This window comes from Actinomadura sp. NPDC000600, from assembly GCF_040492135.1.
Lineage (GTDB): Bacteria > Actinomycetota > Actinomycetes > Streptosporangiales > Streptosporangiaceae > Spirillospora.
In genome coordinates this window covers 222,862-326,964 of the sequence record NZ_JBEUPD010000007.1, presented here as the reverse complement: position 1 = coordinate 326,964, position 104,103 = coordinate 222,862, and the positions used below count along the sequence as shown (strand labels likewise).

The following is a 104,103-nucleotide window of genomic DNA, read 5'->3' as shown; positions in this document are numbered from 1 at the left end:
CCCGCCGCTCCCGCGGCGGACGCTCCGGCCGCGGCGGACGCCCCGGGCGCGACGGCGAGGGCGCCGAGCGGGAACAGCGCGGCCAGGGCGACCGCGGCGGCGGCCAGGGCCCGGACGCCCCGCTGCTCCCAGTCGCCCCCGTAGGCGGCGACGGCGACGCTCTCCAGCCACGTCACGAACTCCGCAGCGCCCGGCGGCCGCTCCCCCGGGTTCTTGGCCATCCCGTGCAGGACGAGCGGGCGCAGCGGCTCGGGCATGTCCCGCACGTCGACCTGCTCGGTGAGGTGCTTGTTCATCAGGGCCGCGCGCTCGGCCGCCGTGAAGGGGCGCCGCCCGGTGACGCACTCCACGAACACGCACGTCGCGGAGTACACGTCGGTGGCGGGGGTGGCGGGATCCCCCCGCCACTGCTCGGGCGCCATGTACACCGGCGTCCCCGCGAGCGACCCGCCGCCGGACAGGACGGCGATGCCGAAGTCCACCAGCTTGCTCAGGCCGTCGGGCCGCACCACGACGTTCGCCGGCTTGTAGTCGCGGTGCACGACCCCGACGGCGTGCGCCGCCGCGAGCCCGAGCAGCGAGCCCTTCAGCACGAGCAGCGCCGCCTCCGGGGCCAGTGCCCCGTGCTCGCGCAGCACCTCCTTCAGGGACGCGCCGTTCACCGCCTCCATCACGATCGCCGCGCCGTGCTCGCCCTCCACGAACTGGTAGAGGCGCGCGACGTAGGGGCTCGTCAGGCGGCCGAGCATCTGCGCCTCGGCCCGGAGCCCGGCGATCGCGGCGGCGTCCCCGCCGGCCAGGTACTTGATCGCCACCGGGGTGCCGGACTCGGCGTGGCGGGCGAGGACGACCCGCCCCTGCGCCCCGCGCCCGAGTTCACGTTCCTCGGTGAACCCCGTCAGCCGCCAGTCCATTCGCCGCTCCCGCCGCTCTTCTGATCATGTCTCACATGACGGTGACGCCACCGCGTGAGGAAAGGTTCGCGGAAAGTCCGCACGGGCGCCACGGCCGGCGCCGGGCCGCGCCGGGACCCCGGTGAGATGGGACACACCGCCCGCGAAGCGGCCCCGCGCCCGGGAACGGTCCAAGGCACAGGTCACGGGCCGGGCTTGTCATTCGGTGACAAAGTGCGAGGAAAATGCGCGGCCATGAATCCGCGGAAGGAGTGTGCTAGAACCCGTTGGGGTTTCGCCGACCGCGAAAGGATCTACATGGGCGCAGCGGAGGCACTCGCAGAGGTCGTCGACACGGAGCGCTATCCGCTGGCCGCACCGGGCGGCGCCGGATGGGACGCCCTCGTCTCCCGCACCAGGGACGAGCTGGCGAAAACGGGCTGCTGCGTGCTGCCCGACTTCATTCGCCCCGCATTGCGGGACGCGCTGCGCGCGGAATGCGCGGCGATCGCCCCGCACGCGCATTACGACGTCGAAACGGTGAACGCCTACAACATCGACGTGAGCACGCCATTGCCGGATGACCATCCGGGGCGCATCACCGTCGAGCGGGGCAACGCGTTCGTCGCCCGCGACCGCATCCCCGCCGGCTCCGTCGTCCACCGGCTCTACGCGAGCGGCCTCTTCCAGCGGTTCGTCGCGGGCTGCTTCGGGCTGCCGCGGGTGCACGAACTGGCCGACCCGCTGTCGGGGCTGGTCCTCAACGTCGTCAACCCGGGGATGGAGCACCCCTGGCACTTCGACACCAACGAGTTCACGGTCAGCATGCTGACGCAGGAGCCCGAGGACGGGGGCGTCTTCGAGTACTGCCCCAACATCAGGTCGGCGGCGGCGGAGAACTTCGGGGACGTGCGCCGCGTGCTGACCGGGCACGGCGGCGACCTCGTCCGCCGCCTCACGCTCCGCCCCGGCGACCTGCAGCTGTTCAAGGGACGGTACTCGCTGCACCGGGTCGCCGAGGTCCGGGGGGACACGGCGCGGCACACGGCGATCTTCGCCTACAGCGAGCGCCCGGGGGTCATCGGCAGCGTCGCGCGCACGAGGCAGCTCTTCGGCCGCGTCCTGCCCGAGCACCGGGCGGCGGAGGGGCGCGCCGTCCGGGTCGACCGGCTGCTGGACTAGGAGGCACCCGCCCGTGCGCACGGACACCACAGGGAAGATCTCGCTCGACCACATCTACACCAGCCCCGATCCCCGCGCCTACTTCGGCACGCTGCGCGGGCTCGACTACGCCATCCCCGACCTGGCCGAACCGCACTTCCAGCGGCTCATCGCCGAGTACCGGGAGGCGCGCGGCGTCCCGGTCCCCACCGTCCTCGACATCGGCTGCTCCTACGGCATCAACGCGGCCCTGCTGAAGTACGGCGTCACGATGGGCGAGCTGTACGAGCGCTACGGCGGCCCCGACGCCGCCGGGCTCACCCGCGCCGCGCTGCTGGCCCGGGACCGGGAGCTGGTCCGCTCCCGCGAGACGGCGGACCGGCCGCGCTTCCTCGGGCTGGACGCCTCCGAGAACGCCCTCTCCTACGCCCTCGAAGCGGGCTTCCTCGACGGCGCCGTCCACGCGGACCTGGAGAGCGGCGACCCGACCGCCGAGCAGCGCGCCCAGCTCGCCGGGACGGACCTGGTCATCTCGACGGGCTGCCTCGGATACGTCACCGAGCGCACCGTCTCCCGGGTCGTCGAGGCGCACGAGGGGCGCAAGCCGTGGATGGCGCATTTCATCCTGCGGATGTTCCCGTTCGACCCGATCGCCGAGACCCTCGACGCCGCCGGGTACACGACCGTCCGCCACGACGGCCTCTTCCGGCAGCGGCGGTTCGCGACGCCGCAGGAGCAGTCGCTCGTCCTGGACCGCCTCGCCCGGGCCGGGGTCGACCCGAGCGGCCTGGAGGCCGGCGGCTGGTTCTACGCGCAGCTCTACGTCTCCCGCCCACGCGACTGACCGCACCACATGACCGACCCCGTGCAGTGACCACCCCGGGCACTGACCGACCATGGAACAAGAGGACCGATGAACGCCGGCGAAGAACTCTCGTCCCGCACCTTCGGCAATGAGGAGCGCCTGCCGCGGGTGCCGCTGCCCGCGCTCGACGCGACCTGCGAGCGGTTCCTGGAGTGGTGCGGGCCGCTGCTGACCGCGGACGAGCTGGCCCGGACGGAGTCGGCGCTGGCCTCGTTCGCCCGCCCGGACGGCCCGGGCCGCGCGCTGCACGCGGCGCTGGAGCGCTACGACGCGCAGGAGGGCGTGCACAGCTGGCTGGACACGTTCTGGCCCTACCGCTACCTCGGCCGCCGCGACCGGATCGCGCTGAACGCCAACTTCTTCTTCCTGTTCAAGGAGTCGCCGGAGGGGCAGGCCGAGCGCGCGGCCGGGCTGATCGCCGGGGCGCTGGACTACAAGCTGCGGCTCGACCGCGAGGAGATCCCGCCGGTCGTGCAGCGCGGCCGGCCGCTGTCGATGGCGCAGAACCGGTTCCTGTTCTCCACGACGCGCATCCCGGGCGCCGAGCAGGACACCGTCCGCGCGCCGTACAGCGACGAGTGGCCCGGCCCGTCCGACGCCCGCCACATCGTGGTGTTCTTCCGCGGGAACATCGTCCGGATGGACGTGCTGGGGCCGGACGGCGCCCCCCACACGCTGGACGAGCTGCGGGCGGGCCTCGCCGCCGTCATGAAGGCGGAGGCCGCGCCGGAGCCGTCCGCCGGGCACCTCACCACCAAGGCCCGCGCCGAGTGGGCGGCGAGCCGCGAGGCGCTGCTCGCCCTCGGCAACGCCGAGGCGCTCGACGACGTCGAGACGGCGCTGTTCTGCGTGTGCCTGGAGGACTTCACCCCCGAGAACGACCTCGACGCCTGCGACCACCTGCTCCACGGCGACAGCGCGAACCGCTGGTTCGACAAGGCCGTCTCCTTCGTCGTGTTCGCCGACGGCACCGCCGGCATCAACGTCGAGCACTGCGGCCTGGACGGCACCACGATCCTCAGCTTCGTCGACGCGTTGCTGGGCGAGGCCCCGGAGAAGCTGTCGCAGCGGTCGGGCGCGCGGGCGCAGGGCCTGCCGGTCACGGAGACGATCGAGTTCGCCCTGGACGACGCCCTGCGGGCCGACATCCGCGACGCCGCGGCGGCGTTCGCCGACTACGGGGCGGCGACGGCCACGACGACCGTCTCGTTCGAGGACTTCGGCGCCGACGACGTCAAGAAGCTGAAGATGTCCCCGGACGCCTTCGTCCAGATGGCCTACCAGCTCGCCCACAAGCGCGCGAAGGGCCGCGTCGGCGCCACCTACGAGTCGATCGCCACCCGCCAGTACCGGCACGGCCGCACCGAGGCGATGCGCGTCGTCACCCCCGAGGTGGTCCGCTTCGTCGAGGTCATGGACGACCCGTCGGCCACGCCCGCGCTCCGCCTGGAGGCGTTCCGCGCCGCCGCCGACGCCCACGTCCGCCGGGCGAAGGAGTGCCAGTCGGGGCAGGCGCCCGAGCAGCACCTCTGGGAGCTCCAGCTCATCCAGAAGCGGCGCGGCGCCGAGCTCGGCGTCACCGAACCGCTCCCGCTGTTCGACTCCCCCGGCTGGCTCGTGATGCGGGACGACTACCTGAGCACCAGCTCCGCGCCCTCGGTGAACATCCGGTACTTCGGGTTCGGCTCGACCAGCGAGCAGTGCATCGGCGTCGCCTACGTCCTGCTCCCGGACCGCTTCAACCTCTACCTGAGCACCCCGCGGCAGGTCGCGGACGCGATGCGGGAGTTCGCCGACCGGCTCCGCGAGGCCGTCCGGGAGCTGCGGGACCTGCTCGCCTGATCACCGGCCGGGCTTGGCCGGCCGGTGGGTCCGCCCGACCGGGTAGAGCCAGCGCCGGAACGCCCGGCTGAGCACGGGCATGACGAACAGGGTGAGCACCGGGATCACCAGGAGGGGGAACGTCAGCGCCCGCACCGGCAGCGGCCAGGCCTCCGTCAGCGGCGTGACGAAGGCCTGGAGCAGCAGGGCGATCGGGTACACCGCGCAGAACGTCACCACGATCATCTTGAGCTTGGAGGGCGGCGGGACGGACTCGCCGGGCAGGCTGAACCAGGTCTCCATCCCGGTGGTGTCCTGGCGGTGCTCCTCGGCGATCCCGCGGACCCGCCCGATCCAGTCCGCGCGCTCGTCCGAGGCCAGCCAGCGGTCGAGCCGCTCCTGGTCGGCGAAGTTCACCACGGTGTAGTACCGGTGCCGCGACCCCTCCGCGCGCAGCCAGGTCGCGCCCCGGTGCCCGGGGAACCGGGTCGCGACCTCGTGGAGCCCCTCCGCCCACTCCTCGAAGTCGCGCTCCCGGCCGGGCTTGACGTCCCAGGTGAACACGCTCGTGACGGGCTCGGTGTCGGTTGCGGCCATGTCCCCTGTCTCACCCGTCCTGTCCGTTCCATTCGCCTGTGCACGGATCAGGTGTGTACGGATCAGGTGGTGGCGAGGGCCTCGGTGGGGCTGAGGCGGGACGCCCTGATTGCCGGGTACAGGCCGGCGACCGCGCCGATGAGCAGGGTCGCGGCGACGCCGCCCAGCACCGCCCACGCGGGGATGACCACCGGCCACCCCTGGTAGACGGCGTAGACGGCGGTGACGGACGCCCCGACGACCGCGCCGCCGAGGCCGCCGAGCGCCGACAGCAGCAGCGACTCGGCGAGGAACTGCGTGCGGATCTGGCCCCGGGTCGCGCCGAGGGAGCGGCGCAGCCCGATCTCCGACCGCCGCTCCAGCACCGAGATGACCATGGTGTTGGCCACCCCCACCCCGCCGACGAGCAGCGCGACCGCGCCGAGGCCGAGCAGCAGCCCGGTGAACGCCTCGCCCGCCGCCTTCTTGGCCGCCAGCGCGTCCGACGGCCGCGACACCTCCACCTCGTTCGGCGCCTCGGGGTTCGCGGTCGCGCCGAGCACGTCCCGGACGTCCTCGACGCTCGCCTCCGCCGACCGGGTGTAGATGGTCGTCGGGTGCCCGTCGAAGCCGAGCCGGGCCTGCGCCGCGTCCCAGCCGACCAGCGCGGCGCTGTCCAGCTCCGGGGCCAGCGCCGCCGGCTCCAGGATGCCGATCACGGTGAACCAGCGGCCGCCGATGAGCACCTGGACGTCCGGGGCCGCGTGCCCGATCCCGAGCCGCCGCGCGGCGGTCGACCCGAGGACGGTCGCGGGGAAGCGGCCGGTCGCGGCGTTCAGCCAGACGCCGCTGCGCAGCCTCGCCCCCGTCGCGGCGCGCAGGTCGGTGCGGGCCGCGTAGGCCGCGATCCCGCCCGTCTCGGTCTTGGGGATCTTGCCCGTCCGGTAGACCTTCGCGCCGTCCACCAGGCCGGTCGCCGACACCTCCCGGACGGGGGCGATCCGGGCCACCATGGCCTCCGACTCCAGGGGCAGCTCGGCCTTGTCGCCGGTCAGGGTGCTGCCGGGCGAGACGGTCAGCAGGTTGGTCCCGAGCGCGGCGAGGGCGCGGTCGAGGTCGGCGCGCGAGGAGGAGGACACCCCGACGACCGCGACCATCGCGGCGATCCCGATCGCGATGCCGAGCGCGGACAGGAACGCCCGCAGCGGCCGGGTCCGCAGGCCGACCGCGCCGACCCTGAGCACGTCGCCCGGCCACATCCGGGCCGGCTGGAGCGTCCCGGCCGTCATCGCTCCGCCCCCGTGAGACGAGCGGCCTCGGGGACCGTCCCGTCCGCCGCCGAGTCCTCCACCACGAGGCCGTCGCGCATCCGGACGCGGCGGGGCAGGCCCGCCGCGATCTCCCGGTCGTGCGTGATGATCACGACGGTGGTGCCGGCGGCGTGCAGCTCGCGCAGCAGCGCCATCACGCCCTCGCCGGACGCCGAGTCGAGCGCGCCGGTCGGCTCGTCGGCGAGCAGCAGCGCGGGCTCCCCGGCGACCGCCCGCGCGATCGCGACGCGCTGCCGCTCGCCGCCGGACAGCTCGTGCGGCTCGTGCTCCAGCCGGTGGCCGAGCCCGACCCGCTCCAGCGCCGCAGCCGCCCGCCGCCGCCGCGCCGCCGGGCGCAGCCCGGAGTACAGCAGGCCGTCCGCGACGTTGTCGATCGCCCGGGTCCCGGCCGCCAGGTGGAAGTGCTGGAAGACGAACCCGATGCGGCTCGCGCGCAGCGCAGACAGCTTCGCGTCCGGGAGCCGCCCCACGTCGTGGCCGTCGATGCTGATCTCGCCGGAGGTGGGGCGGTCCAGGGTGCCGAGCATGTTCAGCATGGTCGTCTTCCCCGAGCCGGAGGGGCCGACGATCGCGACCAGCTCGCCCGCGCCGACGTGCAGCGACACCCCGGCGAGGGCGTGCACGCCGCCCGGGTACGACTTCACCACGTCCCGCAGCCTGATCATTTCGGCACCCCCACCAGCGTGCCCTCGCTGATCCCCTGCCCGGAGACCTCGACCTTCCCGTCGGCGAACATGCCGGTCTCCACCGGGACGTACGACGACGCGGAGCCCTTGACGACCTCCACACCGAAGCCGCCCTCCCGCAGCGCGACCAGCGCGGACACCGGCACCGTCAGGACGTTCTCGCGCTGCCCGGCGGTGAACTCGACGTCGGCCGAGGCGAGCGCGAAGCGGGCCGCGGCCTTCTTCGCCTTGGCGGAGGAGAGCCAGATCGTGACCTCCACCTTCGTCGTCGGGTCCTCCCCCTGCTCGCCCGGCTCGATCACCGTGGTGACCTCGTCGATCTTCGCCGCGACCGGCGGGCCCTCCGGCAGCGTCACCTCGACGCGGGCGCCCTTCTTCGCGAGCCGCTGGTCGGCGGTGTCCAGCTCGACCGTGACGGCCTGGGTGGTCCCGGTGTAGTCGAGGACCTTCTTGCCCGGGGCGGCGGGCTCGCCCGGATGCGCCGCGACGGCCTCGACGCGGACCGGCCCGTCCGCGAACGCGACCCGTCCGACGTCGACGATCCCGGTCTCCGCCACGCCGATGTCGTCCTGCCACTCCCGGACGGCCTCGGCGGTGTCGGAGGTGTACTCGTCGTCCACGGTGAAGCCGTCGTAGCCGAGCGCGCTGAGGTTCTTCTCGAACCGCTCCACGTCGGAGCCCTCGGTCCCGATCCGCAGCGGCCGGTAGGACGGCTTGGACCCGTACATCAGCACGACCGGGTCGCCGTCGACCTCGTAGAGCCGGTGCCCCCGGGTGATCTGGCCGCCGCTGTCGGGCAGCCAGGTGATCGTGCCCCTGGTCTGGCTCGTCGCGGTCATGGTCGGGCCGTAGCCGAGCCGCCCGTCCTCGGTCTGGGTGTCGCTCAGCGTCTGCCTGGCCACCTTCGCCGTGCCGGGCGGGAGGTCCGCGGCCCGCTCGGCGCCCCCGTCCCCGCCGGCGCGCAACACCGCCACGGTGGCGACGCCGCCCGCCGCGACCACGGCGGCGACGGCCAGGGCGATCCTCCAGCGCGGACGCCGCCGGCGGCGGACGCGGCGCTCCTCCTGCTCCGCCGGCGCGCGTTCCGCGGTGGTCTCCCCCATCACTTCCTGCCGCCCTGCAGGACCTTCTCGCACGCCTGCTGCGCGGTCTCCAGGTCGGGGTCGTCGCCGACCGTCTTCTTGTCGATCCGGATGCCGGGCTGGTTCGGGTCGGGGTCCGGGAAGTTCTCCACGCCGTTCTTGCGCATGCACGCGGCGAACTCGCGGGCCGCCTCCTGCATCTTCGGGTCGGGCGCGCCGGTGCGGTTCTCCATGGGGCTGTACTGCCGGCACGCCTCCATGGCCTTGTCCACGACGGCCTTGTTGCCCTTGACCTTGACCCGCGCCCCCTCGCCGGGCTTCGGGTCCTCCATGTCGACGCCGTGCTCGCGCATGCACTGGGCGAACTTGACGCCGCGCTCCTCCGGGCTGAGCTGCTCGCCGCCGCCCTGCTTCGCGCCGCCCTGGCTCGCGCCGCCGTTGGCCGAGGCCACGGTGCCGCCCTTGTCGTCCGAGCCGCACCCGGTCAGCGCCAGCGCCAGCGCGAGCGGCAGCGCGGCCAGAATCCGCAGTCCCATGTCTCCTCCTCCGCGGCCGGAGCGGTTCCGGCCGACGAGGAGCGATGCAACCCGGCGGCGCGTTTCTCCCGCGTTTCCACGCCGGAAAAGCGATCACTAACGGAAACGAAACACGGCCTCCGGCACCATCGGCTCCGGAGGAGGCCTCATGAGAGTGCTGGTGGCAGAGGACGAGCGGCTCCTGGCCGACGCGATCGCCGAATGGCTGCGGGACGACGCGCACGCCGTCGACCTCGCCTACGACGGCGCGGCGGCCCTGGAGCGCGTCACCGTCAACGACTACGACGTGGTCGTCCTGGACCGCGACCTGCCCCTCGTCCACGGCGACGAGGTGTGCGGCGAGATCGTCCGGGGCGGGACCGCGGCGCGGGTGCTGATGCTCACCGCCGCCGCGGAGATCACCGACCGCGTCGACGGGCTCGGCCTCGGCGCCGACGACTACCTGACCAAGCCGTTCGCGTTCCCCGAGCTCGCCGCCCGCGTCCACGCGCTCGGCCGCCGCTGCCGCCCGGCCGCGCCGCCGCGGCTGCACCGCGCGGGCATCACGCTCGACCCGGCGCGCCGCGAGGTGTTCCGGGACGGGCGCTACGTGCCCCTCGCGCGCAAGGAGTTCGCCGTCCTCGCCGAGCTGCTGCGCGCCGAGGGAGCCGTCGTGTCCGCCGAGCAGCTCCTGGAGAAGGCGTGGGACGAGCACGCCGACCCGTTCACCGGCGCCGTCCGCCTGACCGTCCTCAAGCTGCGCCGCAAGCTCGCCGACCCGCCCGTCGTCGAGACCGTCAAGGGAGCGGGGTACCGGATCCCATGAGGCTGTCGCTGCGCGCCCGGCTCACCATCACCTACGGCGGCCTGTTCCTGGTCGCGGGCGTGGTGCTGCTCGGCGCGACCTACGCCCTGTTCGACCAGCAGCTCTCGCGGTCCGGCACGAAGGTGCTCGCGACGCGGCTGAACCCCGGCCCCGGCGGCGTGCCCCCGGCCGGGACCACGCAGGCGATCACGGAGCCGAGGACGCCGTCCGAGGCCCGGGTGATGGCCGACGCCGACGACTGGATGCGCAAGCAGCGCGACGAGCTGCACGACGCCGCCGTCACCTCGCTGGTCACCCAGGGCTCGATCGCGCTGCTCGTCGTCGGCGGCGCCGCGGCGGGCTTCGGCTGGCTCATCGCGGGCCAGGTCCTGTCCCCGCTGCACCGCGTCACCGAGACCGCCCGCCGCATCGCCGGCTCCCCCGCCGCCGACCGCGGCCTGCACGAGCGCATCGACCTGCGGGGCCCCCGCGACGAGGTGAAGGAGCTCGCCGACACCTTCGACACGATGGTCGAACGCCTCGACCGGTCCTTCGACGGCCAGCGCCGCTTCGTCGCCAACGCCTCCCACGAGCTGCGCACGCCGCTCACCCTCGGCCGCGCGCTGGTCGAGGTGGCGATGCACCGCGAGTCGGCGTCCCCGGACGTCCGGCAGCTCGGCGAGACCCTCCTGCAGATCAACTCGCGGCACGAGCGCCTCATCACCGGCCTGCTGCTGCTCGCCCGCTCGGAGAACGAGATCACCAGCCGGGCGCCGGTCGACCTGGCCGACGTCGTCGCCCACGTCGGCGCCCAGACGGCCCTCGAAGCGGACGGCGCCGGCATCACCGTCGAGACCGAGACCTCCGAGGCCATGACGGCGGGCGACGCGCTCCTGCTCGAACGCGTCGTGCAGAACCTGCTGGAGAACGGACTGCGCCACAACACCGAGTCGGGCTGGGTCTCGGTGTCCTGCCGGACGGAGGACGGCCGCGCCGTCCTGGAGGTCGCCAACTCCGGCCCGGCCGTCCCGCGCTACGAGATCCCCGCCCTCTTCGAGCCCTTCCGCCGCCTCGACAACGACCGCATCGTCACCGCCAAGGGCGCGGGGCTCGGGCTGTCGATCGTCCAGTCCATCGTTCGGGCCCACAACGGGACCGTGACCGCCGCGCCCCGGCCGGGCGGCGGCCTCACCGTCACCGTCGCCCTGCCGTCCGCGGACCCGGAGGACGGCGACGTCCTGCCGGGCGCGCCCGCCCAAGCGCCGCGCGACCTCCCGGCGGGGCGCGGCGGCCGCGCGAGATCCGCCGTGCGCTCCTAGCCGCTCGCCCCCGTCACCGGGGCGCGCCGTTGCCGGACATCCCGCGGGCGCCGAGGCTGCGCAGCTCGCGCGGGCTGACGCCGAAGCGCTGCCGGAACGCGTGGCTGAGCGCGCTGGCCGAGGAGAACCCGGTGGCGTGCGCGAGGTCGGTGATGGTGACGTGCCGGTCGTGGGGGTTGCGCAGCCGGTCGCGGACCAGCCGGAGCCGCTCCTCGCGGATCAGCTCGCGGGGCGTGGTCCCGGCGCGCTGCAGCGCGAGCTGCACCTGCCGCAGCGACCAGCCGAGGTCCTGCGCCATCGCGGCGCCGGTGAGCCCGGGATCGGTGGCGTGCTCGCGGACGTAGCGGCGCACCACCGCCTCCACCTCGGCGAGGTGGCCGGGCGCGGGCGGGCGCTCCTCGCCCGCGAGCATGAGGCACAGCAGCTCGGTGATCCGCTCGCACGCGGCGTCGAACTGCCGCACGGTGAGGGTGCGGCGCTCCTCGCCGACGGCCCGCACCATGTCGGCGACGACGCGGCCGAGCCCGGCGGACAGGTCCAGGCCGGTCACCGGGCGGGGCGGGGCGCTCACCCGGCCGTCCATCTCGCGGGCCGGGATCGTCATGACCAGCGCGCGGGCCGGCCGCGGCTGGACGACCCGGAACGGCGCCGCGGGCGCGATGAGGCCGCCGGTGCCGGGGCGAAGGCGCGCCTCGCGGCCGTCCTGCACCATGAGCATCTCGCCGTGCAGCGGGAGCAGGAACCGGTACCCGCGGTCGCGGCGCGCCTGCCCCGGGGTGCGGACGTAGTCGGAGCGGTCCGACAGGTACAGGACGAGCCGGAACCCGGCGCCGTTCTGCCTGGCCGGCCCGCCGAGCACGTCGTCCACCGCAGGCCCCTCCACCCCCGCCGCCGTAGATCGTTCGCGGGCGAGCGTAGTACGGCCGCCGCCAATGAATCAGGCGAATCCATCGGAAAGTAACGTGATTCAGACTGTGGGTGATCTTGCGATGCGCCCGGCGGCAAGTTCTCTGCGCGCGAGCACAAGCGCATCCCGGCGCACCCGTCCTACGGTGCCGAAACCGCGGCGTATCCGCGCCGTCCCCCACCAGCCATGAGGCGGTCCGCCGTGGACGCGGCCGGACCCGCCTCGCCGAAAACCCCTGCACCGAGGATCTGATGGAGCAATTCCTCTTGGCGGCGGCGCTCGTCGTCGTGGCGGGCGCCGGCATCGCGGCCGCCGTCCTGCTGGTACGCCAGCGGCAGGAGACGGCCGGCCTCCGCGCGCAGAACGCCGTCCTGGCCCGCGGCCTCGACCTGCGCGAGAAGGAGCTGCGGCACCTCGCGGACGTCCGGCTGCCGGAGCTCATGGAGTCCCTGCACAACCCCGGCGTGCGCGTCACCGGCCCGCTGCACGACCTCGACCGCGAGGCGCCCGCGTTCGGGCAGGCGCTGCGGACCGTCACCGAGCTGTTCGCCGGGTCCGCCGCACGCGTCCGGGAGCGGGCCGACCTGTCGGCGAAGTCGACGCTGCGGGCGATGATGCGCGCCGTGCAGAGCCTCGCCAACGAGCAGCAGCTCGCCATCTCCGACATGCAGGAGCGCCACGACGACCCCGACGTGCTGGAGGGCCTGCTCCGCGTCGACCACATGAACGCCCAGCTCGGGCGGCGCGCCCAGGCCACCGCGGTGCTGTGCGGGTCGTGGCCGGGGCAGCAGCGCTCGGCGTCGTCGATGAGCGACGTGGTGCGCGGCGCGACCTCCCGCATCCGCGACTACCTGCGCGTCAACATCCAGGAGCCGGTGAACACCGCGGTGACCAGCCGGGCCGTGGAGCCCATCGTGCTGACCCTGGCCGAGCTGCTCGACAACGCGGCGCGGCACTCGCGCCCCGACACCACCGTCGAGGTCAACTTCCAGTCCACGCACAACGGCGTCGCCATCATGATCGACGACGCGGGGGTCGCGATGGACGCCGAGGAGCTCCAGCGCGCCGCCGACCTGCTGTCCGGCGACGCGTCGGTCGACATCCACCGGCTCGGCGACCCGCCCCGCGTCGGGTTCGCGGTGGCGGGCGTCCTCGCCGCCCGGTACGGGTTCCGGGTGTCGGTCGACACGCGCTCCCCCTACGGCGGCGTGCGGGCCGTCGTGTTCGTGCCGAGCGCGCTTCTCACCGACGTCCCGGACGAGCGGGCGCCCGAACGGTCCGCCGCGTCCCGTCCGGCCGGCGAGGGCCCCGCGCCCGCCGCCGCGGCCGGCGTCCCCGCCACCCCGGGCGGGCTGCCCAAGCGCACCCGCGTCGCGGTCGCCGAGCGCCCCGCCGGGGCCGCCGCGACCGCCGAAGACCAAGAACCGCCCGCCGCGCCGGACGCGGGGGCGCAGCCGCCGGCCAGGCCGGCCCGGGAGACCGCCGCGGGCCTCGGCGCCTGGCAGCGCGGCACGCGGTCCGGCCGCGCCGCGGCGCCGTCCGACGCGGACGGCCCCGGCATCGAGAGCAAGGACCTGCGGCCATGAACGAGGGGTGGAACGGCGCGATGGACGACGGTACGAACCGGCTCGGCTGGATGCTGGACGACGCGCTGCGGATGCCGGAGACCCGCTACGCGATCCTGCTGTCGGCCGACGGCCTGCTCATGGCGCACTCCGCGCGGATCAGCAGGGACGAGGCGGAGCGGCAGGCCGCCGGCATGGCGGGCCTCCAGTCGCTCGCCCGCAGCACCGCCGAGTTCTGCGGGGACGCGGGCACGACCTGGCGGCAGACGGTCAACGAGTTCGACGACGGGTACGTCTTCCTCGTCGCCGCCGGCCCCGGCGCGTACCTGGCGGTGTCCGCGACGCAGCACGTCGACATGGAGACCGTGTCGTTCCGGCTCCAGGAACTCGTCCAGCGGCTGGGCAAGGAGATGACCACCCCGCCGCGGCCGGGCGCGGGCCGTCCCGCATGACCCCGCGCCGCAGCAGGCGGGCCCTGGTCCGCCCGCACGTCGTCACCGGCGGGCGGGCACACCCCACCCGCAACGTGTTCGACCTCGTCACCCTCGTGACCGCGGTCGGCGATCCGCCGCGCACCGGCCTGTCCCCGGAGAAGGCCCGCATCGTCGAACTGTGCCGCGGCGGCGCGCTGTCGGTCGTCGAGATCTCCGGCCATCTGAGCCTGCCCGTCGGGCTCACCAAGGTGCTGCTGTCCGACCTCGTCGACAGCGGGCACCTCACCACCCGGGCCGCCGCGCCCGCCGCCCAGCAGTCCAAGGCCCGGCTCCTTCAGGAGGTGCTCGATGGACTCCGCGCTCGCCTCTGACACCCCCTATCTGCGCGAGAGCGTCCGGACCGCCGTGAAGATCCTCGTCGTGGGGCACTTCGCCGTCGGCAAGACCACCTACGTCGGGACGCTGTCGGAGATCCGCCCGCTGCGCACCGAGGAGCGGATGACGCAGGCCGGAGCGGCGGTGGACGACCTCGCCGGCATCCGCGACAAGACGACCACGACCGTCGCGATGGACTTCGGGCGCCTCACCCTCAGCGACGACCTCGTCCTGTACCTGTTCGGGGCGCCGGGGCAGCAGCGGTTCACCCGGCTGTGGGACGACCTCGCGCGCGGCGCCCTCGGCGCGCTGATCCTGGTCGACACCGCCCGCCTCCAGGAGTCCTTCGCCGTCATGGACATCGTGGAGAAGCAGGGCCTCCCGTACGCGGTCGCCGTCAACCACTTCGAGGGCGCGCCGCGCTTCCCCGACGCCGAGGTGCGCGAGGCCCTCGACCTCGCGCCGGCGACCCCGCTCGTCAGCTGCGACGCCCGCGACCGCACCTCGTCCACCGAGGCGCTCATCTCGCTCGTCGACCACCTCCTCACCCTGGACGGGCAGAAGCCATGACCACCGACCAGTCGTACCCGGGCGGGCCGTACACCGGGCCCGAGCGCGTCGCGCTGTACGGCCCGGAGTTCGCCAAGGACCCGCAGAGCGCCTACGCCCGGATGCGCGCGTACGGCGACTTCGCGCCCGTCGAGCTGTCGCCGGGCGTGCCGGCGACGCTCGTCCTCGGCTACGACGCCGCGCTGGAGATCCTGCGCGACCCCGCCACGTTCCCGCGCTGCAGCGAGGTGTGGGAGGAGGAGGTCGGGCCCGAGTGCCCGGTGCTGCCGATGATGATGTCGCGGCCCAACGCGCTGTTCACCAACGGAAGCGTGCACGCCCGGCTGCGCTCGGTGATCGTCGAAAGCCTGGACCGGGTCGACCCGGTGTCGCTGCGCGAGAACACCGCGCGCAGCGCCGACAGCCTCATCGACCGGTTCACCGGCGACGGCAAGGCCGACCTCATCGGCCAGTACGCCCGCACGCTGCCGCTGCTGGTGTTCAACGCGATGTTCGGCTGCCCCCGCGACATCGGCGACAAGCTCGTGCGCGGCATGAGCGCCATCTTCGACACCGTCTCCGCCGAGGAGGGCAACGCGCTGCTCGTGGAGGCGACCGGCGAGCTGGTGGCGCACAAGCGCGCGCATCCGGGCGCGGACGTGACGTCCTGGATGATGAGCCACCCCGCCGGGCTCGACGACCTGGAGATGGCCCACCAGCTCATCCTGCTGGTCGGGGCCGGCACCGAGCCGGAGCAGAACCTCATCGCCAACGGCATCCTGCTGCTGCTCTCCGACGACCGGTTCGGCGGCGACCTGTCCGGCGGCTCCCTGCCCGTCGAGGACGCGCTCGACGAGATCCTCTGGACCGACCCGCCGATGGCCAACTACGGGACCACCTTCCCCCGCCAGGACATCGACTTCCACGGGTACCGGCTGCCCGCCCACCAGCCCGTCCTGGTCAGCTACGCCGCCGCGAACACCGACCCGTCCCGGGCGTCCGCCGACCGCAAGGGCAACCGCGCCCACCTGTCCTACGCGGGAGGCCCGCACACCTGCCCGGCGAAGAGCCACTCCCGGCTGATCGCGTCCGTCGCGATCGAGACGCTCCTCGACCGGCTCCCCGACGTGGAGCTGGCCGTCCCCGCGGAGCACCTGGAATGGCGGCCGGGCCCGTTCCACCGGGCCCTCACCGCCCTCCCCGTCACCTTCCCGCCTGACCAGGCCCTTCCGTAGCGGAGCGCAGCGCGCCGACGACCGCGGCGAGCTGCGTGATCAGGCCGGCCACGCTGGTCTGGTCAGCGCCGTTCACGGTGACGGTGCGCAGCTCGTCCGGCTTGGGCAGCTTGGCCATGATCTCGGGCAGGGAGGCGATGAGCCGCGCCTGCACGGCCGCGGGGGTCCGCTCGTTCTCCAGCGCGGCGCGCGCGGCGTCGCGCTCCAGATCGAGCAGCGACTGCTCGTGCCGCGACCTGGCGCGCATGTCGGCGAGGGCCAGCTCGCCCTCGGTGCGCAGCCGGGCCAGCTCGTGGTCGCGCTCGATGCGCAGCCGCCCCGTCTCGGCCTCCTCCTCGTGCCGCTCGCGCTCCATCCGCAGCGCGTGCCGCGTGGTCTCGGTCTGGAGCTCGGCGACCTCGCGGGAGTCGTCGTGCTCGCGCCGGGTGCGGCGCAGCTTCTCGGCCGCCTCGGTGTCGAACAGCTGCGACTCGTTGCGGGCGCGCAGCTCGGCGAGCTCGCGCTCGTGCTCCAGCCGCTGCGTCTCCTTGATCCGCGCGGCGGCCATCTCCCGCTGCGCGACGGCCTCCTCGGCCTCCAGCTCGGCCAGCCGCGCGATCTGCGCCTGCTCGGCGCGGTAGGGCTTCTGCAGGTTCTCCCAGAGCCGGGACGAGCTGACCACGGCCTCCTTGATCTGCACCGTGACGATCCGCAGGCCGAGCCCCTGGTCGCTGTTGTCCTCGCCCTCGGCGACCGCGCGCAGCCGGGCCGTCAGCTCCTCGATGATCGGCTGCTTGTCGCTGAGGACGTCGCGCACCCCCATCGTGGCGACCTTGTCCTTGATCGCCGCCTCGGCCTGCTCGCGGAGCTGGAGGTTCACCAGCCGCATCGGGTCGTCGCCGCCGAAGTCGAGCTTGCGGTAGGCGGTGCCGAAGTCCTGGATGATCCACTGCACGTAGCCCTGGACGAGCACGCCCTGCAGCTCCCGGCAGATGCAGTAGGCGTTGATCAGGATCGTCTGCGTCGCGCCCGGCACCACGAGGAAGGAGTCGGTGGCCGGGTTGAACCGGAACGACACCCCGAGGCCGATGTGCAGCGGCTCGGCGCGCCCGCGCCGGGTGTGCACGACGAACGCGTTCGGCGGGACGAGCACGTTCTTCCACCGCCAGAACCCGCTGATCCGCACATCCACGGGCCCCGCGGCGGGGCGGTCGGCGGGCCCCGCGGCGCCGAGGGCGCGGTCGCGCTTGGCCAGCGGTCCCGGCGCCGGGGCGGCGCCGACCGCGCCCGGAGGCGGCGGCGGGGAGCGCCTCGCCTTCAGGTCGTCCTCCAGCACCGCCTGCTCGGCGACGACCTTGTCCAGATAGCTGTTGCCCTGGCCTGAAGCGCTCATCTCGCTCCCCCGGAATTCGGTGTGGCCGCCACATTAATGAACCTTTTGTTTGGATGCGTGCGTATTTGCGAGCGTGGCGACACATGAGGCGACGGCGACGCGCAAAAGGGAGCCGAGACACGAGGAGACGCGGGCGGCGGGGGCCGATGCGCCGATGCTCGCGATCGGGGCCGGTGCGATCGCGCTGGTCGTCCTCGCGCTCGTGGTGCGGCTCGGCGGCGCGTTCAGCGAGACCGCGGTGCCGGGGCTCTCCCAGGCGGGGGCGCTGACGAAGACCGGCCTGGTGACGGCGCGGCTGGGCGGCAACACCGCCGCCGTCCTCACGGTCGGATGGCTGCTGGTCGCGGCCGTGTTCGTGCCCGGCACGCCCGCCGCGCGCCGGTGCCGTCGCGCCGCGTCGCTCGCCGCGACGGCCTGGGCCGCGTGCACGCTCGCGCTGATCGTGTTCACCGTCCTCGACCTGTTCGGGGTGGGCGTCACCGGGGTCACCGGCGACATGATGCGGACGTTCCTCGTCGAACTGCCGCAGGGACGGGCGCTGCTCCTCGTCCTCGCCGCCGCGGTCGCCGTGTCGGTCGCGGCGGGCCTCCCCGGAGGCGAGCACCGCGCCGGGAACGGGGCCGGGTACCCGCTGGCCGCCGCGCTCGCCGGGATGCTGCCGCCGCTGTTCACCGGGCACGCCGCGAGCGGCGCGAACCACACCCTCGCCGTCTACAGCCTCGTCGCCCACATCCTGGGCGTCGCGCTGTGGATCGGCGGGCTGGTCGCCCTGGTCACCGTCGCCCCGGCCGTCGGCGACCGGCTCCCCCGCGTCGCCTACCGGTACAGCGGGCTGGCGCTCGTGTCGTTCGCCGTCGTCGGCGCCAGCGGCGCGGTGAACGCGTGGGTGCGGCTCGGCGGCGTCCACCTCGGCTCGCGGTACGGGGCGCTGGTCGTCGCGAAGGCCGCCGCGCTCGCCGTCCTCGGCGCGATCGGCTGGTGGCACCGCCGCGCCACCCTCCCCGCCCTGCGCGACGGGCGGGGCGCGCGGCCCTTCCTGCGGCTCGGCGCCGTCGAGGTCCTCGTGATGGCGGCGACGATGGCGCTCGCCACCGGGCTCTCGCGCACGCCGCCGCCGGAGGTCGCGCCGGGCACGCTGGACGTCGTCGCGCTGCGGCTCGGGTACCCGCTGCCCGGTCCCGCCGGAGCCGGGCCCCTCCTGCTCGACTGGTGGATCGACCCGCTGTTCCTCGTGCTCGTCGCCGGCGGCGCCGTCCTGTACGGGACGGGGGTCGCGCGGGTGCGCGACTGGCCGTGGCGGCGGACCCTGGCCTGGGCCGCCGGGCTGCTCGTGGTGCTGCTGGCCACCTGCAGCGGGATCTCCCGGTACAGCATGGTCCTGTTCAGCGTCCTTGCCGTCCAGCACGTCCTCGTCGGTCTGGTGGCGCCGGTGCTGCTGCTGTACGGGGCGCCGCTGCGGCTGGCGCTGAAGGCGATGCGCGGCGAGGGCGGCCCGCTGCTCGCCGACGCCGCCGCGAGCCGGGGCGTCCGGGTGCTCGGGGACCCGCTCGTCGCGTCCGCGCTGCTCCTGCTCAGCCTCTACGTGTTCTACCTGTCGCCGCTGTTCGGGGCGTCCCTCGCCAACCACGCCCTGCACTCGCTGGCGCTGGTCGTCTTCCTGGGCGTCGGGCTGGCGTACTTCCACGGGACGGCGGGGACGCTGATGCCGTTCGCCGTCCTGCCGCTTCACGCGATCGCCGGGATCGCCCTGATGCGGCACGGGACCGTCCTCGGCGGCTGGTACGAGCACCTCGGCCGCCGCTGGGGCGCGTCACCGCCGGACGACCAGCACCTCGGCGCGCTGCTCCTGTGGACGGGGGCCGCCGCCGTCACGCTCGCCGTCGCGGCGGCCCACGGACTTCGCGGGCACGGACTTCAGGGGCGGGGGACCCGGTCCACGACGCGGCTGAGCGCCTCGACCACCGTCGGGTCGTACTCGGAGGCGGAGTCGAGCCGCAACCGCTCCAGCACGGCGGCGCCCCGGTCGCGGTCGCCGGAGTCGCCGACCAGGTCGTCGTAGGCGTTCGCGACCTTGATGATGCGGCCGGCGAGCGGCGGCGGGAGCGGCCGCTCCCCGGCGTCGCCGGACGGCTCGCGCCCCGTCCGGTAGGGGTGCGACGACAGTTGGACGATGTGCGCGACCCGGTCCAGGACACCGGTCTGCTTGATCACCTCGGCGCCGAGCTCGGCGATGCGGCGCTGCTCGGCCGGGGACGCCAGCACCGTCGCGCCGCCCGGGATCGGGTCGCCGAGCGACAGCTGCCCGATGTCGTGCATGAGGGCGGCGTACTCGAGTTCGAGGAGCTCGGCCTCGGACATCCCCAGCTCGCGCCCCATCGCCACCGCGAGCTTGGAGACCCGGCGCGAGTGCCCCGCCTCCACGTAGCCGCCGACCTCGGTGACGCGCGACAGCGCCCGGACGGTCTGCAGGTAGGTGGCGCGGATCCCGGCGTAGCGGCGGAACGCGAACTGCGTCACCAGGATCGGCACCGTGAAGATCAGCAGCGCGGCCTCGCCCATCGCGGTCGTCGCGACCGCGATCAGCATGGCGGTCGCGCTGGTCGCGGCGCACAGCGCCATCTTCGCCTCGAACTCGTCGCGCAGCGCGATGCCGAACCGCGCCCGCACGGCCTCCGCGCGGATCATCGCGGCGATCAGCATGTCGGTGAAGCAGGCCAGCACCACGACGAAGCACATGACGGCCAGCAGCAGCTGCCAGGGCAGGTTGAGGGGCATCAGCGGCCGGAAGCACAGCGCGACGACCGCGACGGTGAACAGCCGCCGCGCCATCGCGTCGGGCTGCGTCGGCCGGCCGACCGCGATGTGCGGCAGCGAGCCGACCAGCATCCCGGCCGCGGTGACGGCCACCACCTGCAGCGCGGAGTGGTCGGCGGCCACGATGCCGAGCCGCGCGCCCGGCGGTGCGCCCTCCGGGCCGACGCCGACCAGCATCGCGTAGCCCATCGCGCCCGCGCTGGCGATCGGCGCGACCTCCCGGTTGCCCGGCATCACCATGCGGAACAGCTCGCCCAGCGCGATCAGCACGCCGAAGATGATCGCGATGTCGGGCTGGTGGAGCCCGACCGCCGCGACCTCGGTGACCGCGACGATGACGAACAGCCCGGCGGTGGCGATCAGCAGGAGCTGGCCGGAGTCGATGGTCTGCCACGCGGCCCGGTCGCGGGCGCGCATCTCCTCGTTCATGGACGTCCCGTCACTGGCGCACCTCGTCGCCGCCGGCGACGCGCAGCGGCGCGCTCGGGTCGTCGTGGTCCTGCTGGGTGGTCTCGACGACGTCGTCGTCCGGCAGCACGACCGGCCGCGGCGGCTCCCAGCCCTCCCGCTCCAGCGCCCGCAGGAACGCCTCCACCATCGCGGGGTCGAAGTGGTCGCCCATCCCGCGGCGCAGCTCCTCGACGGCCTCCTCCTTGGTGCGGGCGGCGCGGTAGGAGCGGGTCGAGGTCATCGAGTCGAACGCGTCCGCGACGGAGATGACCCGGGCGAACTCGGGGATCTCGTCGCCCGCGAGGCCCATCGGGTAGCCGCGGCCGTTCATCTTCTCGTGGTGGTGCATGATGCCGGCGAGCGCCTCGTCCAGGAAGCCGATCTCGCGGACGATCTGCCATCCGCGCATCGGGTGCAGCTGGATCGCGGCGAACTCCTCCTCGGTGAGCGAGCCGGACTTCTGCAGCACCTTGGTCGGGACGCCGAGCTTGCCGACGTCGTGCAGCATCCCCGCGTACCGGATCGCCTCGACCCGCTCGGCGCGCATCCCGATCTCCTGGGCGATCATCACCGAGCCGCGGGAGACGCGCTCGGAGTGGCCGCGGGTGTAGAAGTCCTTGGTCTCGACCGCCTGGCACAGCGCGGCGAGCGTCGCGGCGTGCGCCTGCTGCTGCGCGTACGCCTGGTCCATGGCCCAGCGGGCGATGAACAGCGGGAGCAGGACGAGGACGGCGGCGAGCGGCCCGACCCGCGGCCACAGCCCGGCGATCAGCAGGCCGACCATGCCGTAGCCGAGGCAGCCGACGGCGACCTGGCCGAGCTCGCGCAGCAGTTCGCGCGGCGCGGCCTGCCGGCTGAGGAGCAGCACCCCGGCCATCAGCATGAGGTTGACCAGGACGAACGCGACCAGCGCGGCGAGGAAGGGCCCGATGACGTTCTCCACCCAGCGGGCCTGCTCCGGATGGAAGCGGTCACCGTCGAGGAAGTCGAAGACCGTCCCCGCGATGTACCCGCTGAGCGCGAACTGCGCGCCGTTGAAGAGGCGCTTCTCCGGGGCGAAGAACCGCTGCCCGGTGACCAGCGCGCTGAGCCCGAGCAGCGCGGCGCCGACCGGGCCGAGCAGCACCACCGACGCCAGGCTCGCGGCGAAGCTCAGCGAGACCCTGGCCCGCCTGATGTTCAGCCGCGCGGGCGCCGAGTCGCAGACCAGGAACAGCAGCGCCAGCACGGCGAGTTTCGACCAGTCGAGGTCCGCGAAGGACGACGTCGCGATGAGGCCCGCCGCGAGGGCGACCACACCGCATACGTACGCCCAGGCAGCGAGAGGTAGTCCACGCATTGCCGCCCCTCGGGGAGTGACGAGATGGCGGGCCGCCACCGGGCTCACACGTGCCGGCCGGCACCTAGACCCAGGACACGCCCTTGGTCATCATCAGCGACCACGGCGGCGGGACGCTCGGGCCCCGCCCGTCTCCGTGCGGTGTCACGCGCTTGAGCATGGCTCCTTGCCTCCCCCCAGCCGAACCGGGCCGCCGGCCTCGCGGCCGGCCGCCGGGACCGGACCGGTCCAGGCCTCCCGGGTGAGCGCGTACCCCGAATTCCTCGGAGTGCACGCGCTCCGTCGCTGATTTCGGGCTAAGCCTAACGCGGACCGCCCAGGTCACACAGGCGTGCAGGAAAACGTGAGCAAAGCGTGAACCAATCGTCACCTTAGGTGATCAATTATCCTGGTTGAATTTGCAATCATCACTGCTCGACGCCGGGTGCACAATCTGAATGCACGTGCATCGGCAAATGCACCCCATAAATCGGCGAAGTCAACAAACCAATCCCCGGGAGATTATGCGGCCGGGACGATCAGGGGCGCACCGGATTACGGTCCCGCGCCCAGGCGACCGTCTCCGCGAGCCCTTCGCGCAGCACCGTCCCCGGCTCCCAGCCGAGCGCCTCCCGGGTCGGCCGCGGGTCGATCGCCATGGCGGGCAGGTCGCCCAGCCGGGGCGGCGCGAACTCCGGCTCGTCGGGCGCGCCCGCCGCCGCGGCGACGAGCGAGTGCAGGTCCCGGTCGGTCGTCTGCACGCCGGTGCCCACGTTGAGGCGCAGCCCGCCGCCCGCCTCCCCGCCTGCGCGGGCGAACGCGTCCACCACGTCCCCCACGTAGACGTAGTCGCGGGTCTGGGCGCCGTCGCCGAAGACCTTGGTCGGGCGGCCGGCCAGCAGCGCGTCCGTGAAGATCGAGACGACTCCCGCCTCGCCCTCCGGGGTCTGCCGGGGCCCGTAGACGTTCGCCAGCGTCAGCGTGGTGAAGTCGATCCCGTGCAGCCGCCGGTACATCCCGGCGTACACCTCGCCCGCGACCTTCGAGGCCGCGTACGGGGACGCGGGCCGCAGCTCGGCGTCCGGCGGGACGGGCAGCGCGTCCGGCACCCCGTAGACGGCGCAGCTGGAGGTGAACACGACCTTGCGCGAGCCCGCGGCCCGGGCGGCCTCCAGCACGTTGGCCGTCCCGACCACGTTGGTGCGGGCGTCGCCCAGCGGGTCGGCCACGCTGAGCCGGACGCTGACCTGCGCGGCCAGGTGGAAGACCACCTCGGGGCGGCGGACGGCCGCCCGCTCGGCGAGCGCCGGGTCGCTGACGTCCATCTCCCACAGCTCGACGCCCGGCTGGACGTTCGCTCCCGAGGACCTGTCGTCCACGCCGACGACCTCGTGGCCGTCCGCGAGGAGCCTGTCGACGAGATGGGATCCGATGAATCCGGCCGCGCCGGTGACGAGTGTCAGCACACCGGCAAGATACCGGTGCTCAGGCGCTCTCCGGCTTGCCGGCGCCCCCGGTCGCCTGGATCTCGCCGCAGATCTCCTCGATGCGGCCGAGCACCTTGGCGCGCAGGTCGGTGGGCGCCTGCTCGCACCCGCACGACTTGTTCACGAGCTTCTTGACGGCCTCTTCGAGGCCGTACTCGCGCAGGCACGGTCCGCACTCGTCGAGGTGCTGGCGCACCTCGCCGCAGCCGCCCTGGTCGAGCTCGCCGTCGAGGTAGGTGTAGACGCGGGCGAGCACCTCGTCGCAGGGCGTCTCGTGGTGGTTGCCGCAGCTCATGTCGACCCCCTGCTCGCGCGGGTGAGCCCGCGCTCGTCGGCGTAGTCCTCAAGCATGCCGCGCAACTGGCGCCGGCCGCGGTGCAACCGGGACATCACCGTGCCGATGGGCGTGCCCATGATCTCGGCGATCTCCTTGTAGGCGAAGCCTTCGACGTCGGCGAGGTAGACGGCGATGCGGAACTCCTCCGGAAGCTCCTGCAGCGCCCGCTTGACGTCGGAGTCGGGGAGGTGCTCCAGCGCCTCGGCCTCGGCCGACTTCAGCCCGCTCGACGTGTGGGACTCGGCACGGGCGATCTGCCAGTCCTCGATGTCGTCGGTGGCGGCCTGCTGCGGCTGGCGCTGGCGCTTGCGGTAGGAGTTGATGAACGTGTTGGTCAGGATCCGGTAGAGCCAGGCCTTGAGGTTCGTCCCCTCCTTGAACTGGTGGAAGGACGCGAACGCCTTGGCGAACGTCTCCTGGACGAGGTCCTCGGCGTCGGCCGGGTTGCGCGTCATGCGCAGCGCGGCCGAATACATCTGGTCCAAGAACGGGAGCACGTCGCGCTGGAAGCGCTCCTGGCGCTGCTCCACGGTCTCCGCGGTGCCCGGTACCTGACCCACCCCCTCGGCTCTGGCGCCCGTGGCCTTGACCGGCCGGGCGGCGCCGTACCCCTCAGACGATATCGACCCTCCAGACGATATCGGTCCGCGAGGCCTGCCGACTCGGGCGGGGGCCCGCGCGTCGCCGCGGGGCCCGGTCGTTCCGGCCCTCCGCTGCTGATCGGCGACGGCTGTGGTCATCCGGCTCGCACCTCCGATTTCCAGGGCTCTGTGAGAGGGTGCAACACCGGAACGCCCCCGCCGATTCCCGGCCGGGGGCGGCGCGCCGGAACCGGGTCGCCGGACCCCGTCCCTCACTCAGGGTGATGACCGGCCCCGGACGGGGAAAGATGTGACATACACGGCTAGAACAGGAGCAATTGGTGCACTCGGTGCCTTCGGCGCGACCTTCCGAGCCCACCATCGCCAGCCTGCGGGACACCTCCGGTGACGGGTCAGGGGACTCCCTTGCGCGGTACTGGACGTTCTACGGTGCGGTGGCGGACGCCCAGCTCACCCGGTGGCTGCCGCGCAGGCCGTCCCGCGTGCTGGACATCTCGGGAGGCCACGGACACAGCGCGGCCCAGGCGGCCGCGGCCGGCCACACGGTGCTGGAGGTACGCGACCCCGAACGCTTCGGCCGGCCGGCGCCCGGCCGCCCGGCGCCGGCCCGGTCCGCCGCCGGGCACCCCGTCGCGGGCACGGTCCCGCTGATCGCCGACTCGGGCACGCTGTCCTACCTCGCCGACGCCTGCGTGGACTCCGTGATCGCCGAGAACCGCGTGCTGTCCCGGCACCTCGCCACCGAGGCCACGATCGCCGAGATCGCCCGGGTGCTGCGCCCCGGCGGCCGCGTCCTGCTGTGCGTCGACTCCCTCACCCTCGGCATGGCGCTGCTGGCCGAGCGCAACTACTGGGCGCACCTGTCGGACGTCCCGAGCGCCGAGGTCGTCCTCGTGCCCTGGCCGGACGGGACGATCACCCGCTCGTTCTCCTCGCACCAGCTCCGCGAGCTGCTCGCCGACGCGGGCCTGGAGGTCGAGTGGATCAGGCCCCGGACGGTGCTGTCGCCCTCGACGGTCGAGCACGTCCTCGGCGAGTCCCCGCGGGCGCTGGAACGCCTCGTCCGCACCGAGCTCAACGCGCGCCAGACCGACGAATCGCTCGGCATCCACCTACTGGCCAGCGCCCGGCGGCGGTAGCGCGGCGCGCGACATGGCAACGCGTCAGAACAGGCCCTCGGAATGGCCGCCGGAACCATCCTCGGAATTCGCCGGCTCTATGAGTTCCGGGCCGTTGTTCCGAACGCTGTTGACGGCCTTTGACACCGGGTAGGCGTCCATTGTCCCGGCCATGGCGGGCACCAGGAGGCCGCGCACCCGCTCGGTGTCGGTGAGCGCGGGGTCGAGCCAGGCGTCCCACCGGTCCGGCTCGACGATCATCGGCATCCGGTCGTGGATCCGGCCGAGGTCGTCCGGCGCGTTCGTGGTGATGACGGTGCAGGTCCACACCCACTCGTCCTCGGGCGACTTCCACAGCTCGTACAGGCCGGCCATCGCCATGACGGCGCCGTCCTTGGGACGGATGAAGTACGGCTGCTTCTGCGCCTTCTTCTTGGCCTTCTTCTCGCCTTCGGCCGGATCGGCCGCGCCGCCCTGGTCCTGGATCGTGTACCACTCGAAGTAGCCGTCGGCGGGGAGCAGGCAGCGGCGCCTGGCGAACGCCCGGCGGTAGGACGGCTTCTCGTGCACCGTCTCGACCCGCGCGTTGATCATGCGGGACCCGATGGACAGGTCCTTCGCCCAGGACGGCACGAGGCCCCACCGCACGGTCCGCAGCTGGCGCACCGCCGGCGCCTCGTCGGGCTCGTCCTTCGGCCGCCGGTCGAGCACGACCGGGACCTGCTTGGTGGGAGCGACGTTGTAGTCGGGCTGGATGTCCCCGTCGACCGCGTCGAGCTGCACCTGGAACTCGTCCAGCAGCTCCTGACGCGCGCGGGTGGTGGCGTAGCGTCCGCACATGGGTCCCATCCTGCCGCGCTTGAGGCGCGGCGCGCTGGGCATGTAGCGGGTCATGCGACCCTTCACGACCATGGCCCGCCCGTTCGTGGCGGCGCCGTACATCATCACCGGCATGGAGGCCCTCCGTGATCCGCGCGAACGCGCCGAGCGGGTGGGCCCGGCCGTCAAGCCGGTCGCCGACCGGATCGACTGGCTGCCCAAGGACCCCGAGACCCTCGTCCGCATGCAGGGCGCGCTCAGCGTCGGCACCGGCGCGCTGCTGCTGACCGGGAGGTTCCGGCGGCTCACGACGCTGCTGCTCGCGGCGCAGCTCATCCCCGCGCTGGCGACCGAGCACCGCTTCTGGACCGAGGACGACCCCGAGCGCCGCGCCGACGAACGCTCCCACCTGCTGAAGAACGCCGGCCTGTTCGGCGCGCTGCTCATGGTGGCGACCGAGCCGCGCCGCGCGCCCCGCACGGCCGAGCTGCGCCGCATCGCCCGCGAGACGCAGATCAAGAGCGGCGCGGAGGCCAGGGCGATGCGCCGCGAGGTCGCCGTGACGCTGCGGGAGGCGCGCCGGGAGGCGGCCCGGCAGGTGCGCGTGGCCCGCGCCGAGGGCGGGCGCAAGGCCGCCAGGCAGGCCGCCAAGGCGTCGAGGAGCGCCAAGGGCGCCCGGTCCGGCGGCGCGTTCCGGCTCGGCAAGGCGACCGGCGTGCTCAAGACCGCGAAGACGGGCGGCAAGGCCGGCGCCAAGGCGGGTGGCAAGGCGGGCACCGTGCTCAAGACCGCCGGAGCGGGCGCCGCGGTCACGGCGAGCAAGGCCGGCGGCGCGCTCAGGACCGCCGGGACGGGCGCCGCAGTCAAGGCGGGCAGGACGAGCGGCGTGCTCAAGACCGCGAAGACGGGCGCCAAGGCCGGCATCGCGGTGAAGGTCGCCAAGGCGGCCGGCGACGCGTTCAAGTTCGGGCGCCGTCCGAAGCCGTCCAAGGCCGCGCGGGCGGGCCGGACCATCAAGGCCGGGACCGCGGCGCAGGCGGCGAAGGCGGCCAAGGCCGGACGGACCGTCAAGGCGGGGACCGCCGCGCAGGCGGGCAAGGCCCTCCACGCCGTGAAGCGGTGACTTCCCGAAGAGAACCTTAAAAGATTCTCAAGAACGTTGAACCGCGGGCCGGGGCGGTTCCGTACTGCCAGAGGACCGCCCTTCCATCACGACGGAGACGCCCCGGCCATGGCAGTTCCCGGATCGACCGGCCGCCACAGCGGCGGCCTGCGGAGCCTGCTCCGCCGCCCCGGCGCGGCGCGGGCCGCGCAGGACGCGGCCGACGAGGAGATGGTGGCCGAGCTGTACCGCGAGTACCATCGGCCCCTCCTCGCGTTCGTCTTGCGGCTGACGGGCGGCGACCGCCCGTGGGCCGAGGACGTGGTGCAGGAGACCATGATCAGGGCATGGCGCAGCGCGGACCGGCTCGACGACCGGACCTCCTCGCTGATGCCGTGGCTGGCCACGGTCTCCCGGCGTATCGTGATCGACAACCGGCGGATGCGCGAGGTCCGGCCGCCGGAGGTCGGCGACGGGCCCCTGGAGAACCTCCCCATGGCGGACGAGATGGACGCGCTGCTGCGCAGGGTCGTGGTGACCGAGGCGCTGGAGTCGCTCTCCCCCGCGCACCGGCAGGCGCTGACCGAGACGGTGCTGCGCGACCGGACGGTGAACCAGGCCGCCGAGTACCTGGGCATCCCGGTGGGGACGGTCAAGTCCCGCGTGTACTACGCGCTGCGCGCCTTGCGCGTGTCCTTGGAGGAGAGGGGGGTGACGTCATGAGTTCCCAGGTCGAGCACACCGATGTCGGCGCTTACGCGCTGGGCCTTCTCGAAGACGGCGATCGGCGGGCGTTCGAGGCGCATCTGCGAGGGTGCGGGTCGTGCCAGGCCGAGCTGGGCGAGCTGTCCGGGACGGTGGGCGCCCTCTCCGAGCTGGCGCCCGCGGCGGGGCCGGTCCCCGGCCCCCGCCGGGCGGGAGGGGGCGGCGAGCCGTCCGCACCGCCGGCGGAGGTGATCGACATGGTGCGGCGCCGGCGGCGGTCCGACCGGCGGTTCCGGCGCGGCGCCTACGTCGTCGGCACGGCCGCCGCGGCCACGGCGCTGGCCGCGGGCATCGGCATCGGCGCGGCCGTGGACGGCGAGGCCCCCGCTCCGAAGCCGCCCGCGACGCAGGCCATCAGCGGCGAGAAGTTCCACGCCGCGAACGCGAGCACGGGCGCGTCCGGCACCGTCGGGCTGGTCGACAAGGGCTGGGGGACGCAGGTCGGCCTGGAGCTGAAGGGCATCCGGGGCCCGCTGAAGTGCCACCTGGAGGCGGTGTCGCGGGACGGCGAGCGCACCGTCGTCGCGGGATGGCGCGTCCCCGACAAGGGCTACGGCGTCCCGGACCAGCCCAAGCCCCTCGTCATGCAGGGCGGGACGGGGCTCACCCGCCAGGAGATCGACCACTTCGAGGTCCGGCTGGACGACGGCGGAACGCTGCTGACGATCCCGCTCTGACCGTGCCCGCTACGCCCGCTCCGCCCGCTCCCGCTCGGCTCGCTCCCGGTCCGATCGTCCCGCGTCCGCCGCTCCCGGCCCGATAACCTTGGGGCATGTCCTCTCCGCACTGGTCCGCCCCGGTCGCCCATGCCCCGGTGGACGCCACCGTGCCGCTGCCCGGGTCGAAGTCGATGACCAACCGGGCGCTGATCCTGGCCGCGCTCGCGGAGGCGCCCGCCTGCATCACCCGGCCCCTGCACAGCCGCGACACCGAGCTCATGGCGGACGCCCTGCGCGCCCTCGGCGCGGGCATCGGGGAGGACGGCGCCGACTGGCAGGTGCTGTCGGGGCGCCTTGAGGGCCCGGCGCGCGTCGACGTGGGGCTGGCCGGGACCGTGATGCGGTTCCTGCCGCCGGTCGCCGCCCTGGCGTCGGGCGAGGTGGCCGTCGACGGCGACCCGCGCGCCCGCGAGCGCCCAATGGGCCCGATCATCACGGCGCTGCGGGCGCTCGGCGCCGAGATCGACGACGGGGGCCGCGGCGCGCTCCCGTTCACCGTCCGCGGCTCGGGCTCGGTGCCCGGCGGCCAGGTCGTGATCGACGCCTCGGCGTCCTCCCAGCTGGTGTCGGGGCTGCTGCTGGCCGCGCCGCGGTTCGACAAGGGCGTGGAGGTCAGGCACGAGGGGCCGCCGGTGCCGTCCGCGCCGCATCTGGCGATGACCGTCCAGATGCTGCGGCAGGCGGGCGCGGAGGTCGAGACGGGGCCCGACGTGTGGCGCGTCGCGCCCGGCCCGCTGCGCGGCGGCGAGTGGGTGATCGAGCCGGACCTGTCGAACGCGGCGCAGTTCCTCGGCGCGGCGCTGGTCACCGGGGGCCGCGTGACGATCCCCGGCTGGCCGGCGGAGACCACCCAGCCCGGCGACGCGCTGCGCGGGCTGCTCGCCGCGATGGGCGCCGAGGTGACCCGCGGGCCGGACGGCCTGACCGTGCGCGGCGGGGACGGGTTCGGCGGCCTCGACGCCGACCTGCACGAGGTCGGGGAGCTGACGCCGGTGCTCGCGGCCCTCGCCGCGCTGGCCGGCTCGCCGTCCCGGCTGACGGGCGTCGCGCACCTGCGCGGCCACGAGACCGACCGGCTCGCCGCCCTGGTCGCCGAGATCAACGGGCTGGGCGGCGACGTCCGGGAGTTGCCCGACGGGCTGGAGATCCGCCCGCGCCCGCTGCGCGGCGGCGTCTTCCGCACCTACGACGACCACCGGATGGTGATGGCGGCGGCGCTGCTCGGATTGGCCGTTCCCGGCATCGAAGTGGAGAATCCAGACACCGTGGGCAAGACTCTTCCGAACTTCACTCGGCAGTGGGCGTCGATGCTGGCGCCCGCCTGACAGCAGGGACCGGACCACTGGCACGACGAACGAGCGACTACGACGAGGACGACGTCCGGGTGCGGCCCGGGCGCCGGGGGTCGCGGCCGCGCACCCGCCGCCGTCCCGCGCACGAGGACGCCTCTCCCGGGTTCGTGACCGCGGTGGACCGCGGCCGGTACCGGGTCCTGGTCGCCCCGGGCACCGACGACGAGCGCCCCGTCATCGCGATGCGGGCCCGCGAGCTCGGCCGCAAGGGCGTCGTGGTGGGCGACCGCGTCGCGCTGGTCGGCGACGTGTCCGGCGCGCAGGACACGCTGGCCCGGATCGTGCGGGTGGAGCCGCGCACCTCCGCGCTGCGCCGCACCGCCGACGACACCGACCCGTTCGAGCGGATCATCGTCGCGAACGCCGACCGCCTCGTCATCGTGACGGCGCTGGCCGACCCCGAGCCGCGCCCCCGGATGATCGACCGGCAGCTCGTCGCCGCCTACGACGCCGGCATGGCCCCCCTGCTCTGCCTCACCAAGGCCGACCTCGCCTCCCCGGAGGGCCTGGTCGCCGAGTACGCGCCGCTCGGCGTCCCGTACGTGGTGACCCGGCGCGGCGCCGACATCGGCGAGCTGCGCGCCCACCTCGCCGGCCGCACCAGCGTCCTCGTCGGCCACTCGGGCGTCGGCAAGTCGACGCTGGTGAACGCGCTGGTCCCGGACGCCGAACGCGCTGTGAGCCACGTCAACGCCGTCACCGGCCGGGGCCGCCACACCTCCTCCTCGGCGATCGCGCTGGAGCTGCCCGGCGGCGACGGCTGGATCATCGACACCCCGGGCGTGCGCAGCTTCGGCCTCGCGCACGTCGACCCGGAGAACGTCCTCGGCGCGTTCGAGGACCTCGCCGAGGGCGCGGCCGAACGCTGCCCGCCTCGCTGCGACCACCTCCAGGACGACTGCGGCCTCGACGGCTGGGTCGAGGAGGGCCACGCCAGCCGGGCCCGCCTCGACTCCCTGCGCCGCCTCCTCGCCAGCCGCGAGGGCGAGCCCGAATAGTCCGCGGCGCCGCGGATCCCGGCCCGCGCGGGCGGGGCGAAGCGCCACAATGGGCGCATGGAGCGGCGAGCGATGCTCAAGGCGGCGGCCCTCGGCGGACTCGGGCTCGGCGGGCTCGGCCTCGCCGGGTGTTCCGAGGAGCGGCCGTCCCCGCCGAGGCGTCCGCCCACGTCACCGAAGCCGGCCACGTCGCCGAAGCCGACCGGGCCCGCCGACTGGAACGCCCTGGAGCGCGGCCTGGACGGCAGGCTGGTCCGCCCGTCCGACTCCTCCTACAAGGAGGCGAGGCGCCTCTACATCCCGCGCTACGACCGCGTCCGCCCGGCGGGCATCGCCTACTGCGAGACCCCGCAGGACGTCTCGGAATGCGTGGCGTTCGCCACGGTGAAGCGGATGCCGGTCGCGGTGCGATGCGGCGGGCACAGCTACGCGGGCTGGTCGACGGGCACGGGCCTTGTCATCGACGTCTCCCCCATGGACGCCGTGAAGCGCGACGGCGACCGCGCGACGGTCGGGGCCGGGACCAGGCTGATCGACCTCTACGACAAGCTCGCCGACGACGGCGTGGGCGTCCCGTCCGGGACGTGTCCCACGGTCGGGGTGGCGGGGCTGACGCTAGGCGGCGGGTTGGGCGTGACGTCCCGCGCGTACGGGCTGTCGTGCGACGTCCTGGAGGCGGTCCAGCTCGTCACGGCGGACGGACGGGTCCTGACATGCGACGCGCAGCAGAGCCCCGACCTTTTCTGGGCGTGCCGGGGCGGAGGCGGCGGCAACTTCGGCGTGGCGGTGTCGTTCACGTTCCGGACGCACGAGGTGGGCGACGTGGCGCCGTTCAGCATGCGCTGGCCGTGGCGCAAGGCGGCCGAGGTGGTCCGCGGCTGGCAGCGCTGGGCGCCGGCGGCGCCCGGCGAGGTCTGGACGAGCCTGCATCTCGACACCGGCCCCGATGAGGGCACGCCGGGCATCGAGGTGGCCGGCCTCGCGCTCGACGGCGCGAGCGGCCACATGGAGCGGCTCACGGCCGCGATCGGGGCGGACCCCGCCTCGTCCACCGCCCAGAGCCGTCCCTACATGGACGCGATGAAGTTCATGGGCGGCTGCGCCGGGCAGTCGGTGGAGCAGTGCCACGGGGAGGGCGCACTTCCCGGGCAGCGCCCCGGCGGCGCCTTTCCCCGGACCGAGTACTCGGGGAAGTCGCACATCGCCTACAGGCCGCTCCCGGACGAGGCGATCCGCGCTCTGCTGAGCCGGTTCGACAAGGGCAACGACGTGCAGAACCGGTCGGTGCTCATGGACGCGATGGGCGCCGCGATAGCGCGGACAGGGCCGGGCGACACCGCCTTCCCGCACCGGAAGGGCCTGTTCTGCGTCCAGTACCTCGCACCCGACGACGCCTGGCTGTCGGCCACGCACGGCGCGATGGAGCCCTACCTGGGCGGCGCCGCCTACGTGAACTACATCGACGCCGGCCTCAAGGACTGGGCGCACGCCTACTACGGCCCCAACCTCGACCGGCTCAGGAAGGTGAAGGCCGCCCACGATCCCGGGCGGCTGTTCCGCTTCCCGCAGGCCGTCTAACCCCGCTACCCCTCGACGAGGGTGCGCGCCTTGGCCTCGGCCGCGTCCAACGCCTGGACGTGCGAGAGCGCGAGCTCCTCCACGCACCGGTTCATCGCCTCGACCACCTGGCTGAACGCGCTCTCCTCCGCGCCCCGCAGCGCCGCCCGGACGGTCGCGGACCGGGCGCCGAGCGCCGACCACTCCAGCTCCAGCCGCGCGACGGCCTCGTCGAACGCCCGGGACGTCTCGGTCCCGGCGTCCCGCAGGTCGTCCGGGATCGGGCCCGGCCCCGCGGTGCGGGCGCGGCCCGACAGCGTCGAGATCCGGCCGGCGAGCGCCAGCCCGTCGTGGGCCAGCGGGAGGACGTGGTGGACCAGGTCGGTGACCGGCTCGGCGAGCTGCTCGATCCGCGTGAGCAGCAGCTGCGTCGCCTCCTCCAGGGCCTCGGAGGTGCGCGCGGCGACCCGCTCGGCGACGTCCTGCTGCTGCCGGGTCAGCGCCGGGACTATCTCGCGGTCGAGCCGGCGCCGCAGTTCCCGCTCCCCCGGGCCGCCGCCGCCCGCGCGGTCCGTCCAGTCGGCCAGGATCCGTTCGACGCGCTGCCGGACGGACGCGGCGATCTCCGCGTTGACCTCCTCCAGGGATTCGCCCACGCGGCCCTTGAGGCTTTCCACCCGCTCGTACAGCGCCTCGCGTTTGAACGGATCGTTCAGCTCGCCGAGCTGCGCGTTCAGCCGGCGGGAGACGTCGATGACGTGCTCGGCCAGGGGGACGAGGCGGTCGGCGAGCTCGTCGAGCGTCTCCGCCCGGCGGGGGTCGGTCAGCTCGGCCACCCACTCGGGGAGATCGTGCGCCATGGCCCCCATGCTGCCACCACCCGTCCCGGTATGCGGGGTATCGCGTCCGGCGCGCCGCACCTGGCCGACCGAAACGCCGGAAGGGCCCGGGTGGGTGTGTCTGGACAGGCGTTGATCAGGGTAGCGTTGCACGCCGTGGCGGGCTATTCCGATGACCTGCGTCTCGCGCATGTGCTGGCGGACGGGGCCGACGACATCACGACCAGGCGTTTCCGCGCGCTCGATCTCGACATCGAGACCAAGCCGGACCTGACGCCGGTCAGCGACGCCGACCGCAGCGTGGAGGAGCAGATCCGCGGCACGCTGAAGCGGGCCCGCCCGCGGGACGCGGTCCTCGGCGAGGAGTACGGCAGGACCGGATACGGCAACCGCTGCTGGATCATCGACCCGATCGACGCGACGAAGAACTTCGTGCGCGGCGTCCCGGTGTGGGCCACCCTGATCGCGCTGATGGAGAACGACGAGATCGTCGTCGGGGTGGTGTCGGCGCCCGCGCTGAACCGCCGCTGGTGGGCGGCCCGGGGCGGCGGCGCCTGGACGGGCCGGAGCCTGACCCGCGCCACCCGCATGAGCGTCTCGTCGGTGAGCGAGCTGTCGGACGCCTCGCTGTCGTTCTCCAGCCTCAGCGGCTGGGAGGAGCAGGACCGGCTCCCCCGGTTCCTCGAACTGACCCGCTCGGTGTGGCGGACGCGGGCGTTCGGCGACTTCTGGTCGCACATGATGGTCGCCGAGGGCGCCGTCGACATCTCCACCGAGCCCGAGGTGTCGCTCTGGGACCTCGCCGCGCTCCAGGTCATCGTGGAGGAGGCAGGCGGCATGTTCACCGACCTGTCCGGCGTGCCGGGCCCCGACGGCGGCAGCGTCGTCTGCACGAACGGCAAGCTGCACGCCGAGGTCCTGCGGACCCTCGGCGGCGGCCAGCTCTCCCTGCGCATCTGAGGCGGCATCCGGCACCGGCTCCGGACAGGGGGCCGCTTGACCATGGCGTTTCGCCGGACTCGCGACATATCGTGGAACAGCGGTCGTCGTACGGCCGTTCATAACTATGAGGGCGGCCCGTCAACGGAGGTACCAGATGTCGACCCAGACCAAGCTAGTGATCGGCGGCGTCGTCGTCGGCTTCCTGACCCTGTTCGTCTTCCCGTGGTGGCTGAGCGCGCTGATCATCCTCGGCGTCCTCGGCGCGCCGCTCGTCGGGTACATGATGCTCGACCCGTCCCAGCGCAAGCGGGTGCGGGCGCAGGGGCGCAAGCGCCTCGGGAGCTGACGCGCCCGGAGGCGGCGGGACCCGCTCCCACTAGGGTGCGGGTGTGGCGGAGACACGGGTCGGCGTCGTCGGCGCGGGCATTCTCGGGCTGGCGATCGCGCGCCGGCTGACGCTGGAGCGTCCGGGGCTGGAGGTGACGGTCCTGGACAAGGAGGACCGTGTCGCGGCCCACCAGACGGGCCACAACAGCGGCGTCGCCCACGCGGGCCTCTACTACGCGCCGGGATCGCTGAAGGCGACCCTGTGCAGGCGCGGCATCGGCCTGCTCAAGGAGTACTGCGCGGACCGCGGCCTTCCCTACGAGGAGTGCGGCAAGCTCGTGGTCGCGCGCGACGCCTCAGAACTGGCCGCGCTGGAGGAGATCGAGCGTCGGGCCAAGGCCAACGGCGTCCCCCGGCTGCGGCGGCTGGCGGGCGGCGAGATCGCGGAGGTCGAGCCGCACGCGGCGGGCACGGCGGCGCTGCACTCCCCCACCACGGCGATCGTCGACTTCCCGGCGGTGGCCCGCGCGTTCGCCGCGGACGTGGCGGAGGGCGGCGGCGAGGTCAGGCTCGGCTTCGAGGCCGTGCGGATCGGCCGGTCGGGCGACCGCGTCACGGTCGCGTCCCCGCACGAGGAACTGGCCTTCGACCGGCTCGTGGTGTGCGCGGGCCTCCAGTCCGACCGGGTGGCGCGCCTGGCGGGCGACGCCCCCGCTCCGGCGATCATCCCGTTCCGCGGCGAGTACTACCGGCTCGTCCCGTCCCGGACGGACCTGGTCCGCGGCCTCATCTATCCCGTGCCCGACCCGCGCTACCCGTTCCTCGGCGTGCACTTCACCCGGCGCGTGGACGGCGGCGTAGACATCGGCCCGAACGCCGTCCTGGCCCTCGCCAGGGAGGGCTACCGGCGCCGCGACGTCCGCCCCGCCGACCTGTGGGAGACGGTCCGCTGGCCCGGCTTCCGCCGCCTGGCGCGGCGGCACTGGCGGACGGGCGCGCGTGAGCTGTACGGGTCGGCGGTCAAGCGGGCGTTCGTCGCCGAGGCGCGCGGCTTCGTCCCCGAGCTGACGGCCGCGGACGTCGTGCCGGCGCCCGCCGGGGTCCGCGCGCAGGCGGTGGACCCCGACGGCTCGCTCGTCGACGACTTCCGCATCGGCCGCCTAGGCCCGATCACGACGATCCGCAACGCCCCGTCCCCCGCCGCGACGTCCTCCCTGGCAATAGCCGAACACGTAGTCAAAGACCTCCTCTAGTCCCACAGCTTGCGATCAAGGCTGTGGGGGTCGGGGACGATCTCGTCGCCGGGGGCGTCGAAGACCATCACGGGGCGGGCCTCCGGGTCGTACGGCTGCCAGCCGGGGTCGCCTTCGGCGGCGAAGCGGGTCCAGGCGCGGTGCATGCGGTCGGCGAGCCCCTGCGGCGGGTTCGGGCCGGTCAGGCCCTGGCCCTCGGCGGTGAGGTTGTCGAACACGAAGCCGAGCTCCAGGGCGTGGCAGGCGCCGAGGTCCTGGTTGGGCGACCGCCACGCGAACTCGTACATCCAGGTGCGCCCGCCGGACGCCGTGTGCCCGGCTGCGGCGCGGTGCGCGGGGATGCGGAACAGGCTGTCGGTGATGATCGCCGCCATCAGCTCGCCGGGCGCCATGTCGGGGTGGTGGGCGCGGTAGGCGGCCGGCAGGTCCGGCGGGACGCCCATGCCCGCGGTGACGGCCCCGACCAGCTCGTCGGTGAGGGCGGCGGCGATCCCCGTCGGCATCAGGAAGAGCCGGAACTCCTCGGTGGTGTAGCCGATGAGCAGGTCCACGTCCCGCCCGGCGCCGGCGGCGATGGCGTCCTCGGGGCGCCGGGCGATCAGCTCGCCGTCCAGGACGGGCGTCAGCGCCATGCCGCCCGCGGCGGTGGTGGCGCCCCAGCGCCCGGGGTCGGGGAGCGCGGCGACCTCGGTGGCGACGGCGTTCTGCACCGGGATGATCGCGGCCGGGTCGAGGGCGGCGAACCCCTCGGCGGTGGGCTCGACGCCGAGGCGGGCGGCCATCTCCTTGACGACGAGCAGGGCGTCGTCGGGGTCCTGGGCGATGCTGCCCGCGCCGCTCTGCGCGATGGCGCGGTGGAAGAGGCCGAGGTCGAGGGAGAGCAGGGTGGTGACGCTCATCGCGCCCGCCGACTCGCCGAACACGGTGACCCGGGCCGGGTCGCCGCCGAACGCGGCGATGTTGTCGCGGACCCACTCCAGCGCGGCGATCTGGTCGAGCAGCCCCCGGTTGAGCGGGGCGCCTGGCAGGTGCGCGAAGCCCTCGACGCCGAGCCGGTAGTTGATCGTCACGCAGACGACGCCGTCGCGGGCGAAGGTGTGGCCGCTGTAGACGGGCACGGCGCCCGACCCGTTCCGGAACGCGCCGCCGTGGATCCACACCATCACCGGGAGGCCCGCGTCGTCCGGTCCGGAGCCGTCCGGGACGCGGGGAGTCCACACGTTCAGGTTGAGGCAGTCGTCGCCCGGGATCTCGGGGTCGGGCAGGAGCGAGGCGAACACCTTCGGGTAGCCGGGCTTGGGCGCGGTCGGCCCGTACTCGAAGGCGTCGCGGACGCCGTCCCACGGCTCCGGAGGGCGGGGCGCCTGGAAGCGGTTCGGCCCGAAAGGCGGCGCCGCGTAGGGGATGCCGAGGAAGGCGGTGACGCCGTCCCGTGCCGTGCCCCGCACCTTCCCGTAGGTCGTCTGTACGACATCCGCCATGCCGCGCCTCCGGTTCTAGAACGCAATTCGACAGCCAGAGCGTACGGGACACGGCGCGGTCGGGAAACGCTCAGGCCCTACCGGGGTGAAGCATCCGCGTTAGGTAATCGCGGGCGAACGTGCGCATTGCGTCTTCGCTGTCGAGGGCGAGGCCGCCGCCCGGTACGAGGAGGAGCGACACCGCGAGCCTGAGCAGGACCTCGGCCACGGTGTCGTGGTCCTCGGCGTCGCCGGGGCGGGCGCGGCGCAGCCGGTCGGCGAGGATGTCGCGGGCAGCGAGCATCACCGCGCCGCCGTTCATGCTGAGCTGCGGCAGGAACGCCTCGGGCTCGCTCTGCAGGACGCGCGCCAGCAGCGGGTGCGTGCGGGCGCTGCGCAGGCCGACCACGAAGCCCTCGACGACGGCGTCCTCCGGGGAGGCGAGGTCCTCGGTGGCCTCCGAGATCGCGGTGAGGAAGCGGCGGCACTCGCGCAGGATCACGGCCTGGAGCAGCTGCTCCTTGTTGGTGAACCGCCGGTAGATGGTGGTGCGCGCGACCCCGGCCCGCTTGGCGACGTCCTCGACGCTGACCCGGCGCAGCCCGTAGGTCTCGAACTCCGCGAGCGCGGCGTCCAGGATGCGGGTGTCGAGATCGTCGGCGCCGGTGTCCGGCGCCGCCAGCCGGGCCCGCAGCCCTTCCCTGATGCTCGCGTCCGTGGTCATGCCCGCACCCTAACCGCCGGGGGCACCCGGGCCCCGCCACTGGGATGAAACACAGTTACAATAATCGTCGATCTGTACTTCTGTCCCGACCCCCGGCGGTGCACATGACGGACGAGGCCGACGCGCGGACCCCGGCCCCCCTCGGGCCCGGCTCACTGACCTGGCGGTACTTCGGCGACACCCGGATGCTCCTCGTCGGCCCGCGGGCGGCCGTGCTGCAGAACATGCTCCCCGCGCTCGGCCAGGGCGTCCTCGACCACTCGGTGTTCTTCTCCGAGACGTTCGCGCGGCTGAAGCGGTCCGCCGGCCCCATCCTCGACACCGTGTACGGCGGGGAGCGGTCGGCCGAGACGGGCCGGAAGGTCCGCGACTACCACCGCGGCATCAAGGGCACGATGCCGGACGGCTCCCGCTACCACGCGCTCGATCCCGAGACCTACTACTGGGCGCACGCGACCTTCCTCGACAACATGCTGTACGGCATCGAGACCTTCATCCGGCCGCTCGGCGAGGACGAGAAGCGCCGGATCTACGAGGAGTCCAAGACCTGGTTCCGGATGTACGGGGTCAGCGACCGGGCCATGCCGGAGGACTGGGAGGCGTTCCAGGCGTACTGGAAGCGGATGCTGGACGAGGAGGTCGTCCCGCACAAGACGGCCCGGTACGGCGTCGGCTACGTGAAGAAGGGGCTCCCCCGGCCGCCGAAGGTGCCGGCGCCGGTGTGGCGGGCGGTGTCGCCGCCGCTGAACGCGGTCGCCCGGTTCATCACGGTCGGCGGCCTGCACCCGCGGATGCGCGAACTCCTGGACCTGCCGTGGAGCACCGCCGACGAGCGCCGCCACCGGCGGTTCGCGGCGGCCGTCCGCGCGGCGGGGCGGGTGTGGCCGCTGCTGCCCGAGTCCGTCCGCTACCTGCCGCAGGCCCGCCGCGCGTTCCGCAGGGCGCGCCAGGCGCGCTGACTTGCGGCGAGTTGCCCTTATCAGCGCTCGCATAAGGGCAACACGCCGCAAGTCGACGGAGCTAGGAGCTCGAGCGGATGCGCGAGTCGTAGGCCTTGCGGGCGTCGGGGTCGTACTCCAGGAAGATCTTGTCCAGGCCGAGGCGCCGGGAGGTCGCCTGCCGGACCCGCTCGGGCAGCAGCGCGCCGAGCCGGACCTGCGTGCCGAGCTTCTTCGGCACGGCGACCTGCGGGCGCGGCTTGCCGATCAGCTCGACGACGGCCGCGGCGATGTCCTCGGGCTCGCAGTTCTTCTGCCCCTTCGGGCTGCGCGTCCCGGCGGTCAGCTCGGTGTTGGTGAAGGTGGGCAGGACGGCGCTGACGTGCACGCCGCGGTCCCGCACCTCCAGGCGGGTCGCCTCGGTGAACCCGACGACGGCGGCCTTGCTGGCGTTGTAGAGCGCGAGGCCGGGGGTGAACATGACGCCGGCGAGCGAGGCGATGTTGATGATGTGGCCCTCGCCGCGCGGCAGCATCCGGCCGAGGGCGAGCTTGGTGCCAAGCATCACGCCGTGCACGTTGATGTCGATGCAGCGGCGGGCGTCGGCGTCGCTCTCGTCGGTGACGGGCCCGATCGGCATGATCCCCGCGTTGTTGACGACGACGTCGAGCGGCCCGGCGGCCTCCTCGGCCTTGTCGAGGAAGGCGGTGAACGACTCGCGGGACGTGACGTCCACGACGAGTCCGGTGACGCCGAGCGACTCGGCGGCCTCCTTGACGGCGGTCTCGTCGATGTCGCCGATGACGACGGTGGCGCCCTTGGCCTTGAGGGCGCGGGCGGTGGCGAGGCCGATCCCCCGCGCGGCCCCGGTGATGGCGACGACCTTGCTCATGTTCACTGCTCCAGTGGTTCGAGGCGGACGGGCAGGCCGTCCTTGGGCGAGGGAAGGGACGTGGTGTCCAGGGGCCATTCGTACCGCGCGGGTACGCTCCAGCGGTACCGCTGGAGGACCTGGTGCAGGATCGTCTTGACCTGCATGCCCGCGAAGTGGAGCCCGATGCACTTGTGCGCGCCGCCTCCGAACGGCGCCCACGCGTACTTGTGGGCCTTGTCCTCGCGGCGCTCCGGGGAGAACCGCTCGGGGTCGAACCGGTCGGGGTCGCTCCACCATTCGGCCATGTGGTGGTTGCTGAGCATCGGCACCACGACGGTCGTCCCCTCGGGGACGTGGAAGCCGAGGACGGAGGTGTCCTTGACGACCTTGCGCGGCAGCGCCGGGACGGGCGTGACCAGCCGCATCGACTCCTTCATCACCATGTCGATGCCGGTGAAGGCGTCCAGGTCGTCGAAGCCGGGCTGCGCCTTGCCGAGCTCGAACGACTGCTCGCGCAGCCGCTCCTGCCACTCGGGGTGCTTGGCCAGGTAGTAGGCCATCGTCGTCAGCGTGATGGTGGTGGTGTCGTGCGCCGCCATCAGCGCGAAGATCATGTGGTTGACCACGTCCTCGTCGGTGAACCGCTCGCCGTCGTCGGTCTCGGCCTGGCAGAGCGCCGCGAACAGGTCGCCGCCGCCGCCCTCCCGCTTGGCCGGCAGGTGCCGGTAGAAGAACTCCTCCAGCACCTTGCGGGCCCGCAGGCCCTTGTGCCAGCGCAGCCCGGGGACCGGGAACCGGACGTAGGCCGTCCCCGCCCGGACGGCGTCGATGAACGCGCCGTTGACCCGCGCGCGCTCGGCGTCGTCCAGTTCGACGCCCATGAAGACGTCCACCGCGAGGTCGAGCGTGAGCTTCTTGATGTGGTCGTAGACCTTGAAGCCCTGCCCCGGCTCCCACGACTCGACGCCCTTGACGATGCCGGGCGCCATCGCGTCCATGTAGGAGTGCAGCCGGGGGCGGGTGAACGCCTGCTGCATGATGCGGCGGTGGTGCAGGTGCTCCTCGAAGTCCAGGAGCATGATGCCGCGGTTGAAGAACGGGCCGATGAAGTAGCTCCACGCGGGCCCGTTCGCGAACGCCTTGTCCCGGTTGACGAGGACGACCTCGGCGGCCTCGGGGCCGTGCACGGTGACCATCCGCTGGCCGAGCAGCCAACCCCACGAGACCGCGCCGTACTCGGCGTACCGTTTGCGGGCCATCCCGATCGGGTCGCGCATCACCGCGAGCGTGCTGCCGATGTAGGGGACGCCGGGGACGCCGGGCACCGGTTTCAGGTCGCTGCCCTGCGGCGGCGGCGCGAGAACGCTCGTCATGACCCCTCCGGACGCCGGTGCAACAAATACGCGAAATCTGTCGCTTTGTTCTAACGCAACGGCCGGGTGTAAGTCCAGACTTATCCGCGGTGACTTGGGCGTCAGCGGGCCTCGCGGGCGGGCGGCGCCTTGAGCAGCCGGCGCCGCGCCGCGTCCGTCAGCGGCCGGTACGCGCCCGCCTTGTCCCGGTAGAAGGCGCGCCCGTCGCCCGCCGCCGGGACGCCCTCGTCGCGCAGCGGCACCGTCCACAGCCGGTTTCCCGCCGTGACCGGCATCTCGTCCACGATCCGCACGATCGCGGGCCGCAGCCCCGGCTCCACGCGCAGCAGCGCCTCCGACAGGTCCACCGGCTTGACGGCGTTCTCCGCGGAGCCGCCCCGGGCGGCCGCCGGCGCGGACCGCAGGCTCACGGCCGCCGCGGCGAGCTCCGTCTCCCCCACCGGGATCCCGTAGACGGCCACGGCGTCGACGTAGGGCAGGTCTCCGAGCGCGTCCCGGATCGGACCGGGCGGGACGATGCCGTCGACGGTGCGGATCAGCTCGGCCTCCCGCCCGACGAGCCAGAAGTCGCCGCCCGCGTCCCGCCGGAACAGGTCCCCGGTGATCGTCCAGGCGTCCTCGGGCCGGAACACGCCCCGGACGGGGCGGGCCGCCGACCCGATCGCCGACAGCCGCACCCGGGCGAGGAGCATGCCGATCTCGCCGGGCCCGCACTCGATCGCGAACCCGTCCGGCCCCTCGGCGAGGCGCCCGCTCTCCAGGTCGTAGCGGGCGAGCCGCACCTCGGCGCTGCCCGGCAGCGGCCGGCCGAGCGACCCGGGCTTCTTGCCGCTCAGGTTGACCAGCACCGACTCGCCCTCGATGGAGGCGTAGAACTCCAGGACCCGCGCGGGCGCGAACCGCTCCTCGATCCGCCGCCACAGGCCGCGCGGCATGCCCGACCCGATGAACAGCCGGATGGCGTGGTGCCGCTCGGCCGGGTCCGGCGGCGCGTTCACCAGGTCGCGCAGCGACATCCAGGTGTAGGAGGCGACGGTCACGCCGTAGCGGCGCGCCTCGTCCCAGAACGCCTTCGGGTCGAACCCGGCGTCCGTGCGGGCGCTCGCGAGCGCGAGCCGGGCCCCGCCGGCGACGGCGCCCCCGAGGCTCATCAGCAGCGCGGACGGGTGCTGGAGCGGCGTGAGGCTGTAGACGGTGTCGGACGAGGACAGCGAGGCGGAGGACGCCGTCCCGAACGCCGACAGGGCCCAGCGCCGGTTGGTGATGCGGCTGGCGCGCAACCGGTCGCCGTCGCCGCGGAAGACGACGAACGCGAGGTCGCCGGCGCGGCCCGGGTTGGGCCGGTACCACCCGGGCGGCTCGACCGCGTCCGGGTCGATCGCCTCCATGTCCATGAGCGGGCCGCGCTCGCCGCGTCCCGCGCCGCCCAGCAGGAAGCCGGGCACGTCCAGCTTCGCGGCGGCCGCGGCGTGCTCGGGGTCGGCGATGACCCGCGTGACCTGGCCCAGCCGCGCCTCGGCGGCCGGGTCGCCGTCGGGCCGCAGCAGCACCGCGACGGCGCCGAGCCGGTTGAGCGCGGCGACGAGCGCGAGCGCCGTCGGCCGGGTGCCCATCAGGACCCCGACCGCGTCGCCGCGCCGCACCCCGATGTGGATCAGGCCGCGGACGACGGCGTCGATGCGGCGCTTGGCGGCGTCGTGGGTGTGCCCGCGCCCCTGGTACAGGAAGAAGACCTCGCCGGGCATCCGGCGGGCCTGCTCGTCCAGCAGCAGCCCCATGGACATGCGGGTGTCGGACTGGATGCGCTCCAGCCGCGCCAGCCGGGGCAGGTTCTGCGCGGCCTCGCCGCCGATCTGCCGCGTCCCGTGCACGGCCCGCGACGCGGTCCGGTACGCCGACCGCGCGGCGCTCGCCCCGATGCCCATGGCGAGCTGGAGCCCGTACCCGGCGGGGCCTCCCGGCAGCCCGGCGGACTCGGCCTCCTCGTCCCCGGCGACGGGCGCGACGATCTCCGGCAGCTCCGCCTCGCCCTCCCGCCACCGCGCCCACGCGGCGACGGCCGGCCACGTCCGCGCGATCGCGAGGCTGCCGACGACGAGCCCGAAGTGCCCGGCGCGCAGGGACGCCTCGTACACCTGGGCGCGGGGCGCGGCCCGCCGGATCCCGCGCACCATCGGCGGGGCGGCGATCTCGTCGACCTCCCCGACGAACGTCAGGACGGGGCAGGTGATGTCGGCGAGCGTGACGAGCCGGTCGCCGATGAGGAACCCGCCGGTCAGCATGCGGTTGTGCTGGATGAACTGGCGGATGAACTCCGCCAGCGCGGGGCCGGGCCACGACACCCAGCCCTCCCGCTCCAGGAACCGGCGCTGCCGCTCCCGGGGCGCGAGCCGCTCCCGGTCGTGCAGCTGCATGATGAAGTCGACCCGCGAGCGCACCGACTTCACCGGGCTGAGGAGCTGGAACCCCATGCGCGTGACCCACCCCGGCACCGCGAACCCGCCGAGCAGGGCGTCCGGTATCCGCTCGACCCCTTCGGAGGCGAGCCAGCTCGGCAGCCCGAACGGGAGCCCGACACTGGTGTCGGCGGGGCTCCCGAACGTCACCACGGACTCGATGCCCTCGCTGCGCCGGTACGCGGCCGCCTGGTAGACGAACATGCCGCCCTGCGAGTACCCGGCGAGGTGGACGTCCCGCCCGGTCATCTCGCGGATCCGGTCCACCGCGTCGCTGACCGCGAGGACGTGGTCGCTGACCGTCCGCTCCAGGCCTCCCGGCTCCCGCTCGGGAGCCCCGAAGTCCACCACCCACGGGTCGACGCCGAGATCGCGCAGCACCCGCACGGCGCTGACCCGCGAGGAGATGTCGTACACCTCCGCGGTGATCATGAGGGGCGGGACGAGCAGCATCACCGGCCCGCCGCCCGCTTCGGGGAAGTAGTGCCGCAGCCGGTAGACGCGCTGCTCGGTCACCACCTCGCAGGGCGAGGCGTCCTCGTCGGTATCGAAACCCCCGAAACGCGCGACTTCCAGGGCATTTTGGGCGGTGGATCCCAGGCGAGATCCCACCTTCAGGAGCGGAGCGACGCGGGGGGTGAGGGGGGTAGTCCCCCCTCGAATAGCACGGAGGAGCGTCTTGGCAACAGCCGGCATCGTCGACCTTTCAGAGCGTCAACGACATGTTGTCCTGTTATCGCCACCTTAAGCAATCAGGCGGCGGAGGCGCGCCGCGCGAGCGCCACGACGCAGCACACCAGGCCGACCACGAGCCCGGCGGCCTGGAGCAGGGTCGCCGCGAACGCCACGGTCTCCCCGGGCGCGCTCAGCGCGTCGCGCGCGTTCGGCGCGGCGGTGGCGCCCACGGTGAGGAAGGCGGCGGCGACGGCCGGGACGGCGAGCGCCCACCTCGGCCGGGCGAACAGCGCGATCGCGGCGGCGACGGTCAGGATGATCAGTCCGGGCGGGACCGCCGGGTAGTCCATCCCGCCGGCGATCTGCACGGGGATCGCGGCGGCCGCGACCGCGAGGCCGACGGCCGCCGACCTTCTCGCGCCGGACGAGGCGACGTACATGAGGGTTCCTCTCTCACGGGGTCAAGGGCGACACCATCGTGAGAGAGGGCCGTGCACAGCGTCGTCGTCCAGGGGGAGGCTTCGCCGCTACGCCCGGGGGCGTACTCAGGTGATGATCCGCGCGCCCTCCATGTGGCCGCCCTGGAGCCTCTCCCACATGTACCGGCGGCGGGGCTTGCCGCTAGAGGTGCGCTGGATCAGCCCGGCGCCGACGACGATCGTCAGCTCCACGTCGTCCCCGATGCGCCGCCGCAGCATCTCGCGCACCCCCCCGATCCAGGCCTCGTCCTGCGTCTCGGCGAACAGCGCGAGCCCCTTGCGCCCGGCGCCGGGGACGCCGACCACGACGATGCGGCCCTTCCCGAGCCCGCTCACCTCGGCGACCTTGGACTCGAGGTCCTCGACGTAGACCGAGCGCCCGCGCACCTTGATGCTGTCGCCCATCCGCCCGAGGACGAACAGCTGCCCCTCGTGGAAGAACCCGGCGTCCCCGGTGTAGACCTTGCCGTCCATGAACCGGGTCGACTTGGCCTCGGCCCCCGCGTAGTACCCCGGGCAGGCCGAGGGGCCGCCCACGACGATCTCGCCCAGGAGCCCGCTCCCCAGCTCGCGCCCCTCGTCGTCGACGATGGCGACGGGCACGTCGTCCTCGGGCGTCCCGCAGCCGACGACCCAGCCGGCCTTGGCGCCGAGCGACCCGGCCCCGAGCGCGTGCTGGTCCAGGATCCGGACGGGCTCCCCGAACGCCAGCGCCTCGGGGTCGGGCCGGACCGCCAGGGGGCTGCGCGGGGCGTCGTCCATGGTGACGAGCAGCGTGGTCTCGGCCATCCCGTAGGCGGGCTTGAACATCGTCCGGGAGAACCCGAACGGCTCCATGAGCTGTGCGAACACCTCGAGCGTGTGCGGGTCGATGGGCTCGGCGCCGATCAGCGCCATCTTCCACCCGGACACGTCGAGCCCCTCCAGCTGCTCGGGCTTGACCCGCCGCGCGCAGTAGGCGTAGGCGAACGGCGGCGCCGCGGTGTGGGCCGCCTCCCCGAAGCACCGGAGCCACCGTGCGGGGTCGCGGATGAAGTGGTCGGGCCGCATCAGCTTCAGCATCCCCTGCCGCGCGATGGGCGTGATGAAGCAGCCGATGAGCCCCATGTCGTGGTACAGCGGCAGCCAGGAGGCCGTCACGTCGCCGTCCTCGTACCCGGCCATCCGCGTGATCAGGTCGACGTTGGCCTCCAGGTTGTCCCAGGTGACCATGACCCCGCGCGGCGACCCGCTGGATCCGGAGGTGAACTGGAGCAGGGCGAGCTCGCCCGCGGGCCGGACCTCGGCCTCCTCCTCCGCCTGCCGCGGCTTCCAGGGCTCCCCGTCCACCCCGGCCTCGGCCATGGCCCGCCGCGCGTAGTCGGCCAGCCCGTCGGAGGCGACGACCAGCGCCGGCGACGCCTGCCGCAGGATCGCCGCCACGTGCGCGACGTAGTCGTCCCCGTCCTGGAACAGCGGCGGAGTGATCAGGCACACCGTGGCCCCCGCGGCCCAGACCGCGAAGTACGTCTCGACGCAGGTGAAGTCCGTCGGCAGGATGAGGCACACGACGTCGCCCGGCCGGACGCCCTCCTCGATCATCGCTCCCGCGGTGCGTCGCGCGGCCGACGCCAGCTCACCGTAGTCGCGGAACTCCCAGCCCCCGTCGTCGGCAGCCAGGTGAACGCCGCGTCCGGTGTTCGGCTTGTCCAGCCAGTCGCGCAGCGCAGATGGCATCGTGTCCCCTTCACAGGAAAGGCTCGCGCCCGTACATAACTCGCGGGTAACTTCACCAGGGCGGCGCGACCCCGTCAACCGGTTCGATCAGCAAAGAGACCAACCGGTCATTTGGCTGTGTCCCACAAGCCGCCTCAGACGCCGGCGGAGACCTTCCGGGCCGCGACGAGCCGGGCGCCCACCCGCCACCCGAGCAGGGCCGCTCCGAGGAACACCGAGGCCACGATCACGAACGCGACGGCCGTCCCCTGCCCCGCCACCGCCCGGAGCGCCATCCCCACGGCCACGGTCGAGACCCAGACCCCGGCACCGACCGGCCAGACCCGTTCGGGCCGGCGCCACGCCCGCATGGCGCCCCACCCGGCGCCGAGCCCCGCGAGAAACGGCCAGGCGGTGGACGCGAACCCGGCCAGACCGGCGGCCTCGTCGTGCGACGCCCGCCCGATCGCGACGAAGACGAGCACGCAGCAGACGTCCACCAGCCCGGCCAAGGAATTCCGCATGCCCCCAGGCTAGGCGCCCGCGCCCAGCACCCGCGCCACGATGGAGGGACGCATCAGGGCCGGGGGCGGGTCGAGCAGGCCGACGACGCGGAAGAACTGCTCGGCGACGTCGGCGTCGCGGGCGGCGGCGGCCTGGACGCGGTCCACGTAGGCGTTCATGACCCGGATCGCGGGGCCGCGCCGGCCTTCGACCTCCGGCATGGACAGGTCGGCGGCGACGGCCATCCGCCACGGGTCGTTCAGCGCCTTGGCCACGGCGCGGAAGTACCGCCTGGCCAGCCCGCGCGGCCCCGCCGCCAGGCAGCGGCGCAGCACCTGCGCCTCCAGGCAGGCCACGGTCATGCCCTGCGCGTAGATCGGGTTGAAGCTGCACAGCGCGTCCCCGGTGACGAGCAGGCCGTCGGGCAGCCCCCGCGCCCGCTCGTAGCGGTTGCGCAGGTCGGACGGGTACCGGTGCGAGGCGATCCCGTCCAGCGCCTCACCGGCGAGGATCGCCTCGAACACCTCCGGCGGCGCGAGCGTCCGGACGAAGGCGAGGAAGCCCTCCTCGTCCGCGGGCGGACGGTTCGCACCGTCCAGGCCCGCGACGGTGAGCAGGTACCGGTCGCCCTCGACGGCGACCATCGCCATGCCGCGCGGGCTGCCCGGCCGGGGGCCGACGACGACGGCCTTGCCGACACCGGAGTCCAAAGGCAGCCGGACGGGCCGGGTGGCGTAGGCGACCCCGATCCTGACCTCCTCCTGCGGGACCGGGCCGTGCCCGAGCCGCTCCAGCCAGTACCGGGTGCGTCCGGCGCGTCCCATCGCGTCCAGGACCAGGTCGGCGCGGACCTCCTCGGCAGCGGCGCCGGGCGTCCGCGGCACCACCTGGACGCCGGTGATCCGGCCGGGCCCGGCCGTGAGCAGCCCGACGACGTCGCGTCCTTCGGCGAACCGGACGCCGGGCAGGGCTCCGACACATTCGCGGACGACGTCCTCCAGCAGCGGCCGGCTCGCCTGGATCGCCCGTTCCGAGCCGGGCCGCCGGGCGAGCGTGTGGCCGCCGAGGGCGAAGTGGTGGTCGACGCCGGGGTCGGCGACGACGGCGCCGCCGCCGATCAGTGCCGCCTCGGCGCCGGGCAGGAGCTCCTCCAGGATCCGCTGCCCGCGCGGCAGCAGGATGTGGGCGTGCCGGCCCTGCGGGACGCCTTTGCGGGATCGCCCGTTCAGGCCCTGGTCGCGTTCGACGACGGTGACCCGGTCATAGGCCCCGGCCAGGGCCCGGGCTGCGAGCAGCCCCGCCATGCCGGCGCCGAGCACCACCGCGTGTTCTCCGATGCCTCGCATCTCGTGCCTCCCGTTGTCGGTCGATGAGGCGACGATGCGGCGGCCCGCTGTCCACCTGCCAGGCCACTAGCTGTCCATGTGGTGTCCGGTTCCGTAGAGCTCCTTCTCCCACAGCGACGCGGCGATCCGTTCGACGGCCCGGTTGCGGTATCGCCGGTAGGTGCTGAACGGCAGCCCGAGCATCTCGGCGGCCCGCTCCTGGGTGGCCGCCGGGCGCAGGAACGTGCGGTCGACGACCCGGTACAGCGACTCTTCGCGCGGATCGTGCCGCAGCGCCTCGGCGGCCTCTTCGAGCAGGCTCCGCAGTGCCGCGCCGGGGTCGTCGGCCGACCGGACGAGCCGCGACCGCAGGAGCGGGTTCCCGGCGAGCCGGTCGGGACGGCGCAGGTCGCGCAGCGCGGCGCGCACGGCGTCGGCGAACTCGGGCTGCGACAGGACGAGCTCGGGCGCGGCGGCGGTGACGGGTGCGCCGAGCTCGCGCTCGGCGGTGAGGGACAGCCAGTCGTCGACGCCGAGAACCCGCCAGTCGTGCGCGTACACCTCGTAGAGCATCCCGCCCACGCGGTAGGACGCGTCCGGCGCGTGGTGGAAGTCGAAGAAGGACAGGAGCGGGTCCCAGTACTCCCGGTCCGACGGCACGGTGACGAGGTCCCAGGCCTTGCCGCCGCGGGTGATGACCTCCTGGCCGTGCCAGAGCCGGATCATGGTCTCCGACCGGGAGGGGCGCCGTCCCGGCTCGGTGTCCACGAAGAACCGCCAGGCGAGCACGCTCTCCCCGGGCCGCGGCGGGCCGTGCCGCGTCGCATGGCTCCACATCGCCCTCGTCCCCGGATCGGCCTGGAGGTCCTCCTCGTCGGCCTCGTGCAGGGCCAGGTAGGCCGCGTACCCGAACGGCTCGCCCGCGTCGTCCCGAAATATCCCGAACGCGCCCGGCTGCCGCTCGATCCATCGCGCCGCGAACCGGGCCTGCTCGTGCCCCTGGTGCTCGCGGGTCATGGCGAGGACGGTCTCGGCGCCGCCGGGGCCGAGTTCCGAGACCGACAGCCGCCCGAGCCCGCCGAGCCGCCAGTAGCCCTTGACGACGGGGTGGTCGCGGCTGAGGAACATGATGTCCGCGACGGCCCGGTGCCGGACGAGCTCGTCCTCCCGCGCCGCGCGGGCCCGCTCGACGAGGTGGGCGCGCAGCGCCCGGTGCAGCGCCGCGTACCCGTCCGGGTCGCGCCAGCGCAGGTCGGCGTCGAGGATGTCGCGGACGACGTCGTGCGGGAACACCCCGAACTCGCGCTCCTCGACGAACGACAGGGTCCGCAGCCATCCGAACAGGGGCCCGGCGCCGTCGCCCACCATGGCGCGCAGCAGCTCCTCGGTGGTGAACCGCGCGTGCGCGCAGATCTGCAGCGCCTCCCGGTGCCGGGGCCCGGGCACCTCGTCGACCAGCCGCCCGAGCAGCGCGCGCACGACGTCCGGCACGCCGCTCAGCGCCCCCGGCACCTCCCGCCGCCGCCGGATCATGTCGACGAGCAGCGAGAGGGTCAGCGGATGCCCGTGGGCCAACCGCAGGATCCGCTCGTGCAGCTCGGCGGGGACGCCCTCGACGTCCAGGTAGGCGCGCGCGTCGTCGGGGCTGAGGTTGCGCAGCGACACGACCCGGAGCAGTTCGTGCCATCCCGCGTCGGCGATCCACCGGGCCGACGGCGCGTCCCGGCCCGCGATGACGACGACGGTGTCGGCGGCCAGCCCGGGCACGAACCGCTCCCGGACCCAGTCGTCGAGGGGCGCGAGCAGCTCGTAGGTGTCGACCAGGACCGCGTACCGCCCGCGCGGCGCCTCGACGGCCCGCAGGAAGGCCCCGGCCTCAGGTGTGATCGTCCGCGCGTCGACCAGCACGGGCGCGACCCCCGCCTGGCGCGCCGCCTCCGCCATCTCCCCGAGCAGCGCGCTCTTGCCGACCCCTCCGGGCCCGTGCAGGAACAGCACGGAGAAGTCCCCGTCCGCGAGCGCCCCGCGGAACAGCTCGATCTCCCCGCTCCGCCCGACGAACCGCCGCCGCCGGGCCCGCCGCAACCGGTCCCCGACCGTCCCACCCTCGGCCACCGAAGCCTCCAGGAACCAAGACCACCGCATCCCCACGGTAGACCCGCACCCCACCGGCCGAGGTCCCCCCGGACGCCCTGCCATGATCGCGCGATGGAACTCGACTGGCGCTACTTCCGCCGGCTCTACGAGGAACTGCTGGACCACGACGACACCGAAGGGGCCCGCCGCCACCTGGCGGACCGGCGCCGCACGGCGGCCGCCCATCTGGCCGAGCTGGCTCCGCTCCGCCGGCGGGAACCGGTCCCCGCCGGCGGGTACACCGTGGAGGACGAGCAGTTGTGGCGGCTCACGAAGCTCTACGCGCTGAGCAGGATCAGCGACTACCTGATCGAGCTCTCCTGCCCAGAAGGGGACCCGCCCCCGGGTTTCGGCGTCACCGGGGGGCGCCCCGTCATCGAGGGCAGCACCGCCCACAGGATGGAGCTGCGCGGGTGGCGGACGACCGCCACTCCCGGCCGGCACGGCCCCCGCAGGCTGGACCGGGCGGCCCTGACCATGCACACGGAGTTCTTCACCGAGATCGGCCTGACCCCCTTCGACCAGGCCCGGGCGTTCTCGCCCTTCCACCACGAGATCTTCGCCGTGGTGCAGGACCGGACCGCGTCTCAGGTGACCGTCGAGGAGGTGCTGTGGCCGGGCTTCTGGTTCGGCGACCTGCTGTTCAGCCGCGCCGGCGTCCGCGTGCGCGCCCCACGCCACCTGATCGACGCCGAGGTGGCCACGACCTCGACCCTGTACTTCACCTTCCGCCGAGAGCCGCGCCCGACCGATGACCTGTCGCACGGCTGGGGTTCGAACTCGCAATGGCGCACGGCCTTCCCCCGCTTCTACGCCGACGGGGACGGCCTGCACTGCAACTGGGACGGCACGGTCGACATCGGCGAGGACCCTCCGCAGGACCCGCCGCACCACCCGGACGCCGCGCACCCGCTGGACCAGCGCCGGGAACTGCTCCTGCACCGCTGCTTCGTCCGAAGCGCACTCCCCCAGGACGAGGACGAGCGCTTCCCTTACGAGGACCGTCTGACCCTCACCACCGCAGAGTGGATGCACCCGTCGCTGGACCGATGAGTTCTCGACGTGGCGGAGGTCGACATGGGCATGGCTACTGCCCACACGCTCGAGACGCCCGAGACCGACCTCGTCTACGACGTCCGCGGACCGCTGCCGCCCGCGGACGGCCGCCCGCCGCTGCTCATGATCGGCCAGCCGATGGGCGCCGCGGGCTTCGGCACGCTGGCGTCGCACTTCCCCGACCGCACCGTGGTCACCTACGACCCGCGCGGCCTGGGCCGCAGCACCCGCAAGGACGGCCGGGTGGACCAGTCACCGGAGGTCCAGGCCGGCGACGTCCACGCGCTCATCGAGGCGCTCGGGGCCGGTCCCGTGGAGCTGTTCGCCAGCAGCGGCGGCGCGGTGACCGCGCTGGCCCTGGTGGCCGCGTACCCCGACGACGTGGCCGCCCTGGTGGCGCACGAGCCGCCGCTCATGGCGCTGCTCCCCGACGCCGAGGCCGCGGAACGCGCCCGGGCCGACGTCCGGGACGTCTACCAGGCCAAGGGGTCGGGTGCGGGTATGGCGGCCTTCATCATGATGACCTCGTGGCGGGGCGAGTACACCGACGACTACTTCGCCCAACCGGCACCGGACCCCGCCGCGTTCGGGATGCCGACCGACGACGACGGCACCCGGGAGGACCCGCTCCTGAGCGACCGGTCATGGGCGGTCAGCAGCTACCGCCCCGACGCCGCCGCGCTCACCGCGTCCCGTACACGCATCGTGATAGCGGTGGGCGAGGAGACAGGGGACACCTTCACCGGCCGCACCTCAGTGGCGGCCGCCGACCTGCTCGGCCAGAAGCCCACCGTCTTCCCAAGCCACCACGGCGGCTTCCTGGGCGGCGAGTACGGCCAGGCAGGCCAACCGGAAGCCTTCGCGCAGAAGCTGCGCGAGGTCCTGTCCCCCACCGACTGACCCGAGGGGGCTAGGGGCGGAGCCGCCGACCCCCCAAGAGAAGCGAAGAGCGAAGCCCGAGGGGGATAGGGGCGGAGCCCCAGGGGTGGGCGGGTGGGGGATGGCGGCGGCACAGGGGGCTCCGGGGGATCGTCCCCCGGGCGAAAAGCGAAGGATCCCCCGGAAGCCGCGAAGCGGCGACCAGGGGATCCCGATCCGTAGCGGGGGCAGGATTTGAACCTGCGACCTCTGGGTTATGAGCCCAGCGAGCTACCGAACTGCTCCACCCCGCGGCGATGGCTTAACTCTATGGGGTGGGGATGGCTTAGGCAAACAGATTCGGAAGCAGCGCGGACGACCGCCGGAACCCGAGGGGGGCGAGCGCCGAAACCCGAGGAGGGACGAGGGGCGAAGCCCAAGGGGGGATAGGGGCGGAGCCCCAGGGGCGGGCGGGTGGGGGATGGCGGAGGCAACAGGGGCTCCGGGGGATCGTCCCCCCGGGCGAAAAGCGAAGGATCCCCCGGAAGCCGCGAAGCGGCGACCAGGGGATCCCGATCCGTAGCGGGGGCAGGATTTGAACACTGCGACCTCTGGGTTATGAGCCCAGCGAGCTACCGAACTGCTCCACCCCGCGGCGATGGCTTAAAGGTACGGGGGTGGGTTCGTTGCGGGCAAACGATTTGTTGCGGGGGCTTGGAGGGCGGCGGTCAGCATGGCCGTGAGGTCGGTGGTGAAGGTGTCGTGGTCCGGGACGGACGGGGGCGTGCCGGAGGGGCGGGTGCGGGTGGCGCGGTCGGCGAGGGCGGCGGTGAGGAAGGCGATGAAGAGGGAGATGCGTTCGAGGGCGATGGGTTCGGGGAGGGTGGCGCGGCAGGCGGTTTCGAGGAGGTGGAGCTGCTGCTGGAGGGCGGTGCCGTGGAGGACGGGCGGGGGGCGGTGGTCGCGGATTCCGGCGCGTCCGGCGAGTTGGGCGGTGATGCGGAGGAAGTCGCGGCCGTGGGGGGTGCGGAGTTCGTCGGCGGTGGGGCGGACGACGGCGTCGACGATGGCGTGGAGGTCGTCTGGGCGGAGGCCGGGGAGGGCGGCGGCGCGGGCGGGTTCCATGCGGGTGACGCCGGCACGGAGGATGGCGTCGAGGAGGCCGTCGCGGGAGCCGAAGTGGTAGGTGACGGCTGAGTCGTTGGCCTGGCCGGCGAGGGCGACGATGTCGCGGGTGCGGGCGGCGTCGATGCCGTGAGCGGCGAAGAGGTGGGCGCCGGCGCGGATGAGGGCGTCGCGGGTGGCTCTTGCGTCCTTCGGCACGCCGATGATACTAACAGGAGGCGTTAATAACGGCGCCTGTTAGAACCCGGAGGCCCGGCCATGGCGGACGTCTACGATCCCTTCGATCCCGGGTTCCAGGCCGACCCCTATCCGGCGTACCGGCGGCTCCGGGACGAGGAGCCGGTGCACCGCCATGAGGATCCGCCGTTCTGGGCGCTGTCGCGCTTCGACGACGTCTGGGCGGCGACGCGGGACGCGGGCGCGTTCTCCTCGGCGCAGGGCCTGACGTTCTACCCGGACGAGATCGGCACGCTGGGCCTGGCCCCGACGATCGTCATGCTGGATCCGCCGCGCCACACCGTGCTGCGGCGCCTGGTGAGCCACGGGTTCACGCCGCGCCGGACGGCCGGACTCGAGTCGCTGCTACGCGAGTTCGTCCGCTCCCGGATAGCGCTGATGGAGCGGAAGGCCGCGGACGGCGAGACCCCCGACCTGCACCGGGACTTCTCCTCGCCGCTGCCGACGTTCGCGCTGGCGCATCTGCTCGGCGTCCCGGAGGCCGACCGCGCGCGGTTCGATCCGTGGGTGTCGGCCCTCACGACCTTGCAGGACGAGGGGTTCGGCCTGCGCTCGATGCAGGACGGCGCCGTGCAGGCGGTGGCGGAGATGTTCGGCTACTTCAGCGACGTGATCGCCGCGCGCCGCGCCGCCCCGTCCGGGGATCTGATCAGCGCGCTGACCGCGGCCGAGGTGGACGGGGAGCGCCTCACCGACTGGGACGTCCTCGGCTTCTGCTTCGTCATGGTGGCGGGCGGCAACGACACGACGGGGAACCTGATCTCGCACGGCGTGGCGCTGCTGGACGGCGACCACGCGCAGCGGGAGCGGCTGGCGGCCGACCCGTCGCTGATCCCGAACGCGCTGCTGGAGTTCCTGCGCCTGGAGGGCTCCGTTCAGGCGCTGGCCCGGACGACCACCCGCCCGGTCACGCTGCACGGAACGGAGATCCCGGAGGGCGAGAAGGTGATGATGCTGTTCGGGGCGGCGAACCGGGACGAGCGCGAGTTCGGCCCGTCCGCGGGCGAGCTGGACGTCACCCGCGGGATCCCGCGCCACCTGGGCTTCTCCAGCGGCGTGCACTTCTGCATCGGGTCGCACCTGGCCAAGCTCCAGGCGCGCGTGGCGCTGGAGGAGCTTCTCCAGGCCCACCCCCGCATAGGAGTGGACCTGGAGAACGCGGAGCGCATCCGGTCCCCGTTCACCCGCGGCTGGGCGTCGCTCCCGGCCACGGGCGTCGGGGCCTGAGGCGCCTACTGCATGTGCGGGTACCGGTAGTCGGTCGGCGGGACGAACGTCTCCTTGATCGAGCGGGGGGACGTCCAGCGCAGCAGGTTGAACACCGAGCCGGCCTTGTCGTTGGTGCCGGACGCCCGGGCGCCGCCGAACGGCTGCTGCCCGACGACGGCGCCGGTGGGCTTGTCGTTGATGTAGAAGTTGCCGGCCGCGTACCGGAGGACCTCGGCGGTGTGCGCCGCGGCGGCCCGGTCGGTGGCGATGACGGCGCCGGTGAGCGCGTAGTCGGCGACCGACTCCATCTGGGCGAGCATCTCGTCGTACCGCTCGTCCTCGTAGACGTGGACGCCGAGGATCGGGCCGAAGTACTCGGTCCGGAAGATCTCGTTGTCGGGGTCGCCGGACACGAGCACGGTGGGCCGCACGAAGTAGCCGACGGAGTCGTCGCAGGTCCCGCCGGCGACGATCTCGACGTTCGGGTCCGCCTGGGCGCGCTCGATCGCGGCCTTGCTCTTGGCGAAGGCCCGCTCGTCGATGACGGCGCCCATGAAGTTGGACAGGTCGGCGACGTCGCCCATGGTGAGCCCGTCGACCTCCGCAGCCAGCTCCTCCTTGAACCCGTCCTCCCAGATGGAGCGCGGGACGTATGCGCGGGACGCGGCGGAGCACTTCTGGCCCTGGTACTCGAAGGCGCCGCGCACGAGCGCCGTCTTCAGCACGGCGGGGTCGGCGGACGGGTGCGCGACGACGAAGTCCTTGCCGCCCGTCTCCCCCACGACCCGCGGGTAGCTCCGGTACTTCTCGATGTTGGCGCCGACCGTCTTCCACAGGTGCTGGAACGTCGCGGTGGAGCCGGTGAAGTGGATCCCGGCGAGGTCGGGGTGCTGGAGCGCCACGTCCGACACCGCGAGCCCGTCACCGGTCACGAGGTTGATGACGCCCGCGGGGAGCCCGGCCTCCTCCAGGAGCCTCATGAGCAGCACGGCGGAGTACGTCTGCGTGGGCGACGGCTTCCACACGACGACGTTGCCCATCAGGGCGGGCGCGGTCGGCAGGTTCGCGGCGATCGCGGTGAAGTTGAACGGGGTGATCGCGTAGACGAACCCCTCCAGCGGCCGGTGGTCGGACCGGTTCCACACGCCGGGGCTACTGATCGGCTGCTCGGCGAGGATCCGCCGGGCGAAGTGCACGTTGAAGCGCCAGAAGTCGACGAGCTCGCAGGGGCTGTCGATCTCCGCCTGCTGGACGGTCTTGGACTGCCCCAGCATGGTCGCGGCCAGCAGCGTCTCCCGCCACGGCCCGGCGAGCAGGTCGGCGGCGCGCAGGAAGATCGCGGCCCGGTCGTCGAAGGACATCGCCCGCCATGCCGGCGCGGCCTTGAGGGCGGCGGCGACGGCGTCCCGGGCGTCCTCCTCGGTCGCGGTGCCGAACGTCCCGAGCACGGCCGCGTGCCGGTGCGGCTGGACGACGGCGACCTTGGCGCCGGCCCCGAGCCGGCGCTCGCCGCCGATCGTCATGGGCAGGTCGATCGGGGCCTCGGCGGTCAGCTCGGCGAGCTTCGCCTCCAGCCGGGCCCGCTCGGCGCTGCCCGGCGCATAGCCGCGCACCGGCTCGTTCGCCGGTGTCGGAACGTTGGTGACGGCGTCCATGGAAACTCCTTAGCGGGAGACGAACGAACGGAGGAAGAAGGCGAGGTTGGCGGGCCGCTCGGCGAGCCGCCGCATGAAGTAGCCGTACCAGTCGGCCCCGTAGGGGACGTAGACGCGCATCCGGTGGGCCTCGGCGAGCCGCCGCTGCTCGGCGGTCCGGATGCCGTAGAGCATCTGGAACTCGTAGGAGGCAGGCGAGCGCTCGGCGGCCAGGGAGCGCGCGATCTCGATGATCCGCGGGTCGTGGCTGGCGACCATGGGGTACCCGTCGCCCCGCATGAGCCGCCGCAGCGCCCGCACGTAGGCGCGGTCGACCTCGTGCCTGCTCTGGTAGGCGACCGACGCGGGCTCGGCGTAGGCGCCCTTGACCAGCCGCACGCGGGACCCCTCGCCCACCAGGTCCCGCAGGTCGCCCTCGGTGCGCCGCAGCATGGCCTGGACGGCGACCCCCACCCAGGGGAAGTCGACCCGCAGCTTCCCGAGGATCTCCAGCGTGGAGTCGACCGTCGTGTGGTCCTCCATGTCGAGGGTGACGGTCATGCCGACCCGCCCGGCCGCGGCGCAGATCTCCCGCGCGTGGTCGAGCGCGAGGTCGCCGGGCAGCGCCTGCCCGAGCGCGGACAGCTTCACCGAGGCGTCGGAGCCCCGGGCGAGCCCCTGCCCCTCGAACGCCTCGAACAACTCCAGGTAGGCGTCCCGGGTGGCCCGCGCCTGGGCGGGTTCCCGGGTGTCCTCCCCGAGGTGGTCGAGGGTGACCTCAAGCCCGCCGTCCCGCAGTTCCCGGACGGCTTCGAGGGCGGCGTGGAGATCGTCCCCGGCAACGAACCGGTCGACGACTCCCCTGGTCAGCGGCACGGAGGTGATGACGTCGCGCATCCGTCCGCTGCGCGCGGCGGCGAGAAGAAGCGGGCTGAGCATGGAACCCTCCAACGTCAAGGAACACCTCGCACGTTAGGAGCACCGCCGCGCGGCCCCTATAGTCAAACGCCACTTTCAGAGCGGCCCGTCCTCATACAGATGTACGAAGGGATCGCGATGGCACCCGATCTGCAGGAAATCGTGGAGCAGGCGGCCGACCTCCTGCGCGCGCCCGCGACCCTGGAGGACCGCGACTTCCATCTGGTCGCCTACGCCGCGCACGGCGACACGATCGACCCCGTCCGTATGAACTCGATCCTGCACCGCCGCGCCACCGAGGCCGTCCGCGCCCGCTTCGAGCGCCACGGCATCGCCCGCGCGACGGGCCCCGTCCGCATCCCGGCCGACGCCGCCCTCGGCCAGCTCGCCCGCCTGTGCCTGCCCGTCCGCTGGAACAACGTCACCTACGGCTACCTCTGGCTGCTGGACGACAAGGAGCGCATCACCGACGCCCAGGCGGCCAGGGCCATGCCCCTGTGCGAGCGCGCCGGCCTCCTCATGGCCCGGCAGGCCCGTGAGCGCGACGACCTCGGCTGGAAGGTCGCCGACCTGCTGTCCACGCACCCCGACGTCCGGACCCAGGCCGCCGACGACCTCACCGACGCCGGAGCGGCCGACCCGCCCCTGACGGTGGCCGTGCTGCGGACCCCCAGCCCCGAGCCGCTCAACCCGTGGCTGCTCCCCCACTCCGTCCTGGCGACGGTGTGGCAGCGCGACCACGTCCTCCTCGTCCCCGCGGGCAGCGCGACGACAGCTCTGACCCGCGCACGCCGCCTCCTAGAGGAACGCAACACTCCCGTCCACACCGGCGTGTACTCCCCCTGCCCCACCCTGGACGACGTCCACGAGGGCTGGCTCCGCGCCCGCGTGGCCGCCCGCACCGCCGCCCCTGGCGAGATCCGTGACTGGACGTCCCTGGGCGTCCTCCGCCTCCTGCGCACAGCGGGCGACGAGGCCTTGGCCCAGACGACCCAGACCCCCGGCACCGAACGCCTCCTAGCGCACGACGAGCTCGCGAAGACGGCCCGCACCTACCTGGACCTGGCGGGCAACGTCCAGCAGACGGCGAAGGCCCTGAACATCCACCGCCAGACCCTCTACCACCGCTTGCGCCGCATAGAGGAGCTGACGGCCCTGACCCTCACCGACGGCCAAGACCGCCTGACACTCCACCTGGCCCTGACCCTGGCCCCCCACCTGACCTGAAGAGCCTCAAGCCTGAGCGAGCCCGGCATGCCGCTCCCGCAGATCCCGCTTGAGGATCTTGCCGCTGGGGTTCTTGGGCAGCGCGTCGGCGAGGACGACGTACTTGGGGCGCTTGTAGGGGGCGAGCCGCTCGCGGACGTGCGCGTGGACGTCGTCCACGGTCAGCGCGGCGCCCGGCTTCGGCACGACCACGGCGGTGACGGCCTCGATCCAGTGCGGGTGGCTGATCCCGAAGACGGCGACCTCGGCCACGCCCTCCAGCTCGTAGACGGCCTCCTCGACCTCCCGGCTGGCGACGTTCTCGCCACCCGTCTTGATCATGTCCTTCTTGCGGTCGACCACCGAGAGGTAGCCGTCCTCGGTCATGACCCCGAGGTCGCCGGAGTGGAACCACCCGTCCCGGAACGCCTCGGCGGTCTTCTCCTCGTCGCGGTAGTAGCCGAGCGCGGCGTGGGGGCTGCGGTGGACGATCTCGCCGACCTCCCCGACCCCCACGGGCGCGCCGTCGTCGTCCACGAGCATGGTCTCCACGTTGATGGCCGCGCGCCCCGCGCTGCCGGCCCGTTCGAGCTGCTCGTGCGGCTTCAGGATGGTGGCGAGCGGCGCCATCTCCGTCTGCCCGTAGAAGTTCCACAGCCGCACGTCCGGCAGCCGCCGCATGAGCTCCCGCAGCACCTCCACGGGCATGGGCGAGGCCCCGTAGTAGCCCTTCTTCAGGCTCGACAGGTCGCGCCGGTCGAAGTCCGGGTGGCGCAGCAGCGAGATCCAGACGGTGGGCGGGCAGAAGAGCTTGGTCACCTTCTCCCGCTCGATCGTCTCCAGCAGCGCCGCGGGGTCGGGCCCCGGCAGGATGACGCTGGTGGCGCCCAGGTAGACGTCCACGGAGAAGAAGCAGTCGAGCTGCGCGCAGTGGTACATCGGCAGCGAGTGCACCTCGACGTCGTCGCCGCTCATCTCGCCGTCGACCACGCAGCTCACGTACTGGCTGATGAGGGACCGGCTGGTCAGCACCACTCCCTTGGGCCGCGACTCGGTCCCCGAGGTGTACATGATCCGCAGCGGGTCGTCGTCCTCCACGAGCACGTCCGGCGCCGCCGAGGGCCCCTCACTCCACCAGGCGTCGACGTCCTCCCACCCCTCACCGGGCGCCGCGCCCGACAGCGGGATCCACCCGCGCACCCCGTCCTGGACGCCGGCCGCGGCGAGCGCCTTCTCGGCGGTCGCGGCGAGCGCGTCCTCCGCGACGATCCCGGACGCCCCCGAGTGCCCGAGGATGTAGGCGATCTCCTCGGCGTTCAGCATGAAGTTGATCGGCACGAGCACCACGCCGAGCTTCGCCGTGGCGAACGCCGTCACCGCGTACTGCCAGCAGTTGTGGCTGAGCAGCGCGAGCCGGTCCCCCTTGCCGACCCCCCGCGCCGCCAGCGCGTGCGCGGCCCGGTTCACCGCGACGTCGAACTCCGCGAACGTGACCCGGAGATCTCCGCTGACGACGGCCGGCTTCTGAGGATCCCGCCGGGCAGTCCGATGCAGGAGATCCCCGACGGAGTGCTGACGAGCCCGCCCCACAACAGACACAAGGCCACCTTCCCTACAAAACCGCAGGTGAGAGCAATAGGGGCCGATCATAACCACACAACCCCAAACCCCCACCACCCCCGAAAGGGGGTCGCGGAACGGCCTCAGAGACGCTCGGGGTGAGGGGTCCCGGCGCCGCGGAGCAGGGTGTCCACGACGAGGGTCGCGAGGGCGTCCGTGTCCTCCCCGTCCCGGTTCTTGGCCGCCTCGTGGATCAGCGCGTAGTAGACGCGGCGCGTCCAGGGGATGTCGACGTCGGCGCGGAAAACTCCGGCCTCTCGGGCGCGGCGGAACATCCGCTCGCACGTCTCCCGCACGTCGGCGTACACCTTCGCCACCTCGGGGTCGGCCGAGGACGCCTGGCTCATCGCGAACCCCCAACCGACCTTGACGCTGAGGACGTTCGCGGTCGTCTGGTAGAGGGCGACCAGGGGCGGCGCCGTGTCCGGGTGGGCGGCGTCCACCGCGTCGGCGAACCGCCGGGCGGCCCACTCCGCCAGGGCCTCGACCAGCGCCTCGCGGGTGGCGAAGCGCCGGTGGACCGTGGTCCGGGCGACGCCGGCGGCCTCGGCGATCTGCTCCATCGTGGCCGCCGGATCACGCCCGAGGGTGCGCTCGGCCGCCTCCAGGATCGCCGTCACGGTCCGCTCGGCGTCCGCACGCATCGGCCGCCCGGTCCCGCCTCTCACCTGACGCTGAGTAGCCATGAGCAAAAGCATACGACAGAGTCACACATCAATCGGAACTTGCATCATCAATGTTGCAAGTTATACCGTCACCGCATCAAAGTTGACGCATACAAGCGGGAGCAACCCATGGAGTACACCCGTCTGGGCCGGAGCGGCCTCTCGGTATCCCGGCTGGTCCTCGGCACCATGAACTTCGGCACGAGGACGTCCGAGACGGACAGCCACGCGATCATGGACCGGGCGCACGAGCACGGCATCAACTTCTTCGACACCGCCGACATCTACGGCGGCGAGGACGGCGCGGGCCGCACCGAGCAGATCATCGGCCGCTGGTTCGCGACCGGCGGCGGCCGGCGCGACAAGACCGTCCTGGCCACGAAGGTCTACGGCCCGATGGGCGACGGCCCCAATGACAGGGGCCTGTCCGCCCTGCACATCCGGCGCGCGGTCGAGGCGTCCCTGAAGCGTTTGCAGACCGACTACATCGACCTGTACCAGATGCACCACATCGACCGGGCCACGCCGTGGGACGAGATCTGGGAGGCGTTCAGCGTCCTGCACGCACAGGGCAAGGTGCTGTACTTCGGCTCGTCCAACTTCGCGGGCTGGCACATAGCGCAGGCGCAGGAGGCGGCCCGGAACCGGCACTTCCTAGGCCTGGTGAGCGAGCAGTCGATCTACAACCTGATGTCGCGCTGGGCGGAGCTGGAGGTGCTGCCCGCCGCACGGGAGTACGGCCTGGGCGTGATCCCGTGGTCGCCACTGCACGGCGGCGTCCTCAGCGGCGTACTGCGCAAGGAGCGAGAGGGCAACGCCGCCCGCAGCGGAACGGGCCTCTGGGCCGCCGCACTGGAGAATCAGCGGGAGTCCGTGGAGGCGTACGAAAAGCTGTGCGCCGCCCAAGGCGAGGACCCCGCCCACGTCGGCCTGGCCTGGCTCCTGGCCCAGGAGGGCGTCACCGGCCCGATCATCGGCCCCCGAACCCTGGACCAGCTAGACGGCACGCTCCGCGCCCTGGAGATCACTCTGGCCCCCGAAACTCTGACGACCCTGAACAAGATCTTCCCGCCCCCCGCCCCCAACGGCCCAAAGCCCGCCCCCGAGGCCTACGCCTGGTAACCCCCGCAGGCCGCCGAGGAGAAGCGAAGGGCGAAGCCCGAGCGGCATCTAGAGGCGAAGCCCCAGGCTGCCCCCAGGGGACCGCACCTGAGGAGAACCGAGTACCGGACCCCGAGGAGAAGCGAAGGGCGAAGCCCGAGGGGGGATAGGGGCGGAGCCCCAGGGGCGGGCGGGTGGGGGAGGCGGAGGAACGGGGGGATCCGGGGGGTCGCCCCCCGGGCGAAATGCGAAGGGTCCCCCTGGGGAAGCCGCAGAGCGGCGACCAGGAGGACCCTAAGGACCAGTAGCGGGGGCAGGATTTGAACCTGCGACCTCTGGGTTATGAGCCCAGCGAGCTACCGAACTGCTCCACCCCGCGGTGATGTCTTAAGTCTATGGCATCGGAGGGAGTGGTTCGTACGGGTCGGTCAGCGGGTGCAGACGGGGACGGTGCCTTTGCCGCTCGTGAGGGCGTTGAGCGCCTGGACGGTGCTGTGGAGGGTGTCGGCGCGGATGAGGCGGAGGCCGTCGGGGCGGGAGCCGACGGCGTCGGCGCAGTTGTCCTTGGGGGTGATGAAGACGGTGGCGCCGGCGTTGCGGGCGGCGATCATCTTCTGCTGGATGCCGCCGATGGGGCCGACGGCGCCGTCGGGGGTGATGGTGCCGGTGCCGGCGATGAACTTCCCCTGGGTGAGGGGGCCGGGGGTGAGCTTGTCGACGATGGCGAGGGAGAACATGAGGCCGGCGGAGGGGCCGCCGACGTCGCCGATACTGATGTCGATCTTGAAGGGGAACTTGTACTGGTCGGAGAGGACGATGCCGACGACGGCGCGCTTGCCGCTGGGGTCGGCGACGGTCTTGAGCGTGGCCTTGGCCTCGGTGCCGCCGCGCTTGTAGGCAAGGGTGACGGGGGTGCCGATCTGGCGCTTGGCCATGGTGCCGGTGACCTGGGAGACGCTGGTGACGGCGGCGCCGTCGAGGGCGGTGATCTCGTCGCCGGGGCGCAGGACGCCGTCGGCGGGGCGGCCCTTCTGGACGCCGTCGACGACGACGCGGGTGGTGACGGGGATGCCGAGTTCGTGGAGGGCGGCGGCCTCGGCGTTCTGCTGGGAGTCCTGCATCGCCCGGGTGTTCTCCTGGTCGACCTGCTTGGGCGACTCGTTCTTCGGGAAGATCGTCTCTTCGGGGACGACGGCGGTGTCGCCGGCGATCCAGCCGCGCAGGGCGGTGAACAGGTCGATGCGCCCGCCGGGGCCGCCGCGGTAGGTGACGGTGGTGAAGTTGAGGTGGCCCTGGTCGGGGTAGGTCTGCCGGCCGTCGATCCTGATGAGGGGCTGGCCCTTGTCGTTCGTGCCGAGGGTGTTGCTCGTGGGCCCGGGCATCAGCGCGACGTAGGGGACGCGCATGACGGAGCCGATGAGGGCGAGCACGAGGACGAGCACGCTCGCGAGGCTGAGCGTGGCGGCACGACGAGACATGCCGGAACTCTATGCGGTTCGGGCGCTCAGCAGGCTCCGACCCACTCGTCGCCTCCGTCGGCGAAGGTCTGGTGCTTCCAGATGGGGACGGTGGCCTTGAGGTCGTCGATGAGGCGGCGGCAGGCGGTGAAGGCCTCGTCGCGGTGGGGGCAGGACGCGGCGACGACGACGGCGATGTCGCCGATGTCGAGGTCTCCGACGCGGTGGAGGGCGGCGAGGCCGAGGACGGGGAGGTCGGCGGCGACCTTCTCCATGACGGCGCGGAGTTCGCGTTCGGCGGTGGGGTGGGCGCTGTAGGAGAGGGCGGTGACGGCGCGGGCGTGGTCGGTGTCGCGGACGGTGCCGACGAACACGGCGGTGCCGCCGGCGCCGGGGGCGCCGACGGCGGCGTACACCTCGTCGACGGACAGGGGCGTGTCGCGCACGCCGATCAGCCGGATGACGCCCTCGGCGGTAACGCTGTGGCTCACGTCCCGCAGGCTACCTCTCCCGGGCGATCACGTTCACTCCGGTGTGCCGGGCTCGTCGGGTTCGAAGGTGGCGGCGAGGGCCTCGGCAAGGGCGGGGACGAGGTCGGGCCCGGAGAGGACCTCGTCCTCGGTGTCGTGGCGGCGCAGCCGGAGGGCGGCGTGCCGGGCGCCGTCGCGCAGCACGCCGACGATCATGCGGACGTCCTCGCGCCCGGGGTGGGAGGCGGCGAACTCGGCGGCCTCGGCCTCGTCCTCGGGGATCTCGTCCTCGGCCTCGGGGGGCAGGACGATCCGCTCCATGACGAGGGCGCAGCCTTCGACGGCGTCTGGCCAGGCGATGGTGGCGAGGGCGTCCTCGATGCCGGCCTGGTCGGGCAGGGCGGGCTGTTCGAGGGCGGCGAGGGTGTCGGTCGCGGGGTCGAGGCCGAGCTGCTCGGCGAGCTCGGGTTCGGCGCGGCGCAGTTCTGAGCTGCGGACGAGGGCGTAGATGCGGGGCGTGCCGTCCCAGCCCTCCTGGGCCGAGTGACGTTCGAGGTCCAGCACGACTTCTTCCAGAAGACTCACGGGCCCATCTTTCCCCCATTCGGCACGGGGAAATGCGGGAACCCCGCTCCCAGTCGGTAAGTTGCATCTACAGCACCGGCGGGCGGCCGGTGGGAGAGATCTCGATCGGAGGGGCCACTTGACCTTCCGGACTCCCGGTTTCGGGCGCCGGCTCGGCACCGGACGGACACGGCTGCTGCTACCGGTGCTGGTGGCGCTGGCGGCGCTGCTTGTCGCGTTCCTGGTCTTCACGGCCGTGTACACCGATCTGCTCTGGTACCGCTCGATCGGTTTCTCGTCGGTCTTCACGACGCAGCTCCAGGCGAAGGTCGTCCTGTTCTTCGGGGCGGGGCTGCTGATGGCGCTGGTGGTGGGCGCGAACGTCGTGGTGGCGTACCGGCTGCGCCCGGCGTACCGGCCGCTGTCGGTGGAGCAGCAGGGCCTGGAGCGGTACCGGGCGGTGATCGATCCGCGGCGGCGGCTGATCGCGTGGGCGCTGCTCGGGATGCTGGGGGTGCTGACGGGGTCGTCGGTGGCGGGCCAGTGGCCCGTGTGGCTGGCGTTCCTCAACCGGACGCCGTTCGGCGTGCGCGACCCGCAGTTCCACAAGGACGTCTCGTTCTACGTCTTCACCTACCCCTTCCTGCGCCTGGTCATCGGGGTGGTCTTCGCGACGGTGATCCTGTCGATCCTGGCCGCGGTGATGGTGCACTACCTGTACGGGGGGCTGCGGCTGCAGGGGCCGGGCGACAAGGCGAGCCCGCCCGCGCGGGCGCACCTGTCGGTGCTGTTCGGCCTGTTCATCCTGCTGAAGGCGGTCGCGTACTGGTTCGACCGGTACGGGCTGGTGCATTCGGAGCGGGGGGCGGCGACGGGCGCGTCCTACACGGACGTGAACGCGCTGCTGCCGGCGAAGACGATCCTGGCCGTGATCGCGCTGCTGTGCGCCGCCATGTTCTTCGGCAACCTGCTGCGGCGCGGCATGATGCTGCCGGGCGTGGGGTTCACGCTGCTGGTGCTGTCGGCGATCCTGCTGGGCGGGGTGTACCCGCTGCTGATCCAGCAGTTCCAGGTGAAGCCCGACGAGCTGGCCAAGGAGCGGCAGTACATCCAGCGCAACATCGAGTTCACGCGCCAGGCCTACGGGGTGGACGGGGCGAAGGTCGTCCCCTACGGAACGCAGCCGGTGACCGACAAGAAGGCCCTTCAGGACGAGGCGGCCAAGCTCCAGCAGAACGGGGTGCGCGTCCTCGACCCGAACGTGGTGGGCGAGACGTTCCAGCAGTTGCAGCGGATCCGGCCGTTCTACCGGTTCCCCGACACCCTGGACGTGGACCGCTACCAGGTGGACGGCAAGCTCGTCGACACGGTGGTGGCGCTGCGCGAGCTGTCCGGCGCGCCGGTGGGGCAGCGCAGCTGGGTGAAGGACCACATGGTCTACACGCACGGCTACGGGTTCGTGTCCGCCTACGGCGACCGCTTCGCCTCCACGGAGCCGGACTTCATCACCCGCGACATGCCCGCGGCCCCCAACCAGGCGATCAAGGTGGCGCAGCCGGAGATCTACTTCGGGGAGCGCTCGCCGCGGTACTCGGTGGCCGGCGGGCGCGGCCAGCAGGAGCTGAACTACCCGGACAACAGCCCGTCGGGGCAGAAGAGCAGCACCTACGACGGGCAGGGCGGCGTGCCCATCGACTCGTTCGCGCACCGGCTGCTGTACTCGGCGAAGTTCCAGGACAAGAACCTCCTGCTGTCCGGAGCGATCAACAAGAACGCGAAGATCCTGTACGACCGGTCTCCGCGGCAGATGGTGCAGAAGGCGGCGCCGTGGCTGACGCTGGACGGCGACCCGTACCCGGTGGTGGTGAACGGGCGCATCCTGTGGGTGGTGGACGGCTACACGACGTCCAACGGCTACCCGTACTCGGAGCAGATGAGCCTCGGGGAGGCCACCCGCGACACGATCACCGACACGCGGTCGGCGGTGGCGCGGCAGGCGAACGACCACATCAACTACCTGCGCAACTCGGTGAAGGCGACCGTCGACGCCTACGACGGCACCGTCCACCTGTACCAGTGGGACGAGAAGGACCCGATCACCAAGACGTGGATGAAGGTGTTCGACGGCACGGTCCAGCCGCGCTCGTCGATCCCGCCGGAGCTGGAGTCCCACTTCCGCTACCCGCAGGACCTGTTCAAGGTGCAGCGGAAGGTCCTCACGAAGTACCACGTGACCGACCCGTCGGCGTTCTACAACGGGGAGGGCTTCTGGGAGGTGCCGGAGGACCCGTCCGCGAAGGGCAAGCGGCAGCCTCCCTACTACCAGAGCCTGCGGATGCCGGGCCAGGACGCCCCGTCCTTCTCGCTGACCACGGTGTTCAACCCGCGCGGCAACCCGCAGCTCGCCGCGTTCATGTCGGTGGGGTCCACTTCGCGCGACTACGGGCAGATCCAGATCCTGCAGATGCCGCGCAACGCGCAGCCGGCGGGTCCGGGCCAGGTGCAGAACTCCTTCGAGACCGACACGAAGGTGAAGAATGACCTGTTCACGCTGCGGCAGGGCGGGACGAAGACCGTCCCGGGCAACCTGCTGACGATCCCGTTCGGGGGCGGCCTGCTGTACGTGGAGCCGATGTACACGAAGGCGGCGGGCGGCTCGGAGCAGCAGCCCTACCCGATCCGCGGCAAGATCCTGGTGCGGTTCGGGGAGGGCATCGCGGCGGCCGACACGCTCGATCAGGCGTTGACGCAGGTGCTCGGCGGGTCGGGCGCCCCGGCGCAGTCGGGGTCGCCGGGCACGCCGGACGATCAGTTGAGCGCGCCGGCGAAGAAGGCGATCGAGGATCTGAAGGCCGCCGTGACCGACTACGAGAACGCCCAGAAGAAGGGCGACTACCCGGGCATGGGCGAGGCCTGGAAGCGGATCAAGGACGCGCAGGCGGCGCTGTCGGCCGCGGGCCAGGAGCCGAAGACCTCCCCCAGCCCGTCGCCGTCCGCCTCACCGTCCGCCTCGCCGAGCGCCACGCCCCCGTCGAGCTGACGGCGCCGTCCGGCTGACGGACCCGTCGAGCCGGCGGGGCCGTCACGCCGAGGTCGCCGCCGCGCCCGGGGCCGGGTCGTCCGACCCGGGCGGGCGGCGGCGCCCGGGGCTCAGCGGCGGCGCTTGCGGGCGCGCCGGATGGCGGCGGCGGCGCCGATCGCGGCGACGGTGGCGCCCGCGGCGGTCGCCATGGTGGCCTCCTTGCCGCCGACGCGGCGGCCGACGACGGCGTGCCGTCCCGCGGTCTCCTCCATCACGGCCCGGAGGGCGGCCGCGTTGTCGTAGAGGGGCTTCCAGCCGGCGGCGCGCAGCCGCGCGCAGTCGACGACCCACGGGTAGGCGACGTAGTGCAGGTCGGTGGCCGGGGCGGGGGTCATGCCGAGCCGGTGCAGGCGCTGCGCCATCCCGAAGGTGAGGGCGGCGGGCAGCTCGAAGGCGCGCTTGCCGGTGATCTCGGTCACCTCCTCGGGGCCGAGCCAGCCCTCGCAGCCGACCGCGACGGGGCCGGACACGTTCTCGGTGACGACGACTTCCAGGGCGGACGCGAGGTCCTCGATGTGGCAGAACTGCCAGCCGGGCGTGCTGCCCTTGACCGACAGCAGCCGCGGCGCCTCGAAGTGGCGGGTGACGACGGTGTCCACGCCCGGCCCGGCGAGCGCGGCGGGGCGGACGACGGTGACCTCGACGCCGGGGTGGGTGAGGTGCGCGGTCGCGGCCAGTTCCTCGATCTCCAGGAAGTCGCCGGCGATGGAGGTGCTGGCCTCGGCGAGCAGCGGCGCGTCCTCGCTCAGCGGCACCTCGTTGCCGGGCCCGGCGCCGTACACCATCGCGGACGTGACGAGCACCACGCGCCGCACGCGGGCCGCGGCGGCCGCGGTGACCACGGTCTGGGCGCCGCGGACGTTGTGGGTGCGGCGCTCGCGCGGGTCCACGTCCGGGGACCGTTCGAGGTCCAGGTTGACGATCACGTCGACGTCGGAGAGCCGGCCGGAGAGCAGCGGGTCCCTGATGTCGACGACACGCCAGGTGACCCCGGGCACGTCGCCGCGGTGCCCGTCGATGGCGACGATCTTGCGGATCTCTTCCCGTTCGGCGAGCCGGGCGGCCAGCAGCCGCCCCGCGCCGGAGGCCGCGCCGGTGACGGCGACGACCGGGCCCTTGCTACGCCGAGGGCGAACCTTGCCCGTTGCCACGGAGGTGCCCCCTTCCTTGAGTACGCGACCTTGCCGGGACCGGCTAACGTTGCGGATATGAGCCCATCATGCATCCCAGGGGCAAACCGATGAGTGACACTCCGTTCGGCTTCAACCGTCCCGGGGGCGGCGACGACGACGACCGGCCCCAGGATCCGTTCAAGGGCATGGGCGGCGACATGGCCCAGTTCGCCGACATGCTGCACCGGTTCGCGGACATGATCGGTGCGCAGGGCGCGGGCGGTGAGGGCGGCGGCCCGCTCAACTGGGACCTGGCCAAGAACATCGCCCGGCACACGGTGGTGGAGCAGGGCGACCCGTCGGTCGTGGACACCGAGCGGCGCCAGGTCGAGGAGGCGCTGCGCCTGGCGGAGCTGTGGCTCGACGAGCGGACGACGCTGCCCGCCGGGATCCGCACGCCGCAGGCGTGGAGCCGGTCGGAGTGGATCGAGCAGACGCTCCCGGTGTGGGCGAAGGTGTGCGACCCGATCGCGGCCCGGATGGTCGACTCGATGGGCGGCGCCCTCGGCGGCGGCGAGATCCCGGCCGACGTGCAGGCGATGGCGGGCCCGCTGATCGGGATGGTCAAGCAGATGGCCGGGGCGATGGTCGGCGGGCAGGCCGGGCAGGCGCTCGGCGCGCTGGCCCGCGAGGTGACCGGCTCCGCCGACGTGGGGCTGCCGCTCGCGCCGGACGGCGTCGGCGCGCTGCTGCCCGCGGGCGTCGAGGCGTTCGGTGCGGGCCTGGAGGTCTCCTCCGACGAGGTCCGGCTCTACCTGGCGCTGCGGGAGGCCGCGCACCAGCGGCTGTTCGCGCACGTGCCGTGGCTGCGCTCGCACCTGCTGGGCGCGGTCGAGGAGTACGCGCGCGGCATCACCGTCGACCTGTCGGGCATCGAGCAGGCCGTGCAGGGGCTCGACCTGAGCAACCCGGAGGCGCTCCAGGAGGCGCTCGGCGGGGAGATCCAGCTCCAGCCCGAGGAGACGCCGCGGCAGAAGGCGGCGCTGGCCCGGCTGGAGACGACGCTCGCGCTGGTCGAGGGCTGGGTCGACACCGTGGTGAACGAGGCCGCCGAGGGGCGGCTGCCGGGCTCGGTGAAGCTGGCGGAGGCGGTGCGGCGGCGCCGCGCGACGGGCGGCCCGGCGGAGCGGACGTTCGCGACGCTCGTCGGCCTGGAGCTGCGTCCGCGCCGGCTGCGGGAGGCGGCGGCGCTGTGGCGGTCGCTGACCGAGGCGCGCGGCACCCAGGGCCGGGACGCGGTCTGGGACCACCCCGACCTGCTGCCGACCTCGGACGACCTCGACGACCCGGACGGCTTCGTCCACGGCCGCGACGAGATCGAGGGCCTGTCCGACATCGACCTGTCCAAGCTCGCCAAGGGGCTGGACGAGGACGAGAAGCCGGACGAGAAGCCGGACGAGAAGGACTCCGGCGACGCGAAGGACGCCGGGGAGGCCGAGAAGGGCCCGGACGGCGAGGAGCCCGGCGGCGATCCCGGCGGGGATCGGGGGCCGGGCGGCGAAGGGCCGCGCGCATGAGCCGGGCGCGCCCGTCGCGGGTGAACGGCTGCATGTACGAGCCCGGCTCGTCCACGAGCGCGATCCGGAGGCGGATCGCGCGGGCGAGCCTGTGCTGGCAGCGCCCGCTCGACCAGGAGAGGCGGCGCCGCCGCCCCGACAACTCGCGCTACCCCCGCGTCGGCCGCGCATGAGGAGGTCGCCGCGCAAGGGCCGCGGGCGCCCAGGCGCCCGGCACGACGACGGGCCGCCACGGGCGGGCGGCCGGTCGCCCGGCGGAGCGCAGGACATGGGCACCGCGGGCCGGGGCCCTGAGGCCGAGCCGGCCACCCACGCCTTCGAGCCCGACGCGGGCGCCGTCCGCCTCACGCCCGAGACGGCGGCGCCGGACAGGACGCCCCCGGGGGCGCGGCCGCTGGGCACGCGGTCGCTGACGCCCGGGTTCCTGTACGGGGACGCCGTGCGCGTCCTGTCGGCGTGGCAGGCGCCCGATCCCGGGCAGGACGGGCTGCGCCTGGAGTTCCTCCGCCATCTGGAGGTGCACCCGGCCGACGGCATGTGGCGCGAGTGCGCGGACGGGCACATCACCGCCAGCACCGCCGTGCTCGACGCGTCCCGTACCCGGGTCCTGCTGACGCTGCATTCGAAGGTCAAGGCGTGGCTCCAGCTCGGCGGGCACTGCGAGCCGGGTGATCTCACGCTCGCGGGCGCGGCGCTCCGGGAGGCGACGGAGGAGTCGGGCATCGCGGGCCTGCGGCTGGTGCCCGAGCCCCTCCAGCTCGACCGGCACGAGGTCCGCTGCCATCCGCAGGGCACCTGGCACCTGGACGTGCAGTACGTCGCGGTCGCTCCGGAGGGCGCCCGGCACGCGGTGTCGGACGAGTCGGACGACCTCCGCTGGTTCCCGGTCGACGATCTTCCGGAGTCGGCCGACGAGGCGGTCCGGCGGCTGGTGGCCCGGGCGGTCGACGCGAGCGTGTGACGCCCCGCGGGCTGCCCGGCCCCGAGCCGTCAGCGGCCGAGCGGGTGGCCTTCCAGCAGGGCGCGGGTGTTCTCCCAGCCTTCCAGGCCGGGGTCGAGGAACCGCAGGTCGTCCGGGGTGCGCAGGCGGTGCCAGCCGGGGCCCTGCGGCACGAGCCCGGGGCGCGGCGCGGCGGCGCGGAGCCGGGCGAGGGCGTCCGGGGTGTCGAGATCGGTCTCGCGCAGGGCGGCGGCGAGCCAGCCGGGCAGCGGGAGGCGGGCGGCGAGGGCGACCAGGCCGTTACCGCGGGCGGCGGCGCCTTCGGCCTGGCAGGCGGCGGCCGGGGCGGTGCCGAGGGCGCGGAAGAGCTTGCCGATCAGCAGCGGCGGCAGGTCGGGCGCGTCCGGGGCGATCAGCGCGGCGGTCCCGGCGCCGAGGGCGTGCAGGGCCGCGAACGCGCCGGCGAGGGTGGGTTCCCGGACGATCGGCGTGCCCGGCCAGGTGACGGCCTCGGCGTCCGGCTGGTCGGGCGGGTCCAGGACGAGCGCGGGCGTGACCAGTTCGAGTCCGGCGACGACCTCGTAGGTGTCTTCGAGCAGCGCGAGCCGGAACTCCTCCGGATCGAGGCCGGGCGGCGCGGCCGGGGAGCGGGGCGGCCACGCGAGCACGGCGGCGCAGCGCGCCGGGCCTTCGGGCCCCGGCTCCGGGGCGTCGGTCACCCGGTCGGTCACCCGGCGGCCTCGTGCGGGTACTCCCCGCCGCGGTGCAGGCCGTCGCCGTGGTGAATGTCCGCGACGTCGTCGGGCGCGTCCGCTTCGAGCGGCAGGTGCGCGGCGGCCGCGACGCCCTCCAGGTAGCCGCGGGCGCGGTCGGCCTTCGGGTAGTTGCCGACCAGCTCCCAGAAGTCGGCGCCGTGCCCGGGGATGAGCAGGTGCGCCAGCTCGTGGACGAGGACGTAGTCGACGACCCAGCCGGGCATGCCGCGCAGCCGCGTGGACAGCCGGATCGTGCCGTCGTCGGGAGTGCACGATCCCCAGCGGGTGCGCTGGTTGGCGACCCAGCGGACGCTGACCGGGTCGGCGCGTCCGGACAGGTAGCGGCGCGAGAGCTCGCGGGCGCGGCACTGGAGGTCGGCGTCGGAGGGCCGCCGCCGGCGCTCCCTCTCCTCGAGCCGTTCCAGGATGGTCGCGATCCACTGTTCCTCTTCGGCCTTGGTCAGCCTTGACGGAACCATCACCACCACCTTGTCGCCTTCACGGTAGGCGGACACGGTGCGCCTGCGCCTCGGGCTGCGGCGGACCTCAACGTTAGGGGGCACGGTCAGAACCGTACTCGAATTTTTGCGAAATCCACAGGGGGTGTTTGACGTTACCGCAGGTCAACCCCTACGTTTTGAAGGGTTCTTCCACGCTTTCACCAATCCGCGCGGAGGGCCCCGGGGGTGCGCCCGCGCACTTTACTCGCCGGTGAATTGCGGGCTGCGCTTCTCGCGCTGCGCGGCGATCCCCTCCCGCATGTCCCGGGACGCCATCGTCACCGGCTGGGCGAGGGACTCCCAGCGCAGCGCCGACTCCATGTCGGGGTGGCCGCCGTTCGCCAGGGCGACCTTGGTGAGCCGGGTCGCGATCGGCGCCTGCGCGGCGATCCGGGCGGCGACGGCGAGGGACTCCTCCAGCACGTCCGGACCCGGCACCGCCCGGTTGACCAGGCCGTTCTCGGCGGCCTCGGCACCGGTGAGGACGCGTCCGGCCAGCAGCATCTCGCGGGCCAGCGGCAGCCCGGCGACCTCGGGGAACAGCCAGGTCGCGGCCATTCCGGGGTGCAGGCCGAGCGCGGTGAACGGGGCGAGCAGCTTGGCGTCCCGCGCCGCGTACCGCAGGTCGCAGGCCAGCGCGAGGCAGAGGCCGGCGCCGACCGCGTGCCCGTTGACCGCGGCGATCGTCGGCACCTCCAGGTCCCGGATCGACAGCCACGTCCGGTAGAACTCCAGCATCCGGTCGCGCAGCGGCGGGACCGCCACGTCGCCGGCGTCGGCCAGCCAGGACAGCTCGCCGCCGGAGCTGAAAGCGGTGCCCGCGCCGGTCACGACGACGCAGCGCAGCGCAGCGTCGCCGCGCAGGTCCTCGATCGCGCGCTTCCACGCGGCGGTGAGGCCGTCCGCCATCGCGTTGCGGCGGCCGGGGTCGTTGAGGGTGAGGACGGCGACCCCGCCGGGACGGCGGTCGATCAGCAGCACGTCGGCAGGCTCCGCGGACATGTCCGGCACCGTACCGCGCCCGCCGCGCGGCCGTCCGACCGCCCCCTCCTCCGCGTGAGAAAGCGCACACTTACGGAGTTCGCGCAGGTCAGCGCGGTGTGCCGGTTCCGGCATCGGGGAGAGTTCGGCGGGGTTGTGGCGTGAACGACAGTCGATCACCGACAATGGGCGGCGTGAGCGATCTCCCCCGCCGCGCGGTGACGCGGTCAGCAAAGCTGGCGTCCCTCCCCATCGGCTTCGCGGGACGCACCGCCCTCGGCATGGGAAAGCGGACCTTCGGCCGCCCGGCCGAGGCGGTCGCGCTGGAGATCCAGGCCCGGACCGCCGAGCAGCTGTTCAAGGTGCTCGGCGAGCTCAAGGGCGGCGCGATGAAGCTCGGCCAGATGCTGTCGATCTTCGAGGCGGCGCTGCCGCCGGAGATCGCCGGCCCGTACCGGGCCACGCTGACGAAACTGCAGGAGGCCGCTCCCCCGCTGCCGGTGTCGACCGTCCACAAGGTGCTGGAGGAGTTCCTCGGCGAGGACTGGCGGGACTACTTCGAGTCGTTCGACGACCGGCCGGCGGCCGCCGCGTCGATCGGCCAGGTGCACCGCGCGGTCTGGCACGACGGCCGGGCCGTCGCGGTCAAGGTGCAGTACCCGGGCGCGGGCAAGGCGCTGATCAGCGACTTCAACCAGCTCGCCCGGCTCGGCCGGCTGTTCGGGGTCCTGATGCCGGGCCTGGACGTCAAGTCGATGCTGGCCGAGCTCAAGGAGCGGGTGGTCGAGGAGCTCGACTACACGATCGAGGCCGAGTCGCAGGCGCGGTTCCGCGAGGCCTACCTGGACGACCCCGACTTCTACATCCCCGAGGTCATCGCGCAGTCCGGGAACATCCTGATCACCGAGTGGATGGACGGCACCGCGCTCTCGAAGATCATCAGCGAGGGCGACCAGGAGACCCGCGACCACGCGGCGCTGCTGTACTGCCGGTTCCTGCTGTCGGGGCCGAAGCGGTCGGGAATGCTGCACGGCGACCCGCACCCCGGCAACTTCCGGCTGCTGGCCGACGGCCGGCTCGGCGTCCTGGACTTCGGCGCCGTCGACCGCATCCCCGGCGGGTTCCAGAAGCGGCTCGGGCTGCTGCTGCGGATCGGCACGATGGCCGACATCGACGAGGTCGAGGAGGCCCTGCGCCGGGAGGACTTCATCCGCGAGGGCGTGGAGATCGACGCCGAGTCGCTGCAGGCGTTCCTCGCGCCGATCACCGAGCCGTTCGTCACCGAGACGTTCAAGTTCAACCGCGAGTGGCTGCGCGACATGGCCGCCCGGGTCACCGACCTGCGGCCCTCCAACGTCGTCCGGCAGCTGAACCTGCCGCCCGAGTACGTGATCATCCACCGGGTGCTGTCGGCGGGCACCGGCGTGCTGTGCCAGCTGGAGTGCGAGATCCCGGCCCGCGCCGAGTCGCTGAAGTGGGTGCCCGGCTTCGCCGACGACGCGGACGGCGAACTGGTCACCGGCTGACGCCGCTCCAGGAGAAGCTCGGGGGCCCCGCGCACTGATGAGGTGCGCGGGGCCCCGCTCTTCGCGCGTCCGGTGAGTGGGCCACCGGACGCGCTCCACGCGCCCGCCGGGAGGCGTGCCGTCCGCCAAACCATCCAAGAAAGAACGGACGTCGGCCTGCTACCGGCGGGCCCTCCGTCTGTCTGCGCCGCGCCTTCGCGCCGCGCCTCTGGGTCGTGCCGTGATCCTCTCGGGTCAGGACCTGGCCGGGGTCGTGGTCCGGCCGTGTCCTGACCCGGTCGGGTCGTCCGTCAGTGCCGCGGCTGCGGCGCGTGCGTGTACGTCCCGCCGGCCCCTGTGGGCGCGAGCAGGACGCGGCTCACCCGCGACGCCCTGGTCCGCGCCTCGCGGCGGGCGCGCCGGAGCGCGAGCACGCGGGCGGCGAGCTCGTCGGGGACGGTCGCGGGTATTCGCTCGCGGGACAGGTCCTGGCTGAGCAACGTCATTTCGCTGAGCATCGTCATCTCGTTCTCCCCGGCCGCCCGGGGGCGCGGTCCCCTCGCGGGGGCCGCGCCTCCGGGGTCGAATCGGCCGATCAGCGGCGTGGCGGGCATCGGTGCCTCACACCGCGACTTCGTCGGGCCGCGGGTGCTTGCGCGGGCGGCCACGGGGCCGCTTGCGCGGAACGATCACACCGCGGACGAACAGCTCGCCGCCCCAGACGCCCCAGGGCTCCTTGCGCTCGAGCGCCCCGGCGAGGCACTCCTTGCGGAGCGGGCACTCCAGGCACAGCGCCTTGGCGAGCTCGACGTCGGCGGGAGCCTCGGCGAAGAACAGCTCCGGGTCGGTCCGGCACGGAAGCGTGAGGTCCTCCTCGCTCACTGCGAGAGCCCCCTGCATCACAGTCACCCTTGTTCCTCTCGTTGGATCTCAACGGGTGTGTCGGTGGGTCTGGACAAAGAAGAAGGCCGCGGATCCGGTGTCTGGATCCGCGGCCTGGGGGCTTGCCGGTCTTCGTGCTAGACCGGTCGTCGCCTCCAGGGGTACGGACCCGACACGCCACCCGTGAAGGTGACGCCCACGTGGGCCGTGGCCGGAGCCGGAGCGCTCATGTCCTCGAGAAGGTGTTCGAAGACACTGCGGCCCTGGTCGTCCTGGATTCGCTGCTCGAAGCGCAGATCGCACAGATTCGTGCCGCGCAGCCCTCGCAGGTCGCGCAGCCCGCGCAGGTCGCGCCACTGCATGCCGCGCTCACGCTGTCGCATGACGGACGCCTCGACGACGGACGCCTCGAGATACGCGGCGGACTCGCCGGGCTTCGAGAGACGGGTCATCGGGGCGCGGGACACGGAGGCGCCGGAGCAGGCCGCGGTCCAGGACGACGCGGATTTGATCAACGTGTTGCTCACCGGACTGCACACCACCTCTCTGGCTCCTCGGGCCGGGTCCGGCGGATCCAAGATCCACACCGGTCGGCCGGTTGATTGCTCGCATCGAGCGTACGGGGATCGCGCCGAATCAAGCAAGATATTTTTGACCTGCGGTTTCGTGGGGGAATTCACCCGCGTTCCGCAGAACTCCACACGCCTCGCGAGCGTCGAAACTCCCGGGAGCCGCGTACGGAACGATCATCTCACGAACGGTCGGCCGGGCGCTCGCGCACGGCGTCGGAGACCCGGACCAGCCCCTCCTGCATGACGGACACGACCAGCTCGCCCTCGCGGGTGAACACCTGGCCGCGGGCGAGCCCGCGGGCGCCGCCGGCGAACGGGGTGTCCTGGTAGTACAGCAGCCACTCGTCGGCGCGGAACGGCCGGTGGAACCACATCGCGTGGTCGAGGCTGGCGCCCATCGTCCGCTTGTCGCCCCATGCCAGCCCGTGGTTGAGCAGGACGGTGTCGAGCAGCGTCATGTCCGAGGCGTAGGTCATGAGGCACACGTGCAGCAGCGGGTCGTGCGGCAGCTCGCCGTCCACTTTCAGCCACACCTTCGACTCCGGGGTGGCGAGGGAGGGGTCCTTGGCGGCCTCCCACGTCAGCGGCGTCGCGTGCCGGATGTCGAACGGGCGGCGGGTGACGAACTCGCGCGCCCCGACCTCGCCGAACAGCGGCGTGAGGCGGGTCAGGCCGTCCGGGAGCGTCTCCGGTGCGGGGGCCTCGGGCATCGGGGCCTGGTGGGTCGGGCCGTCCTCGACGATCTGGAACGACGCCGACAGCGTGAAGATCGCCTTGCCGTGCTGGACGGCGGTGACGCGGCGGGTGGTGAAGGACCGCCCGTCGCGGACCCGGTCGACGGTGTAGACGAGCGGGACGAGCGGATCGCCGGGACGGATGAAGTAGGCGTGCAGCGAATGCACGGGCCGGTTCGCGGGGACGGTGCGCCCGGCGGCGACGAGCGCCTGCCCCGCCACCTGCCCCCCGAAGACGCGCTGCCGCCGCTCCTCGGGGCTGCGGCCGCGGAAGATGTCGTTCTCGATCTGCTCCAGGTCGAGCAGGTCCAGCAGTTCCTTCAGCGATTCCTTCACGGTGGCCAGTGTTCCCTATGGCCTTGAGTGAGCTGGCTCTCACCCTGTGGTGTCAGTGCCCGCAGAGGCCGAGGACGGCGTCGCCGTACCGGTCGAGCTTCACCTTGCCGACGCCGGGGATGCGGGCCAGGTCCTCCAGCGACTCGGGGGCGTGCTCGGCGATCGCCTGGAGCGTCGCGTCGGTGAACACCACGTACGCGGGCACCTTCTGCTCGGCGGACACCTGGGCGCGCCACTCCTTGAGCGCCAGGAGGAGCTCCTCGTTCAGCTCGGAGGGGCAGTCCTCGCAGCGGCCGAGCTTGCGCTCGACGGCGGCGGTCAGCGGGCGGCCGCACACCCGGCAGGGCTGCGGCCCCTTGGCGGGGCGCCGCTTCGACCGCTCGACGCGGGCGGGCGTGTGCGTGGTGGTCTTGCCGGTCAGGCCGTCCAGGAAGCGGGACGGGCGGCGCGCCTGCGTCCCGCCTGGCGACCGCGCCAGCGCCCACGACAGGTTCAGGTGCACGCGCGCCCGCGTCACGCCGACGTACAGGAGGCGGCGCTCCTCCTCGATCTGCTCGGGCGTCTTGGCGTAGACGATGGGCAGCGTGCCCTCGGCGAGCCCGACAAGGAACACCGCGTCCCACTCCAGGCCCTTGGCGGCGTGCAGCGAGGCGAGCGTGACGCCCTCCAGCGGCGGCGCGTGCTGCGCGGCGGCGCGCTCCTCCAGCTCGGCGACGAATTCGGGGAGCCCGGTCCGGGGATTGTCGGCGGCCATGTCCTCGGCGAGCTGGGCCAGCGCGGCGAGGGACTCCCAGCGCGCGCGGGCCGCGCCCGCGCCCTCGGGGGGCCGGTCGGAGAACCCCGCCCCGCTCAGCACGTGCCGGACGGTCTGGATCAGCCCCATGCCGTCGGTCTCGGCGTCGGCGCCCGCCCGCGCCGCGCCGCGCAGCCGCACCACGGCCTCGCGCACCTCGGGCCGCTCGAAGAACCGCTCGGCGCCGCGCAGCACGTACGGGACGCCCACGGCGGCGAGCGCCGACTCGTAGGTCTCGGACTGGGCGTTGATCCGGTACAGGATCGCGATCTCCCGCGCGGGGACGCCCTCCTCGATCAGCTTGCGGGCGCGCCGCGCGGCGTCGTCGGCCTCGGCGACCTCGTCGTCGTACTCGTTGAACACGGGCTCGGGCCCGTTCTCGCGCTGCGCGACCAGCTCCAGCTTGTGCCGCGCGCCCCGCGCCTGCCCGATCACCCCGTTCGCCAGCCGGACGACCTGCGGCGTCGACCGGTAGTCGCGCACGAGCCTGACGACCTTGGCGTCCGGGTGCTCGCGGGTGAAGTCGAGCAGGTGGGACGGGGACGCGCCGGTGAAGGAGTAGATCGTCTGGTTGGGGTCGCCGACGACGCACAGGTCGTCGCGGTCGCCGACCCAGGCGTCGAGCAGCATCTTCTGCAGCGGGTTGACGTCCTGGAACTCGTCGACGACGAAGTACCGGTACTGCTCGCGGACCTGGTTGGCGACCTCGCGGTGCTCGGTGATGACGGCGGCGGTCAGCTCCAGCATGCCCTCGAAGTCGAGCAGGTTGCGCTCGCGCCTGAGCTGCTCGTACATCGCGTAGACGCGGGCCACGTCGACGACTTCGGCGGGCGGGCGGCGGCCCGCCTTCACGACCGCGGCCGGGTAGTCCTCGGGGCGGTTCTGGGTGACCTTCGCCCATTCGATCTCGCTCGCCACGTCGCGCAGCTCCGTGCGGCCGAGGGAGAGCCGGCACGCCCGCGCCGCGTCCGCGACCAGCCCGATCTTCGAGTCGACGATCTTGGGTGCCTCGCCGCCGACGACGCGCGGCCAGAAGTAGCCGAGCTGCCGCAGCGCCGCCGCGTGGAACGTGCGGGCCTGCACGCCGGGCGCGCCGAGCTGCCGCAGCCGGCTGCGCAGTTCCCCCGCCGCGCGTGTGGTGAACGTCACGGCGAGCACCCGCTGCGGCGTCACGACGCCGGTGAGGGTGGCGTAGGCGATCCGGTGGGTGATCGCCCTGGTCTTGCCCGTCCCGGCGCCCGCGAGGACGCACACCGGGCCCTTCACCGCCTCGGCGACCGCCCGCTGCTCGGGGTCGAGCCCCTCCAGCACCGACTCAGCTGACATTCCCCCATACTCGCAGCCCGCCCCACCTGTATCAGCCATCTCCGCCGCCTGTGGACGACGCGGAATGCGAAGCGGTCACGTGATGTTCTTGGTAGGCATCAACCCCCGAGCGCAAGGAGACGCGGAACCGATGGCGACGCCGACGACCGACCGGGCCAAGGGCGCGGCCGGCCAGCTCACCATGTACACGACGTCCTGGTGCGGGTTCTGCCGGCGGCTGAAGAGCCAGCTGGCCCGCGACGGCATCCAGATGGTGGAGATCGACATCGAGCGCGACCCCGCGGCCGCCGAGTTCGTGATGAGCGTCAACGGCGGCAACCAGACGGTGCCGACGATCGTGTTCCCCGACGGCTCCGCCGCGACCAACCCCAGCGCCAAAGAAGTCAAGCGCCGCCTCGCGGAGCTTGCCTAGCGTTTTTCTCCTCCTTCGGGCCTGAAAGCCGAGAGCACCCCAGCCCGCGGCGCAACCCCGCAACGACCCCAGGCCCGCGATCGCGTCCGAAGGCAGATTCGAGCGAAGCAAGAATCTGATCGCGCAGCGAGCCGCAAGGCGAGCCGGAGCGATGCCAGCGATCGCCCGCGTTTCTCGACGATGGAGGGCCGCCAGGCCCGAAGGAGGAGAGAAATGCCAGGCTAGAACGGCGGCATTTTGGGGAGGTCGCTGCCGTACCAGCGCATGATTAGCTGGGCGGCGATCGACAGCGGGCCCGGCGCGACGATCTCGCCCGCGTCGATGGCGGCGCGCAGTTCGTCGCGGGTGTACCAGGCGGCGTCCAGGATCTCCTCGGGGTCGGGACGCAGCGGGAGGCCGCCGTCCGCCCGCGCGGTGAACCCGATCATGAGGCTCCGCGGCAGCGGCCACGGCTGGCTGCCGAGGTAGCGCACGTCGCGGACGGGCAGCCCGACCTCCTCCTGCACCTCCCGCGCGACGGCCTGTTCGAGGGACTCCCCCGGCTCGACGAACCCGGCGAGGATCGAGCGGCGGTCGGCCGGCCACTGCGGGCCGCGGGCCAGCAGGACGCGGTCGGCCTCGTCCGTCACCAGCATGATCACGGCGGGGTCGACGCGCGGGAAGTGCTCCGAGCCGTCCCTGGGGCAGACGCGCACGTGCCCGGCGGCGGCCGTGCGGGTCTCGGCGCCGCAGCGCGGGCAGTACCGGTGGGTGTCGTGCCAGTGCTCCAGGGCGACGGCGTGGGTGAGCAGGCCGGAGTCCCGGTCGCCGAGGAGGGCGCCGACGCGCCGGAGCCCGGCCGGCTGCGCCCCCTCGACGGCGGGCAGCGGGCCGGGCACCCCGAAGTAGGCGACGCCGTCGCCGTCGACGCCGAGGAGCCACCGCCCGCCGTCCGGCGCCTGCTCCGGCGGCACCAGGACGAGCGCGGGAGCGGGCTCGAAGGCCACGAGCGCCCGCCCCTCGTGGACGACCAGGACGCGCGTCCTCGGGTCGGCCCACGCGGCGTCCAGCCAGGCCTCGTCGCGCCGGTTCAGCGCGACGCGGTCGAGCGTGCCGCGCGCGAGCGCCAGCCACTCCAGCGGGTCCTGCGAGATCTCCTGCCGAGCAGGCGGCGTCTCCAGCGGGGCGTCGGTCATCGTGCTCCTCTCCGCCGTGTTCAGCGCAGCGCGGTGGCGAGTTCTTCCCACAGGTACGCGGCGGCCTCGGCGCCCTTGAGCAGCAGCGGGATCTCGACCTTCTCGTTCGGGGCGTGGATGCGGTCGCCGTCCAGACCCACCGCGACGAAGACCAGCGGCGCGTCCAGGATGTCGGCGAGGTCGGCCTCGGGGCCGCTGCCGCCCTCCCGGGTGAACAGGACGTCGGTCCCGAAGGCCCGCTCCATGGCGCGGCGGGCGGCCTTGACGCCGGGCGAGTCGATCGGGGAGAAGCAGGGCCGGACGCCGCCGTGCGGGGTGCGGACCTCGGCCTCGACGCCGGCCGGCGTCCGCTCGGCGACCCACTCCCTGAACTGCTCCTGGACCGTGCGGGGGTCCTGGCCGGCGGCGAGCCGGAACGAGATCTTGGCGTGCGCCTCGCGGGGGACGATCGTCTTGCCGCCCGGCCCGGTGTGCCCGCCCCACATGCCGTTGATCTCGGCGGTCGGCCGGGCCCAGACGCGTTCGAGGGTCGTGTAGCCCTTCTCGCCGTGGGCGGCGCGGCTGTTCCCGGCGGTGCGCAGCCACTCGGCCTCGTCGAACGGCAGCCGGGCGAACAGCTCACGCTCCTCGTCGGTCAGCGGGACGACGTCGTCGTAGAAGCCGGGGAGGGTGACGCGGCCGTCGTCGTCGTGGAGGGCGGCGAGCAGCGAGGCCATCGCGTGGAGCGGGTTGGGGACGGCGCCGCCGAACGAGCCGGAGTGCAGGTCGCTCTCCGGGCCGCGCAGCGTGACCTCGGCTTCGGCGAGGCCTCGCATGCCGGTGCACATGGACGGCACTTCCGCCGACCACATCGTGGTGTCGCTGATGACGACGGCGTCGCAGGCGAGCCGGTCGCGGTGGGTGCGGAGCAGCTCGGCGAAGTGCGCCGAGCCGGACTCCTCCTCGCCCTCGACCAGCAGCTTGATCGTGACGGGCGGGGCCTGCCGCCCGGACGCGGCGAGCCCCGCGCGGATCCCGAGGGTGTGGAAGAAGACCTGGCCCTTGTCGTCGGACGCGCCGCGCCCGATGAGCCGGTCGCCCTTCTCCAGCGGCTTGAACGGCTCGGTCTCCCACTCCTCCAGCGGCTCGACCGGCTGGACGTCGTGGTGCCCGTAGACGACGACCGAAGGGGCGCCCGGGTCTTCGGCGGGCCATTCGGCGAACACCGCGGGCAGTCCTGGGGTCTCCCAGACCTCGACGGTGGGGAAGCCCTGCCCGCGCAGGTACTCGGCGAGCCATCCGGCGGAGGTGCGCACGTCGTCGGCGTGGGCCGGGTCCCCGGAGATGGACGGGATCGCCAGCCACTCCTTGAGGTCGGCGAGGAACCGGTCGCGGTCCGCCTGGATGTAGGCGACTACGTCGTTCACCTGCATGCCCCTTCGCATGTCGTAATGTCGGGCCGAGCGTCCTGCGTCCGGGATCTCCGGACGTCCGGAACCTCGGGTTCCCCGATCCGGGGAACTCACAGTAAGGGATCCCCTTGCCTCGATCGCGGGAGTGGCCTTGATCCTCATCGACCCGCCGCTGTGGCCCGCGCGTGGCCGCGTGTGGTCGCACATGGTCAGCGACGTGTCGTACGACGAGCTGCACGTGTTCGCCGCCGATCTGGGCATGCCGCCGCGGGCGTTCGAGCGCGACCATTACGACGTCCCGTCCGAGCTCTACGAGGCGGCGCTGCTCCAGGGCGCCGAGGCGGTGAGCTGCCAGGAGCTGCTGCTGCGGCTGACGAAGGCGGGCCTGCGCCGCCGCAAGGCGTACCGGCCCCGGACGGCCGGCTCGGCGTCGTCGTCCGGCTAGGCGTCGTCGTATGGCTAGGCGTTGAGGAGCAGGAGTTCGGTCCGCATGTTGTTGCGGGCGCGCTCCTCGAAGCGTTCGCGTGCGGCGGGCGTGTGGAACAGCCTGGGCAGCGCCAGGAGTCCGTTGAGGACCTCGGCCCGTCCGGCGCGGAAGAACTCGTCGGGGACGAACGCGTACTCCTCGCGGACGGCGGCGGCGTAGGCGGCGTACTCCTCGGGCTCCGCGCCGAGGACCGCGAGGTCGGCGTCGCAGAGGACCTGCCCGTCGCGGTCGTCCTCCTCCGGTGCGTGCGCGGCGGTCAGCTCGACGAGCCGGACGACCTGCGCGACGACCGGCTCCGGGAGGTCGGTGTCGGCGAGCATGCGCGCGGCCAGGCGGGCGCTGCGCTCCTCGTTGTCGGCGCGCTCGGGGTCGTACACGGCGTCGTGGAACCAGGCGGCGAGCCGGACGGCGTCGGGGTCCTCGGCGTGCCCGGCCAGCTCGTCCACGAGGTCGAGCACCGCGGCCAGGTGCGCGCGGGTGTGGTAGCGGCGGTGCGGCTCGCCGTAGCGCTGGTCGAGCTCGGCGCCGATGTGCCGGGTGTGGGGTCCGGCCAGCGCCACCCACCGGTCGACAAGTTCCATGGGGGCCATCCTGGCGGATCGCGGGACGGGCCGGGACACGCGATGCCATCGTTCTTGCGTGCGGAGGACGCCCCGGCCACTATGGTGATCACTGCGAGTTAGGCAAGGCTTACCTCACTCACTGGAAGGGCCGGTCGTGGCCGCCTCTCTCTACCTGGTCGCCGGCAAGGCGACCGACTCGGTGACCCACGGGTTCCTGCCCGCCGCCGCGCGCCTGGGCCTCGACGTCACGCTCCTCACCGACCGTCCCGCCGCCCACGACGCCGGCGTTCCCGTGGTCGAGTGCGACGTCTCCGATTTCCGCGCCATCATCGCGAGCGTCGAGGGCATCGCCGCGCACGGCGGGGCCGAACCCGCCGCGGTCTTCTCCAACAGCGACTTCCTGCAGGCGCCCGCCGCGCTGGCCGCCGCGTACTTCGGCCTGCCCGCCAAGGACTGGCGGGCCGCGACCCGGGCGAAGAACAAGGCGCTCATGCGGCGGCACCTGGCGTCCCTCGACCCGGTCTTCTCGGCGGACGCCGCGCGGGTGCCGGCGGACGCGCCGTACCCGCTCGTCCTCAAGCCGCGCGAGGGGGTGGCGAGCGAGGACGTCTTCCTCGTCCGCGACGCCGGGGAGCTCTCCGCACGGATCGAGGAGGTCAGGGCCCGGCGCGGCGATCCGCTGGTGGCCGAGGAGTACCTGCCCGGACGCCTCCACACGCTGGAGACGCTGGGCGACGGGCGTGAGGTGCGCGTGCTCGGGTCGTTCCGCACGTCGCTCTCGCCGCCGCCGTTCTTCGTCGAGGAACGCCTGGAGTGGGCGCCCCCGCCTCCGGAGACGGCGCAGGTGCTGCGCCAACTGGAGGCGCTGGGCGTCGGTTTCGGAGCGTGCCACACCGAGTTCGTCGTCCACGAGGGGCGCGCCCGCATCATCGAGGTCAACTACCGCCTGATCGGCGACCACTGCGACTTCCTGCTGGCCGACCTGCTGGGCGTCCCGCTCTTCGAGCAGATCCTCGACGTCCACCTGGGCGCGTCCTTGCCGGGACGGCGGGTGCCGCGTCCGCGCCATGCCGTCGCCGAGCCGGTCATCGCCGACCGCTGCGGCACGCTCACCGCGGCTCCCGGCCCCCTGCTGCTGGACGACGGTCCCGTCCGGCTGGCGTACCGCCCGCAGCGCGCGGTGGGCGACACCGTCGAACTCACCCGCACCAACCGCGACTACCTGGGCACCGTCCGCGCCATCGGACCCGGGCCGGACGAGGTGGACGCCGCCCTGGCGCGGTTCCGGGCGGCCCACGAGTGGACGATCGCGTGACCGGTGACGACGCCGAGGGCACGCTCGCGGCCCGTGTCCTGGACGCGTTGCTGAGGGAGGACTACGCAGGCCTAAGGCGCTTCGTGCGTGGCCGCACGCTGGAGCTTCCGGGCCGGCCCGTGGGTCTCGTGCAAGCGCGTCCCGCCTTTCTCTCGGAACTCGTCGTGGACCCTGGGCAGGGCCTGCGGTTGAGCGACATCTTCCATGCCGTCCGTGCGGTGGCCGACCCGCGTGACGACACGGCGGCCTTCGAGCGCGAGTGCCGTGAGGCCTTGGCGGCCGTCCGGCTGCACGACGACGCGCGTCCGGCCGTCCACCGGCGGCTGGGACGCCTCCCGGCCGAGCTGCGGACGGGCCCCGGCACGTTCTACGAGACGCTGGCGGCCTACAACGACCATCCCGTGCATCCGACCGGCCGGAGCCGCGCCGGGCTGTCCCTGGCCGAGCTGAGCCGGTACGCGCCCGAGTTCGCTCCGTCGTTCCCGCTGCGCTGGGCGGCGGTGCGGAACGCGACGCTGGCCGGGGAGCTCCCCGAGTGGTGGCCCACTCCGTCCGGGGTGGGCCTGGGATCGGAAGGCGTGCTCTTTCCCGTCCATCCGCTGGCGGTGCGGCAAGTGCGCTCGCGGCCCGGCGCCCTGCTCGCGCCCGACCCTTACCTCCAGGTCGCCCCGACCCTTTCGATGCGGACGGTCGCGGCGGCCCCGCTCGCCCATCTGAAGATGCCGCTGCCGACGAGCACCCTCGGCCTCCGCAACCGGCGCACCATCATGCCCGGCACCCTCCCGGACGGCGCGCTCGTCGAGCGGATACTGCGCCAAGTGCTTGTGCACGAGCCGGGGCTTCCCGTCCTTGTCGCCGACGAGCAGACCTACGGCCATGCCGACGACCCCCTCCTCGGCTATTTGGTGCGGCGATTCCCGCCGGAGGTGGCGCGCGCGCACGTCGTCCCCGTAGCGGCACTGCTCGCCGAGGCACCGGACGAGGGTTTCGTCATCGAACGCTGGGACGTCGAAGCACTCTTCGGCGCTTACTTGTCGGCGCTGCTCTCCTGGAACGTCACGCTGTTCCGGTACGGCATCGCGCTAGAGGCGCATCAGCAGAACGTGGCGCTCGTCTTGGACGAGTCCCCGCTCCGCCTCCTCGTCAAGGACAACGACGGCGCGCTCATCGACCCGTCCCGCCTCCGTGAGCGCGTGCCGCTCGCCCCCGGCACCGACCCCCGCGACCTCGCCGACCGCCGGATGACGACCTCCGACCCCGAGGCCCTCGCCCGCGTCTTCGTCACGATCACGCTGCACCTGTGCGCCGCGGCGCCCGCCCTCGGCCTGGCCGAGCGGGGCCTGCTGCCGTGGCGGACCGGGCGCCGGATGATCCGCGAGCGGCTGGACGAGGCGCTCGGGCCGGACGACGCGTTCCTGCGCTCGCGCACGCTCGACGCCGACTCGCTGCCCGGCAAGGCCATGGTCACCGCCGGGACCCTCGTCGACAAGGCGAGGACCGGCGCGGCCGACATCAACAAGCACTACGGCCCGCCGGGGCCGAACTACCTACGGGACACCACGTGCTGCTGACAGGACCGGCCGTCACGGCCGACGACGCCACCTCGACCGCGCTGCTCAACTGCCTGGTGCGGGAGGTGTGCGGGCCCGAGCAGCAGGTCTGGCCGGACGGCGGCCGGCTGGTGCTCCGGCTCCCCCGCGCGGGGGTCGTGCTGCGCGCGGGCCTGGCCCGCCCCCCGGCCGGGGCCGCCCCGCGCTTGGCGCCGCCCTACGAGGAGCGCCGCGCGGACGAGTGGATACCGGCCCCCTGGGAGAGGTTGGCGAACCTGGTCGCGGGCGAACTGGAACTGGCGACCGGGCACCCGAACCCGGAGTTCCTCGCTCAGGTGGACGACAGCCATTCCGCGCTCACCGCCATCCTCGCCGCGAGGGGCGAACCCTCTGGAGACCCCTACATCGACTCGGAGCAGTCCCTTGTCGCGGGGCACCGTTTCCACCCGTCTCCCAAGGCCCGTCAGGGCTCGCCGCAGGAGTGGCTCCCTTACGCGCCTGAGACGAGGGCTCGGTTCCGGCCGCTGTGGCTCGCCGTCCCGGAGCATCTCGTCGCTGAGGAGGGGGACGCGAGGGCGTTCGCGGCCTTGGAGGAGCACGGACCCCCGGCTCCGCCCGGACGCCGGCTGCTTCCCGTCCATCCGTGGCAGTTCTCATTGCTGGCGGACAACCCCGTCCTGCGGAAGGCCTTGGCGAGCGGCTCCCTGGTCAACCTCGGCCCCTCCGGGCCGGAGGCGGTGCCTACGTCGTCCGTCCGTACCGCGTATCTGCCGGACGCCGACGTGTTCTGCAAGTTCAGCCTGGATGTGCGCATCACCAACTGCGTCCGGAAGAACGCCTGGTACGAGTTGACCGGGGCGATGACCCTGAACGAGCTACTGCCGCCCATCCTGGAGAAGCTGGACGCCACGTTCCTCAGGGAGCCCGCCTACCGCAGCGTCGCTCTCCCCGACCGCCGCCTGTACGAGGGCCTGGGCGTGATCCTGCGCCAAGGCGTCGGCTCCCTTCCCGGGACGCCTCTCCTTGCGGGCGCTCTGACCGACCCATGCAACGCCCTCCTCGCCGGGCTGCCCGCACTGTCGACCCCGGAGAGCGCCCAAGCCTGGTGGGACGCATACGTAGCCTGCGTGGCACCGCCCGTGCTGGGCGCCTATCTGGACCACGGCGTCGTCCTGGAGCCACACCTGCAGAACGTCCTCGTCTGCGTCGACGACGACGGCATGCCCGTCCATGCCGTGTTCCGCGACATGGAAGGCACCAAACTGACCTCCGGCCAATGGGACCTGTCGCATCTCCCCTCCCGTGTGGCCGAGGCCCTCACCTACGCCCCCGACCAGGGTTGGAACCGTGTCGTCTACTGCCTCCTCGTCAACCACCTGACCGAGATAGCCGCCGCGGTGGCCGACCTCCACCCGTCCTTGGACGAGACGCTCTGGCGCACGGCGCGCAAGCATTTCGCCGACCACGACCGTCACCCGCAGGTGAGGGCCCTGCTGGCCGGTGTCCCGCTGCCCGCCAAGGCGAACCTCCGCACCCGCTGGTCGCGGACGGCCGACCGCGGCGCCGCCTACGTCCCCGTCCCCAACCCGCTCGCCGCGCCCCGACCGCTGTGAACGAGTTCGCGGTGGCCCTCGACCGGTACCCGGCCTACGTCCACGACCTTCCCGGCCTCGAAGCCCACGTCCGCGGCATCCGCGCCGCGCTGCCCGGCACGGAGGTCTTCTACGCCGCCAAAGCCAACCCGGACGCCGAGATCCTCCGCACTGTCGCGCCCCACATCGACGGCGTGGAGGTGTCGTCCGGCGGCGAACTCGCGCATGTCCGGGAGACGCTCCCCGGCAAGCCCGTAGCATTCGGCGGGCCTGGGAAGACGGACGACGAACTGGCCCTGTCGCGCACGCTCAAGGCCGAACGGATCCACGTGGAGAGTCCGAACGAATTGGCCCGCCTCGCAGCCCTCGGCCCGGCCGACGTCCTTCTCCGCGCGAATCTGCCCCTGCACGTACCGAACGCCGCCCTCACCATGAGCGGCCCTTTCGGAATGGACGAGGACGCCCTCGACCATTGCGCCCGCCTCCTGGCCTCATACCCGAACCTCAGGCTCCGGGGTATCCACGCCCACCTGGCATCCGGCCTGGACGCGCCGGTCATGCTCGACCTGGCCCACCGGATAGCGGAATGGGCGATCCCTTGGCTGCGTGCCCGAGGAGTGGACGACCCCGAACTGAACGTGGGCGGCGGAATGGCGGTGGACTACACGTCCCCGGAGACCCGCTTCGACTGGCACACCTACGGGACGGGCCTAAGCGGCATCCCCGCGAAAGTCCGCATAGAGCCCGGCCGGGCGATGACCGCCTACCACGGCTGGTACGTCACCGACGTCCTGGACGTGAAGACGACGCGAGGCGAGACCTACGTCGTCCTCAGAGGCGGCACCCACCATCTGAGGACGCCCGTGACAAAGGGCCACGACCAGCCGTTCAAGGTTCTGACCGCGCAAGGCCCGGAGCGCCCGGCGACCCTGGTGGGCCAGCTCTGCACCCCGAAGGACGTCTTCGCGCGCGACGCCCTCGTCCCGCCCCTGGCCCCGGGCGACGTCATCGCCTTCACCATGGCCGGGGCCTACGCCTGGAACATCTCCCACCACGACTTCCTCATGCACCCGAAGCCGGCCTTCCACTACCGGCGCTGACCGTCAGCTGCGGGGGCTCCCGTACCAGCGCCAGGACGTGACGCGCGGGCGCCCGGGGAGGTCGCCGCGTCCGGTGGCCCACAGGAGGGTCGCCCAGGGGTCGGTGTCCTGCGGTGCGCCGGGGAAGAGGCGTCCCAGCACGCGGGCGCACAGGTCGGCGGGCGGCTCCCACGGCAGACCCAGCCCGTCCGCCAGGTCGTACATGTGGACGAGGGTCTCCACGATCCCCATGGCGGCGAACCCTTCGGCGTCCGACGCGCCGAAGACATGGTGCGCGCGGACGTCCGGGGCCGTGCAGCGGACCACGGCGGAGAGCATCCCGCCGCACGCGTCGAGCACCTGGAGCAGCCCCGCGGCCCCGGCGTCCCGGTCCGCGTGGATCGCGTTCGCCGGCCCCCCGGAGCGCTTGCTCTCCCACACGAACGGCACCTCGCCGTCCGTCGGCGGCGTCCTCGGCGCGAGCTGGGCGGCGTAGGCGAACAGGTCGTCGCTGAGGTGCTCGACGGTCTCCCAGCAGGTCCATTCGAGCGACCCGGCCTTCGCGTCCCAGGCCTCCTGGGGAGCCTCGCGCAGCGCGGCGATGGCCAGCCGGACGGCGAGGTCGAGATCGTCTGCGGTCACGGGGGCGGTCGGATGCGGCATGGCCCCGACGCTACTGGACGATCACCGACCGCCGTTCAGCCGCCCATCAGGGCGGCGGTCCCGCTGACGCTGATCCCGGTGTCGCCGGAAGGGACGTCCACGAGCAGCCGGCTGGGACGGCCCATGTCCTCGCCCTGCCGGATCGTGAACCGGGCGGGCGGGGCGACGAGGCCCAGCGACCGCAGGTAACCGCCGAAGGCCGCCGCGGCGGCGCCGGTCGCCGGGTCCTCCACCACGCCGCCCGGCGGGAACGGGTCGCGGGCGTGGAAGACGGTCTCGCTCTCCCGCCAGACGAGGTGGACGGTCGTCCAGTCGTTGCGCGCCATGAGTTCGCCGAGCGCGTCCATGTCGTAGTCGAGGTCGGCGAGGCGTGCGCGCGTGGACGCGGCGAGGACCAGGTGGTCGTTGCCCGCGTTGGCGATGCGCGGCGGCAGCGCCGGGTCGAGCTGCGCGGCCTCCCAGCCCAGCGCGTCGAGCGCCGCGGCGAGGTCAGCCTCAGCGACGTCCCGGACGGTGGGCGGGACGCTCGTGAGGGTGGCGAGGACGCGGCCGCCGGCCTCCCTCGTCTCGACCCCGACCTCCCCGGCCATGGTGTCCAGCCGCAGGCTCCCGGTGCCCCGGCGCTCGGCCAGCGCGACGGCGGTCGCGATCGTCACGTGCCCGCAGAAGGCGACCTCGGCCAGCGGACTGAAGTAGCGGATCCGGAACCGATCGGGCGCGCCTCCCTCGTCGAAGAGGAACGCCGTCTCGGAGAACCCGATCTCGGCGGCGATGTCCTGCATCCTCGCGGCGTCCAGGCCCCGCGCGTCCAGGACGACGCCGGCCGGGTTGCCGCCCTCGCCGTCCACGTCGAAGGCGGTGTAGCGGAGTGCTTGTGCGGTGTCGCTCATGGGACCAGTCTGCGCGCACCGGTAGCATCGCGTCCAACGATGGTTTTTGATAATAAGTATCGGGATACACGATGGACACGCGCCTCCTCACCACCTTCCTGGCGGTCCTGCGCACCGGCGGGATGACCGCCGCCGCGGCGGAGCTCGGCTTCGTGCAGTCCACTGTCACCGCGCACGTCCAGGCGCTGGAGCGCATCGCCGGGACGCCGCTGCTCGACCGCCGTCCCGGCGGCGTCTCCCCCACCCTCGCCGGTGCGCTGCTCGCCGAGCGCGCCCGGAGCATCCTCGACCTCCAGGAGCGGATGCTCGCGGAGGTCACCGCCGCCGCAACCGAGCCGTCCGGCCCGGTGCGGCTCCAGGCGCCGGAGTCGGTGTGCGCGTACTGGCTCGCGCCCGTCCTGCCCGGGCTGCGGGAGGCGCTCCCGGACGTGAGCGTGTCGCTGTCCCCCGCCGACACGCGGACCGCGCTGACCGCGCTCGCCGACCGCCGCGCCGACCTGGCCCTCGTCCTCGAACCGTCGCCCGACCCGTCCGGCGTCGAGCTGGTCGATCTGGGCGTCCAGCCCTTGTCGCTCGTCGCGGCGCCGGCCGCGCCCCTCCCCCGGGACCGTCCGCTCACCCCGGCGGAGCTCGCCGAGGCCGGGGTGATCCTGCTGGAGGAAGGCTGCTCCTACAGCGACGAGATCGCCGCTGTCGCGGCAGCCGCAGACCCCACGGCGAACCCGCCCCGGTTCGGCGGCATCGAGACGGCGAAGCGCTGCGTCGCCGCCGGCCTCGGCGTGGCGCTGCTGCCCGCGGTCACGGTCGCCGGGGAGCTCGCCGCGGGCACGCTCACCGAACTGCGCCCGCCGGCCGGCCTGTCCCGGCAGCGCCTCTGGCTCGCCGAGCCGGCGTCCCGCTGGCGCTCCCCCGCCGTCGACGCCGTCCGCACCGCCCTGATCGGATCGATCGCCGGCGGCACCGCGCGCTCGTAGTCCCGGCCCGGCGGGACGCGGCTCAGCGTCCGGTCTTCGCGCGCTCGTAGTGCCGGGCGGCCTTGGCCCGGTTGCCGCAGACGGCCATGGAGCACCAGCGCCGGGTGCCGTTCTTGGTCGTGTCGTGGAAATGCAGCACGCAGTTGGGGTGCGCACAGGGCTTGACCCGGTCGGGGCTGTCGGCCATGAGGCGCAGGTAGTCGGCGGCGGCCAGCCAGGACGGCAGCCACGCGGGGTCGTCGGTGCGCGCATGGTTCTGCGGGCCGCCGAGCCCGAGCCTGAGGTGCAGCGCGCCGCGTTCCAGGACCCCGTTGAGCGCGTCGGCCGACTGCGCGGACGGCTCCTCGTCCACGAGCGCCAGAAGGATCTCGCGGGTCCGCACGGTGGCGTCGAGCGTCGCCCGGTCGGCCGTCGCGCGCTCGTCCAGGCCCGCCGAACGCAGCCAGACGGCCAGGCCGTCGGTCGAGTCGAGCAGGTCGTGGCGGACGCCGTCGTCGATCCACCGGGTGTTGAGCAGGTCCAGGAACAGCGGCTCCCCGACCAGCGGACGGGGGTCCGCCGCGTCCCGCTGCGGAGGTCGTTCTTCCGGCTGCACACCGCGATTCTACCCGGCTAACGCGCCTTAGCCGGTTGACGCGCTCTCTCTAACCACTTATCTTCAGATAGCCAGTTAGATCAACGCCGGGCAGGACGGCCCGGGATAGTGAGGTGTGGCATGGAGACGGTCGCCATCAAGGCCCTGCAGACGGGGCACGTGGGGCTGAACGTGACCGACCTGGACCGGTCGGTGCCCTTCTACCAGCGCGTCTTCGGGTTCGAGGTGCAGGCCGAGGGCAAGGAGGCCGACCGCCGCTGGGCCTTCCTCGGCCGCGACGGGCGGCTCGTGCTGACCCTGTGGCAGCAGAGCGACTCCGCCTTCGCGCCCCGCTCGGCGGGCCTGCACCACCTGTCGTTCCAGGTCGAGTCGATCGACGAAGTGAAGGCCGCCGAGCGGGTACTCCGCGAACTGGACGCCGAACTGGTCCACGACGGCGTCGTCCCGCACGGCGAGGGCGTCTCCTCCGGAGGGATCTTCTTCACCGACCCCGACGGGACCCGCCTGGAGATCTACGCGCCGACCGGCGCCGACACCGCCCCCGCACCCAGCGGAGCGGCCCCCACCTGCGGATTCTTCTAATCCCACCGGTCCATCGAAAGGAGGCCGCTGTGGCGGCCGACGTCTACCACCAAGGCGAACGAGCCGCCCAGCGGCGCGCCGGTCTGCTCGACCAGGGCGCGTTCTCCTCCCGCGCCGTCCGGGCCGAGATACCCGAGGTGGCGCGCAAGTTCCTGCTCGCGCAGCCGATGCTCGTGCTGGGCGCCGCCGACGACCAGGGGCGGATGTGGGCCACCGTGCTCACCGGCCGGCCCGGCTTCCTGCGCGCCGAGGACGACCGCACCCTCACGATCGACGCCCGCCCGGCGCCGGACGACCCGCTGCACGACCGGCTCACCGGGCCCGCCCAGGTCGGCATGCTGGCCATCGAACCGGGCCGCCACCGCCGGATGCGGATGAACGGCCGCGCCGCCCCCACCGGGAGCGGCCTGCGCGTGGATCTCGACCAGGTGTACTCCAACTGCCCCAAGTACATCCAGAAGCGGCAACCGGAATGGGCGGCGGCCACAGCGGCCCCGCCGAAGCACTCCAGCGCCCTCACACCCGACCAGCAAAAGTGGATCGCCGGCGCGGACACCTTCTTCATCGCCACCGCCGACCTCGACGGCGACGCCGACGCCTCCCACCGCGGCGGCGCCCCCGGATTCGTGGAGGTGGTGTCGCCGACCGTGCTGCGCTGGCCCGACTACGTCGGCAACGCCATGTTCAACACGCTGGGCAACCTGGAGGTCCAGCCCCGGGCCGGACTGCTCTTCTGCGACTGGAGCACCGGCGCCGTCCTCCACCTCACCGGCACCGCGCGCACCGACTGGGACCCCGCGCACGCCGCCGCCGTCCCGGGCGCCGAACGCCTCGTCGAGTTCACCGCCACCGAGGTCGTCGAGATCGCCGGAGCCGTGCCGCTGCGCTGGAGCGCCCCCGTCCCGTCCCGGTTCAACCCGCCCGTCACTTGAATCTCCCCTGAGGGGAGATGCCAGGGTGAGGCCATGGACGGAGAAGCGACCTACTCCATCGGTGACCTCGCCCGGACCACCGGGCTCACCGTGAAGGCCGTGCGCTTCTACACCGAACGCGGGATCGTCCCGGCGCGCAGGACCGCGTCGGGACACCGCCGCTACGGGGCGGACGCGGTGGCCCGGCTGGGCCTGGTGCGGACGCTGCGCGAGCTGGGGATCGACCTGGCCACCGTCCAGAAGATCGTCGACCGCGAGGTTTCGGCCGCCGAGGCGGCCGCCGCCCACGCCGAGGCCGTCGCCGTCCAGATGCGGACGCTGCGGCTGCGGCACGCGGTCCTGACCATCGCCGCCCGGCGCGGCAGCGACCCCGAGGAGATGGAACTGATGCACCGGTTGGCCCGCCTCTCGTCGGCCGAACGCAAGGACCTCGTCGGCGACTTCCTCAACAGCTCGTTCGGCGCCCCCGAGACCGGCCCGATGCCCCGCGTCCTGCACCGGTCGCTGGCCCCCGAGCTGCCCGAGGACCCGACCTCCGAGCAACTGGCGGCCTGGGTCGAACTGGCCGAACTCAGCCGCGACCCCGATTTCCGCACCCTCATGCGGGACCTGTTCAACGACCACAGCGCCGCAGCCGCCGGCCGCCCCAAGGGCCCACCACGCAAGCACGCCGTCGCCCGCGTCACCGAGACCGTCCGCCCCTTGCTGGCCGCAGGAGTGGCCCCGGACTCCCCGGAGGCGGCCCAGGCCGTCAACGAAGTCGTAGCCGCCTACGCGGAATTCCAGGACCTCCCCGACACCCCGGCCCTGCGCGCCCGCCTGGCCGCCTACCTCACGGCCGCCAACGACCCCCGCCGCGAGCGCTACCTGACCCTCCTGTCGACCGTCAACGGCTGGGCCCCACCCGACCACCCCCGCCAAGAGATCGACTGGTTCCTCACCGCCCTCCCCACCTCCTGATCACCGCCGCCTACTCATCGACGGCCTTCGCATCGTCGGCGTCCGAGGTGAAGCCACAGCGCTCGGGGCTGCATTCGGTCTCGTGGTCGCGGCCCCACAGGTAGGTGTCGCGCTCGGAGGCTCGGGCGAGGTGGACCAGCCTGAGCTGCCTCCTCCTCGGAAGGGTGGACGGGAGCGCGGTGAAGGTCTCGGGTAGCACGGCGACCATGCTGGTGACTTGCTCTCCATCGAGCATCCGCACGAGTGCGGTGCAGTGCCACCAGCGGATCTCCCCCTCTCGACCGTCGCGATTTCCGGGCCAGTAGTAGTTCGCCGGATCCGGCACCAGATAGTGGACGCCTTCGGGGTCCAGGTGCGCTCGGAGCCATGGTCCGCCGCCGCCGAGGCCGAGCCGGAGCCGTCCGGCCTCCTCGAACACGGCGCAGACCGCATCGGTGTCGAGGGCCTTGAGGACGTGCGCTTCGGCAGGCAGCGGCTCGCGTCCGGCCGGAGCCCTGACCGGCCAGCGCCCCAGCAGGACGCCGGCCCGCTGCCGCAGCGTCATCGGCGACGGGCTCTTGCGATTAGCCGGCAGTGCCGGTGGCGGCGTCCAAGTCAGTCCGGCCTGCTCGATGTGGGCGAGCATCCACGCGCGTCCCTCCGGCCCCGTGGTGTGCCAGGTCCATCCCTGCGTGGGCCGTCGAGACCTTGGGGAATGGTCGAATATCGAGGGCGGCCGATCAGTTCTTCCCCGCGCCGATCGTACAGTTGCCCCTACACCGGGCAGGTTTGCGAATGCTCTGCCTGAGACGACATTTCCGCAGGTCGGACGCACCCCTTCCGTTCGGGCAGGAGAGCCGCGGAGTGCGGGGCGTCCGAATTGGTGCATGTTGGTCGTCCGGTTCCGGCGTTTGTGGCGGATGACCTGTTGTCTCCAAGTGGACGGGCCGATGATGGCGGCATGACGGGGCGCGTACTGACCTGGGCCGGCGGCATCATCGCGGCCGCATCGGTGACCGTGTTGATCGTGTACTTCGCGGTGAAGGGCTTCCACTGGGGCGACACCATCGGGGTCATCGGCGCCGTGGTCGGCATCGTCGGCCTGGTCATGGCCGTGTCCGGGGCCGTGCAAGCCCGCCGGACTTCCGGGCGGGACCGGTCAGCGGGCGATCGGTCGGTCCAGTTCGGCGACAACGCCGCCAACACCGGCATCGTCTCCACGGGAGACGGCGCGACCAACACCCAGATCAAGGGCACCGTCTCCGGGCACGGCCGCATCTACCAGGCCGGACGCGACCAGCACATCCACCGCGACCTGTAACCGGCTTCACGGCAATGACCAGCCCACCGGACCCCCTGCCTGACCAGGCCTCCTTGCATATGGAGGGCAGCGCCTTGGGGCATGGCGTCGTGAACCAAGCCGGGCGGGACCAGCACATCATCGAGCAGCGCATCGAGCGGCAGGTGGTGCTGGCGGCGGGATTGATACGGCCCGCCGAAGTGACCACCCCACCGGGCCTGGCCAACGTTCCGGCGCACGCGCACCTCTTCGTCGGGCGCGGCACTGAACTGCAGGAGTTGGACGCGGCCTTGACCGAGTCGGGTGAGGTGGTGGTCGCCGCGGTGCACGGCCTGGGCGGGGTGGGCAAGTCCACCCTGGCAGCGCGCTACGCCACCTGCCATCGCGACCGCTTCTCCCCGGTGTGGTGGATCACCGCCGACACGGGTGAGGCCGTGCAGGCGGGACTGGCCGCGCTCACCGTCGCACTGCAACCCGGACTGAAACAGGCGCTGCCGCTCGAAGCCTTGGCCGAGTGGGCGCTGTCCTGGCTGAGCAGCCACGACGGCTGGCTGCTCGTCCTGGACAACGTCACCGACCCCGAGCACATCGCCCCGGTGATGGCCCGCACGAGTACCGGCAAGGTCCTGGTCACCAGCCGCTTGGGCGAGAGCTGGCACCGGTTCGGCGCCCAAGTGCTGCGGCTGGATGTGCTCACCAGTGGGCAGGCGGTGGAGATGCTCACCCGGATCGCCACCCACGACCGGCCCGGCGCGAATCTGGAGGGCGCTGCCGACTTGGCCGAAGAGCTGGGTCACCTGCCGCTGGCGATCGAGCAGGCCGCCGCCTACCTGCACCAGCACCGCCTGTCCCCGCGCGCCTACCTGGAACTGCTGGCCGACTCCCCGGCGGTCATGTACGACCAGACCGCCCAGGGCGCCGACGCCGAACGCACCATCGCCCGGATATGGCGCCTCACCCTCGACCAACTCACCGACACCCCGCTGGCCGGGGCTCTGCTTCGGGTTCTGGCCTGGTACGCCCCCGAGGCCGTCCCCCGTTCTCTTGTCGACGGCACCCCCACCGCCGTGGACGGCGGCCCGGGGCCCCCGCTTCGATCGCATCGACAGATACCACTGCCGAACTGGTTGCGGCGGCGTCCCCCCTCGTCCCCTCCCGCGCCTGTGGTGGGTCTGACGCTGCTGAGGCACGGGTTAGGGGCGCTGGCCGCCTACAACATGATCACCTTGGACGAGGATGGCGCGGTCACCGTGCACCGGCTGGTGCAGGCCGTCGCCCGCACCCCCGACCCAACCGACCCCCACCGTCAACCGGACGACATCGCCACTGCCCGCGACACCGCCACCCGGCTGCTGCATCAAGCCTGCCCCACGGACGTCGAAGATCCGGCCGGATGGCCGACGTGGCGGACCCTGCTCCCCCACATCGACGCCCTGGCCGACCATGCACCACCCAGTACCGACACCGACACTACGGCGGACCTGCTGGACCGCACAGCCACGTTCCTGCGGCTCCAAGGCTCACTGACCCGCGCCATCGGGTACTTCGAACGCGCCCTGGTCACGAACCAGCGCTTACATGGGCCTCAGGCCCCGGGCGTCCTGGGCTCCCGCAACAATCTGGCCCTCGCCTACCGGGACGCAGGAGACCTGGAACGAGCGATCCCCCTGCTCGAGCACACCCTCGCCGATCGCGAGCGGATACTGGGCAACGACCACCCCCGCACCCTGATCTTCCGCAACAACCTCGCCCTCGCCTACCAGGACGCAGGAGACCTGGAACGAGCGATCCCCCTGCTCGAACAGACCCTCGCCGATCGCGAGCGGATACTGGGCAACGACCACCCCCACACGCTGATCTCCCACAGCTCCCTCGCCCTCGCCTACCAGGACGCAGGAGACCTGGAACGAGCGATCCCCCTGCTCGAACAGACCCTCGCCGACTCCGAACGGGTACTGGGCAACGACCACCTTCACACCCTGATCTGTCGCAACAACCTAGCCATCAGCTACCAGGACGCAGGAGACCTGGAACGAGCGATCCCCCTGCTCGAGCACACCCTCGCCGATCGCGAGCGGATACTGGGCAACGACCACCCCCGCACCCTGACCTCCCGCAACAACCTCGCCAGCGCCTACCAGGCGGCACAGGACAGCCACTGATGGCTGCTGACGCTGTCCAGCTCGTTCACCACAGGTGCTCAGGCATGCCCTCCGGACCCTGACGGCCGGTCTCCCATTGCTCGCCGAGTCGACCACGCTGCACTCGATAGGCGATAAAGGAACAGAGCACACTCGTCGTCGGCCGTTGCTTGACGGTGCCTTTGCTTCGGCGAGGGGCGGGTATGGCGGACGGCGGATGTCGGCTCGGGTCGGTGAAGGGGTGGCGTGCTGGTGCTTGGGCGGGTTCGGGGTGCGGCGAAGGCTGGAGCGAGGGCTGCCCGGGCGGTGCGGGACTCCGGGGCGTTGCGGCCCGTCCGGCCTGATCGGGCGGTGCGGCTGCTGTTCCCCTACGCGCGGTTCGGCCCTGTTCCCGCGACGCTCGGAGCTGTGGCGGCGCTGCGGTTTCCAAACCGGACGGCCCTCATCGATGAACGCGGGGCGCTGTCGTATGCGGAGCTCGAACGGCGGGCTGCTTCGCTGGCCACGGCCCTGCACGACCGTGTGGGTGATGGGAAGGTCGGGGTTCTTTGCCGCAATCACCGGGGGTTTGTGGAGACGGTTCTTGCGGCGTCCCGGCTCGGGAATGACGTGGTGCTGCTCAACACCGATTTCTCCGGTACGCAGTTGGGGCAGGTCGTCGATCGGGAGGGGATCGAGCTGCTCGTCCATGACGAGGAGTTCGCGGCGGCCGTTGAGAAGTCGGGGTTCGGCGGGGAGCGGGTGGTCGCTTGGGGCGAGGAGGGGGACACGGTCGACGCGCTGATCGCGGAGACCTCGCCCGAGCCCTTCAAGCCCGAGCGGGCCAGCCGGGTGATCCTGATGACGTCCGGGACTACCGGGACGCCGAAGGGGGCGCGGCATGATCTGTCCGCGTCCTCGCTGCTGCCCGCGGCTCTGAGTCATCTGATGCGGGTGCCGGTTCGGTCGGGTGCGCCGATGGTCGTCGCGCCGCCGCTCTTCCACCTGCTCGGGTTCGCCTACACCACGGTCGGGCTCGGGATGGGGATGCCGCTCATCCTGTCGCGCCGTTTCGATCCGCGGCAGGTGCTGGAGACGATCGCGGACTGCCGGGCGGAGGCGCTCGTGGCGGTTCCGGTGATGCTCCAGCGGATCCTGGACGTGCCGGACCGCCCGCCGGCGCCGACGCTGCGGGCGGTCGTGTGCGGCGGGGCGGCGCTGCATCCGCATCTGTCCGAGGCGTTCATGGACGCGTTCGGCGACGTCCTCGTCAACGTGTACGGCGCGACCGAGACGGGGTGGGCGACGATCGCGACGCCCGAGGATCTGCGGGCCGCGCCCGGCACGGTGGGCAGGCCGTCCTTCCGGCTCACGATCAAGGTGCTCGGGGAGGACGGGCGGGAGCTGCCCGCAGGCGAGACGGGGGAGGTCTACACCGGCGGCGGGCTGCGGTTCGCCGGCTACACCGGGGGCGGCGGCAAGCAGGTGCGGGACGGCCTGACCGGCACCGGCGACCTCGGGCACTTCGACGAGGCGGGACGGCTGTTCATCGACGGGCGGGCGGACGACATGATCGTCTCGGGTGGGGAGAACGTGTTCCCCGGCGAGGTCGAGAACCTGCTCGGCGGCCATCCGGACGTCGCGGAGGTGTCGGTGGCCGGGGTGGACGACGAGAGGTTCGGGCAGCGGCTCGCCGCGCACGTCGTCAGGGCCAAGGGGGCGGAGGTCACCGAGGACGACCTCAAGGAGTACGTGCGGGCGCACCTGGCCCGTTACAAGGTGCCGCGGGACATCCGGTTCGTCCGGGAACTCCCCCGGACCAGCACCGGCAAGGTGAAGCGGACGGCGCCCGACGGCTGATGAGGGATACGCCCGGGCCCAGGGCCGCGAGGTCCCGGGCGTGCCCCGTCCCGGGGGTCAGGCGGCTCCGGCGCGCTCCTTGGCGGCCATGCAGATGCGGGCGAGGTCGTTGAGGGCGTCGGCGCGGCGCTCGTCCAGCGTGCGGCGGTCGCCCGGCCCGGCCTCGGCGAGGGTGTCGATGACCAGGGAGAACACCGGCCATTCGGCGGGCCCGATGGCGCCCTGGAAGTCGACGCCGTCCTCGAGGTCGTCGAGGTCGAGGTTGCGGGCGAAGGTGGCGAGGGCGGCCTCGGCCGCGACCACGCCGATGCGCATCGCCAGCGCGGCAGGCTCGCGATCGAGGGAGCGCACGGTGCTAGAACCCATGTTCGACAACATAGACCACACGCGTCACACACGTCGAACGTTTGCTCGAAAACGTTACCCGACGATGGCCTGCTGGAAGAGGTAGGAGTGCGTGAAGTGCAGGGCGCCGTCGACCATGCTCGGGCGCATGCCGGTGGCGGGTCCGCCCGCCAGCTCGTCCTCCAGCTCGCGCCTGATCTGCGCCGCGACGTCCGAGGGGGTCTTCGAGAACTCCAGCCACGGGTCCAGCGGGCGGACGTAGTCGAACTGGTCGGCGCGCTTCACCTGCGCGCCCGCCGAGGTGACGAGGTCCGCGATCCGCGCCTCGGTCAGGGCCTCCCCGTGCGAGGGGTCGCGGAGGCGCTCGATGCGGTCCGGGTCGCCGTCCAGGCCCTCGGGGCGGACGAGGTCGACGATGATCAGCGCGGCGCCGGGGCGGCTGACCCGGGCCATCTCCTTCACCACGGCCCCGGGGTCGGCCACCTGGTGCAGCGAGAAGCGGGTGACGACGAGGGTGAACGACCGGTCGAGGTAGGGCAGGGCGGTGGCGTCGCCGTGCGCGAAGGTGACGTTGGTGAGGCCGGCGTGGTCGGCGTCGCGCTTGCCTTCGGCGAGCATCGCGGGCGTGAGGTCGAGCGCCGTCACGTGCCGGACGCGGCGGGCGATCGCGCGGGACACGATGCCCGTCCCTGCGGCGACCTCCAGCACGACGTCCTCAAGGTCGAGCTCGGGGTCCATGAACCGGACGAGCCGGTCCAGATGGCGGGTGAACGCCGTGTTCAGCCTGGGGTCGGCGAAACCGGCCGCCTGCTTGGAGAACTCCCGTACCACCTTCTCGTCATGGGTCACCGTCACGTCGCCTCCTCGACTGGTTGCCCGGATCATCCCCGAAACCACGCACGGTGAACAGAGGGGAGTGACGAAACCCTCAGGCGGCCGGGACGCCCTCCAGCAGCGCGGCGAGGCCCGCGGCGTCGAGCAGGTCGGCCGGACGGACGGTCACGTCGGCGGCGACGTAGTGGAACGCCGCGCTGACCTGCGCGACGTCCACTCCGGCGAGCTCGGCCCACGCCAGCCGGTACGCGGCGAGCTGCACGGCGGCGAACCGCGCCTCCTCCCCCGACGGCGGGGAGCCGGTCTTCCAGTCGACGACCTCGTATCCGCCGTCCCGGGTCCGGAACACGGCGTCCATCCGGCCCCGGACCAGCCGGTCGCCGATGATGGTCTCGAACGGCACCTCGATGTCGAGCGGCTCGCGCGCCGCCCACTGCGACCCCTCGAAGCGCTCGCGCAGCATCGCCAGGTGCGAGTCGTCGGCGGCGCCCTCGTCGGCGGCGCCGGGCAGCTCGTCGGGGTCGAGGAGGCGCTGCTGCCCCCAGCGGCCCTCCAGCCAGGCGTGGAACGCGGTGCCGCGCCGCGCGTAGGGGGCGGGCGGGCGCGGCATGGGGCGGCGGATCTGCCGGGCGAGCGCCGCCGGGTCGCGCGCCAGCGACACCAGCGACGACACCGACAGGTGCGCGGGCAGCTCGACGAGCAGGCCGTCGCCGCCGCGCCCCCGGTCGCGCTCGGCGAGCAGCAGCTCGACGTCGCGCGCCCACGCCGTCATGCGGGCCCGGTCGGCGTCCGACAGCCCGGCGTCGCCGGCCCAGTGGCGGGTGCGCCCGGCCATCTCGTCCTCGACCATGCGGGCGCCCTCGACGACCGCCTCGTAGCGCGCCCGCGCCGACAGGTCGGACCGGCCGCGCTCGCCGGGCGCGATGGGCCACTGCGCCTCGTCGGGGTCGGCGAGCAGCGGGTTGGCGGCGCCCTCCTCCGGCGGGTCGGCCCAAACGGCGACGGACCCGGCCCCGGCGAGGCAGACCGCCCGCACCTCCTCCAGGAACGGCGACGGTCCGAGCGGGCGCCCCGAGGACCCCCACCAGTAGCCGGTGGTGATGAGCAGGCTGGACGCGCGCGTGACCGCGACGTAGGCGAGCCGCCGCTCCTCGCGCAGGTCGCGCTCGGAGCACGCCTGCTCGAACGCGGCGAGGTCGTCCTTCTCCAGCCCGGTCAGCGCGGGCAGGTCGGCGCGGTCGCCGCGCAGCATGAACGGCAGGACGCGCGGGTTCGCGGTCCAGCGGGTGGCGTTCTGCGGCGGCGACGGGAAGATCGACCCCTTGGCGGGGCCGCCGTTCTTCTGCGGCGTGTACGCCAGGCCGGGGACGACCACGACCGGCCATTCGAGGCCCTTGGAGGCGTGGACGGTGAGGAGCTTGACGCTGTCGGTCTCCCCGACCCGCCCGGCCTCCAGCCCGAACTCCTCGGTCTCGGCGGCCTTGAGGTAGGCGAGGAACGCGCCGAGCGTCGGGTCTTCGGCGTCGCCGGCGAACGTGGCGGCGGCGTCGATGAAGGCGTCGAGGTCGGCGCGGGCGGTGACCGGGTCGAGCCCGGACCGCGCGGCGACCTCGATGTCGAGGCCGAGCGCCCGCTCGACCTCGTTGACCAGGTCCGGCAGCGGCAGCCCGACCTGGCTCCGCAGGCCGCGCAGCTCGTCGCGGAGGCGCCGCAGCCGCCCGTACCCCTCGGGCGAGTACGCGTCGGGCGGGCCGAGGTCGTCGAGCGCGTCGACGAGGCTGCCGGTCTCCTGGTTCAACTCGCTGACGAGCTGCCGAAGCGGATCGTCCCCCGCGGGCCCCTCACTGGCCCCCTCCCCGGCCCCCTCCCCGGCCCCCTCATTGGGCCCCTCCCCGGCTCCCTCTGCGGGTGCGGCGGGGGGCGGCTCGTCGTGCGCCGGGACGGGGCGGTCGTCCGGGCGGGTGATGTCGCGGGCCGCCTCCTGGGCCAGGGCGCGGGCACGGCGTCCCAGGGCGACGAGGTCGCGGGGGCCGAGGCGCCAGCGCGGGCCGGTGAGGAGGCGGGCGAGGGACGCGCCCGCGGTCGGGTCGTGCATGACGCGCAGCGTGGCGACGACGTCCTGCACCTCGGGGACGGTGAGGAGCCCGCCGAGCCCGACCACCTCGACCGGGATGCCGCGCGCCTCCAGGGCGCGCCTGATCAGCGGGAACTGCGACCGCTTCCGGGCCAGGACGGCGATGTCGGAGTACCGGAGCGGCTCGGTCTGGGGGCCGCCGTCGGGGGCGGTCTCGGGGTCGGCGGCCATGACCCCGGCGATGCGGTCGGCGATGCGGTCGGCTTCGTCCTCCACGGTGGGGAACA

Annotated in this window: 96 protein-coding genes, 3 tRNA genes and 1 pseudogene (1 of these 100 only partly in view); 45 read left to right on the top strand and 55 right to left on the bottom strand. The window is 73.1% G+C overall.

Annotation, left to right across the window (positions count from 1 at the left end; genetic code table 11):
- Nucleotides 1–914 (bottom strand): serine/threonine-protein kinase (locus tag ABWI07_RS13930; protein ID WP_353818754.1); only part of this gene is annotated, 914 nt, incomplete at its 3' end.
- A 297-nt stretch (nucleotides 915–1,211) separates the two neighbouring features.
- Here ABWI07_RS13930 and ABWI07_RS13925 point away from each other — a divergent pair.
- The 3 genes from ABWI07_RS13925 (at nucleotide 1,212) to ABWI07_RS13915 (ending at nucleotide 4,761) form a co-directional block, all read left to right on the top strand.
- The gene (locus ABWI07_RS13925; RefSeq protein WP_353818753.1) at nucleotides 1,212–2,075 is read left to right on the top strand and encodes a HalD/BesD family halogenase; all 864 of its coding nucleotides are present in this window, start codon (nucleotides 1,212–1,214) and stop codon (nucleotides 2,073–2,075) included.
- 13 nt (nucleotides 2,076–2,088) lie between these two features.
- Nucleotides 2,089–2,898 carry a class I SAM-dependent methyltransferase gene (locus ABWI07_RS13920; RefSeq protein ID WP_353818752.1) on the top strand — a complete coding sequence of 270 codons (810 nt, stop codon included), beginning with the start codon at nucleotides 2,089–2,091 and terminating at the stop codon, nucleotides 2,896–2,898.
- Between the two features lie 69 nt (nucleotides 2,899–2,967).
- On the top strand, nucleotides 2,968–4,761 hold the full coding sequence (locus ABWI07_RS13915) for a choline/carnitine O-acyltransferase (RefSeq protein ID WP_353818751.1): 1,794 nt from the start codon (nucleotides 2,968–2,970) through the stop codon (nucleotides 4,759–4,761).
- Here the strand turns inward: ABWI07_RS13915 and ABWI07_RS13910 are convergent, their stop codons facing one another.
- From ABWI07_RS13910 to ABWI07_RS13890, 5 genes are all read right to left on the bottom strand, one after another.
- Complete coding sequence (locus ABWI07_RS13910) at nucleotides 4,762–5,337, bottom strand: antibiotic biosynthesis monooxygenase (RefSeq protein WP_353818750.1); 576 nt, start codon at nucleotides 5,335–5,337, stop codon at nucleotides 4,762–4,764.
- 62 nt (nucleotides 5,338–5,399) lie between these two features.
- Nucleotides 5,400–6,605 (bottom strand): ABC transporter permease, encoded by a 1,206-nt coding sequence (locus ABWI07_RS13905; RefSeq protein ID WP_353818749.1) that lies wholly within the window; start codon nucleotides 6,603–6,605, stop codon nucleotides 5,400–5,402.
- A complete protein-coding gene (locus tag ABWI07_RS13900; RefSeq protein ID WP_353818748.1) occupies nucleotides 6,602–7,312 on the bottom strand; it encodes an ABC transporter ATP-binding protein in 711 nt (236 codons plus the stop codon). Before ABWI07_RS13900 ends, ABWI07_RS13905 begins: the two co-directional genes overlap by 4 nt.
- Nucleotides 7,309–8,436 (bottom strand): peptidoglycan-binding protein, encoded by a 1,128-nt coding sequence (locus tag ABWI07_RS13895; protein ID WP_353818747.1) that lies wholly within the window; start codon nucleotides 8,434–8,436, stop codon nucleotides 7,309–7,311. The genes ABWI07_RS13900 and ABWI07_RS13895 overlap by 4 nt, the downstream gene beginning before the upstream one ends.
- Nucleotides 8,436–8,951, bottom strand: coding sequence for a hypothetical protein (locus ABWI07_RS13890; protein ID WP_353818746.1), 516 nt, complete (start codon nucleotides 8,949–8,951; stop codon nucleotides 8,436–8,438). The genes ABWI07_RS13895 and ABWI07_RS13890 overlap by 1 nt, the downstream gene beginning before the upstream one ends.
- A gap of 148 nt (nucleotides 8,952–9,099) precedes the next feature.
- Here ABWI07_RS13890 and ABWI07_RS13885 point away from each other — a divergent pair, with 148 nt between their 5' ends.
- Nucleotides 9,100–9,756 (top strand): response regulator transcription factor, encoded by a 657-nt coding sequence (locus ABWI07_RS13885; RefSeq protein WP_353818745.1) that lies wholly within the window; start codon nucleotides 9,100–9,102, stop codon nucleotides 9,754–9,756.
- The gene (locus tag ABWI07_RS13880) at nucleotides 9,753–11,054 is read left to right on the top strand and encodes a sensor histidine kinase (RefSeq protein WP_353818744.1); all 1,302 of its coding nucleotides are present in this window, start codon (nucleotides 9,753–9,755) and stop codon (nucleotides 11,052–11,054) included. The genes ABWI07_RS13885 and ABWI07_RS13880 overlap by 4 nt, the downstream gene beginning before the upstream one ends.
- A 13-nt stretch (nucleotides 11,055–11,067) precedes the next feature.
- Here ABWI07_RS13880 and ABWI07_RS13875 read toward each other — a convergent pair whose 3' ends face one another.
- On the bottom strand, nucleotides 11,068–11,922 hold the full coding sequence (locus tag ABWI07_RS13875; protein WP_353818743.1) for a helix-turn-helix domain-containing protein: 855 nt from the start codon (nucleotides 11,920–11,922) through the stop codon (nucleotides 11,068–11,070).
- 290 nt (nucleotides 11,923–12,212) lie between these two features.
- On the opposite strand from ABWI07_RS13875, the gene ABWI07_RS13870 reads away from it, so the two are divergent.
- Genes ABWI07_RS13870 through ABWI07_RS13850 form a run of 5 tightly spaced genes read left to right on the top strand, consistent with a single transcriptional unit; the run spans nucleotide 12,213 to nucleotide 16,119 of the window.
- The gene (locus ABWI07_RS13870; RefSeq protein ID WP_353818742.1) at nucleotides 12,213–13,547 is read left to right on the top strand and encodes an ATP-binding protein; all 1,335 of its coding nucleotides are present in this window, start codon (nucleotides 12,213–12,215) and stop codon (nucleotides 13,545–13,547) included.
- Nucleotides 13,544–13,978 carry a roadblock/LC7 domain-containing protein gene (locus tag ABWI07_RS13865; protein WP_235037444.1) on the top strand — a complete coding sequence of 145 codons (435 nt, stop codon included), beginning with the start codon at nucleotides 13,544–13,546 and terminating at the stop codon, nucleotides 13,976–13,978. The genes ABWI07_RS13870 and ABWI07_RS13865 overlap by 4 nt, the downstream gene beginning before the upstream one ends.
- Nucleotides 13,975–14,331, top strand: a complete 357-nt coding sequence (locus ABWI07_RS13860; RefSeq protein ID WP_149264946.1) for a DUF742 domain-containing protein — start codon at nucleotides 13,975–13,977, stop codon at nucleotides 14,329–14,331. The genes ABWI07_RS13865 and ABWI07_RS13860 overlap by 4 nt, the downstream gene beginning before the upstream one ends.
- Nucleotides 14,309–14,905 carry a GTP-binding protein gene (locus tag ABWI07_RS13855; RefSeq protein ID WP_353818741.1) on the top strand — a complete coding sequence of 199 codons (597 nt, stop codon included), beginning with the start codon at nucleotides 14,309–14,311 and terminating at the stop codon, nucleotides 14,903–14,905. Before ABWI07_RS13860 ends, ABWI07_RS13855 begins: the two co-directional genes overlap by 23 nt.
- The gene (locus tag ABWI07_RS13850; protein WP_149264948.1) at nucleotides 14,902–16,119 is read left to right on the top strand and encodes a cytochrome P450; all 1,218 of its coding nucleotides are present in this window, start codon (nucleotides 14,902–14,904) and stop codon (nucleotides 16,117–16,119) included. Before ABWI07_RS13855 ends, ABWI07_RS13850 begins: the two co-directional genes overlap by 4 nt.
- Here the strand turns inward: ABWI07_RS13850 and ABWI07_RS13845 are convergent.
- Nucleotides 16,088–17,491, bottom strand: a complete 1,404-nt coding sequence (locus ABWI07_RS13845; RefSeq protein ID WP_149264949.1) for an SPFH domain-containing protein — start codon at nucleotides 17,489–17,491, stop codon at nucleotides 16,088–16,090. The genes ABWI07_RS13850 and ABWI07_RS13845 overlap by 32 nt on opposite strands.
- 154 nt (nucleotides 17,492–17,645) lie before the next feature.
- On the opposite strand from ABWI07_RS13845, the pseudogene ABWI07_RS13840 reads away from it, so the two are divergent.
- Nucleotides 17,646–19,373, top strand: a pseudogene (locus ABWI07_RS13840) (bifunctional copper resistance protein CopD/cytochrome c oxidase assembly protein); the annotation flags it as partial.
- Between the two features lie 32 nt (nucleotides 19,374–19,405).
- Here ABWI07_RS13840 and ABWI07_RS13835 read toward each other — a convergent pair.
- The 5 genes from ABWI07_RS13835 to ABWI07_RS13815 all read right to left on the bottom strand — a co-directional run bounded on the left by ABWI07_RS13835 (nucleotide 19,406) and on the right by ABWI07_RS13815 (nucleotide 24,457).
- Complete coding sequence (locus ABWI07_RS13835) at nucleotides 19,406–20,734, bottom strand: HD-GYP domain-containing protein (protein WP_149264951.1); 1,329 nt, start codon at nucleotides 20,732–20,734, stop codon at nucleotides 19,406–19,408.
- 10 nt (nucleotides 20,735–20,744) lie between these two features.
- Nucleotides 20,745–22,094, bottom strand: coding sequence for an HD-GYP domain-containing protein (locus tag ABWI07_RS13830; RefSeq protein WP_149264952.1), 1,350 nt, complete (start codon nucleotides 22,092–22,094; stop codon nucleotides 20,745–20,747).
- A gap of 518 nt (nucleotides 22,095–22,612) precedes the next feature.
- On the bottom strand, nucleotides 22,613–23,539 hold the full coding sequence (locus tag ABWI07_RS13825; RefSeq protein ID WP_149264953.1) for an NAD-dependent epimerase/dehydratase family protein: 927 nt from the start codon (nucleotides 23,537–23,539) through the stop codon (nucleotides 22,613–22,615).
- A 19-nt stretch (nucleotides 23,540–23,558) separates the two neighbouring features.
- Complete coding sequence (gene rsrA / locus ABWI07_RS13820; RefSeq protein WP_149264954.1) at nucleotides 23,559–23,855, bottom strand: mycothiol system anti-sigma-R factor; 297 nt, start codon at nucleotides 23,853–23,855, stop codon at nucleotides 23,559–23,561.
- The gene (locus ABWI07_RS13815) at nucleotides 23,852–24,457 is read right to left on the bottom strand and encodes a sigma-70 family RNA polymerase sigma factor (protein WP_141577890.1); all 606 of its coding nucleotides are present in this window, start codon (nucleotides 24,455–24,457) and stop codon (nucleotides 23,852–23,854) included. Before ABWI07_RS13815 ends, rsrA begins: the two co-directional genes overlap by 4 nt.
- A gap of 362 nt (nucleotides 24,458–24,819) precedes the next feature.
- On the opposite strand from ABWI07_RS13815, the gene ABWI07_RS13810 reads away from it, so the two are divergent.
- Nucleotides 24,820–25,638 carry a class I SAM-dependent methyltransferase gene (locus ABWI07_RS13810; RefSeq protein WP_308801028.1) on the top strand — a complete coding sequence of 273 codons (819 nt, stop codon included), beginning with the start codon at nucleotides 24,820–24,822 and terminating at the stop codon, nucleotides 25,636–25,638.
- A gap of 24 nt (nucleotides 25,639–25,662) precedes the next feature.
- Here ABWI07_RS13810 and ABWI07_RS13805 read toward each other — a convergent pair whose 3' ends face one another.
- On the bottom strand, nucleotides 25,663–26,457 hold the full coding sequence (locus ABWI07_RS13805) for an SOS response-associated peptidase (protein ID WP_200842463.1): 795 nt from the start codon (nucleotides 26,455–26,457) through the stop codon (nucleotides 25,663–25,665).
- Nucleotides 26,458–26,509: 52 nt separating this feature from the next.
- Between ABWI07_RS13805 and ABWI07_RS13800 the strand changes: the two genes are divergently transcribed.
- The 6 genes from ABWI07_RS13800 (at nucleotide 26,510) to ABWI07_RS13775 (ending at nucleotide 32,950) form a co-directional block, all read left to right on the top strand.
- Nucleotides 26,510–27,559, top strand: a complete 1,050-nt coding sequence (locus tag ABWI07_RS13800) for a DoxX family membrane protein (protein ID WP_353818740.1) — start codon at nucleotides 26,510–26,512, stop codon at nucleotides 27,557–27,559.
- 108 nt (nucleotides 27,560–27,667) lie between these two features.
- On the top strand, nucleotides 27,668–28,261 hold the full coding sequence (locus tag ABWI07_RS13795; protein WP_149264955.1) for a sigma-70 family RNA polymerase sigma factor: 594 nt from the start codon (nucleotides 27,668–27,670) through the stop codon (nucleotides 28,259–28,261).
- The gene (locus ABWI07_RS13790) at nucleotides 28,258–28,980 is read left to right on the top strand and encodes an anti-sigma factor family protein (RefSeq protein WP_353818739.1); all 723 of its coding nucleotides are present in this window, start codon (nucleotides 28,258–28,260) and stop codon (nucleotides 28,978–28,980) included. Before ABWI07_RS13795 ends, ABWI07_RS13790 begins: the two co-directional genes overlap by 4 nt.
- 95 nt (nucleotides 28,981–29,075) lie before the next feature.
- Nucleotides 29,076–30,347, top strand: coding sequence for a 3-phosphoshikimate 1-carboxyvinyltransferase (gene aroA, locus ABWI07_RS13785; protein ID WP_353818738.1), 1,272 nt, complete (start codon nucleotides 29,076–29,078; stop codon nucleotides 30,345–30,347).
- A 17-nt stretch (nucleotides 30,348–30,364) separates the two neighbouring features.
- A complete protein-coding gene (gene rsgA, locus ABWI07_RS13780; protein ID WP_353818760.1) occupies nucleotides 30,365–31,372 on the top strand; it encodes a ribosome small subunit-dependent GTPase A in 1,008 nt (335 codons plus the stop codon).
- 57 nt (nucleotides 31,373–31,429) lie between these two features.
- Entirely contained in the window at nucleotides 31,430–32,950 is a 1,521-nt protein-coding gene (locus ABWI07_RS13775) for an FAD-binding oxidoreductase (RefSeq protein WP_353818737.1), read from the top strand.
- A 5-nt stretch (nucleotides 32,951–32,955) separates the two neighbouring features.
- On the opposite strand, the gene ABWI07_RS13770 is transcribed toward ABWI07_RS13775, so the two are convergent.
- On the bottom strand, nucleotides 32,956–33,789 hold the full coding sequence (locus ABWI07_RS13770; RefSeq protein ID WP_353818736.1) for a hypothetical protein: 834 nt from the start codon (nucleotides 33,787–33,789) through the stop codon (nucleotides 32,956–32,958).
- Nucleotides 33,790–33,924: 135 nt separating this feature from the next.
- Between ABWI07_RS13770 and hisN the strand changes: the two genes are divergently transcribed.
- The 3 genes from hisN to lhgD all read left to right on the top strand — a co-directional run bounded on the left by hisN (nucleotide 33,925) and on the right by lhgD (nucleotide 36,290).
- On the top strand, nucleotides 33,925–34,728 hold the full coding sequence (gene hisN, locus ABWI07_RS13765; protein WP_149264960.1) for a histidinol-phosphatase: 804 nt from the start codon (nucleotides 33,925–33,927) through the stop codon (nucleotides 34,726–34,728).
- Nucleotides 34,729–34,864: 136 nt separating this feature from the next.
- Entirely contained in the window at nucleotides 34,865–35,056 is a 192-nt protein-coding gene (locus ABWI07_RS13760) for a tail-anchor membrane protein (RefSeq protein ID WP_141577897.1), read from the top strand.
- 43 nt (nucleotides 35,057–35,099) lie between these two features.
- Nucleotides 35,100–36,290: an L-2-hydroxyglutarate dehydrogenase gene (gene lhgD, locus ABWI07_RS13755; RefSeq protein ID WP_353818735.1), complete on the top strand. Its 1,191-nt coding sequence runs from the start codon at nucleotides 35,100–35,102 to the stop codon at nucleotides 36,288–36,290.
- Here the strand turns inward: lhgD and ABWI07_RS13750 are convergent.
- Nucleotides 36,287–37,771, bottom strand: coding sequence for a carboxylesterase/lipase family protein (locus tag ABWI07_RS13750; RefSeq protein WP_353818734.1), 1,485 nt, complete (start codon nucleotides 37,769–37,771; stop codon nucleotides 36,287–36,289). The genes lhgD and ABWI07_RS13750 overlap by 4 nt on opposite strands.
- 70 nt (nucleotides 37,772–37,841) lie before the next feature.
- Nucleotides 37,842–38,474: a TetR/AcrR family transcriptional regulator gene (locus ABWI07_RS13745; protein ID WP_149264963.1), complete on the bottom strand. Its 633-nt coding sequence runs from the start codon at nucleotides 38,472–38,474 to the stop codon at nucleotides 37,842–37,844.
- Between the two features lie 104 nt (nucleotides 38,475–38,578).
- On the opposite strand from ABWI07_RS13745, the gene ABWI07_RS13740 reads away from it, so the two are divergent.
- Entirely contained in the window at nucleotides 38,579–39,433 is an 855-nt protein-coding gene (locus ABWI07_RS13740) for an oxygenase MpaB family protein (protein WP_353818733.1), read from the top strand.
- A 61-nt stretch (nucleotides 39,434–39,494) separates the two neighbouring features.
- Here the strand turns inward: ABWI07_RS13740 and ABWI07_RS13735 are convergent, their stop codons facing one another.
- The 8 genes from ABWI07_RS13735 to ABWI07_RS13700 all read right to left on the bottom strand — a co-directional run bounded on the left by ABWI07_RS13735 (nucleotide 39,495) and on the right by ABWI07_RS13700 (nucleotide 50,908).
- Nucleotides 39,495–40,304: an SDR family oxidoreductase gene (locus ABWI07_RS13735; protein ID WP_149264965.1), complete on the bottom strand. Its 810-nt coding sequence runs from the start codon at nucleotides 40,302–40,304 to the stop codon at nucleotides 39,495–39,497.
- A 2-nt stretch (nucleotides 40,305–40,306) separates the two neighbouring features.
- Nucleotides 40,307–41,659: a cytochrome P450 gene (locus ABWI07_RS13730; protein WP_149264966.1), complete on the bottom strand. Its 1,353-nt coding sequence runs from the start codon at nucleotides 41,657–41,659 to the stop codon at nucleotides 40,307–40,309.
- A gap of 101 nt (nucleotides 41,660–41,760) precedes the next feature.
- Nucleotides 41,761–44,727, bottom strand: a complete 2,967-nt coding sequence (locus tag ABWI07_RS13725; protein WP_235037446.1) for an AMP-binding protein — start codon at nucleotides 44,725–44,727, stop codon at nucleotides 41,761–41,763.
- Nucleotides 44,728–44,867: 140 nt separating this feature from the next.
- Nucleotides 44,868–45,230, bottom strand: a complete 363-nt coding sequence (locus tag ABWI07_RS13720) for a hypothetical protein (protein WP_149264968.1) — start codon at nucleotides 45,228–45,230, stop codon at nucleotides 44,868–44,870.
- 105 nt (nucleotides 45,231–45,335) lie between these two features.
- Nucleotides 45,336–46,985 carry an AMP-binding protein gene (locus ABWI07_RS13715; RefSeq protein ID WP_149264969.1) on the bottom strand — a complete coding sequence of 550 codons (1,650 nt, stop codon included), beginning with the start codon at nucleotides 46,983–46,985 and terminating at the stop codon, nucleotides 45,336–45,338.
- Nucleotides 46,986–47,119: 134 nt separating this feature from the next.
- Nucleotides 47,120–47,488: a DUF3054 domain-containing protein gene (locus tag ABWI07_RS13710; protein ID WP_353818732.1), complete on the bottom strand. Its 369-nt coding sequence runs from the start codon at nucleotides 47,486–47,488 to the stop codon at nucleotides 47,120–47,122.
- A gap of 9 nt (nucleotides 47,489–47,497) precedes the next feature.
- Nucleotides 47,498–48,814 (bottom strand): FAD-dependent oxidoreductase, encoded by a 1,317-nt coding sequence (locus ABWI07_RS13705; RefSeq protein ID WP_353818731.1) that lies wholly within the window; start codon nucleotides 48,812–48,814, stop codon nucleotides 47,498–47,500.
- 66 nt (nucleotides 48,815–48,880) lie between these two features.
- Nucleotides 48,881–50,908 carry an AAA family ATPase gene (locus tag ABWI07_RS13700; protein WP_353818730.1) on the bottom strand — a complete coding sequence of 676 codons (2,028 nt, stop codon included), beginning with the start codon at nucleotides 50,906–50,908 and terminating at the stop codon, nucleotides 48,881–48,883.
- 93 nt (nucleotides 50,909–51,001) lie between these two features.
- On the opposite strand from ABWI07_RS13700, the gene ABWI07_RS13695 reads away from it, so the two are divergent.
- A complete protein-coding gene (locus ABWI07_RS13695; RefSeq protein ID WP_353818729.1) occupies nucleotides 51,002–51,982 on the top strand; it encodes a hypothetical protein in 981 nt (326 codons plus the stop codon).
- A gap of 9 nt (nucleotides 51,983–51,991) precedes the next feature.
- A complete protein-coding gene (locus tag ABWI07_RS13690; protein ID WP_353818728.1) occupies nucleotides 51,992–52,885 on the top strand; it encodes an alpha/beta fold hydrolase in 894 nt (297 codons plus the stop codon).
- A 198-nt stretch (nucleotides 52,886–53,083) separates the two neighbouring features.
- Here ABWI07_RS13690 and ABWI07_RS13685 read toward each other — a convergent pair.
- From ABWI07_RS13685 to ABWI07_RS13675, 3 genes are all read right to left on the bottom strand, one after another.
- Nucleotides 53,084–53,157 (bottom strand) — tRNA-Met (locus ABWI07_RS13685).
- A gap of 266 nt (nucleotides 53,158–53,423) precedes the next feature.
- Nucleotides 53,424–53,498, bottom strand: a tRNA-Met gene (locus ABWI07_RS13680).
- Between the two features lie 8 nt (nucleotides 53,499–53,506).
- Complete coding sequence (locus tag ABWI07_RS13675) at nucleotides 53,507–54,166, bottom strand: TetR/AcrR family transcriptional regulator (RefSeq protein WP_353818727.1); 660 nt, start codon at nucleotides 54,164–54,166, stop codon at nucleotides 53,507–53,509.
- Nucleotides 54,167–54,226: 60 nt separating this feature from the next.
- Here ABWI07_RS13675 and ABWI07_RS13670 point away from each other — a divergent pair, with 60 nt between their 5' ends.
- Nucleotides 54,227–55,432 (top strand): cytochrome P450, encoded by a 1,206-nt coding sequence (locus tag ABWI07_RS13670; RefSeq protein WP_353818726.1) that lies wholly within the window; start codon nucleotides 54,227–54,229, stop codon nucleotides 55,430–55,432.
- A gap of 5 nt (nucleotides 55,433–55,437) precedes the next feature.
- On the opposite strand, the gene pruA is transcribed toward ABWI07_RS13670, so the two are convergent.
- The gene (gene pruA / locus ABWI07_RS13665; RefSeq protein ID WP_353818725.1) at nucleotides 55,438–57,069 is read right to left on the bottom strand and encodes an L-glutamate gamma-semialdehyde dehydrogenase; all 1,632 of its coding nucleotides are present in this window, start codon (nucleotides 57,067–57,069) and stop codon (nucleotides 55,438–55,440) included.
- Between the two features lie 9 nt (nucleotides 57,070–57,078).
- Nucleotides 57,079–57,987, bottom strand: a complete 909-nt coding sequence (locus ABWI07_RS13660; protein WP_353818724.1) for a proline dehydrogenase family protein — start codon at nucleotides 57,985–57,987, stop codon at nucleotides 57,079–57,081.
- A gap of 117 nt (nucleotides 57,988–58,104) precedes the next feature.
- Here ABWI07_RS13660 and ABWI07_RS13655 point away from each other — a divergent pair, with 117 nt between their 5' ends.
- Nucleotides 58,105–59,193, top strand: a complete 1,089-nt coding sequence (locus ABWI07_RS13655; protein ID WP_353818723.1) for a PucR family transcriptional regulator — start codon at nucleotides 58,105–58,107, stop codon at nucleotides 59,191–59,193.
- Between the two features lie 6 nt (nucleotides 59,194–59,199).
- On the opposite strand, the gene ABWI07_RS13650 is transcribed toward ABWI07_RS13655, so the two are convergent.
- Both ABWI07_RS13650 and ABWI07_RS13645 read right to left on the bottom strand, forming a co-directional pair.
- Entirely contained in the window at nucleotides 59,200–60,822 is a 1,623-nt protein-coding gene (locus tag ABWI07_RS13650; RefSeq protein ID WP_502912820.1) for an acyl-CoA synthetase, read from the bottom strand.
- 53 nt (nucleotides 60,823–60,875) lie between these two features.
- On the bottom strand, nucleotides 60,876–61,478 hold the full coding sequence (locus ABWI07_RS13645; protein WP_353818722.1) for a TetR/AcrR family transcriptional regulator: 603 nt from the start codon (nucleotides 61,476–61,478) through the stop codon (nucleotides 60,876–60,878).
- A gap of 108 nt (nucleotides 61,479–61,586) precedes the next feature.
- Here ABWI07_RS13645 and ABWI07_RS13640 point away from each other — a divergent pair, with 108 nt between their 5' ends.
- Nucleotides 61,587–62,579, top strand: coding sequence for an aldo/keto reductase (locus ABWI07_RS13640; RefSeq protein WP_353818721.1), 993 nt, complete (start codon nucleotides 61,587–61,589; stop codon nucleotides 62,577–62,579).
- A 284-nt stretch (nucleotides 62,580–62,863) separates the two neighbouring features.
- Here the strand turns inward: ABWI07_RS13640 and ABWI07_RS13635 are convergent.
- The 4 genes from ABWI07_RS13635 to ABWI07_RS13620 all read right to left on the bottom strand — a co-directional run bounded on the left by ABWI07_RS13635 (nucleotide 62,864) and on the right by ABWI07_RS13620 (nucleotide 65,070).
- Nucleotides 62,864–62,937: transfer RNA gene (locus ABWI07_RS13635), tRNA-Met, on the bottom strand.
- 49 nt (nucleotides 62,938–62,986) lie between these two features.
- Entirely contained in the window at nucleotides 62,987–64,036 is a 1,050-nt protein-coding gene (locus ABWI07_RS13630) for a YlbL family protein (RefSeq protein WP_353818720.1), read from the bottom strand.
- Between the two features lie 26 nt (nucleotides 64,037–64,062).
- Nucleotides 64,063–64,506, bottom strand: coding sequence for a molybdenum cofactor biosynthesis protein MoaE (locus tag ABWI07_RS13625; protein ID WP_235037287.1), 444 nt, complete (start codon nucleotides 64,504–64,506; stop codon nucleotides 64,063–64,065).
- Between the two features lie 33 nt (nucleotides 64,507–64,539).
- Nucleotides 64,540–65,070 carry a PPA1309 family protein gene (locus ABWI07_RS13620; RefSeq protein WP_149263534.1) on the bottom strand — a complete coding sequence of 177 codons (531 nt, stop codon included), beginning with the start codon at nucleotides 65,068–65,070 and terminating at the stop codon, nucleotides 64,540–64,542.
- A 118-nt stretch (nucleotides 65,071–65,188) separates the two neighbouring features.
- Between ABWI07_RS13620 and ABWI07_RS13615 the strand changes: the two genes are divergently transcribed.
- Nucleotides 65,189–68,089: a UPF0182 family membrane protein gene (locus ABWI07_RS13615; protein WP_353818719.1), complete on the top strand. Its 2,901-nt coding sequence runs from the start codon at nucleotides 65,189–65,191 to the stop codon at nucleotides 68,087–68,089.
- Between the two features lie 110 nt (nucleotides 68,090–68,199).
- On the opposite strand, the gene ABWI07_RS13610 is transcribed toward ABWI07_RS13615, so the two are convergent.
- Nucleotides 68,200–69,282 (bottom strand): NAD-dependent epimerase/dehydratase family protein, encoded by a 1,083-nt coding sequence (locus ABWI07_RS13610; protein ID WP_149263532.1) that lies wholly within the window; start codon nucleotides 69,280–69,282, stop codon nucleotides 68,200–68,202.
- A gap of 89 nt (nucleotides 69,283–69,371) precedes the next feature.
- Here ABWI07_RS13610 and ABWI07_RS13605 point away from each other — a divergent pair, with 89 nt between their 5' ends.
- From ABWI07_RS13605 to ABWI07_RS13595, 3 genes are all read left to right on the top strand, one after another.
- A complete protein-coding gene (locus ABWI07_RS13605) occupies nucleotides 69,372–70,820 on the top strand; it encodes a zinc-dependent metalloprotease (protein ID WP_353818718.1) in 1,449 nt (482 codons plus the stop codon).
- Nucleotides 70,817–70,993, top strand: a complete 177-nt coding sequence (locus ABWI07_RS13600; RefSeq protein WP_160161151.1) for a hypothetical protein — start codon at nucleotides 70,817–70,819, stop codon at nucleotides 70,991–70,993. The genes ABWI07_RS13605 and ABWI07_RS13600 overlap by 4 nt, the downstream gene beginning before the upstream one ends.
- A gap of 236 nt (nucleotides 70,994–71,229) precedes the next feature.
- Complete coding sequence (locus tag ABWI07_RS13595) at nucleotides 71,230–71,781, top strand: NUDIX hydrolase (protein WP_375708361.1); 552 nt, start codon at nucleotides 71,230–71,232, stop codon at nucleotides 71,779–71,781.
- Nucleotides 71,782–71,810: 29 nt separating this feature from the next.
- On the opposite strand, the gene ABWI07_RS13590 is transcribed toward ABWI07_RS13595, so the two are convergent.
- The 3 genes from ABWI07_RS13590 to ABWI07_RS13580 all read right to left on the bottom strand — a co-directional run bounded on the left by ABWI07_RS13590 (nucleotide 71,811) and on the right by ABWI07_RS13580 (nucleotide 74,017).
- Complete coding sequence (locus ABWI07_RS13590) at nucleotides 71,811–72,491, bottom strand: hypothetical protein (protein WP_353818717.1); 681 nt, start codon at nucleotides 72,489–72,491, stop codon at nucleotides 71,811–71,813.
- Nucleotides 72,488–73,078 carry a M48 metallopeptidase family protein gene (locus ABWI07_RS13585; RefSeq protein ID WP_235037285.1) on the bottom strand — a complete coding sequence of 197 codons (591 nt, stop codon included), beginning with the start codon at nucleotides 73,076–73,078 and terminating at the stop codon, nucleotides 72,488–72,490. The genes ABWI07_RS13590 and ABWI07_RS13585 overlap by 4 nt, the downstream gene beginning before the upstream one ends.
- A gap of 138 nt (nucleotides 73,079–73,216) precedes the next feature.
- Nucleotides 73,217–74,017 (bottom strand): enoyl-CoA hydratase/isomerase family protein, encoded by an 801-nt coding sequence (locus tag ABWI07_RS13580; RefSeq protein ID WP_149263530.1) that lies wholly within the window; start codon nucleotides 74,015–74,017, stop codon nucleotides 73,217–73,219.
- Between the two features lie 173 nt (nucleotides 74,018–74,190).
- On the opposite strand from ABWI07_RS13580, the gene ABWI07_RS13575 reads away from it, so the two are divergent.
- Nucleotides 74,191–75,522 (top strand): ABC1 kinase family protein, encoded by a 1,332-nt coding sequence (locus tag ABWI07_RS13575; protein WP_235037284.1) that lies wholly within the window; start codon nucleotides 74,191–74,193, stop codon nucleotides 75,520–75,522.
- Between the two features lie 290 nt (nucleotides 75,523–75,812).
- Here ABWI07_RS13575 and ABWI07_RS13570 read toward each other — a convergent pair whose 3' ends face one another.
- The 5 genes from ABWI07_RS13570 to ABWI07_RS13550 form a co-directional block, all read right to left on the bottom strand.
- Entirely contained in the window at nucleotides 75,813–76,025 is a 213-nt protein-coding gene (locus ABWI07_RS13570) for a hypothetical protein (RefSeq protein ID WP_149263529.1), read from the bottom strand.
- Nucleotides 76,026–76,122: 97 nt separating this feature from the next.
- Complete coding sequence (locus ABWI07_RS13565; RefSeq protein ID WP_052357680.1) at nucleotides 76,123–76,401, bottom strand: WhiB family transcriptional regulator; 279 nt, start codon at nucleotides 76,399–76,401, stop codon at nucleotides 76,123–76,125.
- Between the two features lie 119 nt (nucleotides 76,402–76,520).
- The gene (locus ABWI07_RS13560) at nucleotides 76,521–76,910 is read right to left on the bottom strand and encodes a hypothetical protein (protein ID WP_149263528.1); all 390 of its coding nucleotides are present in this window, start codon (nucleotides 76,908–76,910) and stop codon (nucleotides 76,521–76,523) included.
- Between the two features lie 224 nt (nucleotides 76,911–77,134).
- Complete coding sequence (gene tesB / locus ABWI07_RS13555; RefSeq protein WP_149263527.1) at nucleotides 77,135–78,025, bottom strand: acyl-CoA thioesterase II; 891 nt, start codon at nucleotides 78,023–78,025, stop codon at nucleotides 77,135–77,137.
- A 52-nt stretch (nucleotides 78,026–78,077) separates the two neighbouring features.
- A complete protein-coding gene (locus ABWI07_RS13550) occupies nucleotides 78,078–80,144 on the bottom strand; it encodes an ATP-dependent DNA helicase UvrD2 (protein ID WP_149263526.1) in 2,067 nt (688 codons plus the stop codon).
- A gap of 130 nt (nucleotides 80,145–80,274) precedes the next feature.
- Between ABWI07_RS13550 and ABWI07_RS13545 the strand changes: the two genes are divergently transcribed.
- The gene (locus tag ABWI07_RS13545) at nucleotides 80,275–80,556 is read left to right on the top strand and encodes a mycoredoxin (RefSeq protein ID WP_149263525.1); all 282 of its coding nucleotides are present in this window, start codon (nucleotides 80,275–80,277) and stop codon (nucleotides 80,554–80,556) included.
- 221 nt (nucleotides 80,557–80,777) lie between these two features.
- Here ABWI07_RS13545 and nudC read toward each other — a convergent pair whose 3' ends face one another.
- Both nudC and ABWI07_RS13535 read right to left on the bottom strand, forming a co-directional pair.
- Nucleotides 80,778–81,731, bottom strand: coding sequence for an NAD(+) diphosphatase (gene nudC / locus ABWI07_RS13540; protein ID WP_353818716.1), 954 nt, complete (start codon nucleotides 81,729–81,731; stop codon nucleotides 80,778–80,780).
- Between the two features lie 20 nt (nucleotides 81,732–81,751).
- The gene (locus tag ABWI07_RS13535; protein ID WP_502912819.1) at nucleotides 81,752–83,143 is read right to left on the bottom strand and encodes a dipeptidase; all 1,392 of its coding nucleotides are present in this window, start codon (nucleotides 83,141–83,143) and stop codon (nucleotides 81,752–81,754) included.
- A 130-nt stretch (nucleotides 83,144–83,273) separates the two neighbouring features.
- Between ABWI07_RS13535 and ABWI07_RS13530 the strand changes: the two genes are divergently transcribed.
- On the top strand, nucleotides 83,274–83,567 hold the full coding sequence (locus ABWI07_RS13530; RefSeq protein ID WP_353818714.1) for a DUF4031 domain-containing protein: 294 nt from the start codon (nucleotides 83,274–83,276) through the stop codon (nucleotides 83,565–83,567).
- Nucleotides 83,568–83,581: 14 nt separating this feature from the next.
- On the opposite strand, the gene ABWI07_RS13525 is transcribed toward ABWI07_RS13530, so the two are convergent.
- Nucleotides 83,582–84,190: an HD domain-containing protein gene (locus ABWI07_RS13525; protein ID WP_353818713.1), complete on the bottom strand. Its 609-nt coding sequence runs from the start codon at nucleotides 84,188–84,190 to the stop codon at nucleotides 83,582–83,584.
- A 136-nt stretch (nucleotides 84,191–84,326) separates the two neighbouring features.
- Here ABWI07_RS13525 and ABWI07_RS13520 point away from each other — a divergent pair, with 136 nt between their 5' ends.
- The 4 genes from ABWI07_RS13520 to ABWI07_RS13505 are packed head-to-tail and all read left to right on the top strand — an operon-like array spanning nucleotide 84,327 to nucleotide 89,729.
- A complete protein-coding gene (locus tag ABWI07_RS13520; RefSeq protein WP_353818712.1) occupies nucleotides 84,327–85,487 on the top strand; it encodes an ATP-grasp domain-containing protein in 1,161 nt (386 codons plus the stop codon).
- Complete coding sequence (locus ABWI07_RS13515; RefSeq protein WP_353818711.1) at nucleotides 85,484–87,058, top strand: IucA/IucC family protein; 1,575 nt, start codon at nucleotides 85,484–85,486, stop codon at nucleotides 87,056–87,058. The genes ABWI07_RS13520 and ABWI07_RS13515 overlap by 4 nt, the downstream gene beginning before the upstream one ends.
- Entirely contained in the window at nucleotides 87,049–88,650 is a 1,602-nt protein-coding gene (locus ABWI07_RS13510) for an IucA/IucC family protein (protein ID WP_353818710.1), read from the top strand. Before ABWI07_RS13515 ends, ABWI07_RS13510 begins: the two co-directional genes overlap by 10 nt.
- Nucleotides 88,647–89,729 (top strand): alanine racemase, encoded by a 1,083-nt coding sequence (locus ABWI07_RS13505; RefSeq protein ID WP_353818709.1) that lies wholly within the window; start codon nucleotides 88,647–88,649, stop codon nucleotides 89,727–89,729. Before ABWI07_RS13510 ends, ABWI07_RS13505 begins: the two co-directional genes overlap by 4 nt.
- Before the next feature lie 3 nt (nucleotides 89,730–89,732).
- On the opposite strand, the gene ABWI07_RS13500 is transcribed toward ABWI07_RS13505, so the two are convergent.
- Together ABWI07_RS13500 and ABWI07_RS13495 are read right to left on the bottom strand one after the other, a co-directional pair.
- Nucleotides 89,733–90,371, bottom strand: a complete 639-nt coding sequence (locus ABWI07_RS13500) for a maleylpyruvate isomerase N-terminal domain-containing protein (RefSeq protein ID WP_353818708.1) — start codon at nucleotides 90,369–90,371, stop codon at nucleotides 89,733–89,735.
- A gap of 35 nt (nucleotides 90,372–90,406) precedes the next feature.
- Nucleotides 90,407–91,261 carry a PhzF family phenazine biosynthesis protein gene (locus ABWI07_RS13495; RefSeq protein WP_353818707.1) on the bottom strand — a complete coding sequence of 285 codons (855 nt, stop codon included), beginning with the start codon at nucleotides 91,259–91,261 and terminating at the stop codon, nucleotides 90,407–90,409.
- Nucleotides 91,262–91,332: 71 nt separating this feature from the next.
- Here ABWI07_RS13495 and ABWI07_RS13490 point away from each other — a divergent pair, with 71 nt between their 5' ends.
- The gene (locus tag ABWI07_RS13490; RefSeq protein ID WP_353818706.1) at nucleotides 91,333–92,235 is read left to right on the top strand and encodes a LysR family transcriptional regulator; all 903 of its coding nucleotides are present in this window, start codon (nucleotides 91,333–91,335) and stop codon (nucleotides 92,233–92,235) included.
- Between the two features lie 22 nt (nucleotides 92,236–92,257).
- Here ABWI07_RS13490 and ABWI07_RS13485 read toward each other — a convergent pair whose 3' ends face one another.
- Nucleotides 92,258–92,830 (bottom strand): CGNR zinc finger domain-containing protein, encoded by a 573-nt coding sequence (locus tag ABWI07_RS13485; RefSeq protein WP_149263515.1) that lies wholly within the window; start codon nucleotides 92,828–92,830, stop codon nucleotides 92,258–92,260.
- 120 nt (nucleotides 92,831–92,950) lie between these two features.
- Between ABWI07_RS13485 and ABWI07_RS13480 the strand changes: the two genes are divergently transcribed.
- Genes ABWI07_RS13480 through ABWI07_RS13470 form a run of 3 tightly spaced genes read left to right on the top strand, consistent with a single transcriptional unit; the run spans nucleotide 92,951 to nucleotide 95,304 of the window.
- On the top strand, nucleotides 92,951–93,412 hold the full coding sequence (locus tag ABWI07_RS13480; protein WP_149263514.1) for a VOC family protein: 462 nt from the start codon (nucleotides 92,951–92,953) through the stop codon (nucleotides 93,410–93,412).
- A 29-nt stretch (nucleotides 93,413–93,441) separates the two neighbouring features.
- Nucleotides 93,442–94,344, top strand: a complete 903-nt coding sequence (locus ABWI07_RS13475; protein ID WP_353818705.1) for a pyridoxamine 5'-phosphate oxidase family protein — start codon at nucleotides 93,442–93,444, stop codon at nucleotides 94,342–94,344.
- Nucleotides 94,345–94,377: 33 nt separating this feature from the next.
- On the top strand, nucleotides 94,378–95,304 hold the full coding sequence (locus tag ABWI07_RS13470) for a MerR family transcriptional regulator (RefSeq protein WP_353818704.1): 927 nt from the start codon (nucleotides 94,378–94,380) through the stop codon (nucleotides 95,302–95,304).
- Between the two features lie 10 nt (nucleotides 95,305–95,314).
- Here ABWI07_RS13470 and ABWI07_RS13465 read toward each other — a convergent pair whose 3' ends face one another.
- Nucleotides 95,315–95,848 carry a hypothetical protein gene (locus ABWI07_RS13465; RefSeq protein ID WP_353818703.1) on the bottom strand — a complete coding sequence of 178 codons (534 nt, stop codon included), beginning with the start codon at nucleotides 95,846–95,848 and terminating at the stop codon, nucleotides 95,315–95,317.
- A gap of 396 nt (nucleotides 95,849–96,244) precedes the next feature.
- Here ABWI07_RS13465 and ABWI07_RS13460 point away from each other — a divergent pair, with 396 nt between their 5' ends.
- The 3 genes from ABWI07_RS13460 to ABWI07_RS13450 all read left to right on the top strand — a co-directional run bounded on the left by ABWI07_RS13460 (nucleotide 96,245) and on the right by ABWI07_RS13450 (nucleotide 100,563).
- Nucleotides 96,245–96,604: a hypothetical protein gene (locus ABWI07_RS13460; RefSeq protein WP_353818702.1), complete on the top strand. Its 360-nt coding sequence runs from the start codon at nucleotides 96,245–96,247 to the stop codon at nucleotides 96,602–96,604.
- 89 nt (nucleotides 96,605–96,693) lie between these two features.
- The gene (locus ABWI07_RS13455; protein WP_353818701.1) at nucleotides 96,694–98,745 is read left to right on the top strand and encodes a tetratricopeptide repeat protein; all 2,052 of its coding nucleotides are present in this window, start codon (nucleotides 96,694–96,696) and stop codon (nucleotides 98,743–98,745) included.
- Between the two features lie 225 nt (nucleotides 98,746–98,970).
- Complete coding sequence (locus ABWI07_RS13450; RefSeq protein ID WP_353818700.1) at nucleotides 98,971–100,563, top strand: AMP-binding protein; 1,593 nt, start codon at nucleotides 98,971–98,973, stop codon at nucleotides 100,561–100,563.
- A 57-nt stretch (nucleotides 100,564–100,620) separates the two neighbouring features.
- On the opposite strand, the gene ABWI07_RS13445 is transcribed toward ABWI07_RS13450, so the two are convergent.
- The 3 genes from ABWI07_RS13445 to ABWI07_RS13435 all read right to left on the bottom strand — a co-directional run.
- Complete coding sequence (locus ABWI07_RS13445; RefSeq protein ID WP_149263505.1) at nucleotides 100,621–100,929, bottom strand: hypothetical protein; 309 nt, start codon at nucleotides 100,927–100,929, stop codon at nucleotides 100,621–100,623.
- Nucleotides 100,930–100,983: 54 nt separating this feature from the next.
- Nucleotides 100,984–101,763 carry a class I SAM-dependent methyltransferase gene (locus ABWI07_RS13440; protein ID WP_149263504.1) on the bottom strand — a complete coding sequence of 260 codons (780 nt, stop codon included), beginning with the start codon at nucleotides 101,761–101,763 and terminating at the stop codon, nucleotides 100,984–100,986.
- 73 nt (nucleotides 101,764–101,836) lie between these two features.
- On the bottom strand, nucleotides 101,837–104,103 hold the 3' portion of the coding sequence (locus ABWI07_RS13435) for an ATP-dependent helicase (protein ID WP_353818699.1). 1,171 nt of this gene lie beyond the right edge of the window; only the last 2,267 of its 3,438 coding nucleotides appear in the window; its start codon lies off the right edge, out of view — the gene reads right to left on this strand; it ends in the stop codon at nucleotides 101,837–101,839.

Bases quoted from the DNA above. Each gene is read 5' to 3' on its own strand.
- ABWI07_RS13925 (WP_353818753.1), top strand. From the start codon at position 1,212: ATGGGCGCAGCGGAGGCACTCGCAGAGGTCGTCGACACGGAGCGCTAT.
- ABWI07_RS13915 (WP_353818751.1), top strand. From the start codon at position 2,968: ATGAACGCCGGCGAAGAACTCTCGTCCCGCACCTTCGGCAATGAGGAG.
- ABWI07_RS13910 (WP_353818750.1), bottom strand. From the start codon at position 5,337: ATGGCCGCAACCGACACCGAGCCCGTCACGAGCGTGTTCACCTGGGAC.
- ABWI07_RS13905 (WP_353818749.1), bottom strand. From the start codon at position 6,605: ATGACGGCCGGGACGCTCCAGCCGGCCCGGATGTGGCCGGGCGACGTG.
- ABWI07_RS13900 (WP_353818748.1), bottom strand. From the start codon at position 7,312: ATGATCAGGCTGCGGGACGTGGTGAAGTCGTACCCGGGCGGCGTGCAC.
- ABWI07_RS13895 (WP_353818747.1), bottom strand. From the start codon at position 8,436: ATGGGGGAGACCACCGCGGAACGCGCGCCGGCGGAGCAGGAGGAGCGC.
- ABWI07_RS13890 (WP_353818746.1), bottom strand. From the start codon at position 8,951: ATGGGACTGCGGATTCTGGCCGCGCTGCCGCTCGCGCTGGCGCTGGCG.
- ABWI07_RS13885 (WP_353818745.1), top strand. From the start codon at position 9,100: ATGAGAGTGCTGGTGGCAGAGGACGAGCGGCTCCTGGCCGACGCGATC.
- ABWI07_RS13880 (WP_353818744.1), top strand. From the start codon at position 9,753: ATGAGGCTGTCGCTGCGCGCCCGGCTCACCATCACCTACGGCGGCCTG.
- ABWI07_RS13870 (WP_353818742.1), top strand. From the start codon at position 12,213: ATGGAGCAATTCCTCTTGGCGGCGGCGCTCGTCGTCGTGGCGGGCGCC.
- ABWI07_RS13865 (WP_235037444.1), top strand. From the start codon at position 13,544: ATGAACGAGGGGTGGAACGGCGCGATGGACGACGGTACGAACCGGCTC.
- ABWI07_RS13860 (WP_149264946.1), top strand. From the start codon at position 13,975: ATGACCCCGCGCCGCAGCAGGCGGGCCCTGGTCCGCCCGCACGTCGTC.
- ABWI07_RS13855 (WP_353818741.1), top strand. From the start codon at position 14,309: ATGGACTCCGCGCTCGCCTCTGACACCCCCTATCTGCGCGAGAGCGTC.
- ABWI07_RS13850 (WP_149264948.1), top strand. From the start codon at position 14,902: ATGACCACCGACCAGTCGTACCCGGGCGGGCCGTACACCGGGCCCGAG.
- ABWI07_RS13845 (WP_149264949.1), bottom strand. From the start codon at position 17,491: ATGAGCGCTTCAGGCCAGGGCAACAGCTATCTGGACAAGGTCGTCGCC.
- ABWI07_RS13835 (WP_149264951.1), bottom strand. From the start codon at position 20,734: ATGAACGAGGAGATGCGCGCCCGCGACCGGGCCGCGTGGCAGACCATC.
- ABWI07_RS13830 (WP_149264952.1), bottom strand. From the start codon at position 22,094: ATGCGTGGACTACCTCTCGCTGCCTGGGCGTACGTATGCGGTGTGGTC.
- rsrA (WP_149264954.1), bottom strand. From the start codon at position 23,855: ATGAGCTGCGGCAACCACCACGAGACGCCCTGCGACGAGGTGCTCGCC.
- ABWI07_RS13805 (WP_200842463.1), bottom strand. From the start codon at position 26,457: ATGTGCGGACGCTACGCCACCACCCGCGCGCGTCAGGAGCTGCTGGAC.
- ABWI07_RS13800 (WP_353818740.1), top strand. From the start codon at position 26,510: ATGCGACCCTTCACGACCATGGCCCGCCCGTTCGTGGCGGCGCCGTAC.
- ABWI07_RS13795 (WP_149264955.1), top strand. From the start codon at position 27,668: ATGGCAGTTCCCGGATCGACCGGCCGCCACAGCGGCGGCCTGCGGAGC.
- ABWI07_RS13790 (WP_353818739.1), top strand. From the start codon at position 28,258: ATGAGTTCCCAGGTCGAGCACACCGATGTCGGCGCTTACGCGCTGGGC.
- aroA (WP_353818738.1), top strand. From the start codon at position 29,076: ATGTCCTCTCCGCACTGGTCCGCCCCGGTCGCCCATGCCCCGGTGGAC.
- ABWI07_RS13775 (WP_353818737.1), top strand. From the start codon at position 31,430: ATGGAGCGGCGAGCGATGCTCAAGGCGGCGGCCCTCGGCGGACTCGGG.
- ABWI07_RS13770 (WP_353818736.1), bottom strand. From the start codon at position 33,789: ATGGCGCACGATCTCCCCGAGTGGGTGGCCGAGCTGACCGACCCCCGC.
- ABWI07_RS13760 (WP_141577897.1), top strand. From the start codon at position 34,865: ATGTCGACCCAGACCAAGCTAGTGATCGGCGGCGTCGTCGTCGGCTTC.
- ABWI07_RS13750 (WP_353818734.1), bottom strand. From the start codon at position 37,771: ATGGCGGATGTCGTACAGACGACCTACGGGAAGGTGCGGGGCACGGCA.
- ABWI07_RS13745 (WP_149264963.1), bottom strand. From the start codon at position 38,474: ATGACCACGGACGCGAGCATCAGGGAAGGGCTGCGGGCCCGGCTGGCG.
- ABWI07_RS13740 (WP_353818733.1), top strand. From the start codon at position 38,579: ATGACGGACGAGGCCGACGCGCGGACCCCGGCCCCCCTCGGGCCCGGC.
- ABWI07_RS13735 (WP_149264965.1), bottom strand. From the start codon at position 40,304: ATGAGCAAGGTCGTCGCCATCACCGGGGCCGCGCGGGGGATCGGCCTC.
- ABWI07_RS13730 (WP_149264966.1), bottom strand. From the start codon at position 41,659: ATGACGAGCGTTCTCGCGCCGCCGCCGCAGGGCAGCGACCTGAAACCG.
- ABWI07_RS13720 (WP_149264968.1), bottom strand. From the start codon at position 45,230: ATGTACGTCGCCTCGTCCGGCGCGAGAAGGTCGGCGGCCGTCGGCCTC.
- ABWI07_RS13715 (WP_149264969.1), bottom strand. From the start codon at position 46,985: ATGCCATCTGCGCTGCGCGACTGGCTGGACAAGCCGAACACCGGACGC.
- ABWI07_RS13710 (WP_353818732.1), bottom strand. From the start codon at position 47,488: ATGCGGAATTCCTTGGCCGGGCTGGTGGACGTCTGCTGCGTGCTCGTC.
- ABWI07_RS13705 (WP_353818731.1), bottom strand. From the start codon at position 48,814: ATGCGAGGCATCGGAGAACACGCGGTGGTGCTCGGCGCCGGCATGGCG.
- ABWI07_RS13695 (WP_353818729.1), top strand. From the start codon at position 51,002: ATGGAACTCGACTGGCGCTACTTCCGCCGGCTCTACGAGGAACTGCTG.
- ABWI07_RS13670 (WP_353818726.1), top strand. From the start codon at position 54,227: ATGGCGGACGTCTACGATCCCTTCGATCCCGGGTTCCAGGCCGACCCC.
- pruA (WP_353818725.1), bottom strand. From the start codon at position 57,069: ATGGACGCCGTCACCAACGTTCCGACACCGGCGAACGAGCCGGTGCGC.
- ABWI07_RS13660 (WP_353818724.1), bottom strand. From the start codon at position 57,987: ATGCTCAGCCCGCTTCTTCTCGCCGCCGCGCGCAGCGGACGGATGCGC.
- ABWI07_RS13655 (WP_353818723.1), top strand. From the start codon at position 58,105: ATGGCACCCGATCTGCAGGAAATCGTGGAGCAGGCGGCCGACCTCCTG.
- ABWI07_RS13650 (WP_502912820.1), bottom strand. From the start codon at position 60,822: ATGATCGGCCCCTATTGCTCTCACCTGCGGTTTTGTAGGGAAGGTGGC.
- ABWI07_RS13645 (WP_353818722.1), bottom strand. From the start codon at position 61,478: ATGGCTACTCAGCGTCAGGTGAGAGGCGGGACCGGGCGGCCGATGCGT.
- ABWI07_RS13640 (WP_353818721.1), top strand. From the start codon at position 61,587: ATGGAGTACACCCGTCTGGGCCGGAGCGGCCTCTCGGTATCCCGGCTG.
- ABWI07_RS13630 (WP_353818720.1), bottom strand. From the start codon at position 64,036: ATGTCTCGTCGTGCCGCCACGCTCAGCCTCGCGAGCGTGCTCGTCCTC.
- ABWI07_RS13605 (WP_353818718.1), top strand. From the start codon at position 69,372: ATGAGTGACACTCCGTTCGGCTTCAACCGTCCCGGGGGCGGCGACGAC.
- ABWI07_RS13600 (WP_160161151.1), top strand. From the start codon at position 70,817: ATGAGCCGGGCGCGCCCGTCGCGGGTGAACGGCTGCATGTACGAGCCC.
- ABWI07_RS13580 (WP_149263530.1), bottom strand. From the start codon at position 74,017: ATGTCCGCGGAGCCTGCCGACGTGCTGCTGATCGACCGCCGTCCCGGC.
- ABWI07_RS13570 (WP_149263529.1), bottom strand. From the start codon at position 76,025: ATGACGATGCTCAGCGAAATGACGTTGCTCAGCCAGGACCTGTCCCGC.
- ABWI07_RS13565 (WP_052357680.1), bottom strand. From the start codon at position 76,401: ATGCAGGGGGCTCTCGCAGTGAGCGAGGAGGACCTCACGCTTCCGTGC.
- ABWI07_RS13550 (WP_149263526.1), bottom strand. From the start codon at position 80,144: ATGTCAGCTGAGTCGGTGCTGGAGGGGCTCGACCCCGAGCAGCGGGCG.
- ABWI07_RS13545 (WP_149263525.1), top strand. From the start codon at position 80,275: ATGGCGACGCCGACGACCGACCGGGCCAAGGGCGCGGCCGGCCAGCTC.
- nudC (WP_353818716.1), bottom strand. From the start codon at position 81,731: ATGACCGACGCCCCGCTGGAGACGCCGCCTGCTCGGCAGGAGATCTCG.
- ABWI07_RS13535 (WP_502912819.1), bottom strand. From the start codon at position 83,143: ATGCAGGTGAACGACGTAGTCGCCTACATCCAGGCGGACCGCGACCGG.
- ABWI07_RS13525 (WP_353818713.1), bottom strand. From the start codon at position 84,190: ATGGAACTTGTCGACCGGTGGGTGGCGCTGGCCGGACCCCACACCCGG.
- ABWI07_RS13500 (WP_353818708.1), bottom strand. From the start codon at position 90,371: ATGCCGCATCCGACCGCCCCCGTGACCGCAGACGATCTCGACCTCGCC.
- ABWI07_RS13495 (WP_353818707.1), bottom strand. From the start codon at position 91,261: ATGAGCGACACCGCACAAGCACTCCGCTACACCGCCTTCGACGTGGAC.
- ABWI07_RS13490 (WP_353818706.1), top strand. From the start codon at position 91,333: ATGGACACGCGCCTCCTCACCACCTTCCTGGCGGTCCTGCGCACCGGC.
- ABWI07_RS13480 (WP_149263514.1), top strand. From the start codon at position 92,951: ATGGAGACGGTCGCCATCAAGGCCCTGCAGACGGGGCACGTGGGGCTG.
- ABWI07_RS13470 (WP_353818704.1), top strand. From the start codon at position 94,378: ATGGACGGAGAAGCGACCTACTCCATCGGTGACCTCGCCCGGACCACC.
- ABWI07_RS13465 (WP_353818703.1), bottom strand. From the start codon at position 95,848: ATGACGCTGCGGCAGCGGGCCGGCGTCCTGCTGGGGCGCTGGCCGGTC.
- ABWI07_RS13460 (WP_353818702.1), top strand. From the start codon at position 96,245: ATGACGGGGCGCGTACTGACCTGGGCCGGCGGCATCATCGCGGCCGCA.
- ABWI07_RS13445 (WP_149263505.1), bottom strand. From the start codon at position 100,929: ATGGGTTCTAGCACCGTGCGCTCCCTCGATCGCGAGCCTGCCGCGCTG.